The sequence below is a fragment of the Nocardia transvalensis genome (assembly GCF_015477765.1).
Classification (GTDB): domain Bacteria; phylum Actinomycetota; class Actinomycetes; order Mycobacteriales; family Mycobacteriaceae; genus Nocardia; species Nocardia transvalensis_A.
Map to the genome: position 1 here is coordinate 1 of NZ_JADLQQ010000004.1, position 114,555 is coordinate 114,555.

General features: G+C 67.3%; 104 protein-coding genes, 2 tRNA genes and 1 pseudogene (1 of these 107 only partly in view). 61 read left to right on the forward strand and 46 right to left on the reverse strand.

The annotated features are described in order from the left end of the window. Positions 1-338: 338 nt before the first annotated feature. The 3 genes and pseudogenes from IU452_RS11665 to IU452_RS11675 form a co-directional block, all read right to left on the reverse strand. Complete coding sequence (locus tag IU452_RS11665) at positions 339-776, reverse strand: DoxX family protein (protein ID WP_195109038.1); 438 nt, start codon at positions 774-776, stop codon at positions 339-341. 162 nt (positions 777-938) lie between these two features. Continuing rightward, a pseudogene (locus tag IU452_RS39170) lies at positions 939-1,058 on the reverse strand (GNAT family N-acetyltransferase); the annotation flags it as partial. Positions 1,059-1,114: 56 nt separating this feature from the next. Then, entirely contained in the window at positions 1,115-1,669 is a 555-nt protein-coding gene (locus tag IU452_RS11675) for a hypothetical protein (protein WP_195109039.1), read from the reverse strand. A gap of 640 nt (positions 1,670-2,309) precedes the next feature. On the opposite strand from IU452_RS11675, the gene IU452_RS11680 reads away from it, so the two are divergent. Genes IU452_RS11680 through IU452_RS11690 form a run of 3 tightly spaced genes read left to right on the forward strand, consistent with a single transcriptional unit; the run spans position 2,310 to position 5,757 of the window. Continuing rightward, entirely contained in the window at positions 2,310-3,539 is a 1,230-nt protein-coding gene (locus IU452_RS11680) for a cysteine desulfurase family protein (protein WP_195109040.1), read from the forward strand. Then, positions 3,536-4,660, forward strand: a complete 1,125-nt coding sequence (gene mnmA, locus IU452_RS11685) for a tRNA 2-thiouridine(34) synthase MnmA (protein ID WP_195109041.1) — start codon at positions 3,536-3,538, stop codon at positions 4,658-4,660. The genes IU452_RS11680 and mnmA overlap by 4 nt, the downstream gene beginning before the upstream one ends. Continuing rightward, positions 4,657-5,757: a methionine synthase gene (locus IU452_RS11690; protein WP_195109042.1), complete on the forward strand. Its 1,101-nt coding sequence runs from the start codon at positions 4,657-4,659 to the stop codon at positions 5,755-5,757. The genes mnmA and IU452_RS11690 overlap by 4 nt, the downstream gene beginning before the upstream one ends. A 93-nt stretch (positions 5,758-5,850) precedes the next feature. Here IU452_RS11690 and IU452_RS11695 read toward each other — a convergent pair whose 3' ends face one another. From IU452_RS11695 to IU452_RS11705, 3 genes are read right to left on the reverse strand one after another with little or no spacing between them, the layout of a single operon-like run. Continuing rightward, positions 5,851-6,198, reverse strand: a complete 348-nt coding sequence (locus IU452_RS11695) for a hypothetical protein (protein WP_195109043.1) — start codon at positions 6,196-6,198, stop codon at positions 5,851-5,853. 35 nt (positions 6,199-6,233) lie between these two features. After that, complete coding sequence (locus IU452_RS11700; protein WP_324192558.1) at positions 6,234-7,571, reverse strand: AAA family ATPase; 1,338 nt, start codon at positions 7,569-7,571, stop codon at positions 6,234-6,236. Positions 7,572-7,602: 31 nt separating this feature from the next. Continuing rightward, positions 7,603-9,147 carry a M4 family metallopeptidase gene (locus tag IU452_RS11705; RefSeq protein WP_195109044.1) on the reverse strand — a complete coding sequence of 515 codons (1,545 nt, stop codon included), beginning with the start codon at positions 9,145-9,147 and terminating at the stop codon, positions 7,603-7,605. A 13-nt stretch (positions 9,148-9,160) separates the two neighbouring features. Here IU452_RS11705 and IU452_RS11710 point away from each other — a divergent pair, with 13 nt between their 5' ends. Beyond that, complete coding sequence (locus IU452_RS11710) at positions 9,161-9,367, forward strand: hypothetical protein (protein ID WP_195109045.1); 207 nt, start codon at positions 9,161-9,163, stop codon at positions 9,365-9,367. Positions 9,368-9,826: 459 nt separating this feature from the next. Here IU452_RS11710 and IU452_RS11715 read toward each other — a convergent pair whose 3' ends face one another. Then, positions 9,827-10,147 (reverse strand): cupin domain-containing protein, encoded by a 321-nt coding sequence (locus IU452_RS11715; RefSeq protein WP_195109046.1) that lies wholly within the window; start codon positions 10,145-10,147, stop codon positions 9,827-9,829. 63 nt (positions 10,148-10,210) lie between these two features. Between IU452_RS11715 and IU452_RS11720 the strand changes: the two genes are divergently transcribed. After that, a complete protein-coding gene (locus IU452_RS11720; protein WP_195109047.1) occupies positions 10,211-11,620 on the forward strand; it encodes a PLP-dependent aminotransferase family protein in 1,410 nt (469 codons plus the stop codon). A gap of 71 nt (positions 11,621-11,691) precedes the next feature. Then, positions 11,692-12,462, forward strand: a complete 771-nt coding sequence (locus IU452_RS11725; protein WP_195109048.1) for a nucleotidyltransferase domain-containing protein — start codon at positions 11,692-11,694, stop codon at positions 12,460-12,462. Here IU452_RS11725 and IU452_RS11730 read toward each other — a convergent pair. Continuing rightward, positions 12,459-12,878, reverse strand: a complete 420-nt coding sequence (locus tag IU452_RS11730) for a PPOX class F420-dependent oxidoreductase (RefSeq protein ID WP_195109049.1) — start codon at positions 12,876-12,878, stop codon at positions 12,459-12,461. The genes IU452_RS11725 and IU452_RS11730 overlap by 4 nt on opposite strands. A gap of 187 nt (positions 12,879-13,065) precedes the next feature. Here IU452_RS11730 and ligA point away from each other — a divergent pair, with 187 nt between their 5' ends. Both ligA and IU452_RS11740 read left to right on the forward strand, forming a co-directional pair. Continuing rightward, positions 13,066-15,144 (forward strand): NAD-dependent DNA ligase LigA, encoded by a 2,079-nt coding sequence (gene ligA / locus IU452_RS11735; RefSeq protein ID WP_416382319.1) that lies wholly within the window; start codon positions 13,066-13,068, stop codon positions 15,142-15,144. Positions 15,145-15,181: 37 nt separating this feature from the next. After that, positions 15,182-15,691, forward strand: a complete 510-nt coding sequence (locus IU452_RS11740) for a GNAT family N-acetyltransferase (protein ID WP_195109051.1) — start codon at positions 15,182-15,184, stop codon at positions 15,689-15,691. Between the two features lies 1 nt (position 15,692). On the opposite strand, the gene IU452_RS11745 is transcribed toward IU452_RS11740, so the two are convergent. Beyond that, the gene (locus IU452_RS11745) at positions 15,693-16,343 is read right to left on the reverse strand and encodes an amino acid-binding protein (RefSeq protein WP_195109052.1); all 651 of its coding nucleotides are present in this window, start codon (positions 16,341-16,343) and stop codon (positions 15,693-15,695) included. A 265-nt stretch (positions 16,344-16,608) separates the two neighbouring features. On the opposite strand from IU452_RS11745, the gene gatC reads away from it, so the two are divergent. Both gatC and gatA read left to right on the forward strand, forming a co-directional pair. Continuing rightward, positions 16,609-16,905, forward strand: coding sequence for an Asp-tRNA(Asn)/Glu-tRNA(Gln) amidotransferase subunit GatC (gene gatC, locus IU452_RS11750; protein WP_195109053.1), 297 nt, complete (start codon positions 16,609-16,611; stop codon positions 16,903-16,905). Next, positions 16,902-18,380: an Asp-tRNA(Asn)/Glu-tRNA(Gln) amidotransferase subunit GatA gene (gatA, locus tag IU452_RS11755; RefSeq protein ID WP_195109054.1), complete on the forward strand. Its 1,479-nt coding sequence runs from the start codon at positions 16,902-16,904 to the stop codon at positions 18,378-18,380. The genes gatC and gatA overlap by 4 nt, the downstream gene beginning before the upstream one ends. Positions 18,381-18,469: 89 nt before the next feature. Here gatA and IU452_RS11760 read toward each other — a convergent pair whose 3' ends face one another. After that, positions 18,470-19,273 carry an RES domain-containing protein gene (locus IU452_RS11760; protein WP_195109055.1) on the reverse strand — a complete coding sequence of 268 codons (804 nt, stop codon included), beginning with the start codon at positions 19,271-19,273 and terminating at the stop codon, positions 18,470-18,472. Between the two features lie 110 nt (positions 19,274-19,383). Then, positions 19,384-19,764, reverse strand: coding sequence for a hypothetical protein (locus IU452_RS11765; RefSeq protein WP_195109056.1), 381 nt, complete (start codon positions 19,762-19,764; stop codon positions 19,384-19,386). 83 nt (positions 19,765-19,847) lie between these two features. Between IU452_RS11765 and IU452_RS11770 the strand changes: the two genes are divergently transcribed. Then, positions 19,848-20,450 (forward strand): SLATT domain-containing protein, encoded by a 603-nt coding sequence (locus IU452_RS11770; RefSeq protein WP_195109057.1) that lies wholly within the window; start codon positions 19,848-19,850, stop codon positions 20,448-20,450. An 11-nt stretch (positions 20,451-20,461) separates the two neighbouring features. Here the strand turns inward: IU452_RS11770 and IU452_RS11775 are convergent, their stop codons facing one another. After that, the gene (locus IU452_RS11775; protein ID WP_324192560.1) at positions 20,462-21,871 is read right to left on the reverse strand and encodes an alpha/beta-hydrolase family protein; all 1,410 of its coding nucleotides are present in this window, start codon (positions 21,869-21,871) and stop codon (positions 20,462-20,464) included. 54 nt (positions 21,872-21,925) lie between these two features. Further along, entirely contained in the window at positions 21,926-22,711 is a 786-nt protein-coding gene (locus IU452_RS11780) for a hypothetical protein (RefSeq protein ID WP_195109058.1), read from the reverse strand. 168 nt (positions 22,712-22,879) lie between these two features. On the opposite strand from IU452_RS11780, the gene IU452_RS11785 reads away from it, so the two are divergent. From IU452_RS11785 to IU452_RS11800, 4 genes are read left to right on the forward strand one after another with little or no spacing between them, the layout of a single operon-like run. Beyond that, a complete protein-coding gene (locus IU452_RS11785) occupies positions 22,880-24,109 on the forward strand; it encodes a sensor histidine kinase (protein WP_195109059.1) in 1,230 nt (409 codons plus the stop codon). 43 nt (positions 24,110-24,152) lie between these two features. Continuing rightward, positions 24,153-25,103, forward strand: a complete 951-nt coding sequence (locus tag IU452_RS11790) for an undecaprenyl-diphosphate phosphatase (RefSeq protein ID WP_195109060.1) — start codon at positions 24,153-24,155, stop codon at positions 25,101-25,103. A gap of 9 nt (positions 25,104-25,112) precedes the next feature. After that, complete coding sequence (locus IU452_RS11795; RefSeq protein ID WP_195109061.1) at positions 25,113-25,772, forward strand: response regulator; 660 nt, start codon at positions 25,113-25,115, stop codon at positions 25,770-25,772. Between the two features lie 53 nt (positions 25,773-25,825). Further along, entirely contained in the window at positions 25,826-27,487 is a 1,662-nt protein-coding gene (locus tag IU452_RS11800) for a serine/threonine-protein kinase (protein WP_195109062.1), read from the forward strand. A gap of 12 nt (positions 27,488-27,499) precedes the next feature. Here IU452_RS11800 and IU452_RS11805 read toward each other — a convergent pair whose 3' ends face one another. The 7 genes from IU452_RS11805 to IU452_RS11835 form a co-directional block, all read right to left on the reverse strand. Continuing rightward, a complete protein-coding gene (locus tag IU452_RS11805; protein WP_195109681.1) occupies positions 27,500-27,706 on the reverse strand; it encodes a hypothetical protein in 207 nt (68 codons plus the stop codon). Between the two features lie 136 nt (positions 27,707-27,842). Beyond that, entirely contained in the window at positions 27,843-28,874 is a 1,032-nt protein-coding gene (locus tag IU452_RS11810; RefSeq protein ID WP_195109063.1) for an ATP-dependent 6-phosphofructokinase, read from the reverse strand. 92 nt (positions 28,875-28,966) lie between these two features. Beyond that, positions 28,967-29,914 carry a hypothetical protein gene (locus IU452_RS11815; protein WP_324192561.1) on the reverse strand — a complete coding sequence of 316 codons (948 nt, stop codon included), beginning with the start codon at positions 29,912-29,914 and terminating at the stop codon, positions 28,967-28,969. Between the two features lie 127 nt (positions 29,915-30,041). After that, positions 30,042-30,959 carry a hypothetical protein gene (locus IU452_RS11820; protein ID WP_195109064.1) on the reverse strand — a complete coding sequence of 306 codons (918 nt, stop codon included), beginning with the start codon at positions 30,957-30,959 and terminating at the stop codon, positions 30,042-30,044. After that, positions 30,949-33,171, reverse strand: a complete 2,223-nt coding sequence (locus tag IU452_RS39175; protein ID WP_416382309.1) for a protein kinase domain-containing protein — start codon at positions 33,169-33,171, stop codon at positions 30,949-30,951. Before IU452_RS39175 ends, IU452_RS11820 begins: the two co-directional genes overlap by 11 nt. 74 nt (positions 33,172-33,245) lie before the next feature. Then, positions 33,246-33,899: a response regulator gene (locus IU452_RS11830; RefSeq protein ID WP_195109584.1), complete on the reverse strand. Its 654-nt coding sequence runs from the start codon at positions 33,897-33,899 to the stop codon at positions 33,246-33,248. 41 nt (positions 33,900-33,940) lie between these two features. Beyond that, on the reverse strand, positions 33,941-35,230 hold the full coding sequence (locus IU452_RS11835; RefSeq protein ID WP_195109065.1) for a sensor histidine kinase: 1,290 nt from the start codon (positions 35,228-35,230) through the stop codon (positions 33,941-33,943). 180 nt (positions 35,231-35,410) lie between these two features. Here IU452_RS11835 and IU452_RS11840 point away from each other — a divergent pair, with 180 nt between their 5' ends. The 5 genes from IU452_RS11840 to gatB all read left to right on the forward strand — a co-directional run bounded on the left by IU452_RS11840 (position 35,411) and on the right by gatB (position 41,007). After that, positions 35,411-35,731, forward strand: a complete 321-nt coding sequence (locus IU452_RS11840) for a hypothetical protein (protein ID WP_195109066.1) — start codon at positions 35,411-35,413, stop codon at positions 35,729-35,731. Positions 35,732-35,754: 23 nt separating this feature from the next. Beyond that, on the forward strand, positions 35,755-36,492 hold the full coding sequence (locus tag IU452_RS11845; protein WP_195109067.1) for an ABC transporter ATP-binding protein: 738 nt from the start codon (positions 35,755-35,757) through the stop codon (positions 36,490-36,492). Next, the gene (locus IU452_RS11850; protein WP_195109068.1) at positions 36,489-38,978 is read left to right on the forward strand and encodes an FtsX-like permease family protein; all 2,490 of its coding nucleotides are present in this window, start codon (positions 36,489-36,491) and stop codon (positions 38,976-38,978) included. The genes IU452_RS11845 and IU452_RS11850 overlap by 4 nt, the downstream gene beginning before the upstream one ends. A 147-nt stretch (positions 38,979-39,125) precedes the next feature. Further along, on the forward strand, positions 39,126-39,365 hold the full coding sequence (locus tag IU452_RS11855) for a hypothetical protein (RefSeq protein WP_195109069.1): 240 nt from the start codon (positions 39,126-39,128) through the stop codon (positions 39,363-39,365). 130 nt (positions 39,366-39,495) lie between these two features. Further along, positions 39,496-41,007, forward strand: coding sequence for an Asp-tRNA(Asn)/Glu-tRNA(Gln) amidotransferase subunit GatB (gatB, locus tag IU452_RS11860; protein WP_195109070.1), 1,512 nt, complete (start codon positions 39,496-39,498; stop codon positions 41,005-41,007). 15 nt (positions 41,008-41,022) lie between these two features. Here the strand turns inward: gatB and IU452_RS11865 are convergent, their stop codons facing one another. Next, complete coding sequence (locus tag IU452_RS11865) at positions 41,023-42,147, reverse strand: PQQ-dependent sugar dehydrogenase (RefSeq protein ID WP_195109071.1); 1,125 nt, start codon at positions 42,145-42,147, stop codon at positions 41,023-41,025. Between the two features lie 199 nt (positions 42,148-42,346). Between IU452_RS11865 and IU452_RS39180 the strand changes: the two genes are divergently transcribed. Further along, positions 42,347-43,156, forward strand: a complete 810-nt coding sequence (locus tag IU452_RS39180; RefSeq protein WP_324192563.1) for a DoxX family protein — start codon at positions 42,347-42,349, stop codon at positions 43,154-43,156. 64 nt (positions 43,157-43,220) lie between these two features. Here the strand turns inward: IU452_RS39180 and ilvD are convergent, their stop codons facing one another. Further along, positions 43,221-45,062 (reverse strand): dihydroxy-acid dehydratase, encoded by a 1,842-nt coding sequence (gene ilvD / locus IU452_RS11875; protein WP_195109072.1) that lies wholly within the window; start codon positions 45,060-45,062, stop codon positions 43,221-43,223. A 286-nt stretch (positions 45,063-45,348) separates the two neighbouring features. Further along, positions 45,349-45,804 (reverse strand): PH domain-containing protein, encoded by a 456-nt coding sequence (locus IU452_RS11880; protein WP_324192564.1) that lies wholly within the window; start codon positions 45,802-45,804, stop codon positions 45,349-45,351. Between the two features lie 373 nt (positions 45,805-46,177). Between IU452_RS11880 and IU452_RS11885 the strand changes: the two genes are divergently transcribed. From IU452_RS11885 to IU452_RS11900, 4 genes are all read left to right on the forward strand, one after another. After that, positions 46,178-48,109, forward strand: coding sequence for an acetolactate synthase large subunit (locus IU452_RS11885; RefSeq protein ID WP_195109074.1), 1,932 nt, complete (start codon positions 46,178-46,180; stop codon positions 48,107-48,109). Next, entirely contained in the window at positions 48,106-48,609 is a 504-nt protein-coding gene (gene ilvN / locus IU452_RS11890; RefSeq protein WP_195109075.1) for an acetolactate synthase small subunit, read from the forward strand. The genes IU452_RS11885 and ilvN overlap by 4 nt, the downstream gene beginning before the upstream one ends. Before the next feature lie 110 nt (positions 48,610-48,719). Continuing rightward, positions 48,720-49,721, forward strand: coding sequence for a ketol-acid reductoisomerase (ilvC, locus tag IU452_RS11895; RefSeq protein WP_195109586.1), 1,002 nt, complete (start codon positions 48,720-48,722; stop codon positions 49,719-49,721). 161 nt (positions 49,722-49,882) lie between these two features. Continuing rightward, positions 49,883-50,293, forward strand: coding sequence for a hypothetical protein (locus tag IU452_RS11900; protein WP_228817481.1), 411 nt, complete (start codon positions 49,883-49,885; stop codon positions 50,291-50,293). A gap of 124 nt (positions 50,294-50,417) precedes the next feature. Here the strand turns inward: IU452_RS11900 and IU452_RS11905 are convergent, their stop codons facing one another. From IU452_RS11905 to IU452_RS11915, 3 genes are all read right to left on the reverse strand, one after another. Further along, positions 50,418-50,693, reverse strand: a complete 276-nt coding sequence (locus IU452_RS11905; RefSeq protein WP_195109076.1) for a hypothetical protein — start codon at positions 50,691-50,693, stop codon at positions 50,418-50,420. A gap of 141 nt (positions 50,694-50,834) precedes the next feature. After that, a complete protein-coding gene (locus IU452_RS11910; protein ID WP_195109077.1) occupies positions 50,835-51,251 on the reverse strand; it encodes a PPOX class F420-dependent oxidoreductase in 417 nt (138 codons plus the stop codon). A 312-nt stretch (positions 51,252-51,563) separates the two neighbouring features. After that, the gene (locus IU452_RS11915) at positions 51,564-52,088 is read right to left on the reverse strand and encodes a hypothetical protein (protein ID WP_195109078.1); all 525 of its coding nucleotides are present in this window, start codon (positions 52,086-52,088) and stop codon (positions 51,564-51,566) included. Between the two features lie 206 nt (positions 52,089-52,294). On the opposite strand from IU452_RS11915, the gene IU452_RS11920 reads away from it, so the two are divergent. From IU452_RS11920 to IU452_RS11930, 3 genes are read left to right on the forward strand one after another with little or no spacing between them, the layout of a single operon-like run. Continuing rightward, entirely contained in the window at positions 52,295-54,394 is a 2,100-nt protein-coding gene (locus IU452_RS11920) for a helix-turn-helix transcriptional regulator (protein ID WP_195109079.1), read from the forward strand. Then, complete coding sequence (locus tag IU452_RS11925) at positions 54,391-55,392, forward strand: hypothetical protein (protein WP_195109080.1); 1,002 nt, start codon at positions 54,391-54,393, stop codon at positions 55,390-55,392. Before IU452_RS11920 ends, IU452_RS11925 begins: the two co-directional genes overlap by 4 nt. Beyond that, the gene (locus tag IU452_RS11930) at positions 55,389-56,285 is read left to right on the forward strand and encodes a DUF6339 family protein (protein WP_195109081.1); all 897 of its coding nucleotides are present in this window, start codon (positions 55,389-55,391) and stop codon (positions 56,283-56,285) included. The genes IU452_RS11925 and IU452_RS11930 overlap by 4 nt, the downstream gene beginning before the upstream one ends. 38 nt (positions 56,286-56,323) lie before the next feature. Here the strand turns inward: IU452_RS11930 and IU452_RS11935 are convergent, their stop codons facing one another. From IU452_RS11935 to IU452_RS11945, 3 genes are all read right to left on the reverse strand, one after another. Continuing rightward, on the reverse strand, positions 56,324-57,448 hold the full coding sequence (locus IU452_RS11935) for a DNA cytosine methyltransferase (protein ID WP_195109082.1): 1,125 nt from the start codon (positions 57,446-57,448) through the stop codon (positions 56,324-56,326). Positions 57,449-57,494: 46 nt separating this feature from the next. Next, complete coding sequence (locus IU452_RS11940; protein ID WP_195109083.1) at positions 57,495-58,520, reverse strand: DNA cytosine methyltransferase; 1,026 nt, start codon at positions 58,518-58,520, stop codon at positions 57,495-57,497. Between the two features lie 642 nt (positions 58,521-59,162). Further along, positions 59,163-61,169, reverse strand: coding sequence for a CocE/NonD family hydrolase (locus IU452_RS11945; RefSeq protein WP_324192565.1), 2,007 nt, complete (start codon positions 61,167-61,169; stop codon positions 59,163-59,165). A 389-nt stretch (positions 61,170-61,558) separates the two neighbouring features. On the opposite strand from IU452_RS11945, the gene IU452_RS11950 reads away from it, so the two are divergent. From IU452_RS11950 to IU452_RS11960, 3 genes are all read left to right on the forward strand, one after another. Then, on the forward strand, positions 61,559-62,218 hold the full coding sequence (locus IU452_RS11950; RefSeq protein WP_195109085.1) for a helix-turn-helix transcriptional regulator: 660 nt from the start codon (positions 61,559-61,561) through the stop codon (positions 62,216-62,218). A gap of 276 nt (positions 62,219-62,494) precedes the next feature. Then, entirely contained in the window at positions 62,495-64,048 is a 1,554-nt protein-coding gene (locus tag IU452_RS11955) for a peptide ABC transporter substrate-binding protein (RefSeq protein ID WP_195109588.1), read from the forward strand. Between the two features lie 27 nt (positions 64,049-64,075). Continuing rightward, the gene (locus IU452_RS11960; RefSeq protein WP_195109086.1) at positions 64,076-65,071 is read left to right on the forward strand and encodes a nitronate monooxygenase; all 996 of its coding nucleotides are present in this window, start codon (positions 64,076-64,078) and stop codon (positions 65,069-65,071) included. A 147-nt stretch (positions 65,072-65,218) separates the two neighbouring features. Here the strand turns inward: IU452_RS11960 and IU452_RS11965 are convergent, their stop codons facing one another. After that, complete coding sequence (locus tag IU452_RS11965) at positions 65,219-65,716, reverse strand: SRPBCC family protein (RefSeq protein WP_195109087.1); 498 nt, start codon at positions 65,714-65,716, stop codon at positions 65,219-65,221. 266 nt (positions 65,717-65,982) lie between these two features. Here IU452_RS11965 and IU452_RS11970 point away from each other — a divergent pair, with 266 nt between their 5' ends. Next, positions 65,983-67,593 (forward strand): ABC transporter substrate-binding protein, encoded by a 1,611-nt coding sequence (locus IU452_RS11970; protein ID WP_324192566.1) that lies wholly within the window; start codon positions 65,983-65,985, stop codon positions 67,591-67,593. Positions 67,594-67,634: 41 nt separating this feature from the next. Here IU452_RS11970 and IU452_RS11975 read toward each other — a convergent pair whose 3' ends face one another. Further along, a complete protein-coding gene (locus IU452_RS11975) occupies positions 67,635-69,089 on the reverse strand; it encodes an alpha/beta hydrolase (protein ID WP_195109089.1) in 1,455 nt (484 codons plus the stop codon). A 97-nt stretch (positions 69,090-69,186) separates the two neighbouring features. Here IU452_RS11975 and IU452_RS11980 point away from each other — a divergent pair, with 97 nt between their 5' ends. Then, positions 69,187-69,996 carry an endonuclease/exonuclease/phosphatase family protein gene (locus tag IU452_RS11980; RefSeq protein ID WP_324192567.1) on the forward strand — a complete coding sequence of 270 codons (810 nt, stop codon included), beginning with the start codon at positions 69,187-69,189 and terminating at the stop codon, positions 69,994-69,996. On the opposite strand, the gene IU452_RS11985 is transcribed toward IU452_RS11980, so the two are convergent. Genes IU452_RS11985 through IU452_RS11995 form a run of 3 tightly spaced genes read right to left on the reverse strand, consistent with a single transcriptional unit; the run spans position 69,997 to position 73,552 of the window. Next, positions 69,997-71,004, reverse strand: coding sequence for a Gfo/Idh/MocA family oxidoreductase (locus tag IU452_RS11985; protein ID WP_195109091.1), 1,008 nt, complete (start codon positions 71,002-71,004; stop codon positions 69,997-69,999). A 24-nt stretch (positions 71,005-71,028) separates the two neighbouring features. Further along, positions 71,029-72,516 (reverse strand): CoA-acylating methylmalonate-semialdehyde dehydrogenase, encoded by a 1,488-nt coding sequence (locus tag IU452_RS11990; RefSeq protein WP_195109092.1) that lies wholly within the window; start codon positions 72,514-72,516, stop codon positions 71,029-71,031. A gap of 31 nt (positions 72,517-72,547) precedes the next feature. Beyond that, a complete protein-coding gene (locus IU452_RS11995; RefSeq protein WP_195109093.1) occupies positions 72,548-73,552 on the reverse strand; it encodes a LacI family DNA-binding transcriptional regulator in 1,005 nt (334 codons plus the stop codon). A gap of 300 nt (positions 73,553-73,852) precedes the next feature. Here IU452_RS11995 and IU452_RS12000 point away from each other — a divergent pair, with 300 nt between their 5' ends. From IU452_RS12000 to IU452_RS12045, 10 genes are all read left to right on the forward strand, one after another. Continuing rightward, a complete protein-coding gene (locus tag IU452_RS12000) occupies positions 73,853-74,755 on the forward strand; it encodes a TIM barrel protein (RefSeq protein WP_195109094.1) in 903 nt (300 codons plus the stop codon). Between the two features lie 9 nt (positions 74,756-74,764). After that, positions 74,765-75,757, forward strand: coding sequence for a sugar ABC transporter substrate-binding protein (locus IU452_RS12005; protein WP_195109095.1), 993 nt, complete (start codon positions 74,765-74,767; stop codon positions 75,755-75,757). Positions 75,758-75,773: 16 nt separating this feature from the next. Beyond that, a complete protein-coding gene (locus IU452_RS12010) occupies positions 75,774-76,826 on the forward strand; it encodes an ABC transporter permease (protein WP_195109096.1) in 1,053 nt (350 codons plus the stop codon). After that, complete coding sequence (locus tag IU452_RS12015; protein WP_195109097.1) at positions 76,823-77,605, forward strand: ATP-binding cassette domain-containing protein; 783 nt, start codon at positions 76,823-76,825, stop codon at positions 77,603-77,605. The genes IU452_RS12010 and IU452_RS12015 overlap by 4 nt, the downstream gene beginning before the upstream one ends. Beyond that, the gene (gene iolC, locus IU452_RS12020) at positions 77,605-78,543 is read left to right on the forward strand and encodes a 5-dehydro-2-deoxygluconokinase (RefSeq protein ID WP_195109098.1); all 939 of its coding nucleotides are present in this window, start codon (positions 77,605-77,607) and stop codon (positions 78,541-78,543) included. The genes IU452_RS12015 and iolC overlap by 1 nt, the downstream gene beginning before the upstream one ends. A 26-nt stretch (positions 78,544-78,569) precedes the next feature. Next, positions 78,570-79,457, forward strand: a complete 888-nt coding sequence (locus tag IU452_RS12025; RefSeq protein ID WP_195109589.1) for an aldolase — start codon at positions 78,570-78,572, stop codon at positions 79,455-79,457. Positions 79,458-79,466: 9 nt separating this feature from the next. Then, positions 79,467-80,357 (forward strand): 5-deoxy-glucuronate isomerase, encoded by an 891-nt coding sequence (gene iolB, locus IU452_RS12030; RefSeq protein WP_195109099.1) that lies wholly within the window; start codon positions 79,467-79,469, stop codon positions 80,355-80,357. 37 nt (positions 80,358-80,394) lie between these two features. Beyond that, entirely contained in the window at positions 80,395-82,236 is a 1,842-nt protein-coding gene (iolD, locus tag IU452_RS12035) for a 3D-(3,5/4)-trihydroxycyclohexane-1,2-dione acylhydrolase (decyclizing) (RefSeq protein ID WP_195109100.1), read from the forward strand. 47 nt (positions 82,237-82,283) lie between these two features. Continuing rightward, on the forward strand, positions 82,284-82,493 hold the full coding sequence (locus IU452_RS12040; protein WP_195109101.1) for a cold-shock protein: 210 nt from the start codon (positions 82,284-82,286) through the stop codon (positions 82,491-82,493). Between the two features lie 554 nt (positions 82,494-83,047). Continuing rightward, a complete protein-coding gene (locus IU452_RS12045; protein ID WP_195109102.1) occupies positions 83,048-83,605 on the forward strand; it encodes a GNAT family N-acetyltransferase in 558 nt (185 codons plus the stop codon). A gap of 11 nt (positions 83,606-83,616) precedes the next feature. Here IU452_RS12045 and IU452_RS12050 read toward each other — a convergent pair whose 3' ends face one another. After that, positions 83,617-84,705, reverse strand: coding sequence for an alkaline phosphatase family protein (locus IU452_RS12050; RefSeq protein WP_195109103.1), 1,089 nt, complete (start codon positions 84,703-84,705; stop codon positions 83,617-83,619). Positions 84,706-85,013: 308 nt separating this feature from the next. Here IU452_RS12050 and serA point away from each other — a divergent pair, with 308 nt between their 5' ends. Both serA and IU452_RS12060 read left to right on the forward strand, forming a co-directional pair. After that, on the forward strand, positions 85,014-86,612 hold the full coding sequence (gene serA / locus IU452_RS12055; RefSeq protein WP_195109104.1) for a phosphoglycerate dehydrogenase: 1,599 nt from the start codon (positions 85,014-85,016) through the stop codon (positions 86,610-86,612). A 572-nt stretch (positions 86,613-87,184) separates the two neighbouring features. Next, positions 87,185-88,192: a 3-isopropylmalate dehydrogenase gene (locus tag IU452_RS12060; protein ID WP_195109590.1), complete on the forward strand. Its 1,008-nt coding sequence runs from the start codon at positions 87,185-87,187 to the stop codon at positions 88,190-88,192. Between the two features lie 451 nt (positions 88,193-88,643). Here the strand turns inward: IU452_RS12060 and IU452_RS12065 are convergent, their stop codons facing one another. After that, positions 88,644-89,822 (reverse strand): MFS transporter, encoded by a 1,179-nt coding sequence (locus IU452_RS12065; RefSeq protein WP_195109105.1) that lies wholly within the window; start codon positions 89,820-89,822, stop codon positions 88,644-88,646. Positions 89,823-90,018: 196 nt separating this feature from the next. On the opposite strand from IU452_RS12065, the gene IU452_RS12070 reads away from it, so the two are divergent. The 4 genes from IU452_RS12070 (at position 90,019) to IU452_RS12085 (ending at position 92,740) form a co-directional block, all read left to right on the forward strand. Continuing rightward, complete coding sequence (locus IU452_RS12070; RefSeq protein WP_195109106.1) at positions 90,019-90,801, forward strand: fumarylacetoacetate hydrolase family protein; 783 nt, start codon at positions 90,019-90,021, stop codon at positions 90,799-90,801. A gap of 14 nt (positions 90,802-90,815) precedes the next feature. Continuing rightward, positions 90,816-92,282 (forward strand): glutamate--tRNA ligase, encoded by a 1,467-nt coding sequence (gene gltX, locus IU452_RS12075; RefSeq protein ID WP_195109107.1) that lies wholly within the window; start codon positions 90,816-90,818, stop codon positions 92,280-92,282. A 176-nt stretch (positions 92,283-92,458) separates the two neighbouring features. Continuing rightward, positions 92,459-92,530 (forward strand) — tRNA-Gln (locus IU452_RS12080). A 137-nt stretch (positions 92,531-92,667) separates the two neighbouring features. Next, a tRNA-Glu gene (locus IU452_RS12085) sits at positions 92,668-92,740 on the forward strand. Positions 92,741-92,804: 64 nt separating this feature from the next. Here the strand turns inward: IU452_RS12085 and IU452_RS12090 are convergent. Next, positions 92,805-93,302 carry a pyridoxamine 5'-phosphate oxidase family protein gene (locus tag IU452_RS12090; RefSeq protein ID WP_195109108.1) on the reverse strand — a complete coding sequence of 166 codons (498 nt, stop codon included), beginning with the start codon at positions 93,300-93,302 and terminating at the stop codon, positions 92,805-92,807. 58 nt (positions 93,303-93,360) lie between these two features. Then, positions 93,361-94,062: an IclR family transcriptional regulator gene (locus IU452_RS12095; protein ID WP_195109109.1), complete on the reverse strand. Its 702-nt coding sequence runs from the start codon at positions 94,060-94,062 to the stop codon at positions 93,361-93,363. 97 nt (positions 94,063-94,159) lie between these two features. Between IU452_RS12095 and leuC the strand changes: the two genes are divergently transcribed. The 3 genes from leuC (at position 94,160) to IU452_RS12110 (ending at position 97,025) form a co-directional block, all read left to right on the forward strand. Further along, positions 94,160-95,584, forward strand: coding sequence for a 3-isopropylmalate dehydratase large subunit (gene leuC, locus IU452_RS12100; RefSeq protein ID WP_195109110.1), 1,425 nt, complete (start codon positions 94,160-94,162; stop codon positions 95,582-95,584). A gap of 34 nt (positions 95,585-95,618) precedes the next feature. Then, a complete protein-coding gene (gene leuD, locus IU452_RS12105) occupies positions 95,619-96,227 on the forward strand; it encodes a 3-isopropylmalate dehydratase small subunit (RefSeq protein ID WP_195109111.1) in 609 nt (202 codons plus the stop codon). Between the two features lie 156 nt (positions 96,228-96,383). Next, positions 96,384-97,025 (forward strand): HU family DNA-binding protein, encoded by a 642-nt coding sequence (locus tag IU452_RS12110; RefSeq protein ID WP_195109112.1) that lies wholly within the window; start codon positions 96,384-96,386, stop codon positions 97,023-97,025. A 120-nt stretch (positions 97,026-97,145) separates the two neighbouring features. Here IU452_RS12110 and IU452_RS12115 read toward each other — a convergent pair whose 3' ends face one another. The 3 genes from IU452_RS12115 to cofC form a co-directional block, all read right to left on the reverse strand. Continuing rightward, positions 97,146-98,084 (reverse strand): NUDIX hydrolase, encoded by a 939-nt coding sequence (locus IU452_RS12115; protein WP_195109113.1) that lies wholly within the window; start codon positions 98,082-98,084, stop codon positions 97,146-97,148. An 8-nt stretch (positions 98,085-98,092) separates the two neighbouring features. After that, positions 98,093-100,312, reverse strand: coding sequence for an RNA degradosome polyphosphate kinase (locus IU452_RS12120; protein ID WP_195109114.1), 2,220 nt, complete (start codon positions 100,310-100,312; stop codon positions 98,093-98,095). Between the two features lie 70 nt (positions 100,313-100,382). Next, entirely contained in the window at positions 100,383-101,081 is a 699-nt protein-coding gene (gene cofC / locus IU452_RS12125; protein ID WP_195109115.1) for a 2-phospho-L-lactate guanylyltransferase, read from the reverse strand. Positions 101,082-101,199: 118 nt separating this feature from the next. Here cofC and IU452_RS12130 point away from each other — a divergent pair, with 118 nt between their 5' ends. Both IU452_RS12130 and IU452_RS12135 read left to right on the forward strand, forming a co-directional pair. Further along, positions 101,200-102,195, forward strand: a complete 996-nt coding sequence (locus tag IU452_RS12130; RefSeq protein WP_195109116.1) for an NAD(P)H-dependent glycerol-3-phosphate dehydrogenase — start codon at positions 101,200-101,202, stop codon at positions 102,193-102,195. Between the two features lie 34 nt (positions 102,196-102,229). Continuing rightward, a complete protein-coding gene (locus tag IU452_RS12135; RefSeq protein WP_195109117.1) occupies positions 102,230-103,336 on the forward strand; it encodes a D-alanine--D-alanine ligase family protein in 1,107 nt (368 codons plus the stop codon). 11 nt (positions 103,337-103,347) lie between these two features. Here the strand turns inward: IU452_RS12135 and IU452_RS12140 are convergent, their stop codons facing one another. Beyond that, complete coding sequence (locus tag IU452_RS12140) at positions 103,348-103,737, reverse strand: hypothetical protein (protein ID WP_195109118.1); 390 nt, start codon at positions 103,735-103,737, stop codon at positions 103,348-103,350. A gap of 72 nt (positions 103,738-103,809) precedes the next feature. Between IU452_RS12140 and IU452_RS12145 the strand changes: the two genes are divergently transcribed. Further along, the gene (locus IU452_RS12145; protein ID WP_324192569.1) at positions 103,810-104,109 is read left to right on the forward strand and encodes a DUF6191 domain-containing protein; all 300 of its coding nucleotides are present in this window, start codon (positions 103,810-103,812) and stop codon (positions 104,107-104,109) included. Positions 104,110-104,115: 6 nt separating this feature from the next. On the opposite strand, the gene IU452_RS12150 is transcribed toward IU452_RS12145, so the two are convergent. After that, positions 104,116-104,781 carry a DUF3515 domain-containing protein gene (locus IU452_RS12150; protein WP_195109119.1) on the reverse strand — a complete coding sequence of 222 codons (666 nt, stop codon included), beginning with the start codon at positions 104,779-104,781 and terminating at the stop codon, positions 104,116-104,118. A gap of 197 nt (positions 104,782-104,978) precedes the next feature. Here IU452_RS12150 and IU452_RS12155 point away from each other — a divergent pair, with 197 nt between their 5' ends. The 3 genes from IU452_RS12155 to IU452_RS12165 are packed head-to-tail and all read left to right on the forward strand — an operon-like array spanning position 104,979 to position 106,964. Continuing rightward, complete coding sequence (locus tag IU452_RS12155) at positions 104,979-105,950, forward strand: thiamine-phosphate kinase (protein WP_195109592.1); 972 nt, start codon at positions 104,979-104,981, stop codon at positions 105,948-105,950. A gap of 39 nt (positions 105,951-105,989) precedes the next feature. Then, complete coding sequence (locus IU452_RS12160) at positions 105,990-106,667, forward strand: uracil-DNA glycosylase (RefSeq protein ID WP_195109120.1); 678 nt, start codon at positions 105,990-105,992, stop codon at positions 106,665-106,667. A gap of 36 nt (positions 106,668-106,703) precedes the next feature. Continuing rightward, positions 106,704-106,964: a hypothetical protein gene (locus IU452_RS12165; protein ID WP_195109121.1), complete on the forward strand. Its 261-nt coding sequence runs from the start codon at positions 106,704-106,706 to the stop codon at positions 106,962-106,964. Here the strand turns inward: IU452_RS12165 and IU452_RS12170 are convergent. Together IU452_RS12170 and rpmB are read right to left on the reverse strand one after the other, a co-directional pair. Continuing rightward, positions 106,948-107,460, reverse strand: coding sequence for a GNAT family N-acetyltransferase (locus tag IU452_RS12170; protein WP_195109122.1), 513 nt, complete (start codon positions 107,458-107,460; stop codon positions 106,948-106,950). The two genes, IU452_RS12165 and IU452_RS12170, sit on opposite strands and share 17 nt — an antisense overlap. Positions 107,461-107,549: 89 nt before the next feature. Continuing rightward, complete coding sequence (gene rpmB / locus IU452_RS12175; RefSeq protein ID WP_011210730.1) at positions 107,550-107,741, reverse strand: 50S ribosomal protein L28; 192 nt, start codon at positions 107,739-107,741, stop codon at positions 107,550-107,552. A 342-nt stretch (positions 107,742-108,083) separates the two neighbouring features. Here rpmB and IU452_RS12180 point away from each other — a divergent pair, with 342 nt between their 5' ends. After that, the gene (locus tag IU452_RS12180) at positions 108,084-109,751 is read left to right on the forward strand and encodes a DAK2 domain-containing protein (protein ID WP_195109123.1); all 1,668 of its coding nucleotides are present in this window, start codon (positions 108,084-108,086) and stop codon (positions 109,749-109,751) included. Continuing rightward, on the forward strand, positions 109,752-112,019 hold the full coding sequence (gene recG, locus IU452_RS12185; protein WP_195109124.1) for an ATP-dependent DNA helicase RecG: 2,268 nt from the start codon (positions 109,752-109,754) through the stop codon (positions 112,017-112,019). A 36-nt stretch (positions 112,020-112,055) separates the two neighbouring features. On the opposite strand, the gene IU452_RS12190 is transcribed toward recG, so the two are convergent. Further along, the gene (locus tag IU452_RS12190; protein WP_195109125.1) at positions 112,056-113,477 is read right to left on the reverse strand and encodes a short-chain fatty acyl-CoA regulator family protein; all 1,422 of its coding nucleotides are present in this window, start codon (positions 113,475-113,477) and stop codon (positions 112,056-112,058) included. 115 nt (positions 113,478-113,592) lie between these two features. On the opposite strand from IU452_RS12190, the gene IU452_RS12195 reads away from it, so the two are divergent. Then, positions 113,593-114,555, forward strand: partial view of an MmgE/PrpD family protein gene (locus tag IU452_RS12195; protein ID WP_195109126.1) — the 5' portion only. Its footprint extends 549 nt past the window's final position; the window shows 963 of its 1,512 coding nt (coding positions 1-963); it begins with the start codon at positions 113,593-113,595; its stop codon lies off the right edge, out of view.

Consider the following 114,555-nt stretch of genomic DNA (forward strand, 5'->3'; position numbering starts at 1 on the left):
TCGGGAACGACTCTTGACTCCAGCGTGACCGGCTCCAACCCGCACACCGATCCTTCGGACAAACCACAACCCGGACCCACCACACAGGCTAACCCCAACAAGGTCTTGACCTAAAGGGGAGCCATGTGCGCGCGTTCGCGAGATCAACTGCGGGCCACCGTTTGTGCCTGATCGAACGCGCGGGTCGCGGCATACAGGATGTTCGGGGAGACGATCCGGGCGCCGCGGATCAGATGGCCGCTGGATCGATCGCGCCAACCCGACGGCGATCGATCCCAGAACGCACGACCGGCGATCGGTGGGTGGGCCACCGATCGCCGGTCGTACTTACGGATTTGTCATCGCGAGAGCGAGTAGCGCAGATCGGCGATGGTGGCGCGGCGCTCGTAGGCGATCCAGGCGAAGATCGCGGCGAGCACCAGCGGGAAGATCCCCATCAAGGGCTTGTCGGCGATGAAAGCCTGCGTCCCGGCGGCGAGCACGGTGAGAACGGACAGGCCCGCGGCAGCCAGGGCACTGAGCCGTGGCACCATCAGGCCGATACCGCCCGCGACCTCCACAACTCCGATGAAGATGAGCAGCCCGAGGGGGATGGTCAGATTCTCGGGGGCGTTGTCCATCAGGGCGTTCGGCATAACGAGCTTCGGCCCGCCGGAGGCGATGATGAAGAACAGGCCGAGCAGGATCTGCAGGGTCCACAGGACGCGGTTGCGGACCTTGCCGGGTCGGTCGGTGACGTCGTTGGAGAAGTTGGCGGAGGGGTTGGCGGAGGTCATTTCCGGTCCTTCTGGTCGGTCGCGCCGGGTTGGTAGCGCGTTCAACGGATAGGACGGAGCAACTTCCGAGGACTCATCGCTGTCCGCGAAGATTTTCGGGACCGCTGCTAAACCCTGCAGAGCCATCGACCGTCTTCGAATGCATGCCGCGAAGCCGCGCTCCTCCGCCCACCCCAGCACATGCCGACACAGTGCCGCACCAACGCCTCGGCCGCGGGCATCGGCGGCGACCATGAAGCTGGCGGTCGACACGTGCGCGCCCGGCCCGGGCCGATTCGCATACGTGACAGCCCCGCGGGCTCGTACCGACCGGGGTCGGCACGGTCATGCTGGGTTGGTCATACCGGTGGGGGCAGGGTGATCGGTGGGCTGGTGAACTCGAGCACTCCGAGGTTGAAGATGGTGCCGGTGGATTCGGCGACGACGCAGTCCCCGCGCAGCCGGGGCGGGGGTTCGGCGATGAGGCCGACGCCTTGGAGCGGGCCTGAGCCGGTGAACTGGACGGCGAACTGGATCTGGCCCGATGAGCTGCGGCCGAGTTGGAAATTGCCGTGCTGGGTGGCGGTGAAGGAGCCTGCGGGATTGGCCACCGTGCCGTTGATGCCCACGTTGAAGGAGGCGACCCCGGTTCCTTCGGAGAAGGTGAAGTCCGGGCCGCAGCCGGTGGTGATGCCGGTGCCGGTGAAGGTGAACCAGCGGATCTGTCCGCTGTGGCCGTCGGTACGGGCCATGCCGATATTGGGGTTGTCGGGTGGGGCACAACCGATCGCGTGGCCGATGAAGTAGAAGGTGGTCTGCTCGGGTGAGCCACCGGGGTTGGCCTCGAGAGGGTGGCTGAGCCACGTCTCGGCGTTGCCGGTCGCGGTCCCGATGACCTTGGGTGGGGTTGTCACGGTACGTTCTCTTTCTCTCGACGCTCACCTGCGATGATGTGCGTCGCCTATAGCATCGTCAGATTGTGATTGCTGTTACATTGCCGAATGGCTGGTGGCTCGGTTTCCGCAGTTCGAATGGGTGTGTAGGCGATTGCTGGCTCGCGGAGCGCGATCGGAGCCCCTCAACGGACAGAGCCACCGCGGACCATCCGGATAGCCGGACCGTGGCGCGGACGGCGCGCCGGCGCAGGGCGATGTCATGGTCGCTGCCGAGCTTTCCGTTGCGGCGCAGCCATTCCCGGACGTCGGCCACTTGCGCAGTGCTGGACCACCGGATGGCTGCGGGGCGGTTAGCCGTTGGGGTCGATGTAGGCGTTGACGATGCGGCTGTCCCACCCCAGCCCAGAGTCGACACCACAGGACGCAGGACCGGGGCCGGTACAAGACGAGTGACGTCACCCTGGACATCCGACTCAACCGTGAATGCCCAGTGGGGCCGGAACGCTCACCCTCGGAGAGGCGCTGCGACGTGCTCTTCGGGAATACCCGGTGGCGGTCGGCGGGTTACGACTCCTGGGTAAATCCTAGAAAAATCGGAGAACCCCCGGGGGATACCCCAAAGATGCGCAGGTCAACGATCGGATAGGCTTTGTTGGTCATGAAGTCGGCTTTTGCGGGTCCGGTCGGTGCGGTGCCCCAGACGGTCTACCTCGATCACGCGGCCACGACCCCCATGTTCCCGGCCGCCGTCGAGGCGATGACGGCTGTCCTGGGGGTGGTCGGCAATGCGTCGTCGCTGCACGGGTCGGGGCGGGCGGCGCGGCGGCTGCTGGAGGAGGCCCGCGAGTCCATTGCGGCCGATCTGGGGGCCCGGCCCTCGGAGGTCATCTTCACCTCCGGTGGTACCGAGAGCGACAACCTCGCCGTCAAGGGGATCTATCGGGCGCGCCGGGATGCCGATCCGGCGCGGACCCGCATCCTGGTCAGTGCCATCGAACACCATGCGGTGCTCGACGCCGTCGAATGGCTCGAACAGCACGAGGGCGCCCGGGTGACGCTGCTCGAGGTCGACGGGGACGGGGTGGTGTCGCCCCGCACGCTGCGGGCGGCGCTGGCCGAGCACGCCGACGAAACCGCACTGGTCAGCGTCATGTGGGCCAACAACGAGGTCGGCACCATCGAGCCGATCGGCGAATTGGCTTCCGTCGCACAGGAATTCGACGTGCCGATGCACAGCGATGCGGTGCAGGCGGGTGCGCAGCTGCCGATCGACTTCGCCGCCAGCGGTCTGGCCGCGGCCAGCTTCACCGGACACAAGGTCGGCGGGCCGCACGGGGTGGGTGTGCTGCTGCTGGGGCGTCAGGTGCCGTGTGTGCCGCTGCTGCACGGCGGCGGGCACGAGCGCGACCTGCGGTCGGGCACCTCGGACGTGCCCGCGGCGGTCGGGCTGGCCGCCGCATTCCGCCGGACCGTCGAGGACCTGCCCACGCGCTCGTCCGAATTGATCCGCTTGCGGGACGACCTGATCGCCGGGGTGCGGGCAGCGGTGCCCGATGCGGTGCTCAACGGTCCGGCCGGTGCGGGCCGCCTGCCGGGGAACGTGCACTTCGCCTTCCCCGGATGCGAGGGTGACTCGCTGCTGATGCTGCTCGATGCCGCCGGCATCGAATGTTCCACGGGGTCGGCCTGTAATGCCGGTGTGGCCGCCCCCAGCCATGTGCTGCTGGCCATGGGCATGGATGTCCGACAGGCGCGCGGATCGCTGCGCTTCTCGCTGGGACATACCTCGACCCGGGCCGAAATCGAGACTTTGTTGCAGGCACTGCCGCCGGTGGTCGAACGGGCCAAGGCCGCCGGGCTGGCCGGTGCGAAGGGAGGTACGCGATGAGAGTGCTCGCCGCGATGAGCGGCGGAGTCGATTCCGCCGTGGCGGCCGCACGCGCGGTCGACGCCGGCCACGAGGTGGTCGGCGTGCATCTGGCACTGTCGGAGACACCCGGGACGCTGCGGACCGGGTCGCGGGGCTGCTGCTCCAAGGAGGACGCGGGCGATGCCCGCCGCGCCGCCGATGTGCTCGGCATCCCCTTCTACGTCTGGGATTTCGCCGACCGATTCAAAGAAGACGTCATCGACGACTTCGTGGCCGCCTACGCCGCCGGTGAGACACCGAACCCGTGCCTGCGCTGCAACGAGAAGATCAAGTTCTCCGCGCTGGCCGATCGGGCGGTGGCGCTCGGATTCGACGCCGTGGTCACCGGCCACTACGCGCGGCTGGAGAACGGTGTGCTGCGCCGGGCCGTCGACGCGGACAAGGATCAGTCCTATGTGCTGGCCGTGCTGACCGCCGAACAACTCACCCGGGCCATGTTCCCGGTCGGCGACACCCCGAAGCCGCAGATTCGTGCCGAGGCCGCCGAGCGGGGGCTGGCGGTGGCGAACAAGCCGGACTCCCACGACATCTGCTTCATCCCCTCCGGCGACACCCGCGCCTTCCTCGGTGCCAAGATCGGCATCCGCCCGGGCGCGATCGTCGACTCCGACGGGTACAAGCTCGCCGATCACGAAGGCGTGCACGGGTTCACGATCGGCCAGCGCAAGGGATTGGGCCTGCCCGGCCCCGCGCCGGACGGCCGTCCCCGGTATGTCACAGGGATTGATCCGGATTCCGGCACGGTGCACGTGGGTCCGGTCGAGGATCTGAATGTGTGGACCGTGCACGCGGATCGGGCGATCTGGACCTCCGGTGCCACCCCGTCCGGGCCGATCGACTGCATCGCGCAGGTGCGTGCGCACGGCGGCACCGCACCCGCCGTCGCGGAGGCGGTGGACGGCGGGCTCATCGTGCGCCTGCGCGAGCCCCTCACGGGTGTGGCGCGCGGCCAGGCCGTGGTGCTGTACCGCCCGGATCCGTTGGGGGACGAGGTGATCGGCAGCGGCACCATCAGCGGAACGGGGCGCGAGGGTGCCGATCTCACCGCCGGCGAGTTGGTCCCGGACAGCGCGCGGTGACGGGCGATCACAACCGCGGTGCCGTCGAGGTACCGCAGGGAACCGCCGTAACCCCCCAGCCGGCTGACGACGGTGCGGGTCTTCGCGGTGGTGTCGCCACCGGTGTCGGATCGTGGCCGGGCACCGATCCCCGGGAAGCGTCCGCGACCATCGTGGGTGAGCTGGCCGCGCTGCCGCATCTGGTCGAATTGCCCGGGCGGGGAACGGGCTCGGACATGATCGGGCGCACCTCCGCCCTGCTGGTGGATCTGCAGTTCGACACCACCGTGCGCGGCTACCGCCTGGCCGCGCGGCCGGGCTCGGTGTCCCGGCGTGCGCACGATCTGCTGCGCACCGACCTGGACGCACTCGAAGAGGCTTGGGAGACAGCGGGTCTCGCCGGTTCGGGTCGTACGGTGAAAGTGCAGGCGGCCGGTCCGCTGACCTTGGCTGCGCAGGTCGAACTGGCCGTTGGGCATCGCACCCTCACCGATTCCGGTGCGGTGCGCGACCTCTCGGAGTCGCTGGCCGAGGGGTTGGCCCAGCACGCCGCCCAGGTAGGTAAGCGTTTGGGTGCGAATGTCGTTGTGCAACTGGACGAGCCGTCGCTGACCGCGGTGCTGAACGGTTCGCTGCCGGGCACCAGCGTGCTCGACACCGTGCCCGCGCTCCCCGAGCCCGAGGCGCTGCACATCCTCGACACCGTCGTTGCCGCGCAGCCGGTCCCCGTCCTCGTGCACAGCTGCGCCGAATCGCCCGCCCTCGGCTTCCTGCGCGCAAGCGCCGCCGCGGCGGTCGGTTTCGACATCACCACGATCGGCACGGCGGATCTGGACGCGGTCGGTGAACTACTGGACGCGGGAAAGCTGCTGGCGCTGGGCCTGATTCCCACCACCCCTGCGCCGAATCCGACCACCTGGCGCGAGGTGGCCGAATCCGCCGTCCGCCTCGTCGACCGCCTCGGTTTCCCCCGCCGCACCCTCGCCGACCACGTCCTCGTCACCCCCGCCTGCGGCCTGGCCTCCGCGCCCCTCGCGTGGGCTCGGCGCGCCCTGGCGCTCGCCACCGACACCGCCCGCGCCTTCACCGAGGAACCGGAGACGCTGACCTTCGAGTAATCCCGGCGAAGAGCATGTCGGGATGCGAAGTCGGGGCATGCTGGATGCGAAGTCGGGGCGTGCCGGGATGGTGAGGGGACCTCGGCTTGGGCGTCAGGAGCCGAAGAAGGGGCGGGCGCCGGGGTGGCCGAGCTGCCAGTTCTGGGGTTTGCCCATGGGGTAGACGACGGGGATGTCGTCGCCGGGGGAGGGCCACTGGTTGACGTCCCAGGCAAAACGCCCGTAGACGGTTTCGCCGGGAACGGTGGGGCCGGAGATCGTGCCCGTGATGGTGACGTACTGCTCACCCTGGGCCGCGGGGCGCGGGCTGACGCCGGTGACGTGCAGGGTGCCGGTTTCGGGCTGCTGCGCCGGGCTGAATCCGCCCCGGCCGCGTCGGTACATCGCGAACAACGCGACCAGCGCCCCGACCACCATCACGATGAATGCGAACTCCAACATCCCACCATGCTATGCGGTGGCGACCGCTGCTCCCCTCAGTGCGCGGTCAGCTCGCTGGTTCCCCGGTTGGTCCGCCGCAGCTGCCACACGGTGGTCCGGCGGGATTGGGAGCGGCCGTTGCCGCGGTCGACCAGGGTGCGGGTGCGGGTCGTGAAGATCAGTTGGGCGCCACGGGAATTGGTTTCGGGGTTCTGGAACAGCTGGATGAGACGGTCGGCGGTGTCGCCGGTGAGGTGGGCGTCGATATCGTCGACGGCCAGGACCCCGCCGGTGTCCAGGGCGTCGAGGACGGCGGGAAGCAGGCGCAGCAGGGCCAGGGTGGCGGTGGATTCGTCGGTGATGTCGAAGGTGGCGTCGATACCCTCGTGGACCAGGCCCAGGCCCGTACCCCGGCGGGCCACCATGCGGGTGTAGAGGGTATCGCGGGCGGCGCGCACGTTGCTCAGCTCGCGTTCGAGGGCGATCGGGGTCAGGCCGTGCGTGCGCTCTAGCTGCTCGGCATGCGCCGGTGAGGCGATGGCGGCGTCGAGTTCGGTTGCCATGGCGGCGATTTCGCCGTCCAGCTCGCGCAGGTAGTCGGCGTACATCGGATCGTTCTCGGCGATGAGCACATCCTCGATCCCCAATTCGGCCGACCGCAGCAACAGCAGCAACCGCGCGGCGTTGTCGGCCGAGCGCGAGATGTGGCTGCCGAGCCGATGCGCGATCGCCTGCGGCTGTTCGTCTCCGTGCAGCACTTCCAGCTGTGCCGAGAACCAGCGATAGGCGGGCACCAGCGCCTCGGCCGACATCTGCCCGGTCAGGCTGAGCAGCAACGCATTCGGGCGCACCAGCGGCACCAGCGCCCCGATGCCGTAGCGGACCGGCTCGAACATGGGCCCGATCCGCACCTGATCGCCCTCGCGCTCGAACACGATCCGCTTGCGGTTGTGCGGATGGCTGTGCAGCCATTCGGCGGTCACATCGGCGTTGTCGAGCCGGAAGCCGTAGGTGTAGGGCACCCCCTCGGCCACGAAGGTGGCGACGAATTCCGAAGGGCGCTCGGCGAATCCGAGGTGCGGCGCCCGTACCGGACCGGCATACGGATCCCAGCCCGTCACCGAATTCAGCACCGCGTCGCGCACATGTCCCAGCGCGTCGATCAGGCTGGACTTCCCGGTGGCGGCGGCCCCGTGCACCGCGGTCACGGGCGCCGGCAGCGACCCGGGCCGGCTCCCGACCAGGCGGAGTTCCTGCGGTTCGGCCAGCGATCTGTGATTGGTCACCTGAAAACTGCGCAACACCCGTGCCATCCTGCCGTCCGGCGCCGGGATGTGCGACACCGGGTCGGCGAGCCCGGGCAAACGAAGACCGGCCGCCTCGCCCAGGCCCACGAGCCGGCCGGTCCTCGGTCGAGAAGGACTATCAGGCAGCCGCTTGCAGGGTCGGCATCTCGACCGCCTTGGTGGCATTGACGACCTGGGCGCAGTCCTGCGGCGTGGTGCCCGCAACGTTGTTGCGCACGTTGGTGTTACAGGCCGTGGACAGTGCGCTCCCCAACGCTTGATAGTTGGAATTGGAGCTCAGGATCGTCTGCGTGGTCCAGTACAGCGCCGCGGTCTTCTCGAGACCGATTGCCGTGACGTTCACGCCGTTGTGGCTGCCGCCGTCGACCATCAGCTGCGCGGCCTTGTTGCCCACACCGCTGTTGGTGTGGACCCCGCCGTTGTCACCGGAACCCGTGTACCAATATTGGCCCTGGTATGTATCGGGTTGCCGGTGGGCGTTCGGATTCTGCATGTCGCGGATCACGCCCAGGGAGCTGCAGGCGCCCAGCTTCCACCGGTTCTGCGGAGTGTTGCACGGGTTGGCGGTGTCGGTGAGGAAGACCAACTCGCCGAAGATATCCGACATGGACTCGTTGATCGCGCCGGGCTCGTTGCGATAGACCAGGCCGCTGGTGTGCTCGGTCACGCCGTGGGTGAGCTCGTGCCCGGTGATGTCCTCGGTGGTGACGCCCTCCCCGTAGGCCATCTGGCCGTTGTACCAGAAGGCATTCGCATATGGGCACTCGGTGGCGGAGCAGATGCGGACGGTGCCGCGCAGCGCCTTCCCGTTGCCGTCGCCGGTGTCGGAGCCGATGAGGTTGGTGAGATTCGGCAGCTGAGTGTATTTGGCGTAGAAGCCCTCGGTGTTGCCGAAGTAGGTGTAGACGTTGTCCACGTCGGACTGGTTCACCGGACCCTGGCCCTCTTTCCTGGTCGCGCGGAAGCCACCTGGGCCGCCGCAGGACACCGAACTGGGATTGTTGAGGTCCACCTGCCGCCTCTCGGCGTCGCAGACGACGCGGTTGAGATGTTTGGACTCATCCCAGCTGTCGAGCACCTTGCCGATATCGGCGGCGTCGATGAACACCACCCACTCGCCGGGCTTGGCCGATTCGTCACCCTCGCCCTTGGCGCCGTCGCCCAGCACCACGACCTGGAACGCGGGGATCGCGACGCTCTGCGCGTCCTGTTTGGCCGCCAGCTTCGGGTCGTACCAGTAGGCCCTCGCCTCGCCGACGGCCAGCTTCTCGACCGGCGTCTGCGTCTGCTCGGCGATTGCCTTGACGGCGTTGGTCGCCACCTCCGCGGGCGGGGTCGTCGTCTGGTATTTGCCCTGCGACTTCTGCGACAATGCGCCGGTCACCGACAGCAGTGAGCCGTCGGCCGCCAGCGTCTGGGCCGCCGAGGCGCCGAACACCGGAACCGAGTCGATCTCCTGCCGCAACCGAACCGTGGACCCCTCACCGACCTCGAAGGTCGAGTCCACGACGAGGTCGCCGACATGATCGCCGGTGAAGACCTTCTCGACGCCGTCGGCGTGCGCCTGCGCGGCGGCCGGAGCCTCGGCGGGTGTCCCCTCCGGAACCGGGACCGGATTCTTGGGCACGACCTGCACGACAGCGCCCTCGGAATCGGTCAGCACATCCTTGGGGACGGTGGACAGATCCGATCCAGCCGGTGCGGGAGCGTCCGGTGTCGACGGCGGCGGTGTCGGTGTCGACGGCGGCGGTGTAGTGGGCGACGGTGTATTCGGCGACGACGGGCTCGAGGAGTGCGTCGGGCTCGTCGGTGTCGTCGGCGAGGTGGGCGCCGGGCTACTGCTCGATGGCGGAGTGGACGGTGTCGTCGAAGGATCGCCGTAGGCCCCGGTGGTGGACGCGAAAATCGTTGCGGATAGGGTCATTAGCGTTAGGACGGAGAAGCGTGCCGTCCGTCTATGGCTGGCTTTCATACTTTTAGATGGAAGCATGCAGACGGGCGAACGCGGTGTGAAAACGATTGCGCGACACCGGGAGTTCGGTATGTATTCTCCAGCCCTGCTCTGCGCGAACGGTATCGGTGCCCCCATTTGAATCAATGATTCAAAACGGCACTCATTGCGTCGTCATCATGATCGAATAGCTTGGCGTATAAGGTAGGACACTGCTGCTGCCGCGAAAGATAGTCAAAACAAACAGATCTCGCAAAATATGATAGTGAAACCACGCTGAATCTAGATCATTCCGGAGGCCGCCACAATGGCAAGGCTCCGGGCGTATCGAACCCCTAGTCGTGCGCCTGCCATCCTTCGTGTTGTCCCGCCGCGCGGGTCGGCACCGAGATCAGTTGCCGTACTGCTTGGTTTCGGGTCGCTCGATCATCAGGGCATGGGCGGGCTGCTCGGCGACCGGGCGGTGCTCGACGCCCTTGGGCACCACGAATATCTCGCCCGGGTGCAGGGTCACCGGGGCACGGCCCTGCAGTTCGAGGCGAAAGGTGCCGTCCCAGCACAGGAACAGTTCGTCCTCGTCGTGATGGTGCCAGGGGAATGCGCCCTCGAAGCGGGCCAGGCGCACCACGGAGTCGTTGGCCACGGCCAGCTCGCGCGGCTGCCACGGCCCGGTCAGTTCGGCGACGACATCGGTGATGGAGATCTTGCTCATGACTCCATCCTCGAGCCGGGTGACGTGCGTGCACAGGGCCAATCCGGCACAATTGGTTTGCAAATGAAGCCAATCGAACTTGCCGACCGGCTCGGCCGCTGGTCGGCCGGGCGGGGACCGCTGTATCTGCTGCTGGCCGGGCGCTTGCGCACGCTGATCGAGGACGGTGAGCTGGCGCCCGGAACCGTGTTGCCACCCGACCGGGCCTTGGCGAAGGCCTTGGCGGTGGGTCGCAGCACGGTGGTGGCCGCCTACGACCTGCTCAGTGTGGAGGGCCGGGTGGTGCGGCGCCAGGGCAGCGGCACCCGGGTCGCCGGGGCCGCGGCGTCGGCGCTGCGCGACACCACGCACTCCCCGGCATTCCTGCAGCTGCTGGAACCGGACGCCGATGTGATCGCGCTCGCCTGTGCCGCCCCGCAGACCCCGCCGCCGGAGGTGGTCGACGCCTATCGCCGCGTCCTGCCCGGGCTCGCGGCGGTCGACGGCGATATCGGTTATCGCCCGACCGGACTTCCGTTGTTGCGCACCGCGATTGCCGAGCGGTACCGGATGCGCGGGGTGCCCACCGATCCGGAGCAGATCCTGGTCACCGGGGGCGCGCAGCAGGCGTTGTCGCTCATTGCCCGCGCACTGCTGCGGCCGGGTGATCGGGTGCTGGTCGAGGCGCCGACGTATCCCGGTGCGCTGGAGGCGTTCCGGGATGCCGCCGCGGTGCCGCAGGCCGCGCCGATCGGTCTCGGCACGGTGCCGCCGGTTTCGTTGGCCTACGTCGTGGCGACCTATCAGAACCCCACGGGCGCGGTACTTTCCGCGCTCGCTCGGCGGGCGCTGGTCGAGTCGGCCGCTCGGGCGCAGGTGCCGCTGATCGACGACGAGGTGCTTGCCGATCTGGGGTTTCCCGACGCCGATCCGCCGCCCCCGCCGCTGGCGGCCCTCGGCGACACGGTGATCTCGATCGGCTCGCTGAGCAAGATTCTCTGGGGCGGAATGCGTATCGGCTGGGTGAGGGCACCGACCGCCGTGATCGCGCGGCTGGCTCGCCTGCGTGCCGTGCACGATCTCGGTGGGAATATCCCGGCCCAATGGGCCGCGGCTCTGCTGCTTCCCGAACTGGATTCACTGCGTGGACGAATTGCCCGGCAGCGCAAGCAATTTCATGACCTCTTGGCGGGGGAGCTGGCCGAGCGGCTACCGGAGTGGGAGGTGCCGCGAGTGCCGGGCGGGCAGACCCTGTGGATTCGGCTGCCGCACGGCGACGGCACCTCCTTCGCGCAGCGGGCCCTGCGCCACGGGGTGGCAATCCTGCCGGGTACCGGACTGGATGCCGCGGGCGGCAGCGTCGACCGTGTCCGCATCAGTTTCGTTGCCTCCCAGGACGATTTGCGTGAGGCGGCCCGGCGGTTGGCCGAGGCCTGGCGGGCCTACGAGCCGCCCGCCCGGCCCGCACCCGCCTCGCCGCCGCTGGCCGTGTGAACGGAAAGACGTTGTCGCACCCGAGCGAGATGATCTAGATTCGGCACCGACCGCCCCCGAGAGGAGAGTGCGTGGACGACGCGACGTTTCTCGAAACGACCGCCGATACGCTGGCGGCACTGCCGACGGTGACGGCGGTGACCCTCGGCGGATCGCGCGCACAGGGCACACACCGCGCCGACAGCGATTGGGATCTGGCGATCTACTACCGCGGCGACTTCCACCCCGCCGATCTGGCGGCCGTGGGCTGGGAGGGGCAGGTGTCGGAGCTGGGCGCCTGGGGCGGTGGTGTCTTCAACGGTGGTGCCTGGCTGACCATCGACGGGCGCAATGTCGACGTGCACTACCGCGATCTCGACGTCGTGGACGAGCAGCTGCGGGCCGCGGAGAACGGGCGTTTCCATATCGAACCGCTGGCCTTCCATCTCGCGGGCATTCCGAGCTATCTGCTCGTCGCCGAACTGGCATTCAACCGCGTGCTGCGGGGCTCGCTGCCGCGGCCCGGCTACCCGGATGCCTTGCGCCGCAAGGCCCCCGGAGTGTGGAGCGAGCATGCCGAGCTGACGCTGACCTATGCCGAGCACAATCACGCACCCTACGGTCGGCTCGCCCAGTGCGCCGGTCAGCTGGCGGTGGCCGCCTCGTGTTACGCCCATGCGGTGCTCGCCGCGCGCGGTGAATGGGTGACCAATGAGAAGACCCTGCTCGCCAAGGCCGGTCTGACCGCGGTCGATACGATCGTCGAAGGGATGACCCGCGAGCCCGCCGCATTGCGCGCTGCGGTCGGCAGGGTCCGCGAACTCTGCCGGGCCGCCGTGGAAAAGGCAAGCGACAGCGTCTAATTCAGCATGCCGTAGGCGTGATCGGGGCGGATGCGGGCGACCACGCGGTGCTCGCCGACCATGGCGCGGCGGTAGTCGTCCCAGTCGGGGTGTTCACCGCTCAACGCGCGGTAGTAGGCGATCAACTCCTCGACCGTGGCGTCGTCGCGCCCGGTGGCGACCGGCGAGAGTTCGGCCTCGCCCTCGAGCACCGCGTAGGCCCAGAAGTCGGCGCTGGTGACGTGCAGGGCCGCCCACGGCTCTCGGCGCATGTTGAAGTACTTGGCGCTGCCGGCTGTGATCGACATGCGGATCACACCGTCGTCGCCGACCCAGTGCGTCACATTCGACAGCTGCGGTCGGCCGTTCTTGCGGATCGTGGTCAGGACCGACCCGGTGTGGGCGCGGGCGAAGTCGAGAGCGGTATCGAGGTCCATGCCGGATTCAACCCCGTCGCCCCGGCCTCCTGTTCCCTCGCCGCGCCGATCGCGACGACGTGCGCAATTGGGTCTCGGGACTGTCGGTGGCCTCGGCTAATCTGCGTGACGTGAGCGAGCTTGCGAGCGAACCATGGACACAGTGCGCCTCGCGCACGATGCCGCCGAGCGTCAGCGAGGTGGCATCGTGAGCGAATCCGGTATCGAGATCACCCCGGCGACGGCGGACGAGCGGACGGAATGGCAGCGTCTGGCGGAGGAGGTGCGTGAGCACCAGTTCCGCTACTACGTGCGCGACGCGCCGATCATCTCCGACGGCGAGTTCGACAAGCTGTTCCAGCGGCTGCTGGCGCTGGAGGAGGCGCACCCGGACCTGCGCACCCCCGACTCGCCGACCCAACAGGTCGGCGGCGGATTCGCGACCGAATTCGCGCCGGTCGACCACCTCGAACGCATGCTGTCGCTGGACAACGTGTTCGACGAGGACGACATGCGCGCCTGGGTGAGTCGCGTCGAGGCCGAGACCGGGCCGGGCCTGCACTACGTGTGCGAGGTGAAGATCGACGGGGTCGCGCTCAACCTCGTCTACGAGGAGGGTCGGCTGGTACGCGCGGCCACCCGCGGCGACGGGCGCACCGGTGAGGACGTCACCCTCAACGCCCGCACCATCGATGACATCCCCGGACAGTTGAATGGGAACGACGAGTTCCCGATACCGAAACTGCTCGAGGTCCGCGGCGAGGTGTACTTCCGGCTCGAGGACTTCGAGAACCTCAATGCCGCCATCGTCGCCGAGGGCAAGGCGCCGTATGCGAATCCGCGCAACACCGCCGCCGGCTCGCTGCGGCAGAAGGACCCGTCGGTCACCGCGCGGCGGCGGCTGCGCATGATCTGCCACGGCTTCGGCCGCATGGAGGGGTTCACCCCGCAATCCCAGTACGAGGCGTACCGGGCGCTGGCTGCATGGGGCCTGCCGGTATCCGAGCACACCGTGCGGGTGCAGGGCGTCGACGCGGTCCTCGAGCGGATCCGGTACTGGGGCGAGCATCGCCACGATATCGAGCACGAGATCGACGGGCAGGTGATCAAGGTCGACGAGATGGTGCTGCAGCGCCGCCTCGGCGCCACCTCGCGCGCGCCGCGCTGGGCGATCGCCTACAAGTACCCGCCGGAGGAGGCCACCACCAAACTGCTCGACATCCAGGTCAATGTCGGGCGCACCGGGCGGGTCACCCCTTTCGCGGTGATGGAGCCGGTCACCGTCGCCGGGTCCACGGTCGCCATGGCCACCCTGCACAATGCCGCCGAGGTGGAGCGCAAGGGCGTGCTGATCGGCGATACCGTGACCATCCGCAAGGCCGGCGACGTCATTCCCGAGGTGCTCGGGCCGGTGGTGGATGTGCGCGACGGCAGTGAGCGCGAATTCGTCATGCCCACGCACTGTCCGGAATGCGGCACCGAACTCGCGCCGGAGAAGGAGGGCGACGCCGATATCCGCTGCCCGAATCAGCGAAACTGTCCGGCGCAGCTGCGGGAGCGGGTATTCCACATGGCCGGGCGCGGTGCCTTCGATATCGAGGCGCTCGGGTACGAGGCCGCCATCGATCTGCTGAAGTCGGGCGCGATCCACGACGAGGGCGACCTGTTCGACCTCAGCGAGGAAAAGCTGCTCACCACAACGCTGTTCGCGAACAAGAACGGCAGTCTGTCGGCCAACGGGCGTCGCCTGCTGCAGAATCTGGAGTCGGCCAAGGACCGGCCGCTGTGGCGGGTGCTGGTGGCGCTGTCGATTCGCCACGTCGGGCCCACCGCCGCCCGCGCGCTGGCGGCGGAATTCGGCAGCATGGAACGCATCGAGAACGCCTCGGGGGAGGAATTGGCCGCCGTCGACGGTGTCGGGCCGACCATCGCCGCCGCGGTGAAGGAATGGTTCACCGTCGACTGGCATCGCGACATCGTCGACAAGTGGCGCGCGGCCGGGGTGCGGATGGAAGACGAGCGCGACGAATCCATCGAGCGCACTCTCGAAGGGTTGTCGATCGTGGTCACCGGCTCGCTGCAGGGCTTCTCCCGCGACGAGGCCAAGGAGGCGATCCTGGTCCGCGGCGGCAAGGCGGCCGGTTCGGTGTCGAAGAAGACGGCCTACGTCGTGATCGGCGACTCGCCCGGCTCCAAGGCCGCCAAGGCGGAGGAACTCGGCGTGCCGATCCTGGACGAGGAGGGCTTCCGCAAGCTCTTGGAGGGCGGCCCCTCGGCGCTGGACTGACGGCAGCGTGGATCTCCCGTTGGTGTAGGACGGAGTGATGATCATTGCCGCGAAACCCGAGTTCGAGATTCGCCCGATCCGGCCCGAGGAGATCCGGGCCGTCGGCTCACTCACGGTCGAGGTGTATGTGGGGGAGGGCTATATCAGCCCCGAAAGCCCTTATGTCGCAGAGCTTTCCGATGCGGAAACCCGCGCTCGGGAGGCCGAGGTGCTGGTGGCGGTGCGGGACGCGGCGATCCTCGGTTCGCTGACGATGGCACGGCCCGGCACGCCGTATGCGGAAATTGCCCGCCCCGGTGAAATCGAGTTCCGGATGCTGGCGGTGGCGAAGCAGGCGCGTGGGCTGGGTGTGGGAACGGCGTTGGTGCACAACGTGATCCAGACCGCCCGCGCCGAAGGCTGTGAGGCCGTGGTGCTGACCACGATGCCGCCGATGGTCGACGCCCGGCGCATCTACGATCGGCTGGGCTTCATCCATGTGCCCCAACGCGATTGGGCCCCCCGACCGAACAGCGAGAAGATGACGGTCATGCGGCTGGAACTGTGAATCAAATCAGCACAGTGGCAACGATTCCGGCCAGATAGCCCAATCGGGCGACCTCCGAGGGCCGGAACTCGGGCCCGCCCGGGCGGCCGAGCAGCAGCACCTTGCCGGTATTGCCGAGCGGGGCGGCGGCCAGCTTGGTGTCCATATCTTTCCAGATCTGCGGCACCCAGTCGGCCTCGCCGTCGAGCACCGACGGCTTCTCCAACGGCATCCACGGGGCCGAACCCGCTTGGGTCTCAGGTGCACTCGGGCTGCCCACCATGCGGTAGGCGCCCTGCGGTCCCATATCGATGATGGTGCTCCAGCCGACGCGTAGCACCCGGGGCACGCCGTCGACGAGCACCTGTAATCGGTCGTCGCGGGCGCTGGCCACCTGATCGATCAGCTCCAGCTCCCGATGGGTGTCGAGCATCCCCGAATACGGGCGCAGGGAGTCGACGCGCACATCGGCCAGCGACTCGGCCGCGGTGATCAAGGTGTCCGGCAGAGCTCCCGGCGGGACCTCCACGACCAGGTCGTCGATCGCATAGCCGGCGCCGCGTTCGACCACATCCAGCGACAGGATGTCGGCGCCGACGGAGCCCAGCGCGAGTGCTAGTGAACCGAGACTTCCTGGGCGATCCGGAAGTTGCACGCGAAGCAGAAATGACACGTGCCTTCCTACCTTTCCTGTGCGACCGAGACTTTCGGACGGATACCCGAGTCCCGCAATATTTACACCCGAGCCCTCGGAGCACCGACTCGAAGCATCCCGGGTGACGTAGGCCACTGGTTATTGTCGGATGAATCAGTCGTGTCGTGCCAGTGGAAGCCAGACGCCATTGAGCTGTCAAGTCATGGTGGTTCTCTGCCGTCCCGACCGCCGGGATAGGCTATAGCGAATCATCAGCTCGATCCTGCCGAAAGGGGTCCCCGCGGTGCCCGCCATCTCCCGCGACGAGGTCGCACACCTCGCCCGGTTGTCCCGGCTCGCCCTGACCGACGAAGAGCTCGACCGCTACGCCGGCCAGCTGGACTCGATCCTGAGCCACGTGCAGGTGATCTCCGAGGTCGCCGCCGACGTCCCGGCCACCGCCTCGCCGAATCCGACCACCAACATCACCCGCCCCGATGTGATCACCCCGGGTCTGACCCCCGAGCAGGCGCTGTCGGGCGCGCCGGCGGTGGAGGACCAGCGGTTCATGGTTCCGCAGATTCTGGGAGAGGGCGAATGACCGACCTGAGCGAGTTGACCAAGCTGTCCGCGGCCGAGTTGGCGGACAAGATCCACGCCCGCGAGGTGTCGTCGGTGGAGGTTACCGAGGCGCACCTGAACCGCATCGCAGAGGTGGACGGCCGATTCAACGCCTTCCTGCACGTCGCCGGTGACAAGGCCCGCGCGACCGCCGCCGAGGTGGACCAGGCCATCGCGGCCGGGACCGTCGCCTCGCCGCTGGCCGGAGTTCCGTTGGCGCTCAAGGACGTTTTCACCACCACGGACATGCCGACCACCTGCGGGTCGAAGATTCTCGAGGGCTGGGTTCCGCCCTACGACGCGACGCTGACCGCCAAGCTGCGCGCCGCGGGCATCCCGATCCTCGGCAAGACCAATATGGACGAGTTCGCCATGGGCTCGTCGACGGAGAACTCGGCCTACGGTCCGACGCTGAATCCCTGGGATACCGAACGGATTCCGGGTGGCTCCGGCGGTGGGTCGTCGGCCGCGCTGGCCTCCCATCAGGCCCCGCTGGCCATCGGCACCGACACCGGCGGGTCGATCCGCCAGCCCGCCGCGATGACCGGCACGGTCGGCACCAAGCCGACCTACGGCACGGTCTCGCGCTACGGCTTGGTCGCCTGCGCCTCCTCGCTGGACCAGGGCGGCCCGTGCGGGCGCACCGTGCTGGATACCGCTCTGCTGCACGAGGTGATCGCCGGATACGACCCGAAGGATTCGACCTCGCGCAACGTCGCGGTGGCGCCGGTGGTGGAGGCCGCCCGCCGGGGTGCGCAGGGCGATCTGCGCGGGGTGAAGGTCGGCGTGGTGAAGGAGTTGCACTCCGACAGCTACCAGCCGGGCGTCATCGCCTCCTTCGATGCGGCCGTGGCGGTGCTGAAGGACCTGGGTGCGGACGTGATCGAGGTGTCGTGTCCGCACTTCGAGTACGCGCTGCCCGCCTACTATCTGATCCTGCCCAGTGAGGTGTCGTCGAACCTCGCGCGCTTCGATGCCATGCGCTACGGCCTGCGCGTCGGCGACGACGGCACCCGCAGCGCCGAGCAGGTCATGGCCGCCACCCGGGAGGCCGGTTTCGGCCCGGAGGTCAAGCGCCGCATCATGATCGGCACCTACGCCCTGTCGGCCGGCTACTACGACGCCTACTACGGCCAGGCGCTGAAGGTGCGCACCCTCATCGCCCAGGACTTCGACCGCGCCTACGAACAGGTCGACGTCCTCGTCTCCCCGACCAGCCCGTTCACCGCCTGGAAGCTGGGCGAGAAGGTCGACGACCCGCTGGCCATGTACCTGTCGGACCTGTGCACCCTCCCGACCAACCTGGCCGGCTACTGCGGCATGTCGGTCCCCTCCGGACTGAGCAAGGACGACGGCCTCCCCGTCGGCCTCCAAATCATGGCCCCCGCCCTGGCCGACGACCGCCTCTACCGCGTCGGCGCCGCCTACGAATCCGCCCGCGGCCCCATCGCCTGACCTGTGCGAATTCCCTGCGCGACCCTGGCGGGCCGCGCGGGGAAGCCGGATGGTGCTGAATCCCGCGGGGATGGGCGGGTTCGGTTCGGCTACAGGGTTGCGGTCAGGCCGTAGGTGGTCAGGATCGTGGCCAGCGGTGGGTTGATGGAGGGGGGCGATACTTCGGTTCCGGTGTCGGCTGTCGCGATGAGTTGGCTGGTCCCGGGCGCGAGTTCGGTGCGGCGGAGCCAGATGGCCCAGCAGCTCCAGTCGCTGCCGTGGCGGGAGCCGTACATGATGCCATGAGCGAGGCTGGCGTCGTCGAGGGTGATCGGCCACAGGCTCGCGGCGACCGCTGTGGTGAGGTGACGGTCGGCGCTGCGCAGTTCGGCGACGCTGACTTCGGTGATGCCGCGGTCCGGGAGATCTGCCGGTGCGTAGCGGGCGATGGCCGACAGGCTCGAGGAGGCTTCGATGTCGATGAACCAGCCCATGGTAGGAAGCCGGAGCCGATACAGTCGGTACTCGCTCAGCCACATCAGATCGACCTCCCGCGGTGGTCGATAGTCGGCGTGTGTCCACTCTTGCCGGATCAGCGATTCGAGTTCATCGTGCTCACCGACGTCGTCGAAGTAGATCGACGCCGGTTGGGGCAGTTTGGGTTTCAGTGGTGCCAGCAGCTCACCGTAGGCGCCTTCCTCGGTGCTGGCCGCATAGACGGTCTGCTGACCGGCGACGTCGTACCGGTTCCAGGTATCGCGGGAAACGCGGCCGGACAACTCCCGCGGCAGGGGATTGAGCGGTCCGTAGGACGGTTTCGCCAGTCGATACACGGTTCGGTTCGCGGAAGGGACGAGCGCGAGACCGGTCTTCGAGCAGATACGCAGGGCTTTCCGGATAGCGCTGACAGACAAGAAGGATTCCCCCTAGCCGACTCGACCCTCGACTCAGGGTATGAGCCTAGTTGAACAAGGGGGATCCTTGCGTACCGTTAGGCTGTCGGAACTGTCTCGTCTCCGAACCGTTAGCTGTCGGAACCGTCGACGAAAGCGACTGCGGCAGCGATCACTTCGGCGAAACGGCCGTCACGGATGGCGATGGCCGGAGATTCCTCACCCAGGCGAGGGTTTGCGCCGATGAACCACGACCGCGTGACGTCTTCGCCTTCCGCGGTAGCGAGCACGATCCAACAGCGATGCGCTACCTGTAGCCGCGCCAGCGCCGCGTCCCGCGGCCGCGGCCCGTCTGCCTGCGCCCACTTGTACGGCAGTTTGCGATCGCGGACACCGGCGACCAGCGCGACCAGGGTCGGACCCAGATGCTGGACCAGTTGGCGTGCCAGTTCGGAGGGCCGCAGCCGGGCTGTCTCGACGTGGCTGGTAACGGCTCCGTTGAGCACAGTCATGGGGCCCACACCCTTCGAGACAGGAGGCGACAAGCGTCGGAGACCCATCCAAGGTAGCTCGAATACCACCAAAATGCAACCGAATGTTCCACCCCAACTCCCAGGAAACCTCCCTCGGTACAGGCCTGATCGGTTACTTTGTGTCGATGCGAGGCTGGTTTCACCGCGGGCAGGGCAGAAGTCGCTCCACCGGGCTCCGCAGCCCGTCGGCCCCGCCCGCCGATGCCGACGCCCTGGGCATCGGCCTGTATTACCTGGGCTTTTATCGGGACGAGTACGACCGCTCGCGGTTGGTGGTGAAGTCTCGCGCCGAGCGAGTGGTCGTGTGGACGGCCGTGGCCAACGGGCTCATCGCCGTACTCGGCACGGCCATCGCGGTTTTCAGTGCTCCCTGGCTGGGTCTGGTCAGTACCGGCCTGGCCGCCTCGATCGGCGTATTGGCCGCGTGGGATGGCATGTATCGCCATCGTGAGATGTGGGTGCAGCGCAGCGTGATCCTTGGACAGCTGCAAGCCCTGCTGCGCAACATCGAGCTCAGACAGGCCCAAGGAGAGGACCGCAACGTCCTCGCCCGCGAGACCATGCTGCATCTGAACGCGATTTTGGAAGAGGAACTGGAAGCCTGGACAGCGCTGCGCCGAACCCAACCGGCATCGCGCGAACGCGAGGACAGCTCGGGCGAATAGAGTGGGCGGGCTCAGCAGGTGCCGAGGGCGGTGCCCTGGTCGGTGCCGTAGCGGTGGCCGTGGCCGGGGGAGGGGGCCAGGGCGGACAGGAGGTCGGCGGTGGTTTGGATGAAGCCGATTACCGGGAGCCACTGGGGGCGGGGGGCATCCGAGCGGGTGCCGGTGAGATTCGGTGCGTGCCAGAGCAATTGTGGCGACCACTGCACGACCGGGTCCGAGGAGTTGGCGAGAACCGTTGCGCTGCCGTGGTGTACGCGGCCTGCCGGTGGGCCCGCCCACAGTGCGGCGCAGATTCGGCGCTGCTGGTCGGCGTCGTCGGCGAAGATCGCGCTGCCCGCGGTGGCGCCGAGGCTCTGGCCGTAGAGGTACAACCGTGGGCGGGGCGACATCCCGGCCAGCCGCTCCTCGAGGGCGGAGAACAGGGCCCGGGCCGACTGTTCGGCGGCGCGGCGGCCGAAGACGAAGGTGGCCCAGCTCGGCGCCTCCGAGTACTGCAGGCCGACCAGCGTCACATCCCCGCCGAACCGTTCGTCCAATCCGGCGGCGGCCTGCGCATCGATCCACCCCGACCCGGTCGGCACCACCATCACCAGATTCGACCGGTTCAATCCGCCCGATCGCTCCAACTCGCGGATCGCCAGAGCCACACGGGTGTTCAGATCCGGTGCCGACTTCAAACCCACATACACCCGCACCGCCCGAGAGGGTTGTCCGGCCACGAACTTGCGGCCCTCCGCCCCGAGCGACGGCCAGCTCACCACCGAGGCCGCACTGCCCGATCGGGTGACCGAAACCGGTTGCACCACGGTCGGATCCAGTGCGGCATTGGCCGACGCATACGCCGAGCGACGCCAATCCACCACGGCGGGCAACAGGGCGAACTGGGTGGCCAAGACCGCGACCACCGCCAGCGCGACGCTGCGTGCACGACCCAAACGCCGGACCAGCCACCGCACTCCGCGTGCCGCCCCGATGAGAATCCCCGCGATCACCGCGGTGCCGATCGCACAGCGCACCCAATACCCCGGACTCACGAAGGCGAATCCCATCGCGGCCCGCAACCGGTTCTGCCACTGCCAGGCATGGATGACGCTGCCCGCGACCACGACCGCACCGACCAGGGCAATCCGCAGGCGATGGTGAGCCCATCGCTGATTGATATCGAATCCCCGGCGCCGCAACAGAAACCGAGCAGACCCAGCGGCGCCCACACAGATCGCGATTAGCAACCCGCCCAGAATCGCCTGCGCCTCAGCGGTACGCGGCAGCAACCCGGGCGCCAGCGACACCGCAAGCCCCACCGTCACCGCGACGCTGGTGCCGATCCGCGGCGGCTTCCGAATGAATCGGCGCCGCGGCGTCCGCGACGGCACCGAATCCTGCTCCTGCTCCACAGATCTGGTCACGATGGTCGAACTCACTTCGAACTCCTGTTACGACAGAAAGATGTGCGATGACTGAGGCGAAGACGGCTCTCACGAAACCGGTTGCGGGAGTGGGCGTCCCGTCGAACCGAGACGGCGGTGACGTCGGGCCCCGGCGATCAGCGCGGCGACGGCGAGCAGTACGAGTGCCGCCGGACCGAGCACACGCAGCAGCTGGCCGGTGATCGCCGGTCCCGACAGCTCGACGCCGAACAGATGCTCCGGCACCGGCGCGGCGTAGTTCTGGCGTCGCGAGTTCAGATCCACCGCGGTCGCGGCGACCGTCGCCATGACATCGCATTGCGCGCGGGCAAAGGCATCGGGCCGTGCGGCACAGGCGTCGTACATGCGCCGTTCGAGCGTCGCGTCGATGGCCTGGCGCGCCCAGGCCCCGAGCGGCTGCCCGTGCCGGTCGGCATAGCGCAGCATGTCGTAGCCGAGATCGTGTGCCTTGCAGGCGAGGTCGAACTCCGCGGGCAGCGGGATCGGCGACGAGCAATCACCCTTCGGATCGACCAGCAGCCCATCGGTCAGCACCGGCCGGTATCCCGCGTCCGCCGGAAAGTCCCGCGGAATGGCCGCCGCCCAGGGTCGATCCCCGGCCAGTCCCGCCACCGCCGTCCGGGCGTCGGCGTTCTCGGCGGGAGAGATATCGACACCGGCCGCCGTGGCGGTGCCCGCCGGGACGAACGCCATCGTCGTGGTGGCGACGAGTGCGGCAGCGGCCGCGCCCGCGGCAGTGCGGCGCAGCACACCCGGACCTGTCGACCGGCGGTGGCGGCCACCGCTCGACCTCCGTGCCGCCGCTGCCGTGGGTACCTCTCGTGCTTCGCTCATGACAGCAAAAGCTAGGAATCGGGCACCGAAACGGTCCTCACGCTGGGGATCGGTTCGCGCACGGGCACGTCGGGTGAGTCGTCGTCACCTCTCGTACTCCGGTAGGGGGTGGCAATTCACCCGGAGGTATGAGGACGCGACCCGACGGGTGTTTCTACTGTCGTAGGCATGGCTCGGATTGCGCATGCGGCGCGGCAGGTGGCTCGGACGACGCGGAATCCGAGCCGAGTGCGGCTGTGGTTCGACGGGTTCACCGTCCTGGTGACCGGCATCTTCTTCGCCGTCGCGTGGCCGACGCTGCACCTGACCCATCAGGTGCCCGTCGCCGCGCAACCGTTCATCGCCGGGCTGGCGGCGTTCCCGTTCGCGCTGATCCGGGTGAACCCCGCCCTGGGCTGGGCGGTGTCCGCGGGTTCGGCGCTGCTGATCGCGCTGGCGATTCCGAACCAACCCGATAACAACATCCCGTTCCAGGTGGTGCACATCCTGGCACTGTTCGCGCTGCTGTTCGCGGTGGCCGTGCGCGCCCAGATGCAGATCGTGCTGATCGCGTGGGCCGCCTCGTCGGTGCTGATGGGCACCACCATGGCCCGTACCCAGGATTCGTTCGGCGAGTCGTTCGGGTGGCCGATCGCGATGACCGGCCTGGTGGCCTTCGGGCTGCTGGTGCGCTGGCTGGTGCTCTCGCGCAAGGCGCTGGTGCAGAAGGAGGAGCAGAACGAGCTGGAGCGGGCGCGCCGGGCCATCCTCGAGGAGAAGGCCCGCATCGCCCGCGACCTGCACGACGTGGTCGCCCACCACATGTCGATGGTGGTGGTGCAGGCCCAGACCGCCCCGTACCGGGTGGCCGACGTATCACCGGCGGCGCGGGCGGAATTCGAATCGATCGGCGCGTCGGCACGCGAGGCGCTCAACGAGATCCGATCCATGCTCGGTGTGCTGCGCAGCGACGGCCAACTACCCGAGCATGCACCGCAACCGGCGGCGGCCGATGTGCTCACCCTGCTCGACGGTGCGCGCCGCGCCGGGGTGCCGATCGAGTGGACCGTCGACGGCGCGCTGGAGACGATTCCCGACACCACCGGGCTGGCGTTGTACCGGATCGTGCAGGAGTCGCTGTCCAACGCCTCCCGGCACGCGCCGCGCGCGGCGGTCCGCGTGCTGGTCGCGGTCGGCGCGACCGGCGTCGAGGTGGTGATCGGCAACGGGCCGGGCGAGACCCGCGCCGCGGGCACTCCGGGAACCGGGATAGCGGGAATGCGGGCACGGGCCGAGGCCATCGGCGGCACCCTGACCGCGGGCCCCCGCGCGGACGGCGGCTACGAGGTGCGGGCACTGCTCCCGCTGGCCGCGGCCGCGGTCACCGCCGACGCGAGCACGGCAGCGGCCCAGCTGTGAGCTCGCCGGGAGCGCGCGGAGTGCCCGTGCGAGACTCTTTCCGATGCTCACCTATTTCCAAGCGATCGTCATCGGTGCGCTGCAGGGTGTCACCGAGCTGTTCCCCATCTCCAGTCTCGGACATTCGGTGCTGGTCCCGGCCTGGCTCGGCGGTTCCTGGAAGAACCTGGTCACCCAGGGCGACTCCGACCACGGGACGCCGTACCTGGCCTTCGTGGTCGCCCTGCACGTGGCCACGGCGGTGGCGCTGCTGATCTACTACCGGCGTGATTGGCGCGACATCGTCGTCGGCTTCGCGACCACGGTGCGTACCCGCCGGGTCGAGACGTCCGCACAGCGGCTGGCGTGGCTGATCGTGCTCGCCACCATCCCGGTCGGCCTGCTCGGGCTGCTGCTGGAGCATCCGCTGCGCACCATGTTCGCCACCCCGATCTATGCGAGCGTGTTCCTCGCGCTCAACGGCCTCGTGCTGATCGTCGGGGAGGGTCTGCGCCGCCGCAACGGGCCGACGCTGGTCGAGTACGGCCGCCGGTTCGCCGAACAACAGGCCCGCGCCGAGGCGCGGACGCGGGGTGTGGTGGTCGAGGAGCAGACCCGCGTCGCCTCCGACCAGCGGTTGGCCGCGCTGACGGTCAAGGATGCGCTGGGCATCGGCCTGGCCCAATCCGGTGCGCTGCTGGCCGGATTCAGCCGATCCGGCCTGACCATGGTCGGTGGCCTGCTGCGCGGGCTGGATCACGAGGACACCGCGAAGTTCGCCTTCCTGCTGGCGACGCCGGTGATCCTCGCGGCGGGAGTGCTGAAACTACCGGAACTGTTCGGCCAGCAGGGCGCGCACATCCACGGCCAGGCCCTGGTCGGCGCGATCGTGGCCGCGGTGTCGGCATGGCTGGCGGTCCGGTTCCTGGAAAAGTTCTTCCGGACCCGCACCCTGCTTCCCTTCGCGATCTACTGTCTGATCGCCGGGTTGGCGTCGATCATCCGGTTCGTGTAAAGGTCGGATGTGTCCATCACCGTATTGATCGCCGACGACCAGGCGATGGTGCGCCAGGGTTTCGGGGCCCTGCTCGCCGCACAGTCCGATATCAGCGTCGTCGGAGACGCCCCGAACGGCAAGATCGCGATCACCGAGGCCAAGCGGCTGCGCCCGGACGTGGTCCTGATGGACGTGCGCATGCCGGAGATGAACGGCCTGGATGCCGCGCGCGCGATCCTGGCCGCCGGATTCGATCCGCCGGTGCGGGTGCTGATGCTCACCACCTTCGACATCGACGACTACGTCTACGAGGCATTGAGCCTGGGCGCCAGCGGCTTTCTGCTCAAGGACGCACCCGCCGACGAGTTGGTGCGCGCGGTGCGGGTGGTCGCCGAGGGACAGGCGTTGCTGGCGCCGACGGTGACGAGGAGGCTCATCGCCGACGTGATGCGGCGCCGCGCCCGCCCCAAGCCGGCGCCCGCGCTGGACGCATTGACGCCGCGCGAACGTGAGGTGCTCGAACTCATCGCCAAGGGCATGTCCAACACCGAGATCGCCGAGACCCTGTTCGTCGCCGAGCAGACGGTGAAAACCCATGTGTCTAAGGTGTTCTCGAAGTTGAATCTGCGCGATCGCGCCCAGGCGGTGGTGCTGGCCTACGAGTCCGGTCTGGTCACCCCGGGCTGAGCGCGCTCGGGTAGGATCGCGGACTTGTACGTCGCCGGAAGGGGGATCGCAGGGTGTTGAACGGCGGTGACGTGTTCGCGGGCTTCGCCATCGAACGGCTGCTCGGTCAGGGCGGCATGGGGTCGGTCTATCTGGCGCGGCATCCGCGGCTGTCCCGGCTGACCGCGCTGAAGTTGCTGAACCGGGAACTGTTCAGCGATGCGGAGATTCGGGCCCGGTTCGAGCGGGAGGCCGATCTGGTCGCACAGCTCGACCACCCGAATATCGTCGCCGTCTACGACCGCGGCGTCGAGGACGATCAGCTGTGGATCAGCATGCAGTATGTGGACGGGGTGGACGCCGCCGCGGTGAACCCCCACACCATGCCGCCCGAGCGCGCGGTGCAGATCATCGAAGGTGTCGCCGCCGCACTGGATTACGCGCACAGCAACGGCGTGCTGCACCGGGATGTGAAGCCCGCCAACATCATGCTGGCGCGCTCCGGCGGGGGTAAAGGGGAGCGGGTGTTCCTCACCGACTTCGGCATCGCCCGGCTGCGGGAGGATTCCACCCACCTGACCCAGGCCGGAATGTTCACCGCCACGCTGGCCTACGCCTCACCCGAACAGATGACCGGCGTCGAGCTGGATCACCGCTCCGACCAGTATTCGCTGGCGTGCGCGCTGTATTGGCTGTTGACCGCGACGGGGCCGTTCGACTCCGAACATCCCTCCGAGGTGATCCGCGGCCATCTGCAACTGCCGGTCCCCCCGGTCAGCGCCCGCCGCCACGGACTGTCCCCGGCCATGGATGCGGTGATCGCCCGCGCCATGGCCAAACGGCCGGGCGAGAGGTTCACCAGCTGCACCGAATTCGCCGCCGCCGCCAGGCACGCGCTCACGGTACTGGCCTCTCCGGTGCCGCAACCGGTTCCGGCGGCGGTGGGCATGGCAGGCCCGCCGTTCGGCCTGCCTGCTAATCCGGTTGCTGCACAAGGTTATTCACCCGTACCGATGCAGCAAGCGGCCGGACCGGTCGCACCGATGAGGTATCCGCCGCCGGGCTTCCCGGGGAATTCTGCAGGGCCGCAACCGGTGCCACGGCGATCGTCGAGCATGCTCGGATGGATCATCGTCGCCGTCGTGGTGTTGCTCGCGGCGGCGATCACCACCGTTGCCGTGGTGATGTACACATCGCAGGACTCGTCGGATGCCGCCGCAGAGCGCATCAATGCCGACCCGCCCGCGTTCTCGTCGATCCACGCCGCCTTCCCGCACCTGCTCACACGAGTAGATTCCGACGATTCCGCCTCCGGGTACGACGACACCCGGTGCAAACGGGTTGCCGCAGGGCGCATTTTGAGCCCTCCGCTGGGCAGCGTGAACATCGCGAACTGGGCCGGCGCGGCGGACTGCTGGAACGATCACCGCGGTGACGTGCCGAGATGGTCGGTCCTCGCCTTCCGGTCGGCGGCCGAGGCCCGAGCCGCGCTCGCGACACTTCCGGCGAACAAGCAGGCGACAGGCACGCGGGACGGGATCACCTACACCAGCCACCAGTGGCGTGAGGTGACCGACGTGGTCGAGCGCAATTACGTTGCCATGACCTTCGAGTCGGATCCGAAGCGATCCCACTATGTCGTCTTCGCGGCAGGTGAGCGCTGGCCGTCGCTCAACACCGGGGTGACCGAATCCCGCTTCACCGACTGGTGGAAGACGTTGCCGCTCGGGAACTGAACGGGTGCGCGGTCAGGGGGTAGCGCGCTCGTCGAGCACCATATGTCCCGCGTCGACCAGGATCTGGCGCGCGCGTTTTCGGACCTCGCAATCGTCGACTGTGCAGCATCTGTGGATCTGCATCGCCTCGTGGGCTTGTTCGGGCGTCAGCGGACCGGGGTCGAGAGTGCAGTCGAAGATGAACATCATGGTGCCGACCAGATTCTTCGCGTGGGACAACGTGCAGGTACCAACGCGAAAAGCGTAGCTTGGCGGCTCTGCCTCCCGGCGCGCTTTCTCGACGCTTGTCCGCCCTGCGTGCATTCCTGTTCATCCCGGCGTGCCGACCCCGTCATCCCGGCAGGATGTCGGGACCTCAGCCGAAGAACGCGGCGGCCTCCTGGTATCGATCCGTCGGCACCAACTTCAGCTGTTTGGTGGCCTCCGACAGCGGGACCAGATCGATCGCGGTGCCGTGCAGCGCGACCATCTGCCCGAATTGCCCGTCGTGGACGGCCTCGGCGGCGTGCACGCCGAACCGGGTCGCCAGCACCCGGTCGTAGGCGGTCGGCTTGCCGCCGCGCTGCACGTGCCCGAGGACGGTGGTCCGCACCTCCTTGCCGATGCGGCGCTCGATCTCGACACCCAGCTGATGGGCGACGCCGGTGAAGCGCTCGTGCCCGTATTCGTCGACCCCGCCCTCGCGCAGCGTGAACGATCCCGGTGCGGGTTTGGCGCCCTCGGCCACCACGCAGATGAAATGCGAATCGCCGCGCTGGAAGCGGCGTTTGATCATGGTGCAGACCTCGTCGACATCGAAGGGCTCCTCCGGCACCAGCGTCAGATGTGCGCCCGAGGCGATTCCGCAGTTGATCGCGATCCAGCCCGCGTGCCTGCCCATCACCTCCACCAGCATCACCCGCTGATGCGATTCGGCGGTGGTGTGCAGCCGGTCTATGGCGTCGGTGGCGATGCTGACGGCGGTGTCGTGACCGAAGGTCGTATCGGTGAAGTCGATGTCGTTGTCGATCGTCTTGGGCACCCCGACCACCGGGACGCCTTCGTCGGCCAGCCAACTGGCCGCGGTGAGCGTGCCTTCGCCGCCGATCGGAATGAGCGCGTCGATGCCGTTGTCGTCCAAGGTCTGTTTGACCCGGCCGAGCCCGGCGCGCAGCACGTCCGGATTGGTGCGCGCGGTGCCGAGCATGGTGCCGCCCTTGGTGAGCAACCGGTCGGTGCGGTCGTCGTTGTGGATGTGGATCTTGCGATCCTCGAGTAGGCCGCGCCAGCCGTCCTGGAAACCGACGATCGCGTCCCCGTAGCGGCCGTTCGCGGTGCGAACGACGGCTCGGATGACCGCGTTCAAGCCTGGGCAGTCCCCGCCTCCGGTCAAGACTCCGATGCGCATGTCCGCTATCTTGCCGGGCGCGCGCCGACAGCGCAGCCCCGACCCCGTGAACCCCGTCTCATTCGGAGGCCGCGGGTATGAGTTCGCGCTGTTCAGCGGGTCGCCGCGCAACGGCCCACAGGCAGCTCGGTCAGATGCTTGCCGACCAGGCCCACCATCTTGTTCAGGATCTGGGTGCCCTCGTCGAAGGAGCCGGAACCGGCCTGTGCGGCAAGGGCGATCGCCACCTGCCCGGTCGAGGTGGTTACCACGCCGAACTGGCGCACCAGATAGTTGCCGTTCGGATCGGGGCCCCAGCCGCCTTTGTACTCCGCGTTGTCGAGGCGTCCCAGACCCCACTGCTGGCCCCACACCACCTTGCCCATCAAACTGGTGACGGTGTCGGCGTCGGGCAGGCACGGCAGCCGCGAGGCGAACCGGACCTGGTCGGCCAGCGACCACTCGGCCTGGCCGAATGACGAATACTGCGGTCGGGTCCGGGTCGCGGGCACCTCGGTGACGGTGTCACCGCCCTCGCGCAGCACCGCCTCGACGGCACGGGCGGCGGTGTCCGGACTGCCCAGCGACTGCCACAGGCCGTCGGCGGCGGCGTTATCGGATTCGGTGATGGCCGCCGACATCTGGTAGGTGCTGGTGTTGCCGTTGGTGCGCAGCACGGCCAGGGTCAGCGGCACCTTCATCGTCGACCACGCGGGTCCGGTGGTCCAGTCACCCATGGACACCACCTGTTCGCCGCCGACGGCCATGATCGCCATCCCGGCGTGGCCGCCCAGTGTCGGCCGCAGTTCGGCGAAATCGGCTGCGAGCGAACCGGGCAGCGCCACGACCGCGCCTTTGGCCACGGTGCCGCTGGTGGGGGCGACGAAACCGCCCGCGGTGTTCTCCGAGGCCGAGGAGCAGCCCGCCACACCGACCGCGAGTACCGCGCCGCACAGCGCGGCCAGCAGCCGTGCTCGCAGTCGCGCGCCGAAAGTGCCGGATACTGGGCGCATTTCGCGCGGCCCGAACCGGCTGTCCGGCCACCATCGCGGTGCGTCCACCCGTTCACCTCCACAGTTGTGGGGCGGCCCGCACTCGCGCCACCCACTAGTCGAGGCATTCTGGTGCCGTCACCGGGTCGGGGTCAAATGCTGTGACCGGCGGTGTCGCATATGTGCCGAAGCTGGTTCACCTCTTGCAATCTCCGCCGCCCACTTCGTACACGTGCCGGGCCAGCAGCGCGGCCATCTTGTCCAGCATCGCGATGCCGTCGTCGAACGAACCCGAATCCGGTTGGGCGGCAAGGGCCACCGCCAGCAGGCCGGAGAAGGTGGGGAGAAGGCCGAATTGGCGCACCAGATAGGCGCCCGTCTCGTCGTCGGGCCCCCAGCCGCCCTTGAATTCGGCGCCGACGAAGCCGCCCAAACCCCAACTCTGACTGGGGGTTATGTCGCCCATCAGGTGCACCACCCGCACGGCATAGCGCAGACAGGGCAGTCGGGCCGCGAAGCGAACCTGGTTGAGCAGCGTCCACTCCGTGGCGCCGAAGGCCAGCGGATCGTCGACCGATTCCCGCGCCTGCGGATTGTGTCGACCGGCGACATCGGTAGTGGTGTCGCCGGTTTCGCGCAGCACGGACTCGACGGCCTCGGCGGCCTGCTCGCCACCGCCGAGAGCGTCCCAGAGTACCTGGGCGGAATCGTTGTCCGAGGCGGTGATCGCCGCCGCGGCGGTCTCGGCCAATCCGGTCGGATCGCGGCGCAGCGCCGCCAGCGCCAACGGCACCTTGATCGTCGACCAGGCGATGCCGGTGGTCCAGTTGCCGAGGGTGAGGGCGCGGTCGCTGCCGACCGGCATCACGGCCAGGCCCACACTGCCGTGCAGTTCGTTCTGCAGTTGCGCGAAATCCGCGGCCAGGGAGCCGGATCCGGTGATCTGACCCGAGGCCGGTTTGAGCGTGGGTGCCGCCGCGTCCGGGGCCACGGCGTCCATATCCGGGGTCGGCACCCCCGCATGAGCCGTGCACGCCGACACCGCGAGTGCCGCGACCAGCACCAGGCAACGCCGGAACCCCTTGCGCCGCAAGCGATTCGGATCAGTAGACATACACCACCGCGTTCTCACCGCCCGTGCAGGTGACGAGCTGTCCGGTGGAAGTGCAGCTCATCGTGTACGAGCGTCCGGTGACCGGGCTGATCGCGACCACGCTCGTGGCCGGGGCGGAACCCGCCGCCTGCGTGCCCGACGCTTGGGGATCCAGGGCCTGGGTGTAGGCCTTGCGCACCTCCTCGGCGAAGGCGCACGAGGTCACCGACGTGCCGGTGGCGGATTTGGCGAAGCGGCCCGACGCCGCGTAGAGCGGCGGGCAGGAGGTCGCACCGACCGGCGGCACCACCGCGGACGTGGTGGTCGTGGTGGTCGGCGGCGCCGCGGCGGTGGTCGCCGGGCGGCCCTGGGTGATCACCGGAGCGGCCGGACCGCTGGCCGCCGTGGGTTGGGTGGGCGGCTTGTTCAGCACGTGCCAGCCGACCGCGGCCGCTGTCGCGGCGAGCGCGACTCCGCAGACGCCCAGCACGATCGGGACCGCGATGGACCGTTTCTGCGTCTCCGCGTAGGGGTCGGCGTAACCCGTTGCCGCAGGCTGGTATTCGGTCTCGTAGTCGCCGCGCTCGTCGTAGCCGTATTCGTCCTGCGCGTACCCGGGTCGGGCGTACTCGTCCGGCGGCGGGAATTCGGCGCGCGGCGGCTGCTCCCACGGTGGCACCGGGCGCTGCGGCGCCTGCGGCGGCAGCGGGGTGAAGTGGAATTCGCCGGGCCGCACCAGAGTGGGATCGTCGGGGCGGATGACCGGCAGATCGCCCGCGGTGTCGCGTTCCTCATCGCGATCGGCGGGCGGAATGATGCGCAGCGTCCCGGTGGTCTCGTACCCGCGCGGCGGCGGCTCCTCGTCCCTCGTTCGCCCCTGTACCACGGTCGGATCCGCCCCCTGCACGGGAAGATCACCCCGCGACATGAACGTGGTCGGCGAATCGGCCGTCGACGGCCGCCCGGTGCCCGCACCCGTGCGCATGACGGTGGTCGGTGACCCGGCGGCCGGGGGATATCCGGGGCCACTTGTGGGTCCGTCTGCGGGCTCATCGAGCGGATAGCCCTGGGCGGCAGGTGGCACCGACGGCTCGCCCGCACCGGGGGGCATCCGAGGGGGCTCGGGTTGCGGTCCGCGCGGGCGCATTTGCGCCGGGATCGTCGGGCCTTCCGGACCGAACGGCTGGAACGTCGTGGGCTCGGCGGGAAGTCGGGCCGGTGCCCCGGCCGCGGCGAGGGAGGCCGTCGCCTCCGGCCGAGTGGGCTGCGCGGGTTCGGCGGGGACCGTCTCGCCGAACGGCATCACCACCGTCGCGTCGGCCCTGCTCACGGGCGCGGAATCGTAGCCGCCGGACGGGTGGGGATCGTAGCCCTCGGTCAGCGCCGGGTCGTGGCCCGTGGACAGGCCCAGGGCCGCGCGTGCGGCACCGGCGAACTCGCCTGCGGTGGAGTAACGGTCGGCGGGGGATTTGGCCATGGCGTGGGCGATGACGGCGTCCAACGCGGCGGGCACGTCCGGGCGCTGCAGGCTCGGGCGCGGCGGCGGTTCCGACAGGTGGGAGCGGACCAGCACACTCACACTCTGGGACGGGAACGGCGTGGCGCCGGTCAGGCACTCGCACAGCACGCACGCCAGCGAGTAGATGTCGGCCCGGCCGTCGACCGGCCCGTCGTCGAACCGTTCGGGGGCCATGTAGGTGTAGGAGCCGATCGCCGTGCCCACCATCGTGATTCCGATATCTCCCTCGCTGCGGGCGAGCCCGAAATCGGCGAGATAGGCGACATCCGAGGCGGTGACCAGGATGTTGGCCGGTTTGACGTCGCGGTGCACCAGCCCGTCCGCGTGCGCGGCATCCAGCGCCGCCGCCACCTGCTCGACGATCGCTACGGCCCGTTCGGGATCCATCGGTCCCTGGGCGCGCAGCAGCGTGCGCAGATTGTCGCCGCGCACCAGCCGCATATCGATGTAGAGCGTGCCGTTGATCTCGCCCCAGTCGTGAATGGGAACGATATGCGGCTCGTCGAGCCGCACGGCCGCCTGCGCCTCGCGGCGGAACCGTTCCTGATAGACCGGATCCAGCGCCAACTGCTCGGGGAGCAACTTCAGCGCTACGAGCCGATCCCGATTCGTGTCATAGGCCTCGTAGACCTCGCCCATGCCGCCTCTGCCCAGCAACGAGCGCAGCTCGTAGGGGCCGAATCGGCCGCCGACCCGTGACCGCGGTGCGTCCACCGGTGCCAACCTCCACATCCCTGGGCAGGGTCCTCGTAACCCGTGCCCGGTTCGCACCGGGGTTGCCTGCCCCTCTAGAGTGCCGATTCTCCGGGTGCGACCACGCCGTGGTCAAACGCGAAGACGATGGCGGCCGCCCGATCTCGTAACCCGAGCTTCCCGAAAATGTGTCCTACGTGGCTCTTTACGGTCACTTCCGAGATACCGAGCTCTGCGGCGATTTCCCCGTTGACACGCCCGCGCCCGATCAATTTGAGCACCTCGAACTCGCGGGCGGTCAGTTCGTTGAGCCGCGACTGCGCCCGCGTCGGCACCGGACGCGCCGACCGATACGCCGACAGCACCCGCCCGGTCACCGACGGGTCGAGCCAGGATCCGCCCGTGGCGACCGTGCGGACCGCGCGGATCAGATCCTCGGCGGGGGAATCCTTGAGCACGAATCCGGCCGCGCCCGCCCGCAGCGCCCCCGACAGCAGCTGATCGTCGTCGAAGGTGGTCAGCACCAGCACCGGCGGCGAATCGTCGCGAGCGCGCAGAATGCGGGTGGCGTCGATCCCGCCGACCCGCTTCATTCGCAGATCCATCAGCACCACGTCGGGTCGCTGCGCGGCGATCGCGGCCGGCACCTCGTCGCCGTCGGCGCATTCGGTCACCACGAATCCGTCGCGGCGGCGCAGGATTCGGCGCAGGCCGCCGCGCACCAGCTCCTGATCGTCGACGACGAGCACGCTGATGGTGTCCTCGTCCGCGGCCGGGGTGGTCGGGGAAATCACATGCCCTCCTGCAGCTTCCGGGTCACCGAATTGACAGCCTCGCGCACGAGGCGCAGCGAATCCTCCGCGGTACTGCACTGCAAGGCGGGTTTCGCCGTCGTGATGGGGATGCGGGCGCGCACCTGCCAGCCGTCGTCGGTCGGTCCGGCGGTCAAGGTGCCTCCCAACAGTCCCGCGCGCTGGCGCATCCCGGAGATGCCCATCCCGCGTCCGCGCCGCGCCGGGACGCCGGGCGGCAGCGTGTTCCACACCGACACGCTCGCCTCGGCGGGGTCGACCGCGATGGTCAGCGCGACGCGGGCGCCGGGCGCGTGTTTGGCGATATTGGCCAGCGACTCCTGGCTTATCCGGAACAGCGCCAGCCCGGTCGTCGCCGACACCGCACCGGTATCACCGGTGAGCGAGTACTCGACCTCGAGGCCCGCGCGCACGAAATCCTCGACGAGTGTCGCGATGTCGTCCAGGTTCGGTTCGGGGGTGAGGCTGGCCGGGCGTTGATCGAGCAGCCCCACGGTGTGCCGGATATCGGCCATGGCCTGGCGCCCCAGCCGTTCGGCGTCGGTCAGCGCATCGACCGCCTCGTCGACGTCGCGGTCGGTCTGCAGGGCGTGGCGGGCCGCGGTCAGATGCAGCAGCGTGATGCTCAGCGAATGCGCGATCACGTCGTGTACCTCGCGGGCGATGCGGCGGCGCTCGTCGTCGGCGGCCTGGATCGCGCGGATCTCCTGGTTCTCCCGCTCCTGATACAGGAAGCGGCGCTGGAACTGCAGCATCAGGCCGACCATCCAGCCGAGGACGATGCCGGTGATGTACATCGGCAGCCCGCTGTCGACGTTGCCCACCGCATAGAACACCAGAATCTCGGCGATCGCGGCCAGCATCCAGAAGATGCTCACGGGTTTGGGGGCAATGGCGGCGATCATGCCGACGGCCACCGTCAACACCAGTGACGAACAATCCGGCGAGACCGGCTGCAGCAGGAAGATGGCCTCGGCGAGCATCGACGAGAGGCCGAAGATCGCCGGTAGCGGCGGCAGATCGAGGAAGTAGAACGCCGGAAAGCACAGCACCAGCAGCACCACCGCCACGATGGGCAGTACCGTGGGGAAATAGTTGTGCCGCAGCCCGGCCGCGGCGATGCCGACGAGGATCGCGCAGGCGTCGGCGGTCACGACCACCGACGGCGGGTAGTCGTAGGAGAAGTCCGTGATCCGTTTCCGCAGAGATCCGACCGGATCGCGGACCAGCTCACCGAACCGGACCCGGACCCGTTCGAACACGTCCATCCTGTCAGGCTAGCCGCCCTCCCGGCACCGCGACATCATCCCGCGAACGGGGCGGATGCCCTACCACGGTAGGAGCTCGAGTCACGTCCTCGGCACGAAGATTCCGGCCGGTCGCGACCGTAGCGTGGGTGCCACAGTGCCCAGGAGAGGACGGGCACCAGAGGGAGGAGGTGGCTGCGGATGTCGTGGAACGATCTGCACGCTCGCACCGCAATCCTGCACGAGGTCCTGGCCCGTGCGGCCGCAGATCCGGCCAATCCGGCGCTGTTCTGCGACCTACCGGACCGCGATCGGCTCTTCGGCGGTCCCGCCGGCGTGCTGGCCGCCCTGCAGTACCAGTGGGACAACCATCTGTGCGTCAAGTTGGAGCAGGCCCTGGTGCAGGGCCAGTCGGCGGCGGAGGCTTACCTGGAGTTGGCGGCCGAGCAGCCCGTGCTGCGCGCGGTGCTCGACGCCCAGGACATCCGGCGCTGGCAGGACACGCGCGTGCTGGCGCACTGACAACGAGAAGGGCGGGGATCACCGTGTTGGAACTGACCGATGTGACCAAGGAATACCGGGTGGGGCAGCAGCGGGTGCGCGCGCTGGACGAGGTGAGCTTGCGCATCGAGTCGGGGGAGTTCACCTCGATCATCGGCCCGTCCGGGTCCGGGAAGAGCACGCTGCTGCATCTGCTGGGGGCGCTGGACTCCCCGGATTCGGGATCGATCCGATTCCAGGGCGAGGAGATCGGCGACCTCGGCGACGACCGGCAGTCCGAATTCCGGCGTCACCGGGTGGGTTTCATCTTCCAATTCTTCAACCTGCTGCCGACGCTGTCGGCCTGGGAGAACGTGGCGATCCCGAAACTGTTGGACGGCACGGGTTTACGCAAGGCCAAGCCGCGGGCGCTGGAGCTGCTGGAGATGGTCGGCCTGAGCGATCGGGCCGAGCATCGGCCCGCCGAGCTGTCCGGTGGGCAGATGCAGCGGGTGGCGGTGGCGCGGGCATTGATCATGGACCCGCCGCTGATCTTGGCCGACGAGCCCACCGGCAACCTGGATTCCAAGACCGGTGCGGCGATCCTGCGGCTGCTCGGTGATATCGCCGAGTCCGGCAATTCGGTGGTGATGGTGACCCACGACATGGGCGCGGCGCAGTACTGCGACCGGGTGGTCACGCTGCGGGACGGGCAGATCGGATCGATCACCGCCGGGGCGCATGCCGAGCGGCGGCGCGGCGGCGCCGTCCCGGGCGACGAGCACGCGGCGGTGCACGCGTGATCGCCGCCGCCTGGGATCGGCTGCGGCTGTTCAATATCGGCGAACTGATGGCCCATCGCGGCCGGACGGTGCTGTCGCTGATCGTGATGGGCGTATCGGCCGGCCTGCTGGTGGCGACGCTGAGCATCTCCGAATCGGTGACCGGTTCGGTCGACCGTCTCACCAAGAGCCTGGGCGGTAAGGCGGCTCTCGAGGTCACCGGCATCACCGACGCCGGATTCGATCAGCAACTGCTGCAGAAGGTTCGGGCCGTCCCCGGGGTCTCGGCCGCGGTGCCGATGCTGCGGGCCCGCATCGGCGCGGACGACGACCGGGCGCTGCTGGTCGGCGCCGACGCCGAAATCGCGAAGCTGGGCGGGGATGTGGAGGGACCGCTGCGGGAGCAGGCGGCCAGACTGTTGTCCGTGCCCAACGGCGTGATCGTCGGCGCCGCCACGGGGCACCGCGAGGGTGAGCAGTTCCGGATCGGGTCCAGCACGGTCACCGTCGCCGCGGTGCTCGACGGTGAGACCGCGAAACGCCTCAACCAAGGCCATATCGTGATCACCACGCTGCCGGTCGCGCAGAAGGTTATCGATCGCACCGGCAAACTCGACTCCATTCAGATCGTGCCCGCGCCGGATACCGATGTGGGACAGCTGCGTTCGGCGCTGACCGACGCCGTCGACGGTCGCGCGGTGGTCGCCGACCCGTCGTTGCGCACCGCGCAGGCCAGCGGTGCCGTTGTGCTGGTGCGGTATTCGACGGTCATGGCCTCGGCGGCGGCGTTGATCGTCTCGGGTTTTCTCATCTACAACGCCATGAGTATGGCTGTGGCGCAACGGCGTCCGACGCTATCGCTGTTGCGCGCGATCGGCGGGCGGCGACGACCCATGGTGCGGGATCTGCTCGTGGAGGCAGTCATCCTCGGATTGGTCGGCGGGCTGGTCGGGGCGTTGCTGGGAATGCTGATGGGGCGTACCGCCATCAACAGCATGCCCCCGGCGATCGTCCAGTCGGTCGATGCGCGCACAGAGTACATCGTGCCCACCTATGCCGTACCGGTGGCCGTGCTCGCCTGTATCGCCGCGAGTGTCGTTGCCTCCGCGCTCGCGGCCCGTCAGATCTACAAGGTCGCGCCGATCGAAGCGCTGGCGCCGGTCGGGGTGTCGCGGGCGGATCAGGTCAACCCGCTGTTGCGGTGGGCCGCGGTGGTTCTCGGCGCGGGGCTGATCGGTGTGGCAATCCTGTTGGCTCGCGCCGATATCGGCCGCTACTCGCTGGCCTCTATCTCGACCGCGATCACGGCGGCCGTGCTGCTGTGTTTCGCGTTCACCGGCCCGATCGTGCGGGCAGTGGCGGCGGTGGCCCGGGTGTTCGGGCCGCCGGGTGCGCTGGGAGCCACCACCGTCGAGCGCGCGCCGCGGCGAGTGTGGGCCACCGCGATGACCGTGATGATCGGCGTCACCGCGGTGGTCGCCATGGGCAACGCCTCGAAGAATCTGGCCGATTCGGCCGGTGCGAGCTTCGATCATCTCAGCGATACCGATGTGTTCGTCAGCCCGACATCCTGGACGGAATTCCCGACCGGTCCGATCCTGCCCGCCGACCTGCGCGACAAGATCGCAGCCGTGCCGGGCGTGGCCAGGGTGGGGTCGGCGCAGATGGCCTTCGCGACCCTCGGCACCGGCCGGGTGATGCTGCAGGGCTATCCGGACAGCAACGATGCCTACCCCGACGCGCTGGACCAGCAGGTCCGGCAGCGCTTGGTCCGGGGCGAGGGTGTGGTGATCTCTCGCGACGTCGCCCGGGCCCAGCACGCGAAGGTGGGTTCGACGCTCACCCTGCCGACACCGACGGGTGTCCGCAATGTCGAAGTGCTGCAGGTGATTCCGTATTTCTCGGCGATCGCCGGCGTGGTGGTGCTGAATCTCGACATCATGCGGCAGTGGTATCAGCGACCCGGTGAGACCATCCTGGCTGTCGACTTCGCCCGCGATGCCGACCCTGCCGCGGTCACGGCCGCCATCCGCGCGGTGGTACCGCCCGAACTGCATGTAGATCTCGGTCGCGACGCTGTCGCGGCAGTCTCCGGCGGGGTGAAACAAGGCACCGCACTCAGCGGCCAGATTCTGTGGATCGTGGTGCTGGTATCGACCGTCGCCCTGCTCAACACCTTGATGCTGTCGGTGCTGGAACGCCGCCGCGAACTCGGTGTCTTGCGCGCGATGGGCACCAGCCGCCGATTCCTGCTGCGCACCGTGCTCGCCGAGGCGGCGGGCATCGGCGTGGTGGGCGCCGCACTGGGCCTGGCCGTCGGCGCCGCCGTCCAATATCTGGCCACAATCGCCCTGGGACAAGCCATGTCGATCGACGTCACCTACCAAGCCGGACCGATGCTGCTGGTCTACGCCGTCGCCGCCCTGGTCCTGGCCCTGCTGGGCTCGATCCCGCCCGCGTTGCGAGCCGCCCGAATGCCGATCGTCGAAGCCATCGCCGTCGACTGATCGGTTCCTGGAGGGGAGGGCCCCGCGTGAGCGAGGCCCCTTGTTTCCTGGCCCGGACGCAGTCCGGGCCAGGATCCCCTGTGAAGATGCCGTGTGGACCGTCGCTCCACGCTGGCTGTCGATGCGCCGCCTGACTACTGTTGCCGCATGGCCGACTTCGCGATTCGTGATCTGCCCGGGGATGTCGTCGACACCATGCGCAAGCGAGCCCGGGCCGCCGAGCTGTCCCTCGACGACTACCTGCGCCAGGAGCTGATCACCTCCGCCTACCGCAACTCCTACCTCGATGTGATCCTCGCTTTCCAGAAGGCCCAGGAACGCAACCCGAACCTCGAGGTCGACAAGAAGGCCATCCAGGCGGCCGCTCGCTTCGCCCGGGGGGAATAGGCCGGGACCGTCCGCGTGGGGTGTCGGGGCGGACTCATAGACTGATCGCCATGAGCGAGCGCAGCGAGCGAATCATGAACACAGCCGCTTTCGCGGTCATGACCGGGCCGAGCGCCAGCGAGGCACGGGCATGACCGCGCCCACGGTGGACTTGATGGACTATGCCGATGTCATCGACCGGTACGAGCCGGTCCTGGGCATGGAGGTGCACGTCGAACTCGGCACGCAGACCAAGATGTTCTGCGGATGCCCGACGACGTTCGGCGCCGATCCCAACACCCAAGTATGCCCGGTGTGCCTGGGCCTGCCGGGCTCGCTGCCGGTGGTGAACGAGAAGGCCGTCGAGTCGGCGATCCGCATCGGCCTGGCGCTCAACTGCGAGATCACCCCGTGGGGCCGGTTCGCGCGCAAGAACTACTTCTACCCGGACCAGCCGAAGAACTACCAGATCAGCCAGTACGACGAGCCGATTGCCCACGACGGCCACCTGGACGTGCTGCTCGACGACGGGTCCACCTTCCGGGTCGAGATCGAGCGCGCCCACATGGAGGAGGACACCGGTAAGTCCGTGCACGTGGGCGGCGCCACCGGCCGCATCCACGGCGCCAGCCACTCGCTGCTGGACTACAACCGCGCGGGCGTACCCCTGATCGAGATCGTCACCAAGCCGATCACCGGCGCCGGGGAGCGCGCCCCCGAGGTGGCCCGCGCCTACGTCACCGCGCTGCGCGATCTGCTGAAGGCGCTCGGCGTCTCGGACGTGAAGATGGAGCAGGGCTCGCTGCGCTGCGATGCCAACGTCTCGCTGATGCCCAAGGGCGCCGAGGAATTCGGCACCCGCACCGAGACCAAGAACGTGAACTCGCTGCGCAGCGTCGAGGTCGCGGTGCGCTACGAGATGCGCCGCCAGGCCGCCGTGCTGTCCACCGGCGGCGTCGTCGTGCAGGAGACCCGCCACTTCCACGAGACCGACGGCACCACCTCGCCCGGCCGCCGCAAGGAGACCGCCGAGGACTACCGCTACTTCCCCGAACCGGATCTGGAACCGATCGCGCCCGACACCGCCTGGGTAGAGCAGCTGCGCGGCACCATTCCGGAGTTCCCGTGGCTGCGGCGGGCGCGGATCCAGGCCGAGTGGGGTCTGTCGGACGAGGTGTTCCGCGACCTGGTCAATGCCGGTGCTCTCGACCTGATCATCGCGACGGTGGATGCGGGCACCTCCGTCGACGCCGCCCGCTCGTGGTGGGTCAACTACCTCACCGAGAAGGCCAAGGAGCGCGAGGTCGCCCTCGACGAACTGCCGATCACGCCCACGCAGGTCGCCGAGGTCGTCGCGTTGGTCGACGCCAAGACCATCAACAGCAAGGTCGCCCGGCAGGTCGTCGACTTCGTGCTGGCGGGTGAGGGCGATCCCGGGCAGATCGTGGAGGCCAAGGGCCTGGGCATGGTCTCCGACGACTCCGCCCTGCAGGCCGAGATCGACAAGGCGCTGGCGGCCAACCCGGATATCGCCGACAAGATCCGTTCCGGCAAGGTCCAGGCCGCGGGCAAGATCGTCGGCGACGTCATGAAGGCCACCCGCGGCCAGGCCGACGCCGCCCGGGTCCGCGAGCTGGTGCTCGCGGCCTGCGGCGTGGCCTAGCCGACCGCCGGCGAATCAGTCCACGCCCCCGCCGCCCTTCGACGGCGCGATGACGATCACGCGGTCGTCGGTGGGGGTGGGCTGCCCGCCGACCTTGTTGACGGTGTCCACCCAGATCGTGCCGTTCGGTCCGGGCGCGGCACCGTTCAACCGGCCCCACTTGTCCTGATTGAGCAGCGCCGGGGCGGTGGTGATCGCCAAGGTGTTCTTGTCGACCGTGGCCATTGCGATCGCCTTCGCATTGGTCATCGCGATCGCCACGGTGTCGGTTCCGGCCACGCAGCCGGCCGCGCCCGGATGATCGGGCCAGGACCACGCCGTGGAGACGACGCCGTCCGGGCCCACCCGCTGCAGCCGGTCGGCGACGGCCGTGCGATCGGAGATCCAGACATTGCCCTGATCGCCGAGGCACAGGCCCCCGGCGGTGCCGATGCCGGACACCAGCACGTCCGGTGCGGCGTTGCCACCCGAGGTCGGTGACTTCACCCGCAGCAGTTTGCCCGCCAGCGAGCCCGGATTTCCGGCCGCCGCCGGATCGCCCGCATCGCCGGTCAACACCAGCATCCGGTCGGGGGCGTCGAATTGAATGGCGCCGCGATTGCCGGTGCTGCCCTTGGGAATTCCGGTGAGGATCGGTTTCACCGCACCGTCCGGACTGATCCGGACGACCCGGTTGTCGCCGCCGGTGGTGATGTAGGCATAGAGCAGCCGGTCCTCGTTGTAGGTGGGGGAGATGGCGATATCGTTCAGGCCGCCGTCACCGGCGCTGTCCACATCCACCTGCGCGATCTGCTTCAGGTAGTACGGCCACGGACCCGGATCCTGGGTGTCGATGAGGAAGATGCGGCCGGTCCCGCGTTCGGCGACCAGCCCGGTCCGGCCGTCGGGCATGGCGACCAACCCGGTCGGATCCTCGAGGCAGCTGGCCACGACCGCCGGGTCCGGATCCTCACACGGCCCGGGCGGACGTTTCTTGGTCGTCGGTGGTTTCGGGCTGGACGGCCCCATACCCTCGGGTCTGACGGTCGGCGCGGGGCTGAACGGCTGGGACGCGGAGTCGTCGAAGCTGGCGCAGCCCACCACCAGACCGGCGGTGACGGCCAGGACCGACGCGACACGGCCGGCGACAACCAATCTCATGGCTCAGACGTTACGGAAATGCCGCGTCGCGCGCTCGCACGGGGTTGTGCTCGGTGTCGCGTGGCGTGGACACGCCGCTGTCGAACGGCGCGAACGCGGTCCGACCGTCATACTCTGACCCCGTGAGCGAGCTTGCGAGCGAACCAGAGACACAGCGCGCGCCGGGCACGGCGACACCGAGCGTCAGCGAGGTGGCGTCGTGAGCGACAAGCCGAACGAAAAACCGGAATCGACGCCGCGGTCCGCGGTTCCCGGTCAGGCGGGCAGCCCTTACGACAATCCGACCGGGGAGCTTCCCGTGGTGCAGCCCGCGAGCGGCAGGCAGGTGCCCCGCACCGACGACGAACTCGGGCTCGAGCCCGAGGTACCGGCCGTCGGGGAGGCCCCCGCCCAGACACCCGCCACCGCTTCCACCTACGGCTTCGCCACCATTCCCCCGGCCCCGACCACATCGGCCGAGAACGGCCGTCTCCGCCGGCGCGGCGAAACCCAGCGCGGGACACTGGATCTGGGCCTGCTGGTGCTGCGGCTGATCGTCGGTCTCACGTTCCTCTACCACGGCCTGCAGAAGCTGACCGGGTGGTTCCACGGCCCGGGTCTGGACGGCACCCGCGAGATGCTCGAGCAGGGCGGCTGGAAGCACGGCGAATTGTCCACTGCCATGCTCACCGTCGCCGAGGTGGGCGGCGGCGCACTGCTCGTGCTGGGCCTGGCCACCCCGCTCGCCGCCGGTGCGGTGCTGGCCGCGATCAGCGACGCCTGGCTGTGGAAACAGGGCATGGCACCCGAATTCCAATACAAGACGGTCGAATTGGAGGCGATCCTCGTCGGCCTGTCCGCAGCCCTCATCCTCACCGGTCCCGGCCGCCTGTCCTTCGACCGCAACCGCGGCTGGGCCCTGCGCCCGGCATGGGGATCGTTCGCCTGCCTCGTGCTGGCGCTGGTGGCCGCCGCGGGGGCGTGGATCTACCTGCACGGCGGCAACCCCTTCGACGGCATCATCGGCTGACACCGTCTCCAACGGCAAAGGCCGGAATCCATTGCGGATTCCGGCCTTTGGGCTATGAGGCGCCTTACGGCACGCGGCGGACGGCGCCCTTGTCGGCGGATGTCGCCAGCGCGGCGTAGGCGCGCAGGGCGGTCGTGACGGGCCGGTCGCGGTGCGCGGGCTGCCAAGGCCGTTCGGATGCTTCCATTTTCGCGCGGCGCCCGGCGAGAACCTCGTCGGAGACCAGCAATTCGAGGCTGCGGGTGTGCACGTCGACGCGGATGCGGTCGCCGTTCTCGATCAGGCCGATGGTGCCGCCGCTGGCCGCCTCGGGGGAGATGTGGCCGATCGACAGGCCCGAGGTGCCGCCGGAGAAGCGGCCGTCGGTGATCAGCGCGCACACCTTGCCCAGACCGGCGCCCTTCAGGAATGCGGTGGGGTGCAACATCTCCTGCATGCCCGGGCCGCCGGAGGGGCCCTCGTAGCGGACCACGACCACATCCCCGGGCTTGATCTGCTTGCCGAGGATCGCCGACACCGCCTCCTCCTGGGATTCGACCACCACGGCCGGGCCCTCGAAGGTGAACAGATCCTCATCGATACCGGCGGTCTTGAGGATGGCGCCGTCGGGAGCGATATTGCCGCGCAGCACGCACAGCCCGCCCTCGACGGTGTAGGCGTGCGCGATATCGCGGATGCAGCCGGACTCGGCGTCGGTGTCCAGCGACGACCACCGGTTGTCCGTGGAGAACGGCTCGGTGGTGCGCACCCCGCCGGGCGCGGCATGGAACAGTTCGATCGCCTCGTCGGAAGCCTTCCCGGAACGGATGTCCCAGGTGTCGAGCCATTCGTCGAGGGTGGGGGTGTGCACGGTGGTGACGTCGGTCTCCAGCAAGCCCCCGCGCCGCAGCTCGCCCAGGATGGCGGGGATGCCACCGGCGCGGTGCACATCCTCCATGTGGTAGTCGGAGTTGGGGGAGACCTTCGACAGGCACGGCACTCGGCGCGAGATCTCGTCGATGGTGTCGAGGGTGAAGTCGATCTCGCCCTCCTGCGCGGCGGCCAGCGTGTGCAGCACCGTATTGGTGGAACCGCCCATCGCCACGTCCAGCGCCATCGCATTGCGGAATGCCTTCTCGTTGGCGACATTTCGCGGCAGCACCGACGCATCGTCGTCGCGGTACCAGCGATTCGCGATCTCGACGACGGTGGTTCCGGCCCGCTCGAACAAGGCCCGGCGCGCGGCATGGGTGGCCAGGGTGGAGCCATTGCCGGGCAGGGCCAGGCCCAGCGCCTCGGTGAGGCAGTTCATCGAATTGGCGGTGAACATGCCCGAACACGACCCACAGGTCGGGCAGGCACTGCGCTCGACCTCGGTCAGTCCTTCGTCGCTGACCTGACTGGAGGCGCTGGCGGAGATGGCGGTGATCAGATCGGTCGGGGCTTGCGCGACGCCGCCGACCACCACGGCCTTACCGGCCTCCATCGGGCCGCCGGAGACGAACACCGCCGGGATGTTGAGCCGCATCGCCGCGTTCAGCATGCCCGGGGTGATCTTGTCGCAGTTGGAGATGCACACCAGCGCGTCGGCGGTGTGCGCATTGACCATGTACTCCACCGAATCGGCAATGATCTCGCGGCTGGGCAGCGAATAGAGCATGCCGCCGTGGCCCATCGCGATGCCGTCGTCCACGGCGATGGTGTGGAATTCGCGCGGCACACCACCGGCGGCGCGGACCGCCTCGGCCACGATCTCGCCGACGTTCTTGAGGTGCACGTGGCCCGGCACGAACTGCGTGTAGGAGTTCGCGATGGCGACGATCGGCTTACCGAAGTCGGAATCGGTGAGACCGGTGGCCCGCCAGAGAGCGCGGGCGCCCGCGGCATTGCGTCCGGCGGTCGTGGTGCGTGAACGAAGCGGTGGCATGGGATCGAATCCTCGTGTGGTCGGCTCAGGGCCGTCGGGTCGACACTTCGTCGTCCCGAAGGGCAACTCATGATCACCCCGAAGGGCTACTCATCATCCCTGCGAAGCAGGGAGCCGAGGGCTGGTCGGCGAGTATCTCGACGGCTATTCAACGTTACCCCCGCGGCGGGAGACGGATGCGCCGGTGGGCGGCTCGCCGGAGAGGGGGAGTGGACTCGCGGTAACGAGGTCAGCGCCGCAACCACCAAGATTGTTCCCGGCGGTTGCCTATCCCACAGCCTACCGGTTACTCGGTCGCGTCTTCCTCGCCTTTTTCGGCCGTGGGCGCGGTCTTCTTCTCGGCCCGCTCCGCCTCGGCCTTCGCCTTCTCGGCCGCCGCGGCCTGGGCGAACAGATCCGGAATGCGCCCGCCCGAGGCATCGATCAGCGCGCGCAGCCGGTCGTAGCCGACCGCGGGCAGCGCGACCTCGGAATCGTCGGTCAGATGCGCCCGCACGAAGCCGCGCTTGGGAATGCGGAACCCCTTGATCTGCGACCAGTCCACATGCCGGGAACCGAACATCGTGCGCAGGTCGAGGCCGGATTCCGAGACGGTGGTCCGGACGCGTTCGACCCACACCGCGGCCACGATCGGGATGACGAACAGCACCCACAGCACCTGCGGCCAGCCGAAGAACGCGAACGCCACGCAGAACAGCAGGACGAACACCCCGAGATGGCCGAGCCGAGGGATCCTGATCACCCGACCCGTATCCGGTCCCGTCTTGGTCGTATGGGACGATCTAGCAGGTGGCACGGACCGATGCGGCGATGGCATACATCCATCCTCGCATCACGGTAGGCAGACACATCACACCGCCCCGTCTCACATAATGGGACCCCGATGTCAAAATATTTGACGGATCGGTTCTCGCGCACTTACCGTCGTCCGCGTGAATCGAATCGAGCTTCTCGTAATCGGCCGGCGCGTCCAGCGCTGAGCCTGACGACCCAGTCGACTACGTCAAGCTCGCAGCTGCGACGCGCCACCCTCGATCAGCCACTGGCTGTCGGGGGCTTTTTTGTGTTCAGGCAAGTTCTGTGAACTGGAACGACAAGCAGTTAGGAAAAAGACGGTGAGCGCACCTACCGCCCGGCCCGGGCCCTCGGCCCGCAGGCCAGCGCCTTCGGCGAATCAGCCGGCCTCTGCGACTTCCCCGAACCGCCGCCAGGTCCCGCCCGAGCGGGTCACCGGCGCGCAGTCGGTCGTCCGGTCCCTCGAGGAGCTCGGCGTCGACACGGTGTTCGGTATTCCGGGCGGTGCGATTCTTCCCGTCTACGATCCGCTCTTCGATTCCACCAAGGTGCGTCACGTCCTCGTCCGGCACGAGCAGGGCGCCGGTCACGCCGCCACCGGTTACGCGCAGGCAACCGGCAAGGTCGGGGTGTGCATGGCGACTTCCGGCCCGGGCGCAACCAATCTGGTGACCCCGATCGCGGACGCCCAGATGGATTCGGTGCCGCTGGTGGCCATCACCGGCCAGGTCGGCCGCGGGCTGATCGGCACCGATGCCTTCCAGGAGGCCGACATCTCCGGCATCACCATGCCGATCACCAAGCACAACTTCCTGGTCAACGACGCGCTCGAGATCCCGCGGGTGATCGCCGAGGCGTTCCATCTGGCCGCGACCGGCCGCCCGGGCGCGGTGCTGGTCGACATCCCCAAGGATGTGCTGCAGGCGCAGACCACCTTCAGCTGGCCGCCGGAGATGCGGCTGCCCGGCTACCGCCCGGTGACCAAGCCGCACGGCAAGCAGGTGCGCGAGGCCGCCCGCATGATCCTCGAGTCGAAGGCCCCGGTGCTTTACGTCGGCGGCGGTGTCATCAAGGCCGAGGCGTCGCAGGAACTGCTCGAATTGGCCGAGCTGACCGGCATTCCGGTCGTCACCACCCTGATGGCGCGCGGTTCGTTCCCCGACAGCCACCGGCTGAACATGGGCATGCCCGGCATGCACGGAACCGTGGGAGCCGTTGCGGCACTGCAGCGTTCGGATCTGCTGATCACCCTGGGCGCGCGTTTCGACGACCGGGTGACCGGCCAGCTCGACTCGTTCGCACCGAACGCCAAGGTGATTCACGCCGATATCGATCCGGCCGAGATCGGCAAGAACCGGCATGCGGACGTGCCGATCGTGGGCGACTGCCGCGAGGTGATCGCCGAGCTGATCGAAACCCTGAAGGCCGACCCGTCCTCGAAAGCGGCTCCGCTGCTGGGTCTTTCGGACTGGTGGACCTACCTCGACGGCGTGCGCAAGCGGTACCCGCTGGGCTGGACCCCACCCAGCGACGGTTCGCTGTCGCCGGAGTACGTCATCGAGAAGCTGGGCGCACTGGCCGGTCCCGATGCCATCTACTGCGCGGGCGTGGGCCAGCACCAGATGTGGGCCGCGCAGTTCATCAAGTACGAAAAGCCGCGCACCTGGCTGAATTCCGGTGGCCTGGGCACCATGGGCTATGCGGTTCCCGCCGCCATGGGCGCCAAGATGGGTGCGCCCGATAAAGAGGTGTGGGCCATCGATGGTGACGGCTGCTTCCAGATGACCAACCAGGAGCTCGCCACCTGCGCCGTCGAGGGTGTGCCGATCAAGGTCGCGCTGATCAACAACGGCAATCTCGGCATGGTCCGGCAGTGGCAGACCCTGTTCTACGAGCAGCGCTACTCCAACACCGATCTGGGCACCCACACCCTGCGCATCCCCGACTTCGTGAAGTTGGCCGAAGCCCTTGGCTGCCATGGGATCCGGGTGGAGAAGGAAGAGGATGTGGAGGCCGCGATCCGCGAGGCGCAGTCGATCAACGACCGGCCCGTGGTGATCGACTTCATCGTCGGCAAGGACGCCCAGGTGTGGCCGATGGTCGCCGCCGGCACCTCCAACGACGAGATCATGGCCGCGCGCGGCATCCGCCCGCTGTTCGACGACGACGAGTCGGCCGCCGAGCCCGCCGTCATTCACGAGGCGATGGCGCACGAGAAGGACCGTGCCGTGCAGAAGGGGACCCAGGCATGAGCAGCACCCACACCTTGAGCGTGCTCGTCGAGGACAAGCCCGGTGTGCTTGCCCGCGTCGCGAGCCTGTTCTCCCGGCGCGGGTTCAATATCGAATCGCTCGCGGTCGGCGGCACCGAGGTCCCGGAGATCTCGCGCATGACCATCGTCGTGACGGTCGAGGATCTGCCGCTCGAGCAGGTCACCAAGCAGCTGAACAAGCTGGTCAACGTCATCAAGATCGTGGAGCAGGACGCCGACAGTTCGGTGGCCCGCGAACTGATCCTGGTGAAGGTGCGCGCCGACGCCAGCGTGCGCACTCAGGTCATCGAATCGGTGAATCTGTTCCGGGCTAAGGTCATCGACGTGTCGCCCGACGCGCTCACCATCGAGGCGACCGGCACCCGGTCGAAACTCGACGCGCTGCTGCGGATGCTGGAACCGTACGGGATCCGGGAGATCGTGCAGTCCGGTGTCGTGGCCGTGGGACGTGGACCCAAGTCCATCACCGCGACTCGCTGACGCTCGCCGCGGAGACCGCGCTGTGTGCGATGGGCACTCCGCAAGCTCCGTGCCTGATAGAGAACTTGGAAACCGAAATTAGAAGGGACACAACCACAGTGGCAGTCGAGATGTTCTACGACGACGATGCCGACCTGTCGATCATCCAGGGTCGCAAGGTCGCCGTCATCGGCTACGGCTCTCAGGGACATGCGCATTCGCTGAGCCTGCGTGACTCCGGCGTCGACGTGCGGGTCGGCCTCAAGGAGGGTTCGAAGTCGCGGGAGAAGGCCGAGGAGGCCGGTCTGTCTGTCGGCACGCCCGCCGAGGTCGCCGCCTGGGCCGACGTCATCATGCTGCTCGCGCCAGACACCGCGCAGGCGTCGATCTTCTCCAATGACATCGAGCCGAACCTGAAGGACGGCGACGCGCTGTTCTTCGGCCACGGCCTGAACATCCACTTCGGCCTGATCAAGCCCCCGGCCAATGTCACCATCGGCATGGTCGCCCCGAAGGGCCCCGGCCACCTGGTGCGCCGCCAGTTCGTCGACGGCAAGGGCGTGCCGTGTCTGATCGCGGTCGAGCAGGACCCGAAGGGCGAGGGCCAGGCGCTGACGCTGTCGTACGCGAAGGCGATCGGCGGCACCCGCGCGGGTGTCATCAAGACCACCTTCAAGGAGGAGACCGAGACCGACCTGTTCGGTGAGCAGGCGGTGCTGTGCGGTGGCACCGAGGAGCTGGTGAAGACCGGTTTCGAGGTCATGGTCGAGGCCGGTTACGCCCCGGAGATGGCCTACTTCGAGGTGCTGCACGAGCTGAAGCTGATTGTCGACCTCATGTACGAGGGCGGTATCGCCCGCATGAACTACTCGGTGTCCGACACCGCCGAGTTCGGTGGCTACCTGTCGGGCCCGCGTGTCATCGATGCGGGCACCAAGGAGCGGATGAAGGAGATCCTGCGCGACATCCAGGACGGCACCTTCGTCAAGCGTCTGGTCGCCAACGTCGAGGGCGGCAACAAGGAGCTCGAGTCGCTGCGCCAGAAGAACGCCGAACACCCGATCGAGGTGACCGGCAAGAAGCTGCGCGGCCTGATGAGCTGGGTGGACCGCCCGATCACCGAGACCGCGTAAGGGCCTGCGTCACAACGACGTTCGACCTTCAAGTCGCCCTCGTCTTCGATGGCCCGGCACGTGCATTTCGTGCCGGGCCGTTCGCGTTTCCGTCCGTGATTCGTCTCATTCCGTAGGATCACCGATGCGCACCTGGGCGGATGCCCACTTAAGCTACTCGGATGATCCGCAAATCTCTCGCAATTGCGGCGCTCGCCGGGCTCGCCATCGTGCCCGGCACCGCCCATGCCGATGTGTCGCCCGCCGAATCCGCCGCCCGCGCCTACATCGCCGCCCTGCTGTCCCACAACGCCTCCCAGGTCCCCTTCGCCCCCGACGCCCACCGCGTCGAGAACGGCGTCCCGACCGGTTTCTCCGCCGCCGACCTCCGATTCCAGCTCGAGTACGGACCGCAGTACCGGATCATCACCGCCATCCACGACCTGACCGTGACGGTGAACGGCGACCACGTGGACACGCACTACCGGCTGGACACGGGGGTGCTCGGCATCAAGCTGAAGACCGCCGAGGTGACCGAAAGCTTCGAGGTCCCCGGGGGTTTGATCAAGGAGATCAACGCGACCTTCGTGTGAGCTGGCCTATCGGCTTACGCAACGACGGCCCGGCACTGCCGGCATACCAATGGCCCTGGCGCTGCCCGGCATACCAATGGCCCCGGCACACGTTCTTCGTGCCGGGGCCATCGTGCGGGCCGGTCTAGCTGCTGCCCAACCAGCCCGGCGGGACGAACTGACGCCACCCCTGACCCGGATGGTGGTGGCGTCGATCCCACGGATCACAGTCGTCCCGCCGCTCATGCCGATCCCAACTCCACGGATCGACCTGCCTCCACGGGTCGTCCCAGTGGTGCCGCACCTGTGTCACGGCGGGTTCACTCACCGGCGCGGCCTGAGCCGAAACCCCCACCACCGCAAGCGGAGCCACCACAACCGCCCCCGCCACGACCACCCGCGCAACCACGCGCCTATTCATCGAGAACAAGGTAAATCCTTCCAATCCGGCTACCCTGCATACACTCTCGCGCACCCGATCCCCCAGGTCACGGGTGTTGGCACGACTTCCGGGTGGGATTGGTCCTCGAGGATGACCCCCCTCAGGGAACCCCCTGACCCCTCACCCGACGTCCCGAATCCCCCCATCCGGATCGGCCGGATCAATATGCCAACTCCGCACCCGCCGCGGCCGAATCCTGATGACCTCCTTGACAAACCACTCCGGCGCCACCGGCGGCACATCCACGGTGACCACCTCCGCGATCCCGCGGACCTCAACCCCCCGCCCCCACCCGGGCTTCACCTCGCCCGGATCGTCCGGCGTCATGTCATCCACCACAAAGCTGACATTCGGATTGCCTTTGACATTGCGATACCGCGCAGCATTCGCATTGGGGCCACCGATGTCGATCGTGCCGTCGGGATTGAGCTGAAACCCGACGGGGACGATCTGCGGCTTGCCCCCGCTGGAGACAGTCGCCAGCCGCCCCAGCCGGTGACTGGCGAGATACTTGCGCTCGACTTCGGTGAAGGTCATGGGTGCGACGTTAGAACCTCGAGCGCTATTGAGGTCAAATGCATACTCCCGTCCTCCGTCGAGCATCCGAGTGAAGGCTACGTTGGGTAAGGAGATAGCAAAGGTGGTTTCTAGGGGCTTGCCGCTGGCTCGGGGGCTCATGTCTGTGACAGGGGAGGGGCTGTCTTGTGAGGAACCCGACCCCTGTGACATGGGGTTTTACTCTTGTCCCCCCATCTCAGTGTGTGTCATAGTTGGACCGCAAGGCGCAATAGTGCCTCTGAAGTGAGCCCGGCAGCCTTCCGGACGGTGGGTGAGCCGGGTTTCGCGTCTCTATCTAACGTTGCGGGTGGAATTGATCAAGGGGCTGACCTGCTCCGCCCATGTTGCGCCGCGGCCTAGGCACCATGCGAGGGCGTCTGCGGCCCAGAGCAACGGTTCCTGATGGGGTTTCATGTGAACGTAGGTGAAGTCCCAATGCAGGTCATGCTTGCGGACAGCTTCGTACAGAACCGCACGATCGCTCGCAACGAGAGATTCGTCCTGCTCGATCACTAGGCGACGGCTGTGGGCTCCTGCGAGGTCCGTAATCAGCTCTTCGAGCGCTCGTTGCCGCGCGAGTACGGGATCCCGAATTCCCCTGGCGTCATACACGTTCGCATGTAAGTCCATCTTGACCAGAGCAGAGGAGATCAGTCGTCGTCGTGGCGGCCCCTCCTTGCTGAAGTGGATCCGATGTTGGCCCTTGGCCCGGAGTCGGCACAGTTCTCCCCGTGTACGGGGCAGAGTGTCAGGTGCAGCCAGTACGGACACCATGATCAGACCATTGCCCTTGGTCTCATCGACGAACGCGTGCATGATGGTTGGTTACTCATCTCTCTGCGAAGGCTGGTCGTCGGCTGGTCGCGTGACCGGTCGGCGAAGGTGGTGTGCATCAGGCGCTGGCCGGGCCGCCGTTTGACGCCCGTCAAGGATACTTTTGACATGTGGGAGTCTGTCAAGTAGCTTATTGACAGGATGGATTCCGGCGATGTTAGAGAGGTGCCTGGTTGAGGACCGGGAAGATGGGGGAAGCTTCGGAGACCTTCGGGGTCTGGTTGAACCGGCAGCTGGCGCGCTCGAATATGTCGCAGACTGAACTTGCAGCAGAGCTTGGAGTCACCCGCGCTGCAGTGTCGGCTTGGGTCAACAACCGTGCCCAGCCTCGCGAAGAGATCAAACGGAAGATCGCAGAGGTGTTCGGCTTGGGCGTGACCTCTTTAGATCTGCGCGATACGGACGTCCCGACTGTTCTGCCGATTCGGTGGCGTTTCCGTCCCGCACATGCGGACGGCGGGCGCGAATACGGGAATGTTGCCGCTTTTGCGTTCAATGTCGATTTGAGTGTTCTTGTCCGCGAGGCAACTCAAAATTCACTAGATGAGCGGTTTGACGATCGCAGACCCGTCAGCGTTCGGTACACCCTGCATGAGCTCACTGGTGACAATAGCGCCGTTTTCAAAGACGCCATTCGCTGGAACGACCTTGCCAAACATCTCGATGCAGCTACCGAGTCTGGACAGAAGGTCGCTAGGAGTCTCAGGGCTGCGCTTGACGAGCTGCACGAGCAGAAGTCAATTCTGCTACTGCGCATCGAGGACTACAATGCCGCAGGACTAACAGGCGATGAATATGAAGATGGTCGATTTGCCGCAGTCGTAAGGCGCCAGCTGGATAGTAGAAAGGAACTGGCCAAGGCCAGGGCCGGTGGTTCCTATGGCTTGGGTAAAGCTACCCTGTGGGCTACGAGTAGGTTTGGTCTAGTCTTGATGAACTCGACGCTTTCGCATGCACACGAGGGTCGAACGCGGCATCGTCTGATGGGTAGGATCGAACTTCCATGGCATATGGTTGATGGACGCGCGTTTGCGGGTCCAGCTTGGCTTGGTGAGCCTGACATGGATCCGGCTAGGAAAGAGGTTTCAAAATCCTGGTGGGCTGATGAGGATACAGTCCGAAGCCTATTCCTCGAGCGCAGGTCACCTGAACCCGGTACGTCCTTTCTGATCGTCGGCGCTCATGATGGATCTGGGCGATCCAACGAACTTACTGAAATGCACAGCACAATCGTTCGAGCTCTGGGCGAGCAGTTCTGGGCTGCCATGGTTCACGGCCGAAATTCAGAGCCAATGCTGCGTGCCACCGTTTCGACGTATCGAAATGGGCACGTGATTATTCCGGATGAGCTGGTGAACCCGCACGCATATCGCCCTGCGCTGAGTCGTGCGCTACAGGCGTACCTCAACGATGAGACCGTGACCGCTCTGACCGTCAAAGAGCAGGTCGTCCGCGTTGATGTTCCATTGAGGGTGTTCAGGCGTAAGTCGGAAAGGAGCTCTCAGCCTAAAGAGATATCGCACAATGCGGTCTTGCTCCTCACCACGGGGGAGGATGGTGACGGTATGAACGGTAAAGTTGCCTTCATGCGTGGTAATCGAATGACTGTGATGGAAAAGCGGCCGAGAAGCCTTCCGCTTGGCGCCATACCATTTCAAGCGGTCCTTCTGGCGGGGGCTGCAACGGGAAATCTGGGTCCCGATGCCGAGCGAGCGGAGCAATTACTTCGCGCGTCCGAGCCGCCTACGCACGACAATTGGGGCAGGACCGAGGAGCTGACGGCAGAGTACGAGTCTGGGGCTGGGAAGCGAATAGAGGAATTCCTGAAAAGTGTTGAGCAAACTATACAAAGACTAGTTGCTCGGAGGGCCACAGAGACTGGCGGTGGTCCGGCTGGGCTGCGTGAGCTCTTACGATTTGGAGGATCGAGCCTTACGAACGTAAGGGGAGTTCAGGGCGCACCAACGGTCCAGATTGTGGATTCTCACGTAGACGAAAACGGAGGATGGCATGTCAGGGTTGGTGTACGACTGCCTGACTCTGAAGCGCAGTGGTTCCTTACTCCTGTTGCGAAATTCGATGTAAGCTCTGGAGGGCGACCTACAGTGGAGTGGGAGTCCCTAACTTCGGTCGAAAATTGCCGAATCGATCGAGGGAACCTCGTTATTGAATCGGGAATACGCTCGGCCGAGTTTGTTGGTGTAACCGACCCATTGTCGCATCCAGTTCAGACCAGATATGCCCGTCTGATTGTGGATGTCCGTCATGCTCGGGGGCCGTTGTCATGAAGTTTGGGCAAAGAAATACTGCTGTCCCGTACCGTACGATCTTCGGTGAAATCGACTTAGATGTCAGATCGGTGACGGTGGATGGTGTTCCGATTCCGTCATCCGCTGTGAATTCCTCCGAGAGAGTCGTGGCAATGCATGACGTTGGACGACTCGATTGGGGGGCAGCTCTTCTAAACATCCGTGCCACGTTGCCGCAACAAGAGATCGATGAGGGCCCATGGCAAAATCTGAGCTGTCTAGCTGTCCTGTCGGAAGAGCTGACGAATTCTCGTCATGTTAGCAGTCTCTATCGTCAAGAAGATGGTGTCTGGCGAGGATCAATAGAGCTATCCCGTTCCCGATTTCGCGGCCGTGTATCGCTGGGGGTGGTGGTTGTCGGTTCGATAGAAAACATCGATGGTCGTCTTCTTGGTTCTGTGGACGCAGACAAGGTTTGGTACATTGACATCGCGGCGAAGGTTCCTGTTCGACAAAAGGAAGTCGCAATAAAAAGAGTCGACTTCAGAAATGACGATCGCCTTCGTCAGTTTGGCGATGCGCTGTGTATCACCGACACGACCTCTGAACAGACCCCCATAGTCTATCTGAATACGGGCGCAGTGGAAGGTTTGATGGATATTCTCTATCGAACCGGGGGGGCGCACGACGAGCGGCTGCTTCGTGAACTCACCTTTAGTCAGATCGCTCAAGATGCTTGGATTGCAATGTTCCATACTGCTATCAGCGACTTGGATATTGACGACGACAAAACTCCGGTTCTGCCGTCTGGATGGCGGGGTGCAGTATTGGGTACGATGTTGCCGGATATTTTGCGCGGCCGCTCCCTGACGGATGCGCTATCCCGGATCTATGAGATTCGAGAAACCGGGGAAGGGTGGGCGGAGCTTCAATCAGGAATCGAGTACGCGGTAGCGAAGCGGAGTCGTCGTACTCGGAAGTTGACTGAAGCGGTACGGTCATTGGACCGCAATCATGAGGGGGCTCACCGGCAATGAAAGTCGATTTTCCGGAAATTCTAGGTCTTTTGCCGAATCTAGTGGTGCCGCGCTATTTGACCGCTGGAGTGCAAGCAGGGCTCGAGCTTCCTCCTCAAGTGCCGTTACGAAAGGCATCCACCTTACTTCCGATCTCTGAGGCACGATGGCGCTCAATGCCTGTGCGAGAGCTGGTCGACGAAGCCATGTGCCGGTTCGATCCTGGTAGCGCAAAAGTGGACGCATGGCTGTCGCCAAGGCTGCACGCTACGCTGCGTATGACGCGGTCGGAAGCAGCGGATAGCCAGCTCTGGAACTATCTCGGTCTCCTTGTCGCGCCAGACTATGTCGTATGGCGACATAAAAGTAAGAACCACAAGAGTGGGGCGGAAGAGGCACCGGTTTCGAGGTTCTCTGGACCCTACCACACCCAGGCTTTTTCTAGGCTTTGGTGGATGTCGGAGCTATTCCGTGACGGTCCGGACTATCGAACGGTAGAAACTGCTTTTGTATATCAAGAAGTGGCTAACAGCGTTCTTCGTAGCTCCATTGTCAATCATCGTCCCACCGCCTTGGCGTTTATGCGCGTAATTGAGCAGGCGATGGCTTCCGACACTGAAGCGATAGGTGACTACATCACTCCCTACTTGCGGGCGGTAAATGCGGCCGCGAGTACAATAATTTACGACTACCTAGCTCCTGATAATTCGATTGACGATGGCGCCTTAATAGATTGGATCGGAGAGTCGGAGTATATGGCGCCCGTCGCGTGGGGTGCGCTGCCGGTTGGGCCTGACGAAGGGGCAGTCAGCGAAGATGCTATTCAAGCTCTGTTGCCATTGTTCACCGAGATCTTCTCCGGCGTCGAAAGGCGGGAACGCTCGAAGAAAATTAGCAAGGGTTCGATGTCTTGAGAAAATCGAAAGCACGGAGCCGGAAAAATTCATCTGTACTATTGAAGAGATGAGAACAAGCATTCCATTCCGTGCTTTGTTTTCTGCCAACTGGCTTTGACGACTTGGTCAAGTGTCTCCTGGTTCAATCGCCAGTTTAAAGTCGCTGCGAGAACGTGGACGGCCAATCGAGGTGGAATTGCATTTCCGATCTGTTGGGCGGTGTTGCGCTCTGACCATGGATAGTCGAATGGAAATGTCTGTAACTGGCCAGCTTCGGAAGAGGAAAATCGTCCAAGATAGCTGCCGTCAATAGTGCTGATCAATCTATTTCGTGATATTTTTCCGGTGACGGTAGCAGCTGGCTCCTCCCAGGCTCGTCTGCCACGAGCCTTCGGGTCACCGCCAGTCCCATAATTCGAGATGACGGCGAAGTTGTGACGAGCTAGCGCATCTCCCATTGAAACCCACGGTAGAAGGCTGGAGTCGTAATCTTTTTGTCTCATACCCTTGCGGTATAGGTGATGAGTAGGTTCAGGAAGAAATGGCTGCCGATCGAGTCGGGCAATGAGAATGGCCCGACGTCTGGTCTGTGGTACGCCGTATTGCTCGGTATGTAAGATCCCGCAGTCGACGAAGTACCCGATTTTATTGAGAGCCATTCCAATAGCCGTCCATACGGGCAGGACCGCTGGAACCTGCTCTAGGACTATCGCTTCATATGGCGACCCTTCGCGATATGCTTCAAGCGCCCAACGAAGCGGTTCCAATACCAAGCCAGTTCGCTCATCACCCGTGCGCTCGTAAAGTTCTTTAAGATTTCGTCGGTGCAGTGTGCCGAGGTTTTTAATGACAGTTCTGCCACTGGTCATACGGTCGACCATCGCGAGTACTCGATTCAGGGCATCGCGACCAGTGCCGGATCCGGCGACCGTGTAGGTCTGACATGGTGGACCGCCCGCCAGCACGGTCGCGTGGGGAAAGTCAGTTGGGCTGAAGTCGAGGACATCGCCCTGCTTGGTGCTCAGGCCAGCGGCGTCTCTGGTCGCACAGGCATCCTTGTCCCACTCGATGCCATCGACAGATACTCCCAGCCAATGCGCCGCTACATCGAGTCCTCCTGGGCCGGCGAACAGGTCCACCATATGGATCTGGGACGAGGTCGGTGGCTGATCGGACGGCATGGTGGCGGATCCTATTCGATTGAATGCCTTACGACCCAACGTGGGCTCAAGGTGTGTCAAGCGCCAACCGGATCGCCTGGCCGAGTGCCTTGGCAACCGGAGGTGGCGTTGCGTGTCCGATCTGCCGATACCGCCTTGTCTTACGGCCTTCGAACTGCCACTCGGTGGGGAAACCTTGGAGGATGGCCGTCTGAGGAACTGTCAGCTTCACCATGCCCTCTCGGCCGACGTCTGGATCCCAGTGAAAGTCGGCTGCCGGCACGTCATCGGCGAGGCTCGAGGCGTTGACACCCATGCGAGCCCACGCTCGCTTGGTGCCTGTGGGACCGAGATCGGCTCCGCCGCGATCCATCGAACCACCTACGAGTGTTGGCGCGACCTCGTTTGCGCGCGTGGCCCATCTGTCGGCGCCCAGCCAGCCTCTTGACTTCATAGACTCACACAATGCTTCGCCTACAGTGATCCTCTGATCGGAGGTTATAGGCTGCGGAAGCTGAAACCTGGCTAGTTCGTGGCCCTTGAAAGCGACAAGAATGCCTAGCTTCCGATCTTGTGGCACACCGAAGTCCGCTGCATTGACGATGAACCACTTCGATTCGTAGCCGAGGTTGTCGAGTTCTTCCCTAATAAAGGTCCTAATCGGTCTATACGTGTCCTTTGTGACGATGTTGGCCACATTTTCGATGAGTAGCGCCCGCGGCTGCACTCCATGCACGAGCCAGGTAGTCACCTTAAGCAAATCGAGCTCGATATCACTGCCTCGAGTGCGGCTCACAGCCGCCGATGCCTGCACCCGCGGTAGGCCCGCGGAGAGCAAGTCGACGTCCCAGGTCGTTCGATGCTCATCAGGATCGAAATCATGCAGGTCAGCTTGTATGACCTTCCAGCCTGGACGGTTCCGGCGGAGAGTGTTGCAAGCTTCAGTAAGCTGCTCCACCAACAGAACTGGGTGGAAGCCTGCCTGCTCCAGTCCGAGTGCTAGCCCACCCCCGCCTGCGCAGACGTCTAACGACCGTAGCTTGGAACTGGAGTACGCCACGTTCTGAGATGTGCTACCTGCGGCCTTTGACATTCCAACTCCCCGTGCCTATTCGCAACGGTAAGCATACATGTGGTCAGCGACCGCACGCGGAAACAGACTCCGGCGTGTTCGAGTGATGTCGAATCTGTCCGGAGCTGTGGATCCCACGGTGCAGTGTTCGGTGCGAGCAGTCGTAGTTGATCTTGAATCCAGGATCCGAGTGGGGAAGGAGAGAGGTTGGAGGAGCAGCTCTGAGGGGATACTTGGGTAAGCATCCAACGTAGCCAGCATCCGAGCGCCCTGCGCCGAAGCAATGATGATTCCTGACGAATTGGCTTCCGTGCGGCGGAGCAGAGATGGGCGACGTATTCAGAATCACTGCGCGCTCTGCGATTCTGGATGCTCCGGTAATTTCATGCGCATGGATCGACTCTCTTATTGCGGGCAGGTCGGCCTCAGTGAGGGATGCCATGAGGTGTGGCGCGAATGGGTTGAGAGTCGAACCTACTGAGCCCATGTCGCGCCTTCGACGGATATTGTTCGCAAGCCGGATAAGTAGATGCCCACCGATGCGGTGGGTAGTCGTGGAGACCTCGCGCCGCGAGGGTTTCGGTGATGTCGCGTCCGTTCAGGTGTGGCCCAACAGCCGGTTTCCTGTCGAAAGGCGGCACGGTGAACGAGTGCGACTGCGCGTCACCAGCCGGGTGCGCCGCCGAGGGGGATGTTGATGTAGCTGGGGGCCTGGGGATCGATGTCGAGGTGTTCGGGTTTCAGTTGGCTGCCGAAGAGCATGGGGCCCAAAGGTTCTCCCTTGGGGAAGTTGCTGGCGAAGACGTCTACCCGGAGGCGGTGGCCGGGGTGTAGCACCGCGTCGGTGGGGGTGATCTCGATGTCTAGGGCGGTGGGTTGGCCGGGGATGACCGGGAGGAGGTCCTCGAGGGTGAGGGAATGGAAGGGCTTGGTGTAGTCGCCGTTGGGGGAGCGGTCGCTGCGGGAGTCGTCTACTTTGCGTAGGGATGACACCAGTTGGCCGGTCGTCAGGACCGTCGACTTGCCGTCGGGGGCGACGTCGTTCACGGTGACCGTCCAGTAGCCGTCGGTGGCGTCGTGGACGGTGTTGAGGCGCACCGCGATCGGGCCGGAGATCGTGGTGGGTGCGGCCACCGGCGCGGAGGTGAAGGTCAGGCCCTCCCGCTCGTGGAAGCGCTCGTCCTCCCCGCAGCCGGGGATGGCGCCGGAGAATCCCATGGTGATCTGTGCGGAGTCGCGCGAGCAGACGCTGGCCAGCCCGGGGGCGACCGTCAGGCGGGCGGGCTGGTCCGGTGCGGCGGCGCTGAGGCTGCCGTCGTGCACGCTGTGTCCGCCGGTACCGCTCGGCGCTGCCGACAGATACAGGCGTCGGTGTTCGACTCCGGCGCGTGGAAACCGGTCGGTGGTCGTCCAGCCACTGCCCTGCTGCCACAGCGTCACTGGGCCGTAGGTGTCGATGCCGTTGTCGATTCCCTTGAGCCACTTGTCGAACCACGCGCGCTGCAGCACATCGATGCGCGGTGGTTCACCGTTCTGCCCGCGCATGTCGAATCCGCCCGTGCCGTGGTACCCGTCGCCCATCACGAGCTGCTTCCGGCCCGGCGGCAACGGAATCTTGTTGTAGATATCGGGTACCGAGCGGGCGAACAGGTCGTGCCAGCCGCCGATCACCATCGTCGGCGCGGTCACCTTGGTCGCATCCGCGTGCAGACCGGGCCGCAGTGGGCCGTCGGGCCGCACCAGGTCTCTCAGATAGGGCGTCAGGTCGTTCACCGATGAGAGGAGCAATCCCTGGATGCCCTCCCACACGAAGGTCATCGGGCTGGACAACCTGTCCGCCAGCCACTTCCAGTCGAATCTGCCCTGCACGATCGACATCAGGTCCGGCACCAGCTTCGGCAGGTTGATGGCCAGCACGAGCAGCGGGCCGATGAATCCGATGCCGACCGCGCCGCCCGGCGCTATCAGATCGCGCAACGTGTCGTCGCTGGGTTCCACGGGGAAGAACGCCTGCACGGCGCCGGGAAAGTTCTGCGCGGCCTGCAGCTGATTGATCGCCGAATAGGAGACACCGCTCATCCCGAGCGTGCCGTTCGACCACGGCTGCCGGCGCACCCAGTCGAACACCTCACCGGTGTCCTGCTGCTCGCGGGGACCGAACAATTCGAATACGCCCTGGGAGAACCCGGTTCCGCGCACATCGACCACGACCTGGGTGTATCCGCTGCGAATGAGGTTGGGGTCCACCGCAAAGGAGCGCACGATGCCGCCGCCCGCGAGACGGGTGACGTCGGTGATGCCGTCGAACGGCGTTCCGGTCAGGTCGAAACTGCGGAAGAACTTGATCAATGCATCGGAGAAGACGGGGATCGAGGTGCCCGTCATCGCGATCATCGAGATCAGCTTCGTATACGGAATGAGATTGACGATCGTCGGCGTGGGCGTGGCGATCGGGCCGTTCGCGTCGGCCGGACGATAGACGTTGGCCTTCAAGACCGTTCCGTCGCTCATCGTGATCGGTACGTCCCAGTCGATGTAGATGTTCGGATATTGCTGCGGGCCGTCCTCGGCTGCGGTCCACTGGGCCCCCAGCGCACCGCCGTCGGGGGTGGTCGCAGTCGCGGACGGTACGAGCAGGCCCGCGACAGTGAGAAGGACTGTCAGCGCCACAATTGCTCGCGACCGCATTCGACGGCGCCCGACGGCTCCACTTCGTCCCGATGCTGTACCGCTCTTCATCGAAAGGCCCCTTCCCGGGCCGCCTGGCCACCCGCGAAAGCCATTGTGCGGCAGGACGGCACGGCCCACTACGACCCCCGGCACCGAGGCGCGAGCGTGACGCCCATCACCATTGTTACGAGCGATCATGGACCATACAGGAGCATAGGAATTCTCGCTAGTACCAGCGCCTCATGGCCTCACACCCGGTGACCCACGCCCGACGTATTTCTCGAATTCCCTCGGCTTTTCGCTGTTAGCCTTTATCGATGGGGTGCTTCGGCGAAATGACCATCCGCCCAGGGGTCTTGTCCTACCGCGGCGGGTTGTCGCCTGTTGGGATGCATGCACACCATTCGGTTCAGGTATTGGTTGCCCGCCGGGGTGAGTTCGTCTTGTCGGATTCGGCCGGAGCGGACGTCGTGTGCCTGGCGGCGGTGATACCCGCCGATGCCGCCCATGCGATGACCCAGGGCGTGGAGGAGGGCGAAATGGTCCACCTCGCACCCGAATCCGATGACGGCAGCGCGCTCAGCCGGTCCGTGGCACGGCCGGAATCCGCCGCGGCGTGGGTGGACGCGGGAGTCGCTCTCGCGGCTCGCCTCGGCGAAGACGAATGGTGGGCAGATGGATTGCCCTATGTAAGGTCGACCGTCAGGCCGAGGAGACACCCCGCCGTCACCGCGGCGGCACGCCTGCTGCCCGATCTTCTCGAGGCGGGTCCGGTTCGGTTGCGGGACGTGTCTTGCCAGGTCGGCCTGTCCGAAAGCAGGCTGGCCCATCTGTTCTCGGAAGAAATCGGACTACCCTTCCGGCCCTACGTGCGCTGGTTGCGGATGTGCCGAGCGGTCGACCTCATCGCTGCCGGGCACAGCCTCACCGACGCCGCGCATGCGGCCGGGTTCTTCGATGCGGCCCACCTGACTCGCGTGAGCAACAAGACATTCGGCCTCTCCCCGGCAGCCCTGATCAGCGAAATGCAGTTCAAGCTCGATTCGTAGCAGGTTTGTCCAATCAACCTCGGCCCCCTGGCCCGGACCATGAGGATGTCGGCGCGATCCCGTCGTCGGCAGCCGAACGGCCGAACCTGGTGTGGAGGGGGCATCAGGTGGCCGATCGGCAGACAGCTGGGTTGGGGGTGGCTACTGTCCGAGGGGATTCCGAGGCGGGCAGCCGGTGCGCTGGTGATCCCGGGGATGCCGCCGTCTCGGTCGGTCTCGACACGGGAGAGCGCAGTGAGATTCACGAGAATCGGTGCGGTGGTTGCGGCGGTGCTGATGGCCACGAGCCTGGGGTTGACAGGGTGTTCCCCAGGGGACGGTGGTGGGGACGTCGTCAAGGTGAACGGGGGAGAACCGCAGAATCCGTTGGTACCCGGCAGTATCAATGACAACCTCGGGGGTAGGGTCGTCGGCCGGTTGTTCGCCGGGTTGAAGTACTACGACGCCGACGGCAAGGCTTACAACGAGGTGGCCCAGTCGATCGAGACGACCGACCGCCAGCACTACAGGATCACGCTCGAGCCGGACTGGAAGTTCACCGACGGCTCCACGGTGACGGCGAAGTCGTTCGTCGATGCCTGGAACTACCACGCGCTCAGTACGAATGGCCAGGTGCAGAACTGGGCGTTCGCGCCGATCGCCGGCTATGGCGAGGTGTCGGCGAAACCGCCTACCGCGCAGACGTTGTCGGGTTTGAAGGCGATCGATGACCGTACCTTCACCGTCGACCTCGAGCACCCGTCGATCGACTTCGAACTGGCACTGGGCTATTCGGCGTTCTATCCGCTACCCGAGGTCGCGTTCAAGGATATGAAGGCCTTCGGCAACAACCCGATCGGCAACGGCCCCTACAAGTTCGTGTCCTGGGACCACAACGTCAAGATCGACCTCGAGCCGAACCCGGACTATCACGGTGGCCGCCCGGCCAAGAACAAGGGGCTGCGGTTCGTGATGTATCAGTCCTTCGACACCGCGTACGCGGATCTGCAGGCCGGCAATCTCGATGCGCTCGATACGATCCCGGATGCGGCGCTGACCTCGTACCAGCAGGATCTCGGCGATCGCGCCATCACCAAGCCGACCGCACAGAACCAGCACATCGGTATCCAGCCCACCGTGGCTCACTTCTCCGGGCCCGAGGGCGTGCTACGCCGAAAGGCACTGTCGCTGGCGATCAACCGGGAACAGATCTGCGACAACATCTTCCGCGGGACCAGGATTCCGGCACGCGACTTCACCGCGGCCACCCTGCCCGGGTTCGACCCGAATCTTCCGGGCTCAGAGGTGGCGCGGTACGACCCGGACGAGGCGAAAAGGCTGTGGGCCCAAGCCGATACGATCTCGCCGTGGTCGGGGCGCTTCGAGGTCGCCTACAACTCCGACGGCGGGCACGAGGCGTGGGTCGATGCGGTGGTGAACTCGATCAAGAACACCCTCGGTATCGACGCGGTCGGTACGCCGTATCCCACATTCAGCAACTTCCGGGCGGCGATCACCTCGAAGACGATCGGGACGGCGTTCCGATACGGCTGGCAGGGCGACTATCCGTCGATGCTGCAGTTCCTCACCGCGAACTACTACAGCTCCGCGGGTACGAACAACACCACCTACAACAACCCGGAATTCGACCGCCTGATCGATGCGGCACAGGCCGCGCCCGCACCTGACCAGTCCTACAAGCTGATCGCTCAGGCACAAACCATCCTGTTCCGCGACATGGTCGACATCCCCCTCTTCGACTACGTCGCCACGGCCGGGCGCTCGACCGCCGTGAAGCAGGCACCGCTGGCGTGGAACGGCCTGTTCGATTTCGAGAACATCCAGAAGTAGCGTCATCGCCGAAATACAGTGGGCCCCATGGATCTTCTGGACAGATTGCGGTTGGACGTGCCCGTGGCACAGGCGGGGATGGGCGGGCGCCTCGCCGGGGCACGACTGGCCGCGGCGGTGGCGGCGGCCGGGGGATTGGGAACCCTCGGGCTGCTGCCGTCGGGGGAGTTGCGGGTGGCGATCGGGCAGGTGCGCGAGCAGGCGCCGGGCCGGGCGGTGGCGGTGAATCTGTTGATGCCGTTCGTGAAACGGCGGCATGTGCAGGTGTGTATCGAGGCGGGAGTGGACGTCGTCGTGGTGGCCTTCGGTGGTGATGCGGCGCTGGTGCGAGAGCTGCGCGGCGCCGGGATTTTCGTATTCGTGATGGTCGGCACCGAGGATCAGGCTCGAACGGCCGTGTCCTGGGGTGCGGACGGGCTCATCGCCCAAGGCCGCGAAGCGGGCGGGCATCTGGTGGGAGAGGTTGCGGCGCTGGAGTTCCTGCCGCGCGCGATAACCATCGCGCAAGGCCGACCGGTGCTGCTCGCCGGTGGCATCGCCACCGCGGACGATACGGCGGCGGCGCTCGCGGCGGAGGCCTCGGGTGTCGTTGCGGGAACACGGTTTCTGATGACCGAGGAGTCGGCCGCCCATCCCGACTATCAACGCCGCGTGATCGCCGCACGGAATACCATGGTGACCACGCTGTTCGGCCTGTCCTGGCCGACGCCGCACCGGGTGATCCCGAACGAGGCAACCGACCGCTGGTGCCATCCCGACGGCACGCCACGCCGATTACCCGCAATGCTCAACTCCCGCACCGAGTTTCTCGCCCGGCTGGCTCCCGAGAACGGCGACAGGGTGCTGCCCGCTCTGCAACACCCTCGCCTGCCGTTCTTCAGCCCGGCCGCCCCGCTGGCGGACATGCCGCCCACCCACGTCGACCGAACAGCCCTCTACGCAGGCGAATCCGCGCGGCGCATCACCGCGATCGTCCCGGCCCGGCTGGCCGTGGCGGAGTTGGCCGGACAGGTATCCGGCTAGGTCCGCCACAGGCCCCGTATTCTCCTTCGGTTGGCGAGGGGTACCTCGCAAGGGTTGTGCTGCAAGGTTTTCATCGCCTGCGAATGAGCAGGTAGGCGGGTATGAAGGTGAGCGCCGAAATCTGCTGCGTCGCCGTGGTTTCGGTCACTACCGCAGCCTTGCCCGCTCATTCACCGCCCGCAGCATGCGCACCACCGCGTTCCACCGCGCCGGTCTGGCCACCGCACCTGTCACCGCCTGCTCGGCGCGATCGAGGCTGTCCTCCACGCACGCGTCGTGCAACCATCGCCACAGCAGCGGCCAGGTGAGCCGGGCCGGTCCGCGCGCATGGATCGCCAGCAGATGACGCAGCACCACCGTGCCGTTGCCGTCCGGATGAATCGTGTATTCGTGGAACCCGTCGAAGCCGCGCGGCCCGGTGAAGCGGAACCGCACCCACCGACCCGGCTCGTACTGGTCGACGGTGTAGCGGACCGGACCGTGGCCGCCGACCGCACCTACCTTCAGCGGTCCGTCGAAACGCATCGTTGGCCATCGGCCGACGGGCCACAGCTTGTCGTGCTCGCTGGCGAGCGTATCGATCAGCGCCCCGACCTCGGCCTCGGTCGCGGGCAGTCGCCGTGAGTGAACGTTGACCACACCCATGTGCCTGTGCCTTTCCTCGGATCCCAACGGCCGGCTCCGACCGTTGTGGAGCATTCGCTCTAAATCGAATTAGAACATGTACTCCACATCGAGGGAAGGATGAGCCGCGTCACTGCGCGCGACACCGGCCGCCCGTCTCTCCGATTTCGATGACAACAGTCCTGTAAATGGCTACTGTCCGAGGACATTCCGAGGTGGACGACCGATGCGTCGGCGATCCGGCTGCAGGGTCCGCAACCGCCTGGACTGTCTCGAGAACGGAGTGCGTGTTGAGATTCACACGATTGGGTGCGCTGGTCGCCGCCGCGGTGCTGGCCACCGGCCTGGGGCTGACGGCCTGTACCTCCGACGGGGGCGGCAGCGGCGATATCGTCACGGTGAACGGTGGCGAGCCGCAGAACCCGCTGGTTCCGACGAATACCAACGAGAATTACGGCGGTCGCGTCATCGACCGCCTGTTCGCCGGGTTGAAGTACTACGACGCCGACGGCAAGGCATACAACGAGATGGCGCAGTCGATCGAGACGACCGACCGACAGCACTACAAGATCACTATCAAGCCGGACTGGAAGTTCATCGACGGTACGGTGGTGAAGGCGAAGAACTTCGTCGACGCGTGGAACTACGGTGCGCTCGCCACCAACGGCCAGAACCAGAACTGGGTCTTCGCCTCGATCGCGGGCTATGACGATGTGTCGGCCGATCCGCCCAAGGCGCAGACGTTGTCAGGTCTGAAGGTGATCGACGACCGCACCTTCACCGTCGATCTCAAACATCCGTCGATCGACTTCGAACTCTCACTCGGTTTCGCGCCGTTCTATCCGCTGCCGGACGCGGCGTTCAAGGATATGAAGGCATTCGGAGAGAATCCGATCGGCAACGGGCCCTACAAGTTCGCCAATTCCGGTGCGTGGCAGCACAATGTGCAGATCGATCTGGTGCCCAATCCGGACTATCCCGGCGGTCGCGCACCCAAGAACAAGGGCCTGCGGTTCGTGATGTATCAGTCCTTCGATACCGCATACGCCGATCTGCTGGGCAACAACCTCGATGCGCTGGACACCGTTCCGGTCAGCGCGTTGGCGACCTACAAGAACGATCTCGGTGACCGAGCGATAAGCAAGTCCACGGCGCAGAATCAGCACATCGGTATCCAGCCGAACCTGCCGCACTTCGCGGGTGAGGAAGGGGTGCTGCGACGCAAGGCCATCTCGATGGCGATCAACCGGCAGCAGATCTGCGACACCATCTGGCACGGCACCAAGATCCCGGCGCGCGACTTCACCTCGGCCGCCCTGCCCGGTTTCCGCGGTGACCTGCCGGGCGTGGAAACCCTGCAGTTCAACCCCGATGAGGCCAAGAAGCTCTGGGCCCAAGCCAATGTCATGTCCCCGTGGTCGGGCCGGTTCGAGATCGCCTACAACTCCGACGGCGGTCATCAGGAATGGCTCGAAGCGACGGCGAACAGCATCAAGAACACCCTCGGCATCGAGGCCATCGCGGTGCCGTACCCTACCTTCAAGCAAATTCGGGACCTGGTCCACTCGCGCACCATCGGCAAGGCATTCCGCTACGGCTGGCAGGGTGACTATCCGTCGATGCTGCAATTCCTGACCTCGCAGTACCTCTCGGGTTCGGAGACCAACGACATCGAATACGCCAATCCCGAATTCGACAGGTTGATCGCCCAGTCGCAGGCCGCACCGACGCCGGAGGAGTCCTACAAGGTGATCGCGCAGGCACAAACCTTGCTGATCAGGGATATGGCCGATATCCCGGTTCTCGACTACATCGCGGAGGCGGGACACTCGGACAAGGTGAAGAGGGCGCCGCTGGCCTGGAACGGCCTGTTCGATTTCGAGAACATCGAGAAGTGACGCACGGGGCCTGCGCGATCGCGCGCAGGCCACCGGACGGTTCAGGCGACCGGGCAGTGCGTGTCCGGCTGCGGTACAGCAAGAGTCGTGAGATACCTGTCGGCGGTCGTGGTCGCGCAGTCGCTGCGTCCGTAGACGCCGTGCCCCCACCCGTCATAGGTCAGCAGCACCGATCCCGGGGTGTTGGCGGCCACGCCGGTGGCCCACTCGTACGGTGTGGCCGGATCGAAGCGGGAATTCATCAGTAGGACGGGAGGCGCACCCTCGATGCGCGGCCGGTGCGGCGGATTCGGCGCAGGCACAGGCCATCCGGAGCAGACGCTGCCCGCGACCCACGCGAAGTGGGCGCGCAGCGTCCCCGCGTTGCGGTTCTGGTCGGTCCACAGCTGCTCCCAGTGAGACTGATCGGAGATATCGAATGTCCAGTCGGCACAGGCGATCAGCTCCGGCATGGGCACCACCTCGTGCCGAGCAGCGGGAGCTGTTGCCGCCGTGGGGGTTTGATTCGTCAGGTTCTGCAGATCGACTGCCAGTTCGGGCCATTCGGGCTGATACAGCCGCCGGAGGGCGGCACGACCCAGCTCCAGCGGGCCGAGTGGCATGCCGGGACTGCCGGTGCTGTGCAGTTCACCGCGTTGTGCCCGCGCATGGAGCGCGTCGTAGATCGCGGAGACATCTCGGCCGTGCAGGGCGCACCCGGCGTCTCGATCGCACCACGACACGAATTCGGTGAAGCTGTCGCGGGCGGCGCGGGCCTCGCTGGCGAGGAATTCGCTGCCGCCGAGGCTGTGGTCGTCGACGCTGTCGAGCACCATGGCGCGCACCCGCTTCGGGAACAGCTCGACATACGCTTGGCCCGACATGGTGCCATACGATCGGCCGTAGAAGCTGACGGTGCTGTCCCCCAGTGCTTTTCGCAGTTCCTCCACATCCCGAGCCACACTCGTACTGTCGAGATGGTCGACGAGCGGGCCGGTGTTTCGGCGGCAACTGGCTTCGAGTTCTCGGGCGTAGGCGTGGATATCGGTGAGCCGGGCACCGGCGTCGGGGACCACAGCGGGTCTGGCGACACCGGCATCGCACCGGAGCGGGTGACTTCGTTTCACCCCGCGCGGATCGAAACCGACGATATCGAAGCGCGCCCGCATCTCCGGCGAGAAGCGGGTGCCGTTCAGCACCTCGTCCACCCCGGAAGTGCCGGGACCGCCGGGTAATACGATCAGCGTGCCGATTCGAGCGGCGCCGTCGTGAGTTCGAGCGCGCGCGACGGCCATCTCGATGGTGTCGCCCTGCGGGTTCGACCAGTCGACGGGCACGGGGACGACCGCGCACTCGACGTCGGCGTTCTCGGCGCAGGGGCGCCAGGTCAGGGCGGGGGAGCTGTCCGCGGTGCACGCGGCGGACGAGGCGGCCACGGTCACGGCGAGCGCGACGGCGAATATGGTGCGGCGCAAAGGCATGCTCGGATCGTCGAGGCGGTGATACGGCCGGAGCATCACCTCACGGTGCCAACCATCACTCACCCCGGGGTATGGCGATCCACCGTTTCGAGCGCCCGCAGGCGGCAATCCGGTCGGTATGCAGCTTCGAGTCGTGACCCTGAACATCTGGAACGACGAGGGCGATGCGGCCGCCCGGCTCGGGGTGATCAATGCCGAGTTGCGTCGGCTCGAGCCCGATCTGGTGGCGTTGCAGGAGGTGCTGCCCGACCAGCTGCCGCTGCTCTTCGCCGGGACCGGCCTGCATGCCACCCATCAGTCCCAGGTCGCGGTGACGATGCCCGCGCGCTCGGACGAGTACGGCGGCAATGCCGTCGCCTCGCGCTGGCCGCACCGAGTGGTCGAGGCCCTGGACCTGCGCAGTCACACCGACCGCGACCTCGCCTGGCTCACGCTCGCCGCGCACGTTCCGCTGCCCGAACTCGGCGAGGTGCTGTTCATCGCGCCTACCACCTCGTTCCGGCTCGACGCCGAGGTGGAACGGGAGCGGCAGGTGCTGGCCCTCAGCGATCTGGACGCCCGGCATCGCACCGAGCTGCCGACGATCATGGCCGGTGATTTCAACGCCGCGCCCGACACCGCCGGGATCCGGTTTCTCACCGGACGCCGATCGCTGTCGGGCCGCAGCGTCTACTATCACGACGCATGGGAGGTCGCCGGGATCGGGCCCGGCGACACCTGGACCGCCGACAACCCCCAGGCATTGCCCGATATCGAGCAGTTGGTCCGTCAGCCCGGCCATCGCCGCCGCATCGACTACATCTTCGTGGGCGGGCCGTATGCGCATCCGAACGCTTACGCCCGAATTCGCAGTGCCGCACTGGCTTTCGACAAACCCGTCGATGGGGTGCAGGCCAGCGATCACTACGGGGTCGTCGCCGACCTCGACGTGGGGCCGGCCTGATCAGTTCCGGACTTCGGCCACGGCCACCGGTCGCCGTTCGCGCCGCGACAGCTCACATGCCTCGGCGATGTAGAACGCCTCCAGCGCATCCGCTGGGCCGCATGGGTTTTCGATATCCCCGCGGGCCACGGAGACGAAGACCGACAGCTCCTCGGTGTAGGCCCGGCGGAAGCGTTCCATGAAACCGGGGTAGGCCGGGTAGGGCGAGGCCGGATAATCCGGTTCCACCGAGCGCAGCGGAGCCCGATCATCCAAGCCCACAACGGCGTTGCCCTTCGAGCCCAGTACCTCGAGCCGCACGTCGTAGCCCGCGCCGTTGTAGCGGCCCAGCGACACCGTCGCCAGCGCTCCGTCGTCCATGCGCAGCACCACCGCGGCGGTATCCACGTCCCCGGCGTCGACGAAGAACTGCTCGCCGCGGTTGGCGCCCAGCACGAAGACCTCCTCGACCTCCCGGCCGGTGACCCAGCGGATGATGTCGAAGTCGTGCACACCGCAGTCGCGGAACAGCCCGCCCGAGCGGGGAATGTATTCCGCGGGCGGTGGGGCGGGATCGAGGGTGGTGGCGCGCAGCGTGTGCAGCCACCCGAGTTCACCCGAGCGCACCGCCGCCCGCGCGGCCCGGTACCCGGTGTCGAAGCGGCGCTGGAAGCCGATCTGCACCGGCACGGTGGCGTTCTCGACGCGCCGGATGACCTCGAGGGTGCCCGCGATATCGGCGGCCACCGGCTTCTCGCAGAACACGGGAATGCCGCGGTCGACCGCCTTGGTGATCAGTTCCGGATGCGAATCGGTGGCCGTGGTGATCACCAGGCCCGCGATATCGGAGCCGAGCAGCGTCTCGATATCGGGGGCGAATTCGACGCCGAGTTTGGTGGCGGTGGTGCGGGCGCGCTCGACGTCGGCGTCGGCGACCACGACACCCCCCACACCCGGCAGGGTTTTCAGCGTTTCCGCGTGTGAGGTGCCGATGCGACCCGTGCCGGCGAGGCCCAACCTGATGGTCATATGAGAGCTCCTGTCGGTGAAAGATCAGTTGGCGGTGGGGAATCCGAGCTCGACACCGTGGGCGGTGCGGGGCCAGCGGGCGGTGGTGACCTTGGCGCGGGTGTAGAACCGCACACCCTCGGGGCCGTGGATATGGGTGTCGCCGAACAGCGAATCCTTCCAGCCGCCGAAGCTGTGGTAGGCCATCGGCACCGGAATCGGGACGTTGATGCCGACCATGCCCGCCCGCACGCGGCGCTGGAATTCCCGTGCGGCCATGCCGTTCTCGGTGAAGATGGCGGTCCCGTTGCCGTAGGGGTTGCTATTGACCAGGTGCAGCGCCTCCTCGAAGGTGCCCGCGCGCACCACCGCGAGCACCGGGCCGAAGATCTCCTCGGTGTAGACCCGCATCTCCGGGCTCACGTGGTCGACGAGGGTAGGGCCGACCCAGAAACCCCCTGCGGGCCCGTCGATGTCGCGGCCGTCGACCACCAGCCGGGCTCCTTGCGCGGCCGCGGATTCGACGGCGGCGACGATGCGATCGCGGGCCGCGGCGGTCACCACCGGGCCCATCTGCGAGGCCGGGTCGGTGCCGGGCCCGACCTTCAGCGACCGGGTGCGGGTGGCGACGGCCTCCACCAGGGCGTCGGCCGTGTCGCCCACGGCGACCAGCACCGAAATCGCCATACAGCGCTGACCCGCGCTGCCGTATCCGGCCGAGACCGCGGCATCGGCGGCCAGGTCGACATCGGCGTCGGGCAGCACCACCATGTGGTTCTTCGCGCCGCCCAGCGCCTGCACCCGCTTACCGGCCGCGGTCGCGGTGGTGTAGACGTGGCGGGCAATCGGTGTCGACCCGACGAACGACACTCCATCGACATCGGGGTGCACCAGCAGCCGGTTCACCGCCTCGGCGTCGCCCTGCACCACATTGAAGACGCCGTCGGGCAGTCCGGCCTCGGAGAACAGCTCGGCCAACCGCAGCGACGCCGACGGATCGCGGTCGGACGGCTTGAGGACGAACGTATTTCCGCACGCGATCGCCACCGGTGCCATCCACAGCGGCACCATCACCGGGAAGTTGAACGGGGTGATGCCCGCGACCACGCCCAAGGGCTGCCGCACCGAATAACTGTCGACGCCGCGCGAAATCTGCTCGGAGTGTTCGCCTTTGAGCAGCTGCGGTATGCCACAGGCAAATTCGACCACCTCGAGGCCGCGCTGCACCTCACCCGCCGCATCGTCGAGGACCTTCCCGTGTTCGGCGGTGATCAGCTCGGCCAGTTCGGTGCGGTGCCGGTCGAGGAGTTCCCGGTATTTGAACAGCACTCGCGTGCGGGCCGACAGCGAGCTGTCGCCCCAGTCGGCGGCCGCCTTCACCGCCGCCGCCACGGCGGCGTCGACGTCGGCGACATCGCCGAGCGCCACCTCTCGCGCGATCTCGCCGGTGGCGGGCTGGAAGATCGGACCTCGGCGCGGTGACGAACCCGCGGCCCGGGCTCCATCAATCCAATGGGACACCACATCGTGCACGGCAGACTCCGTTCGAGCTCGGATTTCGATTTCAGTTGACAGGTGTGGCCGTCGTCGCGCGGACGACGAGCGACGGCGCCACACGCCGGCGCACCGGCTCGGTGCGTCCGTCACGCAGGCGTTCGACCAGTGCGTCCACGGCCAGGCGGCCGATTTCGGTGCGGGGCTGGTCGATGGTTGTCAGGGCGACGTGCCGCAGCGCGGCCAGCGACGAATTGTCGTAGCCGACGACGGAGACGTCCTGCGGGACCCGCAGTCCGGCCTCCTCCAACGCGGACATCGCACCGACCGCGTTGAAGTCGTTGCCGCAGACCAGGGCGGTGGGAAAGTTGTTCGGGGAGAACACCTTCAGCAGCTTCTGCACCGCGGCAATGCCCGCGGCGTCGGTGTGCTCACTGGGAATCACCATGGGCTCGAGGCCGTGGCGGTCCATGGCCGTCAAGTAGCCCTTGCGGCGTGGTGCCGCGGTGAAGGCGGCCCCACCGTCGAAGTGCACGATGCGCCGATGCCCTAGGGACACCAGGTGATCCACGGCCAGCGCGACACCGGTCTCGCCGTCGTCGTTGACGGTATCGATATTGGCCACCGTCGAACTGCGCGACACCATCACGACCGGGCACTGGTAGGCGGCCTCCCGGATGGCGGAGGCGGGCATGACCGGCGACAGCAGAATGATGCCGCCCGGCCGGAACGCCAGCAGGCTCTCCAGCGCGGTGCGCTCGCGAGAAGCGCTGCGGCGGCCGGTGTTCAGGATCAGCTCCAGCCCGGCCTGCTGCGCCGCGGCATCCATCCCCTCCACCACATCGGCGAAGAAGGCATTGCGCAGGTCGGAGACCATGACTCCGACGATATTGGAGGTGCGGCTGGCGAGCGAGCGCGCCATCGCATGCGGCTGATACCCCAGTTCCTTGGCGGCCTGCAGCACCGCGCGGCGGCGATGTTCGCTGACCTTCGGCGAGCCGCGCATGACGAGCGAGACCAGCGCGCGGGAGACGCCTGCCCGAGCGGCGACGTCCTCCATCGTCGGTCGCGTCATCGTGGTAGCCCTCCTGGCGGCCCGGCGGGGATTCTCGTCATTCCGGCATGGTCTTGGCCGGAACCGTTGTGTCGCACGTTACAGCGTTGGAGCGCTCCAATCAATAGAGCGCTCTAATCGGACATTTTCAGTCCCGTTGCCAGGGCCGGTTTGGCCAGGATGGCCATGTTTTTCGAGGTAGACACGACGTTCTTGATGTGGCCGAGGCTCTTGACACGTTCGTGACCCAGGTTACATAGTTGGAGCGCTCCAATGACTTGGAGCGCTCCAAATTCGCATCGACAGGCCGGAGAAGTCCCGATGACCGAACCGTTGCATCCGCTGCGCGTCGCCGCCGCACCGATCTCCTGGGGAGTGTGCGAGGTCCCCGGCTGGGGACATGTGCTCGAGGCGCGGACCGTCCTGTCCGAGATGACCGCGCTCGGACTCACCGCCACCGAAGTCGGCCCGCCCGGATATCTGCCCGCCGAGCCGCGGGCACTGCGCGAGCTGCTGGGTCGCTACGGCATCGCCGCGATCGGTGGATTCCTGGCGCTGCCCCTGCACACCGAACCTCGCCGCGCCCTGGCCGCGGCGCGCGAGAGCGCGGCGCTGTTCGCCGCGGCGGGTGCGGAGGTTCTGGTCCTGGCCGCCGCCACCGGACTGGACGGCTACGACGCCAAGCCCGCGCTGAGCGACTACCAGTGGCGCACCCTGATCGATACCGCCGCCACGATTCGCGATATCGCCGCCGAGCACGGGCTGCGCGCCGTCCTGCATCCGCATGTGGGCACCCACGTCGAGACCGAGGGCGAGGTGGAGCGGTTCCTTGCCGATTCCGATCTCGACATCTGCCTCGACACCGGCCATCTGCTCGTCGGCGGCACCGACCCGGTGGCGCTGGCCCGCCGCCACGCCGAGCGCATCGGCCACATTCACCTCAAGGATGTCCGCAACCACCTCGCCGGCGAGATCCGCAGCGGCAGACTGGAATACAGCCAGGCCGTGCGGCAGGGACTGTATGCCCCGCTGGGGGAGGGGGATGTCGACGTCCGGGCCCTGGTGCGATGTGCGCACGAGGCGGGCTACCGGGGCTGGTATGTGCTGGAACAGGATACGGCGCTGGCGCCGGGCGATTCGGCCGAGGTGCCCAGCCGCGACACCGCACGCAGTCTGCGTTATCTGGCGGATATCGCCGCCGCATGCGAGTCCGCTCGAATCTAGGTGGGAACTATGACAATGATGTCTCGATCGCGCCGCCCCTGGCGCATCCTGCCGTGGCTGGCCGCCGGGGCGGTGCTGGCCGCGTGCAGCGGGCCGGGTGCCGACGCGCCGGTGAACCAGACCCAAACCCCGGTCGCCGCAGGGAAACTGAACTCCGTCGCGGTGGTCACCCACGGCACACCCGGTGATGCCTTCTGGAATGTCGTCAAGAACGGCGCCGAGGCCGCGGGCAAGGATCTCGGCGTCCGCGTGGAGTACAACTCCGCGGGCGATCCCGGACAGCAGGCCAAGCTCATCGATAACGCGGTGGCGCAGGGCGTGGACGGGCTGGTGGTCTCCATGGCCAACCCGGAGGCGCTGCGCCCCTCGGTCGAACGGGCCGTCACCGCGGGCATTCCCGTCGTCACCATCAATTCCGGGGAGGCCGAGAGCGCGAAATTCGGCGCGATCGGGCATGTCGGGCAGAGCGAACGGCTGGCCGGGCAGGCGGCCGGGAAGCGGCTGAAGGACGCCGGAAAGACCAAGATGCTCTGCGTGATTCACGAGGCGGGCAATATCGGCGCCAACGATCGCTGCGCCGGTGCCACCCAGGGTTTCGGCAACGCCACCACGCTGCAGGTCGACATCAACGACCCCACTGACGCCCAGTCCCGCATCAAGGGCGCCCTCGAGGCCGACCACTCCATCGATGCGGTGCTGACCCTGAATTCGCAGATCGCCGCCCGCGCCGTGGCCGCCGCCGGTGAATCGCATTCGAACGCCGTGGTGGCCACCTTCGATCTCAACAACGATGTAGTGGACGCCATCCGAGCGGGCAGGCTGCTGTTCGCCGTCGACCAGCAGCAGTACGAGCAGGGATATCTGCCGGTCGTGCTGCTGCAGGCCTACCGGACGAATCTGAACACCGTCGGCGGCGGCGCACCCGTGCAGACCGGACCTGCCTTCGTGGACAAGGACAACGTCGACGCCATCGCAGAACTCGTGGCACAGGGCACCCGGTGAGACAGGAGTGGATGAAATGAGTGTTGCCACAACGGCTCCCGAGGCGGCCCCGAGACACCCCGAGCCGGGTCCGTCGCTGCTGAACAGACTGATCGTGCGGCCGGAGATCGGCGCGGCGCTCGGCGCGCTGGTGGTGTTCCTGTTCTTCTCGATCATCACCGACAAATTCCTCAGCCCGCTGGGCGTGGCCACCTGGCTCGACGACGCCTCGACGCTGGGCATCATGGCCGTGGCGGTCGCGATGCTGATGATCGGCGGCGAATTCGACCTGTCCGCCGGTGTGATGACCGCCTCCACCGCGCTGGTCACCGCCCTGCTGGCGGTGCACGCGGGCTGGAATGTCTGGCTGGCGCTGCTGGTGTCGCTGCTCTTCGCGCTGGCCGTCGGGGCGCTCAACGGATGGGTCGTGATGCGCACGGGCCTGCCGAGTTTCATTGTCACCCTCGGCACTTTCCTTGCGCTGCAGGGCCTCAATCTGGGTGTGACGCGGCTGGTCACCGGGACCGTGCAGGTGTCGGGCATTCGGTCGGCGGACGGTTACTCCTCGGCGGGTTGGGTGTTCGCCTCGACGACGAATATCGGTGATGCGCGCATTCAGGCATCGGTGGTGTGGTGGATCGTGCTGACCGCCATCGCCGGGCTGGTGCTGGTGCGCACCAAGTTCGGCAACTGGGTCTTCGCGGTCGGCGGGTCGCTAATCAGTGCCCGCGCGGTCGGTGTGCCCGCCGTGCGGACGAAGATCCTGCTGTTCATGACGACCGCCTTCGCCGGGTGGGTGGTCGGCTCCTGCAATATCCTGCGGTTCGCCAGCGTGCAGGCCAATCAGGGTGTGGGCCTGGAGTTTCAGTACATCATCGCCGCGGTGGTCGGTGGCTGCCTGCTCACCGGCGGATTCGGGTCGGTGGTCGGCGCGGCCATCGGCGCACTGATCTTCGGCATGGCCCGTCAGGGCATCGTGTTCGCCCGCTGGGACAGCGACTGGTTCATGCTGTTCCTCGGCGTGCTGCTGCTGTCGGCGGTGCTGGTCAACAACGCATTCAAGAAGCGCGCGGAAAGGGTACGCCGATGACTGTGCCGCTGATCGAAACCCTCGGCATCGGAAAGAGTTACGGCGGTGTGGTGGCGCTGCAGGACGTGTCGACCGTCGTGAACGCCGGTGAGGTCACCTGCGTGCTCGGCGACAACGGCGCGGGGAAGTCTACGCTGATCAAGATCCTCGCCGGAGTGCATCAGCACGATGCGGGGGAGCTGAAGGTGGAGGGCGAACCGATCAAGTTCGCCTCTCCCCGTGAGGCTTTGGACCGCGGAATCGCCACCGTCTATCAGGATCTGGCCGTGGTGCCGCTGATGAGTGTGTGGCGCAATTTCGTGCTGGGCTCCGAGCCGACCTTCGGCGTCGGGCCGGTGCGGCTGCTGGATCGCCGCAAGGGGCGCGAGATCACCCGCGCGGCCCTGTCGGATATGGGGATCGACCTGCGCGATATGGAACAGCCGGTGGGCACCCTGTCCGGTGGCCAGCGGCAGTGCATCGCCATCGCGCGGGCGGTGCACTACGGCGCGAAGGTGCTGATTCTCGACGAGCCGACCGCGGCGCTGGGTGTGAAGCAGGCCGGTGTGGTGCTGCGCTATGTGGTGCAGGCCCGCGATCGGGGCCTCGGTGTCATTCTCATCACCCACAACCCGCATCACGCCTATCCGGTCGGTGATCGGTTCCTGCTGCTCAAGCGCGGCAGCATGCTGGGCTCCTACGAGAAGGCCGACATCGATCTGCCGGAGCTGACCCGTCAGATGGCCGGTGGCGCGGAATTGGATGCGCTGCAGCACGAATTGCAGCGGATGGTGCCGTGATGACCGAGCTCGAGGCATTGACCATCGGCCGGGTCGGGGTGGATCTGTATCCGCAGCAGAGCGGGGTGGGGCTGGCCGAGGTGACATCGTTCGCGAAGTTCCTCGGCGGCACCGCCACCAATGTCGCCGTGGCCGCGGCGCGGCTGGGGCGGCGCAGTGCGGTGCTGACCAAGGTGGGGCCGGACGGATTCGGCGAGTACGTGCGCAGCGCGCTGGAAGGATTCGGCGTCTCGTCACGATATGTGGCCACCGCGCCGGATCTGCTGACGCCGGTGGTGTTCTGTGAACTGAAGCCGCCCGCCGATCCGCCCCTGCTGTTCTATCGGGCCCCGATCGCGCCGGATCTGACCCTGACCGAGGACGAGGTGCCGTGGGAGGTGATCGACTCGGTGCCGCTGCTGTGGGTGACCGGGACCGGGGTGAGCGCCGAACCCGGCCGCGGCACGCAGCGGACGATTCTCGAGCGGCGCGCCCGATTCGGCCACACCGTGCTCGATCTGGACTACCGGCCGATGTTCTGGCGGGATGTCGAGACCGCCCGGCGCGAGATCGGGTGGATGCTCGATCACGTGACCGTGGTGGTGGGCAACCGCGCCGAGGTCGAGGTCGCGGTCGGCACCGCCGATCCCGACGCGGCGGCCGATCGGCTGCTGGCCCGCGGTGTTCGCTTGGCCGTGGTCAAGCGCGGCGCCGACGGGGTGCTGATCGCCACCGAATCCGAGCGCTGGACCGTCCCCCCGTGCCGGGTGGAGGTGGTGTGCGGGCTCGGTGCCGGTGACGGATTCGGTGGTGCGCTGGTGCACGGCCTGCTGTCGGGCTGGGAACCGGAGCGCATCGCCGCCTACGCCAATGCCGCTGGGGCGCTTGTCGCTTCGCGTCTGGCGTGTGCCGACGCCATGCCGACGGCCGCGGAAATAGAGGAGATGTTGTGCAGTTGACGACATACGGGCACAGACATACGCACCTGACGGATGAGCGCTGGCACGAGTTGTTGCGCGTGCGGGCCGCCGACCCGGCGGCGATCCAGCGTGCCTACGCCGATCGGCGGCGGCGTGCGCGGCTGCTGTCGGAGCAGGGGACGTTGTTCCTGGTCGCCGCCGACCACCCGGCCCGGGGCGCGCTCGGGGTCGGCACGGATCGGACGGCGATGGCCGATCGGCGGATGCTGTTGGAGAGGTTGCTCGTCGCGCTGGACAATCCGGCCGTCGACGGTGTGCTCGGATCGCCGGATATCGTCGAGGAACTGCTGCTGTTGGATGCGTTGCACGACAAGGTCGTCATCGGGTCCATGAACCGGGGTGGGCTGGCCGGTGCCGACTGGGAGATCGACGACCGCTTCACCGGGTACGACGCCGAATCGCTGGTGAAGTTCCGGCTCGACGGCGGCAAAATGCTGTTGCGCCTGGTCGATTCGGATCCCGGCACCATTCCCACCCTGCACGCCTGCGCGCGGGCCGTCTCGGAGCTGGCCGAGCACGGGCTGATGGCCATGGTCGAACCGCTGCCGTATCATCGTGACGATTCGGGATCGCTGGTGATGCAGAAGGATTCGGCGTCGCTGCAGCGCGCCATCACCATCGCATCCGGGCTGGGCGTCACCTCTGCCCACACCTGGCTGAAAATGCCGGCACCGCAAGATCTTTCGGTGCTCGACGCCACCACCCTGCCGGTGCTCGTCCTGGGTGGGGTCCCGTCCGGAGATATCGCCGCCGACCTGGCGTCCTGGGGGAATGCGCTCGGCCACGACGTGGCCCGCGGGCTGGTGATCGGCCGCAGCCTGCTGTATCCGCCGGACGGTGATGTCGCGGGTGCGGTCGAGTCGGCGGCACGCATCTTGAAGCAAGCCCAATGAGGAGTTCTGATGAGCAAGCTGCACTATCCGGCGGAAACGCTGCGTGACGGCGACGATCCGATTCTGCTGACGGCCGAGGGCGCGGGCTGGACCTACACGGGCTTGCGGGTGCTGCGGCTGGCGGCCGGGCAGACGCGCACGGTGCACACCGGTGAGTACGAGGCCTTCGTGCTGCCGCTGGCCGGGGCATGTACGGTGCGGGTCGACGGCCGGGTGTTCGAATTGGCCGGCAGGGCGTCGGTTTTCACGCGGGTGACCGATTTCGCCTACGTGCCCCGCGATGCCGAGGTCGAGTTGTCGGCCGACGCCGATGCCGACATCGCGCTGCCCATGGCCCGCTGCACCCGGCGGTTGGAGCCGAAGTACGGTCCGGCGGAGGATGTTCCGGTGGAGGTCCGGGGTGCGGGGCAGGCGACCCGGCAGGTCACCAACTTCGGGGTGCCCGGCGTGTGGGACCACGCGGACAAACTCAACGCCTGCGAACTCATCACGCCCGACGGCAACTGGTCGTCGTATCCGCCGCACAAGCACGACGAGGCGAGCGAGTGCGAGGTCGTCAACGAGGAGATCTACTACTTCCGCATCGCCGGGCGCGACGGGACGATGCCGTCGCCGGAGGGGTTCGGCATGCACCGCACCTACACCGCCGACGGTTCGCTCGACGAGAACGTGGCGGTCCGCGACGGTGACGTCTTCCTGATCCCGCACGGCTACCACGGGCCCTGCATTGCCGCGCCCGGGTACCCGATGTACTACCTCAACGTCCTGGCGGGCCCGGCCCCGCAGCGATCCATGGCCTTCTGCGATGACCCGGCGCACGGCTGGGTACGTGATATGTGGAACGACAGCTCGACCGACCCGCGCTGCCCGGTCACCGATCACCGCGGGCGCGTGCGATGACCACACCGACTACTTCGTGAACTAGGGGCGATCCCGTATGAAACTCACTACCGCGCAAGCACTGGTCGCCTGGATGATCGCGCAGCACTCGGAGACCCTGGACGGGCGTGAGGTGCCGTTGTTCCCCGCGGTTTTCGCGATATTCGGGCACGGCAATGTGCTCGGACTGGGCACCGCGCTGGAGGAGCGCCGCGATGTGATCCCGGTATGGCGTGGGCACACCGAACAAGGTATGGCGCTGGCGGCCGTCGGGCTGGCCAAGGCGACGCATCGGCGCCAGGTCGGGGTCGCGACCTCCTCGATCGGCCCGGGGGCGCTCAATATGGTGACCGCCGCCGGTGTCGCCCACGCCAATCGGCTGCCGCTGCTGCTGCTACCGGGCGACACGTTCGTCAGCCGGGCCCCCGATCCGGTGCTGCAGCAGGTGGAACACTTCGACGACGCCACCGCCACCGTCAACGACGCCTTCCGTGCCGTCAGCCGCTACTTCGACCGCATCACCCGGCCGGAGCAGCTCATCGCCACCCTGCCGCAGGTCGCGCGGGTGCTCACCGATCCGGCCGACGCGGGTCCGGTCACGCTGGCGTTGCCGCAGGATGTCCAGGCCGAGACCTTCGACTTTCCGGAGACGCTGTTCGAGCCGGTCGTGCATTCGATCATCCGGGCACGGCCGGACCACAGGCTGCTCGCCGAGGCGGCACGGGCCCTGCGGGCGTCGTCTCGGCCGTTGCTGGTCCTCGGTGGCGGTGTCCGTTACTCGGGGGCCGGGCAGCGTGCGGTGGAATTCGCCGAGCGCCACGGCATTCCGATCACCGAAACCACCGCCGGGCGCACTCTGGTGCGTCACGACCACCCGCTCTACGCGGGCCCACTGGGCATCACCGGATCGTCCTCGGCGAATACCCTTGCCGCCGAGGCGGATCTGGTGCTGGCGGTGGGAACCCGGCTGCAGGACTTCACGACCGCGTCATGGACGGTCTTCGCCCCTGACGTCCGGCTGGTCAGTATCAACGCCGCCCGCTTCGATGCCGTCAAACACGGCGCCCTGGCGGTGGTCGCCGATGCCGGTGCGGCACTGGGGGATCTGGTGGCGCCGCTGGCCGAGTGGCGGGTGGATTCGGCCTGGAGCAGCCGGGCCGCGGCCGTGCGCGGCGAATGGGACACCTACATCGACAAGTTGCGTGCCCCCACCGCCGGATTGGCCAGTTATGCCCAGATCGTCGGCGCGGTCAACGATCTCAGCGAACCGACCGACTACGTCATGACCGCCTCGGGTGGCCTGCCCGGCGAACTCGTCGGCGGCTGGCGCGCGCACGGCGGCGAGCCGACCATGGATGTCGAATACGGATTCTCCTGTATGGGTTACGAACTCGCCGGGGCCTGGGGTGCGGCCATGGGGCATCGGCGCGGGCTGGTCACCACCATGCTCGGCGACGGGTCGTATCTGATGCTCAACTCCGAGCTGTTCTCCGCGGCCTTCGCCGGTCACCCCCTGGTCGCCGTCGTCTGCGACAACGACGGATATGCGGTCATCGCCCGGCTCCAGGAGAACCAGGGTGGCAGCCCGTTCAACAACTTCTACACCGACTGCCGCTCCAATCACCCGAGGCCGCCGCGGGTCGACTTCGCCGCCCACGCGCACTCCCTCGGCTGCGCGGTCTTCACGGCCGCCGATCTCGACGGATTCCGGCACGCCTACGCCCGTGCCCGCGAGGTCGCGGTGCAGCAGTCCCGCCCCGCGGTGGTGGTCGTGCGCACCCAGCCGTCCTCGTGGACCGAAGCGGGTGCGTGGTGGGAGGTGGGTGTTCCCGAACACCTCGCCGGGCGACCCGCCTACGACGAGGCCAAACCGGGGCAGGTCCGCCACCTGCGTTCCTGAGCGTCGGTTAACCTCTGGCTGTCCGGTCGGCGAGAAGGACAGTAGAGATGGCGCAAGGCACGGTGAAGTGGTTCGACAGCAAGAAGGGGTTCGGGTTCATCGTTCAGGACGGCGGTGGGCCCGATGTCTTCGTCGACTACACCGAGGTCCACGGTGAGGGTTTCCGCTCGCTGCGGGAGGGGCAGCGGGTCGAGTTCGAGATCCGCCGCGCCAAGGCCGGGCCCGAGGCCAGGGCCGTGCGCGTCCTCCCTGATTGAGCTGTGGTTCGGCGCACAGAATTCGCGGAAATGTTGTCCGGGTCACTTTTGAAAAAAATTGGCTAACGCCTCGTGATGCCCGCCTGATATACCCGTTGTCAGCCAGTTCAACTGGGTATCGCAAAGGAGAGGTATTCATGATCCCCGTTATCATCGACACCGGTAGCGCCGCCTTCAACGGTCTGTTCAACACCCTGGGCGCTGCTCTGCACGGTATCGTCGACAGCCTGTGGACGGGCTCCTTCGGTCGCTGAGCTCGAACAACGGTCGGATGAACCGATCGCGAAGGCCGGCCTCGGGCGTATTCGCCCGAGGCCGGCCTCATTTGTGTGACAAATAGTTGCAGTTAAGTTGAGTCTTCCAGCATGCCCCTGATTTCAGGGGCATGACGCGTATCACGTCGCAATCACGACCACGTCGTGCAAAACGGACAAAACCGCCTAGCGAGTGACTGGCAAACACGGGCGTGACTGGGCTGGCGAAAAACATTGGACCACCCGGGCCGTTCCCCGACAGGATGGCTGCCGTTGTCATCGAAGGGAGGGGGCCTGCTGGTGGATGTGTTTCTGGAGACCGATCGGCTCGTGCTGCGTCGGTTCACCGACGCCGACGTCGAGCACCTGGTCCGGTTGGACAGCGATCCCGCGGTGATGCGGTTCCTGACCGGCGAGCCGACACCGCGTGAGGAGATCGAGCAGGAGGTACTGCCTCGTATCCTGCACGACTATCGGTTGGGTCCGGCAGGACGCTTTGCCGCCGTCGAACGATCCACCGGGGCGTTCGTGGGCTGGCTGGCCCTGCAGCCACCCGAGGACGGCAGCACGACCGAAGTGGAACTGGGCTACCGGCTTGCGAGGCATGTGTGGGGCCGGGGATACGCCACCGAAGGATCGCGAGCATTGATCCGCAAGGGATTCACCGACCTGGGTGTCGAACGAGTGTGGGCTCAAACCATGGCGGTCAACGTCTCTTCTCGGCGCGTGCTGGAAAAGGCCGGTCTCTCCTATGTTCGGACCTTCCATCTGCACTTCGACGACCCGCTGCCCGGTACCGAACTGGGTGAGGTCGAGTACGAACTGCTGCGAACCGGCTGGGCGGGGTCGCGCTCATAGAGAGCTTCGGGTCATCGGGTCTCGGCTGTCAGCTCGGCCGCGGGAACGGTGACGACCTTGCAGCCCGCGTCGTACGGGGTCGGCAGGGCTGTGAGGCGGGTTGCGGCCGGGGCGGTGGGGTGTCCGACGACCGGTGTCGCCGGGGGAGGGGCCGAGGGGTCGCCGGAACCGCCCACGCGTAACGTCCTTCCGTCCAGATCGGCGACGGGTGGCAGGCCGAGCAGGTCGAGGACGGTCGGGGTGATATCGATCAGGGAGAATCCGTTGTCGATACGTCCGGCCGGGAAGTCCGGGCCCCAGGCGATGACGAAACTGGCTACCTCGTAGGCGCTTTGGCCGCCGTGGCCGCCCCCGGGTTTGTGGCCGTGGTCGGTGGTCACCAGGATGGTCCAGCGTTCCTCGCGGTGCCTGCGCGCCCGCAGTTGCACCGCGCCGACGATCTGTCCGACCAGGATGTCCACCCGGCTGATGGCATCGCGGTAGGCCTGGGGATTACTGGCGCGCAACCGATGTCCGGCGATGTCCACCTGGTCGAAATGGGTGAAGACGAAGTCGGTGCCCTCGGCGATCGCCGTCACCGTGGCCGCGGCCGTGCCGGTGTCGATATCGGCCTCACATCCGTAGGTGCCGTATGGATTCGAGCCTGCGGTGATGATCACATCGGCGTGCGGAACGCCGCTGCCCGCGATGCGGGCGATCGTGTCCCAGGTGGCTATCGATGCTGTCTTTCGCTGTGGCGCAGCGCGTTTGATGCGGTTGAAGACGGTTGGATAGCGACTCAGATGTTCCGGGGAGCAGGTGCGGTCGTTGTCGCAAATGCCCGTGCGGGTGTCCCAGACGCCGGTCAGCACCGCCGACCACGACGGGCAGGAGACGGTGGTGTGCGGGGCGATCGAATAGCGGCTGAGGGTGCCTTCGGCGGCCAGGCGCTGCAGGTTCGGCGTCACGGCCGCGAGTAGTTCGCTGTAGAGACAACCGTCGATGCCGATCACGGCGACCTTGTTCACGGGGGCGGCAGAGGCGTGCGCGCGGGGGCCTACGGCGAGGGCCAGCAGACCGGTCGCCAACATTGCCGAGCAGGTGCGCCGGGTGATGGCCATGCTCCCACGGTGCCGATGAAAAGTGCTGGTATCCAGGAGAAATGGCATTCTTTGCCAAGCCTTCGCCGGGTCGGAACGAATGCGACGAATCGGGTTCACCGGGTTCACGCGATAGTTCCCGGACGGCAATCAATCGGCGCCCGCGCGGGACCGATCGTCGCTTCGCCGATATCTCCATATGGAACTTGTCGTGAGACTGGTCGTTTGTACTGATGGCGGGCGACTACCAGGGGGTAGGGAGAACGGAAATCGGGCCCATTAAGCTGGCGGCGGTAAATGCCGAAACCCTTCCCCAGGAGTGCCCTACAGTGAGCCAGAATGGCCGTCCTGTTGTTCTGATCGCCGACAAGCTCGCCCAGTCGACCGTCGACGCGCTCGGTGACGGCGTCGAGGTTCGCTGGGTCGACGGCCCCAATCGACCCGAGCTGCTGGCCGCCGTGCCGGAGGCGGATGCGCTGCTGGTGCGCTCGGCCACCACCGTCGACGCCGAGGTGCTCGAGGCCGGTAAGAACCTCAAGATCGTCGCCCGCGCCGGCGTCGGCCTCGACAATGTCGATGTGCCCGCCGCCACCGAGCGCGGTGTCATGGTCGTCAACGCGCCGACCTCCAATATCCACACCGCCGCCGAGCACGCCGTGTCGCTGCTGCTGTCGGCCGCGCGCCAGATCCCGGCCGCCGACGCCACCCTGCGTGAGCACACCTGGCAGCGCAGCAAGTTCAACGGTGTGGAGATCTTCGGCAAGACCGTCGGTGTGATCGGTCTGGGTCGCATCGGGCAGCTGTTCGCCGCGCGGCTGGCCGCGTTCGAGACCAAGATCGTCGCCTACGACCCCTATGTCTCGCCCGCTCGCGCCGCCCAGCTCGGGATCGAACTGCTGTCGCTGGACGAGCTGCTGCAGCGCGCCGATCTGATCTCGATTCACCTGCCGAAGACCCCGGAGACCAAGGGGTTGCTCAGCAAGGAGAAGCTGGCGCTCACCAAGAAGGGCGTCATCATCGTCAATGCCGCGCGCGGTGGGCTGATCGACGAGGGCGCCCTCGCCGAGGCCATCAAGTCCGGGCATGTGCGGGCCGCCGGTATCGACGTGTTCGAGACCGAGCCGTGCACCGACAGCCCGCTGTTCGAGCTGCCGCAGGTCGTGGTGACCCCGCACCTGGGTGCCTCCACCGCTGAGGCGCAGGATCGTGCGGGCACCGATGTCGCCAAGTCCGTATTGCTCGCGCTGGCAGGTGAATTCGTGCCGGGCGCGGTGAACGTGACCGGCGGCGTGGTGGGCGAGGAGGTCGCGCCCTGGCTGGAGATCGTGCGCAAGCAGGGTGTGCTGCTGGGCGCGCTGGCCGATGAGCTGCCGGTCAGCCTGGAGGTGCAGGTGCGCGGCGAGCTGTCCTCCGAAGACGTTGCGGTGCTGGAGCTTTCGGCGCTGCGCGGGATCTTCTCGGCGCTGATCGAGGATCCGGTCACCTTCGTCAACGCCCCGCAGCTGGCCAAGGACCGCGGCATCGAGGCCACCGTCACCACGGTGTCGGAGAGCCCCTCGCACCGCAGCCTGGTCGACCTGCGCGCGGTCTTCGGCGACGGCCGCACCCTCAACGTCTCCGGCGCCCTGACCGAGCCGCAGCAGGTGCAGAAGATCGTCAACATCAACGGCCGCAACTACGACATGCGCGCCGAGGGCCTGAACCTGGCCGTCCTCAACTACCACGACCGCCCCGGCGCCCTCGGCAAGATCGGCACCAAACTCGGCGAGGCCGACATCGACATCCAGGCCGCCCAGCTGAGCCAGGACGTCGACAAGGAAGGCGCCACGGTCATCCTCCGCGTCAACAAGGACGTCCCCACCGACGTCCGCACCACCATCGCCGAAACCGTAGGCGCCGCCAAGGTCGCCTTGGTCGACCTGAGCTGACCTCGCCCCTCGCCGCCCGGCCCTGGGGGCCGGGCGGCGAGGGATGCGGACGGCCTGCGGCCTGAGGGATGCGGACGGCCTGCGGCCTGAGGGATGCGGACGGCCTGCGGCCTGAGGGATGCGGACGGCCTGCGGCCTGAGGGATGCGGACGGCCTGCGGCCCGACGGGTGTGACCGAGGGTCTCGAGTGACTGATGTGGATCGGGCCGACGGCTTCTGTGATCGTCCTCTCGAATAGTGGAGTGCTATCAACTGGTTGCCCCGCCGCGAGCGCTAGCGAGCGGCGGGGCTCTTTGCGGTCGGGGAGGTCTATGGGGCGGCGTTCTGCTCTGCGGTCCGGTGTGCGCGTTTCGATTCGACTGTGTGGTCCTCTTTCGGTGTGGCGCTGCGCTCCTTTGATGCGCCGCGAGGGCTTGTTCATTCCCCGCCGCGAGCGCTAGCGAGCGGCTGGGGTTCTCACTATTCGGGATGGGCTTCCCCTGGTGTGGGCGGGGGTGAGGGAACCGGATAGGGTGGCGGGGGTTGTGACCTCGACGGCTGTGGCCAGTGGAGACTGAACGGAGCGTGGTGTGATGAAGCTTGCTGTCATCCCAGGAGATGGGATCGGGCCCGAGGTCATCGCCGAGGCACTCAAGGTGCTCGATGCGGTTGTGCCCGGTGTCGAGAAGACCCAGTACGACCTGGGGGCCAAGCGGTATCACGCGACCGGAGAGGTGCTGCCGGATTCGGTGCTGCCGGAGTTGAAGCAGCACGATGCGATTCTGCTGGGGGCCATCGGCGATCCCTCCGTGCCGAGCGGTGTGCTCGAGCGAGGTCTGTTGCTGCGCACCCGATTCGCGCTCGACCACCATGTGAACCTGCGGCCGTCCAAGCTGTATCCGGGTGTCACCAGTCCGTTGTCGGGTGATCCGGACATCGACTTCGTCGTCGTGCGCGAGGGCACCGAGGGCCCGTACACCGGCACCGGCGGCGCAATCCGGGTCGAGACGCCGCACGAGGTGGCGACCGAGGTCAGCACCAACACCCGCTTCGGCATCGAGCGCGTGGTGCGCTACGCCTTCGACAAGGCCCAGCGGCGGCGCAAGCACCTCACGCTGGTGCACAAGACCAATGTGCTGACCTTCGCCGGATCGCTGTGGCAGCGCACGGTCACCGAGGTCGGCGCCGAATACCCGGATGTCGAGATCGCCTACCAGCACATCGACGCCGCCACCATCCACATGGTCAACGACCCGGGCCGCTTCGACGTGATCGTCACCGACAACCTGTTCGGCGACATCATCACCGACCTGGCCGCGGCGGTCTCCGGCGGCATCGGCCTGGCCGCCTCCGGCAATATCGATGCCTCCGGCACCAACCCCAGCATGTTCGAGCCGGTCCACGGCAGCGCCCCCGACATCGCCGGCCAATCCAAGGCCGACCCGACCGCCGCCATCCTCTCGGTCTCGCTCCTGCTGACCCACCTCGGCAAAACCGAGGAAGCCGCGCGCATCGAGGCCGCCGTCGCCAAGATTCTCGCCTCCCGCACCGGCGCCTCCTCGACGGTGGAAGTCGGCGACCGCATCGTCGCCGCGGTCTGATCTTCGAACCAGGTCCCGCCCCGAAACCGTTCGGGTGCGGGGCCGTTCGTTACTTCCGGGATGAAGCGGTCACCGCGCGACCACAGGCCGCCCCGGCAGAGATCGAGTCGGACAAGGTGTTTCGGATATATAGCGTTGTCGACCGTGGAAGCCGTTGCATCCGAGAAGATTTCGAAGCGGTAGTTCTTCACTTCTCGCGTGCTCTCGGGCCCCCGTGCAGGCATCCCACGCCCCCGACGCGCCCGCAACGACCGAAAGGTCTTGCCGCCCTTGCGGTGTCCAGCAACCTTTGCGGCCTCCCCAGCAACCCACGCTCCCGGTTAGCCAGCCCCTTTCTGGGTCGATCGTCCAGTTTTGCGCGGCACGCCCCAGCCGCACCCCGTATTCACAAATGCACCCGTACCAGGCCCTGAACAAGGTGCGTTTGTGAATGCGGGGTGCGGCTGGGTTGTCAGCGACGGGTGGGGAGGGGGACGAGAGGGACTGCGGCGACGGCGATTACGGCGGACAGGAGGTAGGCGGCGGGGAAGCCCGCGGCGGTGATCAGGGCGCCGAAGACGGGGGCGACGGCGGCGGAGGCGAGGTTCTGGCCGGTGTTCTGGATGCCCAGACCGCGTCCGCTCCAATAGGGTCCGGCGATTTCGGCGACCGCCGTGAAGGCCAGACCGTTGTCGGCGACGGTGATCACCGAGGCGACGACCAGGATCGGAATCGCCGCCCACCACCAGTGCAGCCACGCCGCAATGGCCAAGGCGGACATCGACGCCACGGCCGCGACCGCCACCGTGCGCAGCGGCCGCAGACGGCTGCCGACCCGATCGGACCAGACCCCCGCGCCGATGCGCCCGGCCGCGCCCAGCAGCTGAGTCGCCGTAACCAGGACGCCCGCAATGCCGAGCGACAGGCCGACGTCGCGGTGCAACCACAGCAGCGCGAAGGTCCACACCGTCGCCTGCGGAATCACCAGCAGCACCGAGACCGCGTGGATCCGCCACAGCGTGGTGTCCCCGCGATACGGGTTGGCGGGAGGCTCGGTGCCGTTTCCGGCCGGGCGCGGCGGGTCGACGATGCCGATACCGCAGCTCACCGCGGCCAGTCCCGCCATCACCGCGGGCACCAGGATCGCGGTGGAAAACCCGTGCGCCGCAGCGACAGCCGGAATCGTCATGGCACCGATCGCCACACCCAGCGGCTGCGCGGTTTGCCGGATTCCCATGGCCAGTCCGCGTCGGGCGGGCGGGAACCAGCCGACGATCACCCGTCCGCTGGCCCCGTTCGTACTGGCCGCACCCATCCCGGCCAGGAACAGCAGTACCCCCAGCACAACGTAATTCGACACTCCCGCCGCGGCGGCCCCGGCCACACACATCACCAGCGGACCGGCCACCAGCACCGCCCGCTCGCCGATCCGGTCCACCACGTACCCCCAGGCGATGAGCATGCAGCACAGACCGACGGTCGGCATGGCCACCAGCAGACCCGCAGTGGCCAAAGGCATTCCGCGGCCGGTCAGCGCGGGCAGCAGAAAGGGGGTGCCGTGCACGATGACCGCGCTCGAGCTCTGGGCGAAGACGCCGAGGCCGAGCATGACCCACCGCCGAGTTGCGCCGATCTGCGTCGCGGTGGCCATGCACCCTCACCTCGAATCTCATATAATGGGAACCTGGTCCTATTGTTTGGACACGATTCACGGTACACCCGTACGCAATCCGAAATCCCTGCCCCGTCTGTCCTGTATTTCCCTTTCGTCGCCCCGGCGCGCTCGTCGCCGGGACCTCCAGACCGGGTGGTCGGGCGCATCTCAGCAGGTGGATAGACTGCGAACCATGCGTCTAGGTCGTGTAGCCAGCCCCGATGGGGTCGCGTTCGTCAGCATCGAGGGATCGGGGGACCGCGGAGGCGATGCCGTCGCTCGCGAGATCGCCGAACATCCGTTCGGCACCCCGACGTTCACCGGCCGCAGCTGGCCGTTGGCCGACGTCCGGCTGCTGGCGCCGATCCTGGCCAGCAAGGTGGTGTGCATCGGCAAGAATTACGCCGCGCACGCGGCCGAGATGGGCGGCGAGGCGCCGGAGGATCCGGTGATCTTCCTCAAGCCCAACACCGCCATCATCGGCCCGAACGCGCCGATCCTGTTGCCGCCCAGTTCCTCTCAGGTCGACTACGAGGGCGAGCTGGCGGTCGTGATCGGCCGCCCCTGTAAGGACGTGCCGGCGGCGCGGGCGAGGGATGTGATCCTCGGCTACACCGTCGCCAACGACGTCACCGCCCGTGACCAGCAGCGACACGACGGCCAGTGGACCCGCGGCAAGGGTTACGACACCTTCTGCCCGCTGGGTCCGTGGATCGAGACCGAGCTGGATCCGGCGGATCTGGAGGTCACCACCGAACTCGACGGCGAGGTCCGCCAGCGCAGCCGGACTTCGCTTCTGCTGCACGATATTCCGAAGCTGATCGAGTGGATCACCGCGGTGATGACGCTGCTGCCCGGTGATGTCATCCTCACCGGTACACCGGAAGGTGTAGGACCGATGAAGGATGGGCAAACTGTGTCCGTGACGGTTTCGGGTATCGGCACCCTCACCAATCCCGTTGCCGCCAAACGTTGATCGAGAGAAGGAACATGACAGACGTACGGGTCCGATTCTGCCCGTCACCGACCGGCACGCCCCATGTCGGCCTGATCCGCACCGCGCTGTTCAACTGGGCGTTCGCCCGACACCACGGCGGCACCTTCGTCTTCCGCATCGAAGATACCGACGCCGCACGCGATTCCGAGGACTCCTACCGCGCCCTGCTGGACGCGCTGCGGTGGCTGGGCCTGACCTGGGACGAGGGCCCGGAGGTCGGCGGCCCCTACGGCCCGTACCGGCAGTCGCAGCGCCGGGACCTGCACCTGGACGTGGTGCGCCGGTTGCTGGAGGCGGGCGAGGCCTACGAATCCTTCTCCACCCCTGAGGAAGTCGAGGCCCGTCATCGCGCCGCCGGGCGTGACCCGAAGCTGGGCTACGACAACTTCGACCGCGATCTGACCGCCGAGCAGATCGCCGCCTACAAGGCCGAGGGCCGCCCGGCCGTGATCCGGCTGCGCATGCCCGACCACGACATCACGTGGAACGACCTGGTGCGCGGGGAGACCACCTTCCGCGCGGGCAGCGTTCCGGATTTCGCGCTCACCCGCGGCACCGGCGACCCGCTGTACACGCTGGTGAATCCGCTCGACGACGCGATGATGAAGATCACTCATGTGCTGCGCGGTGAGGATCTGTTGTCCTCGACACCGCGTCAACTCGCGTTGTATGCGGCATTGGAGCGGATCGGGGTTGCCGAGTTGACCCCCGAGTTCGGTCATCTTCCGTTCGTGATGGGCCAGGGCAACAAGAAGTTGTCCAAACGCGATCCGGAGTCGAATCTGTTCGTCCATCGCGACCGCGGATTCATTCCCGAGGGTTTGCTGAATTACCTGGCGTTACTCGGCTGGAGTCTCGCCGACGATCGCGATGTGTTCACGATGGCGGAGATGGTTGCGGCCTTCGACATATCGAAAGTGAATTCGAATCCGGCGCGTTTCGATCAGAAGAAGGCCGATGCGCTGAACGCCGAGCACATTCGTTTGCTCGATCCGGGTGATTTTGCCCACCGACTCCGCGAGTACCTGACCGAACACGGTTACATCGGCGCAGAAGTGGACGAGACCCTTTTCGCAACTGCGGCCGAGTTGGTACAAACCCGCATCGTGGTGCTCGGGGATGCCTGGGATCTGCTGAAGTTCCTGTTCATCCCGGCCGAACAGTTCACGATCGATCCCGCGGCGGCCGAAAAGAATCTCGGACCCGACGCCGCGCCGGTGCTGCAGGCCGCCATCAAGGCGCTCGAGGGCGTGGCGGACTGGTCGGCGGGCGCGCTGGAGGAGGCGCTCAAAACCGCGCTGGTGGACGATCTGGGCCTCAAACCCCGCAAGGCGTTCGCCCCGGTGCGGGTGGCGGTGACCGGTTCGCACATCAGCCCGCCGCTGTACGAGTCGCTGGAGCTGCTCGGCCGCGAGGCGACCATGAATCGGTTGCAAGCCGGGCTGAACCGGGCACAATAGGCCCCGAACGCGCCTATGGCCCACCCGTCGCCCACCGCCACCCTCAACGGAAACGCTGCGCGTTGCTGGGTCTGACCAGGGGATTTGTAGGTTTCCGGGCTGGGTTTGGTAATCTTCTTCCCGGCCCGGAACGAGGCCCTCACCGCCCCCGGTGAGCGGCCGAAATCCCAGGTCATTGGGGTATGGTGTAATTGGCAACACAGCTGATTCTGGTTCAGCCATTCTAGGTTCGAGTCCTGGTACCCCAGCGGTTGGTTCGCCTCGGTTCGCGGTCGAGGCGGAACAGCATCCTGGCGATTTGGTTGTGGGGCAGCGGCCGGTTAAGCTGGCCGAGCCTCCCGATCGCGAGATCCGTGGAGACCTCCCATTCGGAGAACCTCTCTCTGGTCCCGTCGTCTAGCGGCCTAGGACGCCGCCCTCTCAAGGCGGTAGCGCGGGTTCAAATCCCGTCGGGACTACGTACGAAGGCCCCCAACCTGCTGGTTGGGGGCCTTCTGCATGTCGGTGTGCTGTGGGCCGGAATCATTCCTGCGGCCAGGTCGATCCGCCCGGTGGCATCGCGGGCAGTCCCAACTTGCGGTGGTCCCAGCTGCGGATCCGCTCGGGCACGATGCGGATGGCCACGCGCTTGTTCAGCATGGCCTCCACCAGGGGACGCACGTCCTCGCTGTAGGGCCCGGTGTAGCGCTCCCAGACGCTCACACCCACCCGGAACAGCGCGTCGGGATCGTCGACGATCTCGGCATGTCCCTCGATCGACACGCCGCGCAGCTGGTCGTAGCTGTCGCCCGCCTCCACCAGCACGGTGACCCGCGGATCCCGGCGGATATTGACCGCCTTCTGCGACTTCGCCTTCGTCTCGAACCAGATCTGTCCGTCGACCAGCGCGTACCACATCGCGGTCAGGTGCGCCACGCCCGTCTTGCCCAGCGTGGCCAGCGTCATGACGCGGCTGCGCTGCAGAAACTCCGTGATCTCCGCCTCGGACATCACGATCTGCGCACGTTGCTTCACTCCCATGCGCCGACTGTAGTTTACGGCGTATGGCGGCGGTCACAGTGTGACGAAAGACAACGCTTCACAGCCGTTTGTGCAGCGCCTCGGCCGCGGCCACGAGATCGGCCGCCCAGCGCGCGCCCGGTCGGCGGCCCATCCGATCGATCGGTCCCGACACCGACACCGCCGCCACCACGTTCCCGCCCGAGTCCCGCACGGGTGCGGAGACGCTGGCCACCCCGGCCGCCCGTTCGGCGGCGCTCTGTGCCCAGCCGCGCCGGCGCACCTCGGCGAGCGCTCGCTCGCCGAATACCGCATCGAGCAGCACAGTGCGCTGCACCTCCGGATCGGCCCAGGCCAGCAGCACCTTGGCCGCCGAACCGGCGGTCAGCGGCAGGCGGGCGCCCACCGGCACGGTGTCGCGCAGCCCGGCCGCCGGCTCCAGGGCCGCCACACACACCCGGGAATGCCCGTCCAGGCGATAGAGCTGCACGCTCTCCCCGGTGATCTCGCGCAGCCGGGGCAGGACGGCCGCGGCCGCGTCCAGCAGCGGATCGTTCGCGGTGGTGGCCAGCTCGGACAGGGCCGGGCCGGGCCGCCACAGCCCGTTGGTGTCGCGGGCGAGCAGGCGGTGCACCTCCAGCCCGACGGCCAGCCGATGCGCGGTCGCGCGCGGCAGGCCGGTGCGGGTGCACAGCTCGCCCAGGCCGCAGGGGTGCTCGGCCACCGCGTAGAGCACGGCCATGGCTTTGTCGAGTACCCCGATACCGCTATGCTGTCTCATAGAACGATATTAACGTCTCGCATAGTGAGATGTGCAAACTCGCGCCGTGTCGTCAGCCCACTTCGATACGGCGCAGCCGACCGAAAGGTGAACGAGGATGGCCGACCGGCCACGCACTCTGGCGGAGAAGGTCTGGGAGCAGCACGTCGTCGCCCGCGGCGCGGGGGAGGGGGACGCGCGCGAACCCGATCTCATCTACATCGACCTGCACCTGGTGCACGAGGTGACCAGCCCGCAGGCCTTCGACGGCCTGCGCGCGGCCGGGCGTAAGGTCCGTCGGCCCGATCTCACCATCGCGACCGAGGACCACAACGTCCCGACCATCGATATCGATAAGCCGATCGCCGACCCCATTTCCCGCACCCAGGTGGAAACGCTGCGGCGCAATTGTGCGGAATTCGGCATTCGGCTGCATCCGATGGGCGATATCGAGCAGGGCATCGTGCACGTGGTGGGTCCGCAGTTGGGCCTGACCCAGCCGGGCACGACCGTGGTCTGCGGCGATTCGCACACCTCCACCCACGGTGCGTTCGGCGCGCTGGCGATGGGCATCGGCACCAGCGAGGTCGAGCACGTGCTGGCCACGCAGACGCTGTCGCTGCGGCCGTTCAAGACCATGGCGATCAATATCGACGGCCAGCTGCCGCCCGGCGTGACGAGCAAGGATGTGATCCTGGCCGTGATCGCGAAGATCGGCACCGGCGGCGGTCAGGGCTATGTGCTGGAGTACCGCGGCGAGGCCGTGCGCGCCATGTCCATGGAGGCGCGGATGACGATGTGCAATATGTCCATCGAGGCCGGCGCCCGGGCGGGCATGGTGGCCCCTGACGAGGTCACCTACGAATTCCTGAAGGGCCGCCCACATGCGCCCAAGGGTGCGGACTGGGATGCGGCCGTGACGGCCTGGGAGGCGCTGAAAACCGATGAGGGGGCGGTCTTCGACGCCGAGGTGCACATCGACGCCTCGGCCCTGACCCCGTTCGTCACCTGGGGCACCAACCCCGGACAGGGCGCGCCGCTGGGCGCATCGGTGCCGAATCCGGCCGATATCGTCGACGAAACCGCGCGGGAGTCGGCGGAGAAGGCACTGCGCTACATGGATTTGGAGCCCGGTACTCCGCTTCGCGAGGTGAAGGTCGACACCGTATTCGTGGGCTCGTGCACCAACGGTCGCATCGAGGATCTGCGGGCGGTCGCGGACGTGCTGAAGGGCCGCAAAGTGGCCGATGGCGTGCGGATGTTGATCGTGCCCGGATCCATGCGGGTGCGTGCGCAGGCCGAATCCGAGGGGCTCGGCGAGATTTTCACCGCCGCCGGTGCGGAATGGCGACAGGCGGGCTGCTCGATGTGCCTGGGCATGAATCCGGACCAGCTTTCGCCCGGTCAGCGGTGTGCTTCGACCTCGAATCGGAACTTCGAGGGGCGGCAGGGCAAAGGTGGCCGCACCCATCTGGTTTCGCCACTGGTCGCGGCGGCCACCGCGGTGCGCGGAACCCTGTCCTCACCTGCGGATCTGAACTGATCAGCCGGACTTTCACCGACACTCAGGAGAACTCGTGGAACCCTTCAAGGTGCACAAGGGGATCGGGGTGCCGCTGCGCCGATCCAACGTCGACACCGACCAGATCATCCCGGCGGTCTACCTCAAGCGCGTCACTCGAACCGGTTTCGAGGACGGCCTGTTCGCGGCCTGGCGTTCGGATCCGGCCTTCATTCTGAACACCGAGCCCTACAACCGGGGCACAGTCCTGGTCGCCGGTCCGGATTTCGGCACCGGATCCTCACGTGAGCACGCTGTCTGGGCCCTGATGGACTACGGCTTCCGGGTGGTGATCTCCTCCCGGTTCGCCGACATCTTCCGCGGTAACGCGGGCAAAGGTGGCCTGGTGACGGCCCGAATGTCACAACATGATGTCGAATTGCTCTGGAAGTTGCTCGAGGAACAGCCCGGTCTGGAATTGATCGTGGACCTCGAGGCCCGCACGGTGACCGCTGGAACCACCGTGTTGCCCTTCGATATTGACGACTACACCAGGTGGCGTCTGCTCGAGGGTCTGGACGACATCGGGCTGACGCTCCGCCAGGAAGGGGCCATCGCCGAGTTCGAAAAGGCAAGGCCAGCTTGGAAACCCACCACCATTCCGGACCCTATTTCGCAGACGTAAACACTCCTGGGTGTTAGCTGAGAGCTACCAATCGCGATTGCTGCACGTGTGCCACGCCACATGAAATTTGGCGTGGCACATAGACTCTTGCCCAATGAAGGTTTACCGTGGTACCTAGTCGGTCCGACGACGGGCCATTAGTCTGCGGAGGATTCAATGAACAAGGCGGAACTGATCGACGTTCTGACCGAGAAGTTGGGCACTGACAGGCGCACGGCCACTGCGGCAGTCGAGCAGATTGTCGACACGATCGTGCGTGCGGTGAACAAGGGTCAGAGTGTCACCATCACCGGATTCGGTGTGTTCGAACAGCGGAAGCGGGCGGCTCGGGTGGCGCGTAACCCCCGTACCGGCGAAACCGTCAAGGTGAAGCCCACTTCGGTGCCCGCGTTCCGCCCGGGTGCGCAGTTCAAGGCGATCATTGCGGGCAAGCAGAAGATCGCGGCGGCCGGCCCGGCCGTGAAACGCGGTGTGGCAGCGCCGGTGTCGGGTGGCGCGAAGAAGACCGCCAGGAAGGCGGCCAAGAAGACGACCGCCAAGAAGACCACCGCGAAGAAGACCACGGCCAAGAAGGCAGCCAAGAAGGCTCCGGCGAAGAAGGCCACGGCCAAGAAGACCACGGCCAAGAAGACGACCGCCAAGAAGACCGCCAAGAAGGCGACCGCCAAGAAGACCACGGCCAAGAAGACGGCCGCCAAGAAGACGGCCGCGAAGCGGACAACCGCCAAGCGGGCCACCGCCAAGCGGACCGCCGCCAAGCGGACGGCCGCCAAGCGGCCCGCCGCACGGCGTCGCTGAATACCGACGAAAACGGCCCCGGCCATGCGGCCGGGGCCGTTTCGTGTGTGTCCGGGGCAGTTGTTGGGCGGCGGGCCATTTGTGGGTGTGGCCGAGCCCGGATTCGTGCCCGTACGGCCGTCAGCGCGGGCGCAGGGCCGCATCCAGGTGGTCGGCGGCCACCAGGCGGCCGTCGGCCACCGACAGCACCCAGACGCTGCCCTTGCGGTTGCGGGCGGGCGGCAGTGCGACACCGTCCTTTTCGGCCCAGGCCGCCAGCAGATGCGGAATCACCTTCCCCTGACTACAGAGCACCCGGACGGCGTCGGTGGACACCAGCTCGCGGGCGCGGGTCAGGGAGTCCTGCGGCGCTGCGGCATAACCGGATTCGGACAGCAGCGGTTCCAGGGCGATGTCGACGCCGAGGGTTTCGGCCAGCGGCTCCACCGTCTGCACACAGCGCAGCGGCGGCGCCGAATAGATCTCCGACGCCCCGAATGCAAGCAGATTCGGCGTCAGCGCCTGCGCCTGGTTCCGGCCCGCCTTCTCCAGCGGCCGTTCGTCATCGGGACCGGCGAATCGGCCCCGGCGCCCGGCCTTGGCATGGCGGACCACCAGCAGGGTGGCCGTATCGGGCGGCAGCCGCAGGAAATTGCGCAGAATGCGGCGATCCATCGGATACGACAGCTGGTCCATCACCTGGTCGACGCGATGCCATTCCAGCACGTCGACCTCGGAATTGGCGTGGAACCGGCCGCCGGTGACGTCGGCCACCCAGTAGTCGACCCGCTTCAACTTCCGATGGCCGGTCACCGGATAGGTGACATGCCCCAGATAGCGGCCCAGACGGCAGCGCAGGCCGGTCTCCTCGCCGACCTCGCGCACCGCGGCGACCATCGGGGTCTCACCCGGGTCGAGTTTGCCCTTGGGCAGCGACCAGTCGTCGTATTTGCGCCGGTGCACCACGGCGACCTCGATCGCACCGTCGGGCTGCCGCCGCCACAGCACCGCGCCGGCGGCGAGAATGTTGGCGGTGACGCGGGGATCGGAGACCCCGACATCTTCGGAATCCTGTGTCACCGAGTGGTTCACTGCTGATCCGGCCGTCGCAGTCGCATGAGGAACTCCTGATGGTCGCGTACCGGTTCGTCCCGACCGTCGGTCTCGGGTATCGGCTGGGCCTGCCAGCTGCCGTCGGCCTGGAGTACCCAGCAGCGCGTCGAAGGATGCAGGGCCGAGTCGAAGACGACCTCCAACTGCTCACACAGCTTCGGATCCTTCACCTGCGCCATGACTTCCACGCGCCGGTCCAGATTGCGGTGCATCATGTCGGCGCTGCCGATCCAGTACTCGTCCTGGGCGCGGAAGTGCAGGATGCGCGAATGTTCCAGGAAGCGGCCCAGAATCGAGCGCACATGGATGTTCTCGCTCATCTCCGGCACGCCGGGCCGCAGCCCGCAGATGCTGCGCACCACGATCTCCACCGGCACCCCGGCCTGGGAGGCTCGGTAGAGCGCGTCGATCACCTGTTCGTCGACGATCGCGTTGCACTTCAACCGGATCCGGGCGGGCAGCCCCTGCTGCGCCAGCTCGGTCTCGCGGCGAATCCGCTCGATGATGCCGGAGCGGACACTCGAGGGCGCCACCAACAGGTTGCGGTAGTTGGCCTTTCGCGAGTAGCCGGTCAGCGAGTTGAACAGATCGGTCAAATCGGCCCCGATTTCCGGTGCGGCCGTGAGCAATCCGACATCCTCGTAGAGCCGGGCGGTCTTGGGGTTGTAGTTGCCGGTGCCGATATGGCAGTAGCGGCGGATGGTGGCGCCCTCGCGGCGCACCACCAGGCACGTCTTGCAGTGCGTCTTCAGGCCGATGAGCCCGTAGACCACGTGCACGCCCGCCTGCTCCAGCTGGCGGGCCCATTTGATGTTGGCCTGCTCGTCGAAGCGGGCCTTGATCTCCACCAGCGCCACCACCTGCTTGCCGGCCTCGGCGGCATCGATGAGCGCATTGACGATGGGGGAGTCGCCGGAGGTGCGGTAGAGGGTCTGTTTGATCGCCAGCACCTGCGGATCGGCGGCGGCCTGTTCGATGAACCGCTGCACGCTGGTGGAGAAGGAGTCGTACGGGTGATGCACCAGCACGTCGCCCTCCCGCAGGGCGGCGAAAACGTTACGCGGCGTTTCTCTTTCGCCGAACGCGGGCGGGGTGGCCGGGACGTACGGGGCGTCCTTGAGCGCGGGGCGGTCCACGCCGTAGACCTGCCACAGGCACGACAGGTCGAGCAGACCGGGGACCTGGATCACGTCGCCGGGATCGACGTCGAGTTCGCGCAGGAGCAGATCGAGCATGTGCTCGGTCATGTCGTCGGACACCTCGAGCCGCACCGGCGATCCGAAACGTCGGCGTGCCAGTTCCCGTTCCAGCGCCTGCAGCAGATCCTCGTCGCGGTCCTCGTCGACCTCGAAGTCGGCGTTGCGGGTGATCCGGAACGAGTGGTGTTCCACCACGTCCATGCCGGGGAACAGCTGATCCAGATGCGCCGCGATCAGGTCCTCCATCGGCAGGAAGGCGGCCAGGTTCACCCCGGTGCTGCCGTCGGGTTCGCGGCTGGCCGCGGTGCGCGGCTCGCGGGTGCCGGGGCTGCGCCGCACCCGCACGAACCGGTCCACGTTGTCGGGGACCTTCACCCGGGCGAAGTGTTCTCCGCCGGTCTCGCTGTCCTTCACCGTCACGGCCAGGTTCAGGCTCAGGCCGCTGATGTAGGGGAACGGGTGGGCCGGATCGACCGCCAGCGGGGTGAGCACCGGGAAAACCTGATCCTGGAAATACCCCGAAAGGCGCTGGCGCTCATCGTCGTCGAGATCGGCCCAGCCGATGATCGCGATGCCCTCCGCGGCCAGCGCGGGACGCACCTGATCGAGGAAGACGCGGGCGTGGCGCACGGCCAGATCCTGGGTGCGTTCGGCGATGAGGGCCAGCTGTTCGGTGGGGGACAGGCCGTCGGCGGAGCGGACCGAGAGCCCGGCCTCGGCGCGGCGCTTGAGGCCGGCCACCCGGACCATGTAGAACTCGTCGAGATTGGAGGCGAAGATCGCGAGGAATTTGGCGCGCTCGAGCAGCGGTTCGGAGGGGTCTTCGGCCAGGGCGAGCACCCGAGCGTTGAAATCCAGCCAGCTCAGCTCGCGGTTGAGGTAGCGATCCTGCGGCAACTGCTGCGCTGCCGGGGCGGTGGGCGGGGGCGTCGCCGCCGGCGGCGCAGCCGGTAGTCGCGGCTGCTGGACATCCGTATCGCTCACGCTCACGATCATTCCCTATCAGTCGGGCGGCGCCTCGCGTGACACCGCCGATCGACACCGTACGACGCCCTCCGGCGATCGTCTAGCACACATGTGACCCGGCCGGGCACCTCCGCGTGAGATCCACATGAACAGGTCGCGGCCAGCCGATGTCGTCGAGCAGTGCGGCGGTGGCGGGACCGACGCCGAGTTCGACGGCCCGCCGCAGATCCTCGGCGGTGTCGACGTCCTGCCGCAGACCCGGCCAGTGCCCGGCCAGATCGGTTGCCCCGGAGGCGATGTGACGCCGCGCCGAATCCACCCCGAAAAGCGGTGCCAGCGGGGCGACTCCGCCGCGCACCAGCAGCGCGGCGGTGCCCCGCCCGGCATGGTCGGCCACGATCGCGCGGCCGCTCGGCGCCGCGGCCAGCATGTCGCACAACTCGTTCGGCCGCAGGGCGGGCAGATCCGCCTGCAGCGCAAGCAGATCCACCGCGCCGTGGCGGCGGCGCACCGCGGCGGCCGCATCCGACAGCGCCGCGTTGAGTCCGTCCTCGGGCGAACTCACCGGGTCGGGGTGGACCACCGCGCCGAGCGCGCGCACCGTGTCGGCAACCTCGGCGTCGGGGGTCACCACGGTGACCGACCCCAGGCCCGCCTCGGCGGCGGCGGTCACGGTGTCGCAGAGCATGGCCAGCACCAGCCGGGACCGGTCGACGGGAGGCAGCCGGTCGGCGAGTCGGCTCTTCGCCCGATCGAGGTGTTTCACCGCGATCACGGCGTGGACGGCATCCGGACGCATGCGCCAATCCTCGCACGCCCGGGTGTCGTGGCGGACGTCGTGCCGGGTCGATCACACCGCACGGTCGGGTTCGCGCACGAGGGGCACTCCGATCTCGCGCGGATGGCATATTGGCCTCATGACAAGGGTGGCTGTGATGGGTGCGGGCTCGTGGGGTACCGCGTTCGCGAAGGTGTGCAACGATGCGGGAACCACGGTGACGATGTGGGCCCGCCGGGCGGAGGTGGCCAAGACGCTGGCGACCGAGCACCGCAACCCCACCTATCTGCCGGAGGTCTCGCTACCCGGCATCGCCGCCACCGACGACTACCGGGTGGCGCTCGACGGCGCGCAGATCGTGGTGCTGGCGGTGCCGTCGCAGTCGCTGCGCGCCAACCTCGAGGCCTGGAAACCGGCCGTTCCCGGCGATGCCACGCTGCTGAGCCTGGCCAAGGGCATCGAGACCGGCACCCTGCTGCGGATGAGCGAGGTGATCGGCGAGGTGACCGGTGCGGACGCCGGACGGATCGCCGTGCTGTCCGGTCCGAACCTGGCCGGGGAGATCGCCGCCGAGCAACCGGCCGCCACCGTGGTCGCCTGCACCGACACCGGGCGGGCCGAGGCGGTGCAGCACGCCTGCGCCACCGGCTACTTCCGCCCCTATACCAATACCGATGTGGTCGGCTGCGAGCTCGGCGGCGCGTGTAAAAACGTCATCGCGATGGCCTGCGGTATCGCCGCCGGGATGGGGCTGGGTGACAACTCGATCGCCAGCCTGATCACCCGCGGCCTGGCCGAGATCATGCGGCTGGGGGTCGCGCTCGGCGCCAATCCGGTGACCCTGGCCGGGCTGGCGGGCGTCGGCGACCTGGTGGCCACCTGCACCTCGCCGCTGTCGCGCAATCGCTCGTTCGGCCGGGTGCTCGGCGCGGGCGGATCGATGGAGGCCGCGCAGCAGGCCACCCACGGTCAGGTCGCCGAGGGCGTCAAGTCGTGTACCTCGATCCGGGCGCTGGCCGAGCGGCACGGGGTGGAGATGCCGTTGACCACCGCGGTGCACCAGGTCTGCCACGAAGGCCTGTCGGTGTCGGATGCGGTGGGGCAGCTGCTCGGGCGGCGGATGAAACCGGAATGATTGGTCGCGCGGCGGCTTGGGTACGGTTCGGTCTATGAACAACCGGATCAGGGTCGGGGTGGTCTTCGGCGGGCGCAGCAACGAGCACGCCGTGTCGTGCGTATCGGCCGGTTTCGTGCTACGCAACCTCGACCCGCAGCGGTTCGAGGCGCTACCGATCGGGATCACGCGCGACGGCGCCTGGGTGCTGGCCGGATCCGACGCCCGCGCGCTGGCCATCGCCGACCGCTCGCTGCCCGCGGTGGACGGCGGGAACACCGAACTGGTGCTGGCGGCCGATCCGACCCGCGCCGGAAGCCTCGTCCCGCTCGACGGCACGGCCGGGCCGGGGGCCCTCGATGTCGTATTCCCCGTGTTGCACGGCGCTTTCGGCGAGGACGGCACCGTGCAGGGCCTGCTCGAAATGGCCGGATTGCCCTACGTCGGGCCGGGTGTGCTGGCCAGTGCGACCGGGATGGACAAGGAGTTCATGAAGAAACTCCTTGTGGCCGAGGGTATTCCGGTGGGCGAGCACGTGGTGCTGCGCCCGGGCGTGGCGACGGTGAGCGAGGCCGATCGGGAACGGCTGGAATTGCCGGTCTTCGTCAAGCCCGCCCGCGGCGGATCCTCGATCGGCATCACCAAGGTGGACAACTGGGACGATCTGGACGCCGCCATTGCCGTTGCGCGCCAGCATGATCCGAAGGTGCTCGTGGAGGCGTCCATCGCCGGGCGCGAAGTGGAATGCGGCGTACTCGAATTCCCGGACGGCCGGGTGCAGGCCAGTGTGGTGGCCGAGATCCGGATGCCCGAGGTGGACGCCGAGCCCGGCGCACAGGTGCCCGACTTCTACGACTTCGACACCAAGTACCTCGACGACGTCTGCGAGTTCGATATTCCGGCCAAACTGGACGACGATGTCGCACAGCAGATTCGGGAGCTGGCCGTGGGCGCCTTCCGCGCGCTGGACTGCCAGGGTCTGGCGCGGGTCGATTTCTTCGTCACCGCCGACGGCCCGGTCATCAACGAGATCAACACCATGCCCGGGATGACCTCGATCTCGATGTACCCGCGCATGTGGGAGGCCACCGGCATCGATAACGCGACGCTGGTGACCACCCTGATCGAAACGGCGCTGGCGCGCGGCACCGGCCTGCGCTGAGGCGCGCCGGATTACAGGACGGCGCAGGCGCTGCCCAGGTTGACGCCGTTACCCACCTGGACGCTGATGCTGGTCTCGGCCAGGTCGCCCACGATCACCTTGGCGGTGAGCACATGCTGGCCGGGGGTGGCGGGTGTCCAGGTCTGGGTGACGGTGTTGCCCGACACGTTCTTCTCGCCGCCGCGGATCTCCCGGCCGTTGTCGAGGAATATCGTGCGATGGGCGTCCCGATCGGCGGTGGCGGTGAGGATGTAGGTGCAGCCGGTGCCGTAGCCGTTGCTCAGGCCCTGCCCGATGCCCAGGCTCACCCGGTTCGCGGCGGCCTGCGGGGCGGCGATGATCAAAGCGCCTGCGGTAGCGGCGATTACGGCTCCGAGCCCGGAGATATGAAGCTTTCGCATGCGGGCCGATGTTGCCGCCCGCGGTGGCCGTCGTCAAGCCCGCGGGAACCGGGTCGGCAGTATTCTGGCGGGGTGATCGTGGCTATGACGATTCCGGGCCTGGCGTTGTTGATCATCGCCGTCGCCTTCGCCGAGGTGATGTATCGGAAGGTGACCGGGCGTGCCGCGTTGCCGTGGATGCGCGACGCGGACGGGCGCGGCGCGGCCACCATCGGCTTCGAGCAGTTCGACGCGGTCTTCAATGCGGGCAAGCAGCACGAATTCCGGGAACGCCAGTCGGTGCTGATGCACCGGGAGAACCCGGGCGACGGCTCCCCGGGCGGTGTCGATCTGGACTTGAACTCGGGGACGGCTCGGCTGCGCCGCCCCTGACCGTCGTCAGTTCGGCGCCGGACCCGGATCCAGCGGCTGTTCGGGCAGCACCTTGGTGATCGCGTTCGAAATGTCCTGCAGCGGTGTGGGACCGGTGTTGTGGGGCATGGTCACGGCGATATAGCTGCCGCGGTCGACGGCGAACCAGGTGCCGGAGGTGACGCCGCTGGTCTGGTCGCGGACCTCGAACCAGTTGACGCCGTTGACCACCTGCAGTGAAGTGCCCTTGACGAATTCCAGCGGGCGATCCAGGCCGCAGCGCAGCACGATCGGGTCGCCGCCGTCGGGCAGCTGCCAGGCCACGGTGGCGGGCGGCGCCGGTTGCGCCAGTTCGGCCCTGGTGTAGTCGCCGACCTTGTCGGGCAGGGCGGGCAGCAGGGCGGTGCAGGCCTGGCCGGTGGCGCCCGGCGAGGGGACCGACCCGAGCGCGAGCGGCTCGCGCGTGGTGTGCTGGCGCGACATCACGGCGATGACGAGCACGGCGACGATCAGCGCGACCGGGAGCGCGACGGCCGTGGCGATCAGCGCGGCAGGCATTTTCGGCGACTCGGGCGCGGCCGAGCCGTACCGATCGGACGTCGCCTTCGCGTCGCGCGAGGTCGCGGCGTCATCCTGCCGGTCGGCGGTATCGCCGGCCGTATCCGCGTCGGGTCGGTCCGTGTCGTTGCTCATCCGGGGGTTCGTCTCCGCTCGTGCCGGGCCGCGTCGGATCGACGGGTGCCGCCGCGGCCGGTGGTCGTTGGATTGCGTGTCCGAGGGTAGCGAATCGCTGGTGGCGCCCGTGACCAGGGCGGTTCTATCCGGATAGGCGGTCACGGTAGCGTCTGTGGGTCCGCCGCCGACGCCGCGGCTCACGGAAGGAGACGGTCATCACCGACAGCAGCCCGCGCACCGTGCGCGACCTGGGGGAGTTCGGGCTGATCGCGCGCATGAATCGGGGGCGGAGCCAGGCACCCGGAGTGCTGCTCGGACCCGGTGACGATGCCGCGGTGGTGGCGGCGCCCGCCGGGCGGTTCGTGGTGAGCGCCGACATGCTGGTGCAGGATCGCCATTTCCGGCTGGACTGGTCGAGCGCGCACGAGATCGGTGCCAAGGCCATCGCGCAGAACGCCGCCGACGTGGTGGCGATGGGCGCGCGGCCGACGGCATATCTGGTATCCCTGGCCTGTCCCAACGACACCGCCGTCGAATTCGTCGACGGTCTGACGGAGGGGCTGTGGGCCGAGGCAGGGCGATCGGGCGGTTCCATCGCGGGCGGTGACGTCGTGGGCAGTCCGCTGCTGGTGATCTCGGTGACCGCCTTCGGCGATCCGGTGGAACGGCCGCCGGTGCTGCGGTCGGGCGCGCGGCCCGGCGATATCGTCGCGGTGGCCGGTCGGCTCGGCTGGTCGGCGGCCGGGCTGGCGATTCTGTCGGCCGGGATCGATCCGGAGCGCTTCCCCGAAATCGTTGCCGCCCACCGGCTTCCGCAGCCGCCCTACGAGTCGGTGCTGAGCCTGCCCGCCGACGCCGGAGTGTCCGCCATGACCGATGTGTCCGACGGGCTGCTCGCCGATATCGGGCATATCGCCGAATCCTCCGGTGTGGCCGTCGATCTGGATTCGGCCGCGGTGCGCGACCCGGACCTGGAACCGGTCGCCGGGCTGCTGGACGCCGACCCCCTGGCCTGGTCACTCGCCGGTGGCGAGGACCACGCCTTCGCGGCCACTTTCGCTCCCGCACAAGATCTTCCCGCCGGGTGGACGCGGGTCGGACGGGTCGAGGACGGATCCGGCGTGACCGTCGACGGGCGCTCGTGGTCCGGCCCGCTCGGCTGGGAATCGTTCACCGGAGGTGGGTGAGCTACCGCCGTGAAACCGTCCACGATATGTTGTCCCGACATGGGCGCTAAACCACTGTCGGAGATCATCGATACGGGCTGGGCCGAGGCACTCGCGCCGGTCGCCGACCGCATCGGCGCGATGGGCGAATTCCTGCGCGCCGAGAACGCCGCCGGGCGCGGATATCTGCCGAAGGGTGAGAACGTGCTACGGGCGTTCCAGCGGCCCTTCGACAAGGTGCGGGTGCTGATCGTGGGTCAGGACCCGTATCCGACACCCGGTCACGCGATGGGACTGAGTTTCTCGGTGGCACCGGACGTTTCGCCGGTCCCGCGCAGCCTGGCCAACATCTTCTCCGAATACTCCCGCGACCTCGGGCACCCGACGCCGTCGTGCGGTGACCTGTCACCATGGTCGGATCAGGGCGTGCTGCTGCTGAACAGGGTGCTCACCGTGCAGCCCGGACAGCCCGCCTCGCATCGGGGCAAGGGCTGGGAAGCGGTGACCGAACAGGCGATTCGCGCACTGGTCGCCCGCAACCAGCCGCTGGTCGCCATTCTGTGGGGCCGCGATGCCGCGACGCTGAAGCCCATGCTGGGCGGGGTGCCCTATGTCGAATCCGCCCATCCCTCACCGCTGTCCGCTTCGCGCGGATTCTTCGGATCGAGGCCTTTCTCCCGCACCAACGAATTGCTCGGTACATTAGGTGCCGCCCCGGTCGACTGGCGCTTGCCATAGCCGGGTTGGATGTTCGAGCGAATCAGGAGCAGTTGCATGCAGATCAAGTCCGTGCGCGGTGCCGTCGTGACCGTCGCCGCCGGAGCGGCCATCCTGGGCGCCCCGGCGGTGGCACAGGCCGCGCCGATCCCGCTGGAGCCCGAGGCGACGACTCAGGAGGCCGGTCCCGTGCTGGCCCTCTACGATCCGCAGACCGGGTCGGCGTCGCTGTCGTCCAATGTGAACGCGCGGGTCCTGTGCATCTTCCAGAGCGTCAGCGCGGCGGGCGGCCTGGACTGCTTCAACGGCCACGACTGAGGTTCGCGCGGCGAACCATCCGGACCTCGACGGCCGGAGTGAATGTTTCGGTCCTGCGGCCGCCGTCGAGTTCGAAGCCGTATTTCCGATAGAAGGTCTGGGCGCGCGGATTCTCCTCGAACACCCACAGCGACGTATCGATCGTGGGCTCGAGGACCGCGCGCATCAGATCGTGGGCGACGCCGGTGCCGTACCAGGCGGCGCGGACGTACATGGCCTTCAGTTCCCGGTCGGCCACCGGCGGTTCGTCACGGGGTGAGTCGGCGTGGGCGAATCCGATGACGGTGTCGTCGACGATCGCGACCATCGTGGAATTCGGATATCGCACCCGGATGCGTTCCCACCCTGCGGTGCGCTGATCCACGTCGAAGGCGGCCAGGATATGGGTGCGGACGAGGCCGACATATGCCTCGCGCCAGCAGGCGATATGGCATTCGGCCAGGCTGCGGGTGTGTTCGGCGGCGAGCGGGAGGATCCGCCAGCGACGCTCGCTCATGATCCCCTCCGCCGCATGGACCGGGTAGACGACAACGCCCCGGCCCACCCTATCGGGTGCCGGGGCGTTGGAGAGTGGGTGCGCGCAGCTCAGCCGCGGACGACCTTGCCCGCCTTCAGGCAGGAGGTGCACACGTTCATCCGGCGGGTGTTGCCCGGCGCGACCTGCGCACGGACGGTCTGGATGTTCGGGTTCCAGCGACGGTTGGTGCGCCGGTGCGAGTGCGAAACCGACTTACCGAAGCCGGGGCCCTTGGCGCAGACGTCGCAGACGGCAGCCATAGTCGCGAGCTCCTTCATGTCATGTGGGGACCGCTGTCTTCGCGGGACAGCCTGTCCGGAAACTTGTCGTCAATGCCTGTCGGCGAGACCCGCCGACGCCCGCAACCGACCCACGGCCGCGTGCGGCAACCCTGCAAGAGTAGCGGGCGGTGCGTTGCCATGTCCAATCGCCCCCGCTCGCGCGGGCCCGGCGGGTGGCAGTGTGGTTTGCGGCACAATCGCCGTGGAATGGCGAATACGACAGGGACGTCGGCAGGAGTGCGCGGCGGCCGTGTCGGTGGGGGCGACTAGGCTGGCGGGCGGGTGTGTGCGGGATCGCAGCAGTGGCGGAAGGACGGTGACGTGCCCGGGGTGCGGGAGCTCGATGGGGCGGCGTTGGCGCGCTGGGGACGGCTCTGTCTGGACCGGCTCGAACAGCATCGCGACGAGATCAATGCCCTCAACGTCTTCCCGGTCGCCGACTCCGATACGGGCACCAACATGCTGGCGACCATGCGCGCGGCCGTCGAGGGGACGTCTCCCATCCAGAGCGATGCGCCGGCGGGAGCGGTGCTCGAGGCGATGGCCCGCGCGGGGACCGTGGGCGCCCGGGGCAATTCGGGCATCATCCTGTCCCAGGTGCTGAGGGGGCTTGCCGAAGCCGTCGCGGACGAGCCGCTGACCGCATTCTCCTTGCGCGATGCGCTGCGGCGTGCGGCAATTCTGGTCCGGGAGGCATTGAGCGCGCCGGTCGAGGGGACCATGCTCACCGTCTTGGACGCCGTGGCCCACCGGGTCACCGACGCCGACGACGACACACTCGCCGAGGTGGCGCTGACCGCGGCCGACGGGGCAGCGAAGGCATTGGGGGACACGCCGTCGCAGTTGCGAGTGTTGCGTGAGGCCGGGGTGGTGGACGCGGGGGGACGTGGGCTGCTGGTGCTGTTCGATGCGCTGGTGGAGGCGATCACGGGCCGGGCTCCGGTGCGGCCGAAGTACCTCGAGACGCGCGAGTCGGTGCATGGCCTCGCGGGAAGCGACGCTTCCGTCATTCCGGTGGGAACTCGGCAGGCCGGAATGGCGCAGGGGCTTGCCGCGGGGGTGCTCGAGCACGTTCACGCGGCGCGCGCGGCCGTTCCGCAATACGAGGTCATGTATCTACTGACCGACACCGACGAAGGACGGGTCGGCGCCCTGCGCGCGCGTCTCGGTGAGCTGGGGGATTCGGTTGTCGTCGTCGGGGACGGTGCGGGCACCTTCTCCGCCCATGTGCACTGCGCGGATGCGGGGGCTGCCGTGGAGGCGGGGCTGGCCGCGGGAACGCTCGGGAGGATCCGTATCGAAGGGCTCGCGGTGAATCCCTTTGCCGCCCATGGTCCGGCCGATCGGGGAATCCTCGCGGTGGCGGAGGGCGCGGGTGCCGCACGGTTGTTCGAGGACGCGGGTGCGGTGGTGTTGGACGGGCCGGTCACCGCCGACGTTCTGCTGGAGGCCATCCGACGGATGCCGCATCGTGAGGTGCTGGTGCTGCCCAACGGCTCGCTGCCGGCGCACGAACTGGTGGCGGTGAGCGTCGCCGCCCGAGACGGGCAGCGCGAGGTGCTCATGCTGCCGAGCGGGTCGATGGTGCAGGGATTGGCGGCGCTGGCGCTGCACGACGATGGCCGGATCGCCGTCGACGACGCCTTCACCATGTCGGAGGCGGCGGCCGCCACCCGCTGGGGTGCCCTGCGGGTCGCCGCCGAACGGGCGCTGACCATCGTCGGCACCTGCGAGCAGGGCGACGGGCTCGGTCTGGTCGGCCACGACGTGGTGGTCATCGATCGCGATGTGCGCCACGCGGCGCGCACCCTGCTCGACCGGATGCTGGGCCTGGGCGGCGAGCTGGTCACCCTGCTGCTGGGCGCCGACGCTCCGAGCGGGTTGGCCGAGGAGTTGACCGCGCACATCACCGCGACCTTCCCGGGAGTGGAGGTCGTCGCCTACGAGGGTGGCCAGCCCGTGGACCTGGTGCAGATCGGGGTGGAATAGATGGCGACACTGAGCGACCGGCTCGACCATGTGCTGGGTGTGAAGGCGGCCGAACCGCTGGCCGACGCCTTCGATATGCAGACCGTGGAGGATCTGCTGCGGCACTATCCGCTGCGCTATGCGACGCAGGGGCAGCCGCTGACCGAGGAGGCGCCCGAGGAGGGCGCGCATATCACCGTGGTCGGCCGGGTGACCAAGACCGAACTGAGGCCGATGCGCCAGCGCCGCGGCAAACTGCTCAAGGTCGAACTCGACACCGGCTCCGCCCGGCCGGTCGAGATCACCTTCTTCAACGGCGACAAGGTGAGTTACCTTGTCAAACAGGGTGTTCGGGCCATGATGTCGGGCACCGTGCACTGGTGGCGGCCGGACCGGTGGAATCTGTCGCACCCGTCATATCTGATCCTGCCCGAGGCGGGGGAGTCGGTCGAGAATCTCACCTCCGTGCGCGGCAGCGGCAGCCTGCGGGGGCTGGCGCAGAGCGCGAAAGGCGCCGAGGGCGTGGATGTCTCGTTCTTCGAACGGGAATACATTCCGGTGTATCCGGCGACGGCCAAGGTGCAGAGCTGGGATCTGCTGGCCTGTGTGCGACAGGTACTGGACCAGCTGGATCCGATCGACGACCCACTGTCGCAGGACATCCGGGACGATCGCGGCCTGATGGCGGTCTCGGATGCGCTGCGCCTGATCCACCTGCCGGAACGCAAGTCCGATATCGAACAGGCCAGGGAGCGTTTGCGTTTCGACGAGGCGCTGGCCCTGCAGCTGGTACTGGCCGAACGCCGTCACGATGTGGAAGGCCGGACCGCGCATGCCTGCCCGCCCCGAAGCGACGGGATCGCGGCGGCCTTCGAGCAGCGGCTGCCGTTCGAGCTGACCGCCGGGCAGCAGAAGGTGATCGCGGAGATCTCCGGCGACCTGTCGCGCAGCCATCCGATGCATCGGCTGCTGCAGGGCGAGGTCGGCTCCGGTAAGACGATCGTCGCGCTGCACGCCATGCTGCAGGTGGTCGACGCCGGGCTGCAGTGTGCTCTGCTCGCGCCGACGGAAGTTCTTGCGGCCCAGCACTATCGATCGCTGCGCGCCATGCTCGGCGATCTGGGCAACGCGGGTGAGCTGGGCGCCGACGAGCGGGCCACCAAGGTGGTGCTGGTCACCGGGTCGATGTCGGCGCGCGAGAAGAAGGCCGCCCTGCTGGATGCGGTGACCGGCGAGGCGGGCATCGTCATCGGCACGCACGCGCTGATTCAGGACGCGGTCGAATTCCACGACCTGGGCATGGTGATCGTCGACGAACAGCACCGCTTCGGTGTGGAGCAGCGAGATGCCTTGCGCGCGAAGGCCGAACAGGGGATCAGTCCGCATCTGCTGGTGATGACCGCGACCCCGATCCCGCGCACCATCGCCATGACCACCCTCGGCGATCTGGAGACCTCCACGCTGACCGAACTGCCGCGCGGACGTTCACCGATCACCACCCGTGTGGTACCGGCGAAGATGAAACCGGCTTGGGTGGAGCGGGCCTGGGAGCGGATCCGCGAGGAAGTTGCCGCGGGGCGGCAGGCCTACGTGGTGTGCTCGCGCATCGGCGACGAGGAAGAGGACGGAAAGGGTAAGGGCCGCAAGGGTAAAGCCGCCGAGGAGAAGGAACCTCCGACCACGCACGCCGCGATCGACGTGTACGAGACGCTGCGGACCGGTCCGCTGGCCGAGCTGCGCGTCGGCCTGCTGCACGGGCGGTTGCCGAACGACGAGAAGGACCGCGTGATGCGGGCCTTCAACGACGGCGACGTCGATGTGCTGGTGTGCACGACCGTGGTCGAGGTCGGCGTGGACGTGCCGAACGCGACGGTGATGGTGATCGTGGACGCCGACCGGTTCGGCGTCAGCCAGCTGCATCAGCTGCGCGGGCGGGTCGGGCGCGGTAAGCATCCCGGCCTGTGCTTGCTCATCACCGAAACCTCGCCGATGGGCACCGCCATGGCCCGGCTCGAGGCCGTCGCCGGCACCCTCGACGGATTCGAACTGTCGGTTCTGGACCTGCGCCAGCGCCGCGAGGGCGACGTTCTCGGCTCGGCCCAGTCCGGCACCGCCCGCAGCCTGCGCCTGCTGTCGCTGCTCGACGACCTCGAGGTCATCACCGCCGCCCAGCAACTGGCCCGCGAGGTGGTCGAATCCGACCCGGGCCTGCTCAACCATCCCGGCCTGGCCTCGATGATGCACGCCGCCGTCGACTCCGAACGCCTGGAATACCTCGCCAAGTCGTAGCAGGCCGATTTCTCGTGTTCCCGGCCCGCTCCGACCTCAGCGGGCGGCGCGCGGGTAGGGCAGGTCGATGGACGTCGTCTCCGGGATGGCGAGGGGGCGGCCGATCTGCGGGAAGGCGCGTTGGGGACAGGCCGCGCGTTCACACACCTTGCAGCCCGCGCCGATCGGAACCGCGGCCGACGGGTCGTCGAGTTGCAGGCCCTTGGAGTACACCAGGCGGTCGGCGTATTCGATATCGCAGCCGAGGCCGACGGCGAATTCCTTGGTGGCGGTGCTGAATCCGTGCGGGGCCGGGTTGGTGGTACGCGCGATCCACAGGTACCGGCGGCCGTCGGGCATCGATGCGACCTGAGTGAGAATCCGGCCCGGATGGGCGAACGCATCGTGCACCACCCACAGCGGGCAACTGCCGCCGACCCGGGAGAAATGGAACGCCGTCGCGGATTGCCGTTTGGAGATATTGCCCGCGCGATCGGTGCGCACGAAGAAGAACGGCACTCCGCGCTGCCCCTGCCGCTGCAGCGTGCTCAGGCGGTGGCAGACGGTTTCGAACCCCACCTCGAAGCGCAGCCCGAGCAGGTCGATGTCGTAGCGCAGTTCCTCGGCCGAGCGCAGGAACTTCCCGTACGGCAGGATCAGCGCTCCGGCGAAGTAGTTGGCCAGCCCCACGCGGGCCAGCGCCCGCGACTCGCCGGTCAGCGATGGTGTATCGCCAAGCACCTCGTCCAGCAGCGGCCCGTACAGCAGAAAGGCGAGTGTGGTGGCGATCTGGAAGGCCCGCTGTCCGGGCCGCAGCCGCCGCGCGAGGGTCAGGGTGCGGGTCTCGGCCTCGTAGTGGCGCTTGGGAATGGTCGGGTCGGCGCCGTCGCCGCGCACCAGCACCGTCACCCCCGCCTTCTCCTCGGCGACGCGGGCCAGCTGCCGGTCCAGCGAGCCGATGGACAGACCGCATTCCTCGAACAGCCGCTCGGCGGCCAGGTCGAGCTGGGCGATGTGGTTGTGGTGGTCGTAGAAGAAGTCGCGCACGTCCTCGTACGGCATCGGCACCCCGGGGGCGCCGGTGGGGGTCGCGACCTTGGAGGACAGCAGATCCAGCTGATCGGTGGCCGCGCGCAGGCGCCGGTGCATGGCCACGATGGTCTTGGCGACCTCGGGTAACCGGGTCGCCAGATCCTCCACCTCGGCGGTGGGTGGCGCGGTGCCGCCCGCGGCCTCCACCAGCACCTCGTGCAGGTCCGATACCAGCCGGGCGTCGGAATCGGCGGCGAAGAACTGCACGTCCAGGTCGAAGGTCGAGTTCAGCTTCAGCAGCACCGGGATGGTGAGCGGCCGCTGGTCGCGCTCGAGCTGGTTGAGGTAGCTGGGAGAAAGGTCCAGGGATTTTGCCAGGGCGGCCTGGGTCATCCGTCGTTCCTCGCGCAACCGCCGTAGTCGGGCACCCGCATACATCTTGCGCACGTGCAGATGCTACCCCCCATCTTCGCAAACATTGCAATTTTAACGGTACTCGCCGACAAAAATCTGCGATTGCGAGGTGTTTTGTCCCGGCGCGCCGCTGCGTAGCGTGCGAAGTATGAAGGCTCAAATCGTACGCACCCACCCGTCGTCGGCCGATTTCCCCCGTGCGGATCATCTGGCGACGCGGATCGCGGAGGTCGCCGCCGACCCGGTGCCGGTGTCGGGGGAGGTGGCCGAGGCGGTCATCGACCGGATCATCGACAACGCCGGGGTGGCCGCGGCATCCCTGGTTCGCCGACCGCCCACGACGGCACGGCGCCAGGCGCAGGCGCATCCGTATTCGCCCGGCGCCACGGTGTTCGGACTTCCGGCGGCACAACGGGTCTCGCCGGAGTGGGCGGCGTGGGCGAACGGCGTCGCGGTGCGCGAGTTGGATTTCCACGACACCTTCCTGGCCGCGGAGTACTCCCATCCGGGCGATAACATTCCGCCGATCCTGGCCGTGGCCCAGCATGCCGGTCGCAGCGGGGCCGAGCTGATCCGCGGACTGGCAACGGGTTACGAGATCCAGATCGATCTGTCCCGCGGAATCTGCCTGCACGAGCACAAGATCGACCATGTGGCCCACCTGGGACCGTCCGCGGCGGCCGGGATCGGCACCCTCCTGGGGCTCGATGTCGAGGTGATCTATCAGGCGATCGGCCAGGCCCTGCACACGACCACCGCGACCCGCCAGTCCCGCAAGGGCGAGATCTCCAGCTGGAAGGCGTTCGCCCCGGCGTTCGCGGGCAAGATGGCCGTCGAGGCGGTGGATCGCGCCATGCGCGGCGAGGGTTCCCCGGCCCCGATCTGGGAGGGGGAGGACGGTGTGATCGCCCGGCTGCTCGGTGGGCCGGACGCGGAATATCAGGTGCCGCTACCGGTTCCGGGTGAGCCGAAACGGGCGATCCTGGACAGCTACACCAAAGAGCATGCGGCCGAATATCAGAGCCAGGCGCCGATCGATCTGGCCCGCCGAATGCGCTCGCGCATAGGCGATCTCGCGCGCGTGACGTCGATCGTGCTGCACACCAGCCAT

Excerpts from the sequence above, each read along its gene's own strand:
- IU452_RS11665 (WP_195109038.1), bottom strand. The coding sequence starts at position 776 with ATGACCTCCGCCAACCCCTCCGCCAACTTCTCCAACGACGTCACCGAC.
- IU452_RS11680 (WP_195109040.1), top strand. The coding sequence starts at position 2,310 with ATGAAGTCGGCTTTTGCGGGTCCGGTCGGTGCGGTGCCCCAGACGGTC.
- mnmA (WP_195109041.1), top strand. The coding sequence starts at position 3,536 with ATGAGAGTGCTCGCCGCGATGAGCGGCGGAGTCGATTCCGCCGTGGCG.
- IU452_RS11695 (WP_195109043.1), bottom strand. The coding sequence starts at position 6,198 with ATGTTGGAGTTCGCATTCATCGTGATGGTGGTCGGGGCGCTGGTCGCG.
- IU452_RS11715 (WP_195109046.1), bottom strand. The coding sequence starts at position 10,147 with ATGAGCAAGATCTCCATCACCGATGTCGTCGCCGAACTGACCGGGCCG.
- IU452_RS11720 (WP_195109047.1), top strand. The coding sequence starts at position 10,211 with ATGAAGCCAATCGAACTTGCCGACCGGCTCGGCCGCTGGTCGGCCGGG.
- IU452_RS11730 (WP_195109049.1), bottom strand. The coding sequence starts at position 12,878 with ATGGACCTCGATACCGCTCTCGACTTCGCCCGCGCCCACACCGGGTCG.
- IU452_RS11740 (WP_195109051.1), top strand. The coding sequence starts at position 15,182 with ATGATCATTGCCGCGAAACCCGAGTTCGAGATTCGCCCGATCCGGCCC.
- gatA (WP_195109054.1), top strand. The coding sequence starts at position 16,902 with ATGACCGACCTGAGCGAGTTGACCAAGCTGTCCGCGGCCGAGTTGGCG.
- IU452_RS11765 (WP_195109056.1), bottom strand. The coding sequence starts at position 19,764 with ATGACTGTGCTCAACGGAGCCGTTACCAGCCACGTCGAGACAGCCCGG.
- IU452_RS11770 (WP_195109057.1), top strand. The coding sequence starts at position 19,848 with ATGTTCCACCCCAACTCCCAGGAAACCTCCCTCGGTACAGGCCTGATC.
- IU452_RS11780 (WP_195109058.1), bottom strand. The coding sequence starts at position 22,711 with ATGAGCGAAGCACGAGAGGTACCCACGGCAGCGGCGGCACGGAGGTCG.
- IU452_RS11785 (WP_195109059.1), top strand. The coding sequence starts at position 22,880 with ATGGCTCGGATTGCGCATGCGGCGCGGCAGGTGGCTCGGACGACGCGG.
- IU452_RS11790 (WP_195109060.1), top strand. The coding sequence starts at position 24,153 with ATGCTCACCTATTTCCAAGCGATCGTCATCGGTGCGCTGCAGGGTGTC.
- IU452_RS11810 (WP_195109063.1), bottom strand. The coding sequence starts at position 28,874 with ATGCGCATCGGAGTCTTGACCGGAGGCGGGGACTGCCCAGGCTTGAAC.
- IU452_RS11820 (WP_195109064.1), bottom strand. The coding sequence starts at position 30,959 with ATGTCTACTGATCCGAATCGCTTGCGGCGCAAGGGGTTCCGGCGTTGC.
- IU452_RS11835 (WP_195109065.1), bottom strand. The coding sequence starts at position 35,230 with ATGGACGTGTTCGAACGGGTCCGGGTCCGGTTCGGTGAGCTGGTCCGC.
- IU452_RS11840 (WP_195109066.1), top strand. The coding sequence starts at position 35,411 with ATGTCGTGGAACGATCTGCACGCTCGCACCGCAATCCTGCACGAGGTC.
- IU452_RS11855 (WP_195109069.1), top strand. The coding sequence starts at position 39,126 with ATGGCCGACTTCGCGATTCGTGATCTGCCCGGGGATGTCGTCGACACC.
- gatB (WP_195109070.1), top strand. The coding sequence starts at position 39,496 with ATGACCGCGCCCACGGTGGACTTGATGGACTATGCCGATGTCATCGAC.
- IU452_RS11865 (WP_195109071.1), bottom strand. The coding sequence starts at position 42,147 with ATGAGATTGGTTGTCGCCGGCCGTGTCGCGTCGGTCCTGGCCGTCACC.
- ilvD (WP_195109072.1), bottom strand. The coding sequence starts at position 45,062 with ATGCCACCGCTTCGTTCACGCACCACGACCGCCGGACGCAATGCCGCG.
- ilvN (WP_195109075.1), top strand. The coding sequence starts at position 48,106 with ATGAGCAGCACCCACACCTTGAGCGTGCTCGTCGAGGACAAGCCCGGT.
- ilvC (WP_195109586.1), top strand. The coding sequence starts at position 48,720 with ATGTTCTACGACGACGATGCCGACCTGTCGATCATCCAGGGTCGCAAG.
- IU452_RS11900 (WP_228817481.1), top strand. The coding sequence starts at position 49,883 with ATGATCCGCAAATCTCTCGCAATTGCGGCGCTCGCCGGGCTCGCCATC.
- IU452_RS11905 (WP_195109076.1), bottom strand. The coding sequence starts at position 50,693 with ATGAATAGGCGCGTGGTTGCGCGGGTGGTCGTGGCGGGGGCGGTTGTG.
- IU452_RS11910 (WP_195109077.1), bottom strand. The coding sequence starts at position 51,251 with ATGACCTTCACCGAAGTCGAGCGCAAGTATCTCGCCAGTCACCGGCTG.
- IU452_RS11915 (WP_195109078.1), bottom strand. The coding sequence starts at position 52,088 with ATGCACGCGTTCGTCGATGAGACCAAGGGCAATGGTCTGATCATGGTG.
- IU452_RS11920 (WP_195109079.1), top strand. The coding sequence starts at position 52,295 with ATGGGGGAAGCTTCGGAGACCTTCGGGGTCTGGTTGAACCGGCAGCTG.
- IU452_RS11925 (WP_195109080.1), top strand. The coding sequence starts at position 54,391 with ATGAAGTTTGGGCAAAGAAATACTGCTGTCCCGTACCGTACGATCTTC.
- IU452_RS11930 (WP_195109081.1), top strand. The coding sequence starts at position 55,389 with ATGAAAGTCGATTTTCCGGAAATTCTAGGTCTTTTGCCGAATCTAGTG.
- IU452_RS11935 (WP_195109082.1), bottom strand. The coding sequence starts at position 57,448 with ATGCCGTCCGATCAGCCACCGACCTCGTCCCAGATCCATATGGTGGAC.
- IU452_RS11940 (WP_195109083.1), bottom strand. The coding sequence starts at position 58,520 with ATGTCAAAGGCCGCAGGTAGCACATCTCAGAACGTGGCGTACTCCAGT.
- IU452_RS11950 (WP_195109085.1), top strand. The coding sequence starts at position 61,559 with ATGCATGCACACCATTCGGTTCAGGTATTGGTTGCCCGCCGGGGTGAG.
- IU452_RS11955 (WP_195109588.1), top strand. The coding sequence starts at position 62,495 with ATGGCCACGAGCCTGGGGTTGACAGGGTGTTCCCCAGGGGACGGTGGT.
- IU452_RS11960 (WP_195109086.1), top strand. The coding sequence starts at position 64,076 with ATGGATCTTCTGGACAGATTGCGGTTGGACGTGCCCGTGGCACAGGCG.
- IU452_RS11965 (WP_195109087.1), bottom strand. The coding sequence starts at position 65,716 with ATGGGTGTGGTCAACGTTCACTCACGGCGACTGCCCGCGACCGAGGCC.
- IU452_RS11975 (WP_195109089.1), bottom strand. The coding sequence starts at position 69,089 with ATGCTCCGGCCGTATCACCGCCTCGACGATCCGAGCATGCCTTTGCGC.
- IU452_RS11985 (WP_195109091.1), bottom strand. The coding sequence starts at position 71,004 with ATGACCATCAGGTTGGGCCTCGCCGGCACGGGTCGCATCGGCACCTCA.
- IU452_RS11995 (WP_195109093.1), bottom strand. The coding sequence starts at position 73,552 with ATGACGCGACCGACGATGGAGGACGTCGCCGCTCGGGCAGGCGTCTCC.
- IU452_RS12000 (WP_195109094.1), top strand. The coding sequence starts at position 73,853 with ATGACCGAACCGTTGCATCCGCTGCGCGTCGCCGCCGCACCGATCTCC.
- IU452_RS12005 (WP_195109095.1), top strand. The coding sequence starts at position 74,765 with ATGACAATGATGTCTCGATCGCGCCGCCCCTGGCGCATCCTGCCGTGG.
- IU452_RS12010 (WP_195109096.1), top strand. The coding sequence starts at position 75,774 with ATGAGTGTTGCCACAACGGCTCCCGAGGCGGCCCCGAGACACCCCGAG.
- IU452_RS12015 (WP_195109097.1), top strand. The coding sequence starts at position 76,823 with ATGACTGTGCCGCTGATCGAAACCCTCGGCATCGGAAAGAGTTACGGC.
- iolC (WP_195109098.1), top strand. The coding sequence starts at position 77,605 with ATGACCGAGCTCGAGGCATTGACCATCGGCCGGGTCGGGGTGGATCTG.
- iolB (WP_195109099.1), top strand. The coding sequence starts at position 79,467 with ATGAGCAAGCTGCACTATCCGGCGGAAACGCTGCGTGACGGCGACGAT.
- iolD (WP_195109100.1), top strand. The coding sequence starts at position 80,395 with ATGAAACTCACTACCGCGCAAGCACTGGTCGCCTGGATGATCGCGCAG.
- IU452_RS12040 (WP_195109101.1), top strand. The coding sequence starts at position 82,284 with ATGGCGCAAGGCACGGTGAAGTGGTTCGACAGCAAGAAGGGGTTCGGG.
- IU452_RS12050 (WP_195109103.1), bottom strand. The coding sequence starts at position 84,705 with ATGGCCATCACCCGGCGCACCTGCTCGGCAATGTTGGCGACCGGTCTG.
- IU452_RS12060 (WP_195109590.1), top strand. The coding sequence starts at position 87,185 with ATGAAGCTTGCTGTCATCCCAGGAGATGGGATCGGGCCCGAGGTCATC.
- IU452_RS12065 (WP_195109105.1), bottom strand. The coding sequence starts at position 89,822 with ATGGCCACCGCGACGCAGATCGGCGCAACTCGGCGGTGGGTCATGCTC.
- IU452_RS12070 (WP_195109106.1), top strand. The coding sequence starts at position 90,019 with ATGCGTCTAGGTCGTGTAGCCAGCCCCGATGGGGTCGCGTTCGTCAGC.
- gltX (WP_195109107.1), top strand. The coding sequence starts at position 90,816 with ATGACAGACGTACGGGTCCGATTCTGCCCGTCACCGACCGGCACGCCC.
- IU452_RS12090 (WP_195109108.1), bottom strand. The coding sequence starts at position 93,302 with ATGGGAGTGAAGCAACGTGCGCAGATCGTGATGTCCGAGGCGGAGATC.
- IU452_RS12095 (WP_195109109.1), bottom strand. The coding sequence starts at position 94,062 with ATGAGACAGCATAGCGGTATCGGGGTACTCGACAAAGCCATGGCCGTG.
- leuC (WP_195109110.1), top strand. The coding sequence starts at position 94,160 with ATGGCCGACCGGCCACGCACTCTGGCGGAGAAGGTCTGGGAGCAGCAC.
- IU452_RS12110 (WP_195109112.1), top strand. The coding sequence starts at position 96,384 with ATGAACAAGGCGGAACTGATCGACGTTCTGACCGAGAAGTTGGGCACT.
- IU452_RS12120 (WP_195109114.1), bottom strand. The coding sequence starts at position 100,312 with ATGATCGTGAGCGTGAGCGATACGGATGTCCAGCAGCCGCGACTACCG.
- cofC (WP_195109115.1), bottom strand. The coding sequence starts at position 101,081 with ATGCGTCCGGATGCCGTCCACGCCGTGATCGCGGTGAAACACCTCGAT.
- IU452_RS12130 (WP_195109116.1), top strand. The coding sequence starts at position 101,200 with ATGACAAGGGTGGCTGTGATGGGTGCGGGCTCGTGGGGTACCGCGTTC.
- IU452_RS12135 (WP_195109117.1), top strand. The coding sequence starts at position 102,230 with ATGAACAACCGGATCAGGGTCGGGGTGGTCTTCGGCGGGCGCAGCAAC.
- IU452_RS12140 (WP_195109118.1), bottom strand. The coding sequence starts at position 103,737 with ATGCGAAAGCTTCATATCTCCGGGCTCGGAGCCGTAATCGCCGCTACC.
- IU452_RS12150 (WP_195109119.1), bottom strand. The coding sequence starts at position 104,781 with ATGAGCAACGACACGGACCGACCCGACGCGGATACGGCCGGCGATACC.
- IU452_RS12160 (WP_195109120.1), top strand. The coding sequence starts at position 105,990 with ATGGGCGCTAAACCACTGTCGGAGATCATCGATACGGGCTGGGCCGAG.
- IU452_RS12165 (WP_195109121.1), top strand. The coding sequence starts at position 106,704 with ATGCAGATCAAGTCCGTGCGCGGTGCCGTCGTGACCGTCGCCGCCGGA.
- IU452_RS12170 (WP_195109122.1), bottom strand. The coding sequence starts at position 107,460 with ATGAGCGAGCGTCGCTGGCGGATCCTCCCGCTCGCCGCCGAACACACC.
- rpmB (WP_011210730.1), bottom strand. The coding sequence starts at position 107,741 with ATGGCTGCCGTCTGCGACGTCTGCGCCAAGGGCCCCGGCTTCGGTAAG.
- recG (WP_195109124.1), top strand. The coding sequence starts at position 109,752 with ATGGCGACACTGAGCGACCGGCTCGACCATGTGCTGGGTGTGAAGGCG.